Raw genomic sequence first — 112,855 nt, forward strand, 5'->3', positions numbered from 1 at the left:
AATCAGCGGATGGATTTGCATATGGTCTTCGATCTTATTATGGGCTGGCCCGTCGCGCACGGGCTCGTCAATGCTTGACAGGACTGCCCATAGCGGCGCTGCAACAATTTGTCATTTCCGTAAAACGAAGCTGAAAGACCAAAAACGCCATGCATGCCTATCGCACCCACACCTGCGGCGCCCTTACGACGGCGGAGGTCGGCAATGAGGTGCGGGTGTCCGGCTGGGTGCATCGCAAGCGGGACCATGGCGACCTGGTGTTCATCGACCTGCGCGACCATTATGGCATGGTGCAGATCGTCACCGAGGTGGATGGGCCGGTGTTCCAGGTGATCGAGTCGCTGCGCGCCGAAAGCGTTGTCACGGTGACGGGCAAGGTGGTCGCGCGGGCGAAGGAAGCGGTGAACCCCAACCTGCCGACCGGCGAGATCGAGATTCGCGCGCTGGACGCGGTGGTGCTGTCCGCCGCCGCCGACCTGCCGCTGCCGGTGGCTGGCGAGCAGGAATATCCGGAGGACATCCGCCTTCGCTACCGCTTCCTCGACCTGCGGCGCGAGACGCTGCACGCGAACATCGTCAAGCGCACGCAGATCATCCGGGACATGCGCCGCCGCATGGAGGATGCAGGATTCACCGAATATTCGACGCCGATCCTGACGGCGTCGAGCCCCGAAGGCGCACGAGACTTTCTGGTACCGAGCCGCATCCATGCGGGCAAATTCTACGCGCTGCCCCAGGCGCCGCAGCAATATAAGCAGTTGCTGATGGTCGCGGGCTTCGACCGCTATTTCCAGATCGCGCCCTGCTTCCGCGACGAGGACCCGCGCGCCGACCGCCTGCCGGGCGAATTCTACCAGTTGGACCTGGAGATGAGCTTCGTCACCCAGGAAGACGTGTGGAACACCATGGAGCCGGTGATCGCGCAGGTGTTCGAGGCGTTCGCCGACGGCAGGCCGGTGACGCCAGCGGGCAGCTTCCCGCGCATCCCTCATGCCGAGGCGATGCTGAAATATGGGTCGGACAAGCCCGACCTGCGCAACCCGATCCTGATCAGCGATGTGACCGAGCATTTCCACGGCAGCGGCTTCGGCATCTTCGCTTCGCTGGTGGAGAGCGGCAGCGTGATCCGCGCTATTCCCGCGCCGGGCGCAGGCGCGGGCAGCCGCAAATTCTTCGACGACATGAACAATTGGGCGCGCAGCGAAGGCTATTCGGGCCTTGGCTATATCAACATCAAGGACGGCGTGCCCGGCGGTCCCATCGCCAAGAACCATGGCGAGGAACGGACGGCGAAGCTGATCGAGGCGCTGGGCCTTGGCCCCAATGACGGCGTCTTCTTCGCGGCGGGCAAGGAAAGCCAGGCGGCCAAGCTGGCGGGGCTGGCGCGCATCCGCGTGGGTGAGCAGCTCGACCTGATCGACAGGGATCGTTTCGAACTGTGCTGGATCGTCGACTTCCCCTTCTACGAATATGACGAGGATGAGAAGAAGATCGATTTCGCGCACAACCCCTTCTCCATGCCGCAGGGGGGATTGGATGCGCTGGAGCATCAGGACCCGCTGAGCCTCAAGGCCTATCAATATGACATGGTCTGCAACGGCTATGAAATCGCCTCGGGATCGATCCGCAACCAGTCGCCGGAACTGATGGTCAAGGCGTTCGAGAAGGTGGGCCTCAGCCAGGCCGATGTGGAGGAGCGCTTCGGCGGCCTCTATCGCGCGTTCCAATATGGCGCGCCGCCCCATGGCGGCATGGCGGCGGGCGTGGACCGCATCGTGATGCTGCTTTGCGGGGCGCAGAACCTGCGCGAGATCACGCTGTTCCCGATGAACCAGCGTGCGGAAGACCTGCTGATGGGGGCGCCCAGCCCGGCGGAGTTCAAGCAGTTGCGCGAACTGCACATCCGCGTCGTGGAGCCGCAGGCGAAGGCCTGATTCCCAACCTCCGCTCGCCCTGAGCCCGAACGACAGGAGAGGCTTGCACTCCCGCTGAACCTTCGATGTAAGGACGGGCAAGGGGGACAGGCCATGCTCGACGAACAGATGTTGCCGGACAAACCGCCGGCCCTGGCGCGCAGCCTGGGCGTGGCGGGCGTCCTGTTCCTGACCCTGTCCGCGACCACCCCGGCATCCTCCGTCTTCGTCATCATACCCGGCATGTTGCAGGAGGCCGGGACCGGCGCGATCTGGGCGATGATCCTCGCCAGCCTGATCTGCGTCACCACCGCCTTCATCTATGCCGAACTCTCCTCCGCCTGGCCGGTGGCGGGCGGGGAATATGTCGCGGTGGCCCAGACGCTGGGGCCGATGGCCGGTTTCGTCATGCTGGGCGTCAATGTCTTCAACAATGTGCTCTTCCCGCCTGTCGCGGCGCTGGGCATCGCATCGGTCATGGCGACGGTGGTGCCGGGCCTGCCCGCCGTGCCGGTCGCGGTGGCGGTGATGATCGGATCGACGCTGGTCGCGATCCTCAATATCCGCGTGAATGCGGTCATCACCGGGCTGTTCCTGCTGGTCGAACTGGCAGCCGTGGCCGTGGTGATGGTGCTGGGCTTTGCCGACCATGCGCGGCCGGCGCTGGAATTCCTGACCGATCCGGTGGTTGCAGCGGCGGGGCAGGGCTTCGTCCCGGCCAGCGCCGCCTCCATCGGGGTGGCGACGACCATCGCGATCTTCGCGCTCAACGGCTATGGCATGGCGGTCTATTTCGGGGAGGAGATGCATGAGGCGCCCAGACGGATCGCCGGAACCATCCTCGCCGCGCTCGGCCTCGCGCTGCTGTTCGAAGGCGTGCCCTTGCTCGCGCTGCTGCTGGCGAGGATCGACCTTGCGACCCTGCTGACCGTCGACGATCCCTTTGGCCTGCTGGTGCGGCAGCGGGGGAGCGCCGGCCTTTCGGCGCTCGTGTCGGTCGGCATCGTGCTTGCGATCGTGAACGCGATCATCGCCTGCGTGCTGGCCTGCGCCCGCTTCTTCTATTCGACCGGGCGGGACCGGGCCTGGATTCCGCGCATCGACGACTGGCTGGTGGCGATCCATCCGCGCTTCGATTCGCCCTGGATCGGGACGCTGATCGTCGGCGGGATGGGAACGCTCGCCTGCTTCCTGCCGCTATCCATGCTGCTGGTGCTGAACGGCACCGGGCTGGTGGCGATCTATGGCGGCATCGCGCTGGCCGCCATGGCCGGGCGGCGCAGTGGGGCGAGCGCCCATGCGCCCTATCGCATGCCGCTTTATCCGCTTGCGCCGGTCGTCACCCTGCTCGCGCTGGCCTATGTGGTCTGGACCAGCTGGCTCGATGCCGGGGAGGGGCGGCCCGGCCTGATTGCAACCGCCGCCCAGATTGCGGGTTCGGTGCTTTGGTATAAGCTCGTGCTTTGCCGCCGGGGCCAGTGGAAGGTGCAGACATGACCATCGACCTTGCCGATTATGAGAAGGGCGCGACGTTCAAGGGCGATTATGAGGCGAAGCTGGCCGAATTGCAGGAGCGGCTCGCCAAGATCCAGGTCGCGCACATCATCCACGACCGGCGCAGCGTCATCCTGCTGGAGGGGTGGGATGCGGCGGGCAAGGGCGGCATCATCAAGCGCATGACCGCCGACTGGGACCCGCGCTATTACAAGGTCCACCCCATTTCCGCCCCGACGGAGGAGGAGCGCGACCGGCACTTCCTCTGGCGTTTCTGGACGCGGCTGCCGGCGGGGCGCAACATCGCGATCTTCGACCGGAGCTGGTATGGCCGGGTGCTGGTCGAGCGGGTCGAGGGCTTCTGTTCCAAGGGCGAATGGAAGCGCGCCTATGAAGAGATCAACGCCTTCGAAAGGCAGCAGGTCGACGCCGGGACCAACATCGTCAAGCTGTTCGTCCACATCACGCAAGAGACGCAGGACGAACAGCTCGCCCAGCGGCTCGACACGCCGTGGAAGCGGTGGAAGACCGGCGCGGACGATTATCGCAACCGCGCAAGGCGGGCCGATTATCTGGACGCCATGCACGACATGTTCCGCAAGACCGACACCAAGGTGGCGCCCTGGCATGCCATCGACAATAATCACCGTCGGGCGGGTCGGATCGCGGCGCTCTCCTATGTTGCCAAGCGATTGGAAAAGCTGGTGCCGATGGATTTTCCGGAAGCCGATCCGGAGGTGGTGAAGCTGGCCGCCAAGGCCTACGGCTATAGGGTTCCGTAAGAAAATCACTGAAAATCAACATCTTGTAACAAAATCGTCATCAAAATCTAACGGCTCATTTACCATTATGGGCTTAACCGGCCCCTATGTACGCACCCCCAATGCTAGACCGATCCCTGGACCCTTCGGCCGGTCCGATCCTCATGACGCCCAGCCCGGCGATCCGGCTGGGGCGGCCGCTCAGCGAGGCGGTCGATCATTTCCAGCATGACCCGGCGCTGCGGCTGCTGCCGGTACTCGATGCCGCCGACAGGCCCGTGGGAGCGATCTACGAATGCGACATGCGGCGCATCCTGTTCAATCCCTTCGGCCATGCCCTGTTGCGCAATCCCAGCTTCGGTGGGCGGCTGGACGATCATGTCCGGCACTGCGCGACGGTCGAGCGGCGCGCCAGCATCGAGGCGCTGATCGACCTCTATGCCGCGCAGGGGCAGGGCTGCGAAGGCCTGATCGTGGTGGACGGGGATCGCTATGCCGGGGTCGCGGGTGGGCAGCTTCTGCTCCGGCTGGCGGCGGAGCGGGATGCGCGGGTGGCGTTGGCGAGGGTCGAGCGGCTGGAACGGGTGACGCGGGAGAGCGCGACGTTCCGGGCCGATGTCCAGGCGTTGACAGGGGACATGGCGGCGATGGCGGACATGCTGTCGCGTCTGGCCGAAGATGCGGCGGAACGGTCCGCGCATAACGGGCATGCGTCGGCCGGCATGGCGGTGGCGGCGGCGCAGACCGCCGACAATCTGGCCGGAATCGCCGGGTCCGGGCGGGAGCTGGGGCTGCTGTTCCAGGCGATGGAGGACGAAGTGCGCGAGGCGGGGGCCGCCATTCGCGCCGCCGTCGACCAGACGCAATCGGGTGCGGCGCAGACAAGGATGCTGAGCGCGCAGGCCGACGGGATCGGGGAAGTGACCGCGCTGATCGACGCGATTGCGCGGGCGACGACGACGCTGGCGCTCAATGCCGGGATAGAGGCGGCGCGGGCCGGGGACGCCGGGCGGGGCTTTGCCGTGGTCGCGCGGGAGGTCAAGACGCTGGCGGGCCAGACACGCGATGCGGCGGCGGAGATTGCGCGGCGGATCGACCATATCCGCGCGACCGTCGGCCATGTCGCGCAGGGCCATGCGCATATGGATGCAGCGATCGCGACGGCGGATCGGCTTTCGGCCTCCGTCTTTACGGCGGTGGCGCGGCATGGCGCATTCAGCCGGGCGATTGCGGACAGCGTGGCGGAGGCGGGCGAGGCGAGCGGGCATGTCCGCGCCAGCGCCAGTCAGATCAGCGTCAATGCGGGGGCGGCGGTGGCCGATGCGCAGGCGATGCGCGACGCGGCGAGCCGCCTGTCGGAAGAGGCGCATCGGCTGGATGACCGCGCCAGCGCCTTCATCCGCGCAATTCAGGCCGCCTGAAGGGAAAAGGGCTGGCTTCGGGCGGAATTCGGGTTAGGCTCTCCTTCCAGAAAGAAGGAGAGGAAGCATGCTCGTCATGTTCGTGGGCGCCGACCGGACCGAAACCGCCGTCAATGCCGCGCAGGTCACCTTCGTGTCATCGGTGACGGACGGCACCCGCATCCGCTTCGGAGAGGGACGCAGCGTCACCGTGATCGAGCCGATCGCCGAGGTGATGGAGCGGCTCAACGTGATATTGCGGCGGGACGATTAGCGGGCTGCTCCGGCGGTTTGTCTTGGCATGGCCGATCATCACGCCGGATAGCTGATCGCCATCACCTCATATTCCCGCTCGCCCGCGGGCAGCACCACGCGGCGCAGGTCGCCCACGGCAGCGCCGCGCAGGGCGCGGGCGATGGGCGTGCTCCAGCCGATGCGGCCGGCGGCGGCGTCCGTCTCGTCATTGCCCACCAGCGTGACGGTGCGGTGGTTGTCGTCCTCGTCCGCGATGGTGACGGTGGCGCCGAAATAGACCTTGCTCTTGTCGGGCTGCTGGCGCGGGTCGACGACCCTGGCGTCCTTCATCTTGCGCGAGAGGCGCTTCAACTGGCCGTCGATCTCGCGCATCCGCTTGCGGCCGTAGAGATAGTCGCCATTTTCGCTGCGGTCGCCATTGCCGGCCGCCCAGCTTACCACTTCCACGATCTTCGGGCGCTCGACTCCTAGGAGCTGGTCATATTCGGCGCGCAGCTTCGCGAAACCTTCCGGAGTGATATAGTTGGGATGGGGAGTGCTCATGCCCCGCCCATAGCGCAAGTTCAGCCCGGCGTCTGCTTGCCGAGATATTTGGACAGCGGCGTCGTCGTGCCCCGGAAGCGGGCGCGCTGCGGGTTCATCGCCTCATAGACCACGGCGTTTTCCAGCACGCGCTGGACATAGTTGCGCGTTTCGAAAAGCGGAATCTGCTCGATCCAGCGCAGCATGTCGGCGCCGGGCAGGCGCGGGTCGCCATTGGCGGCGATCCAGCGGTTCACATTGCCCGGCCCGGCATTATAGGCCGCCACCGCCAACGGATAGCTGCCGCCATAATAATCGAGCATCCGCTGGAAATAGGAGGAGCCGAGCATGATGTTGTAACTGGGATCGTTGAGCGAACTGGCGTCATAGCTCATTCCCAGCTTCCCCGCCTGTTCGCGGGCGGTGCCGGGCATCAGTTGCATCAGCCCGCGTGCGCCCGCATGGCTGACGATCTGCCGGTCGAACTGGCTTTCCTGCCGGGCAATGGCGTGGACCATCGTCCAGTTATATTGCGCCTCCGACGGCACGGGCACGCGGGGAAAGGCGCTTTCGCCATAGCCGGTGAGGCCGCTCGACACGGCGCGGCGGCCGACCATCACGCCCATGTCGGGCCGTCCGATGCTCTGCGCGAGTTCGACGGCGAGATAATGGTCGGCATCGCTGTCGGCATTATTGGCGATGGCGCGGGCGAATTTGCTCTGATCTTCCCAATAGCCCATCTGGCCCAGCGCCTTCACCGCCCGGACGACCGAGCGGTTGGCGAAGGCCGTGCGCTCCGCGGCGGAGATTTCGACCGGACGTTCCACGGCCGCTGGGGCAGGGATCGGCCGGCCCAGCCGTTCGAGCGCAAGCTGGCCGTAAAACTGGTCCGGAAAGGCCCCCGCGCGGGCGAAATAGCTGTTCGCGGTTGCGGCGTCGCCGGCCTGGAGCGCGGCGCGACCCGCCCAGTAGAAGCCCTTGGACTGGGTCTGCGGCGACTTGGCGGCTGTGGCGTAGCGGCGGAACATCTCCATCGCGTCCAGCGGCTTGCCAAGGTTGTAGAAGGCCGTCGATCCCGCCAGCCAGGCAAGGCTGGTATAATCGTCGCGCTCGCCAATGGGCCGGCTGTTGACGTCGGTGCCGGGCAGATAGGCGTCGTCCAGCTTGCTGGCGATGCCGTAGGCGAAGCTCCACTGGCTGTCATTGGCGGCGGCGCGCGCCTGCGTCAGCAGCGTTTCATACCATTTTTCCGCGTCGCCGGGACGGAAGGTCAACGCCGGACGGTTGGCGAGATATTGGCGGCCGGCGATCCAGTTGCCCGTGTTGAGCAGCCATGTCGCCTTGTCCGCGACGAATCCGGCGTCGGTCGCGCCCACGGCCTCCGCCAACTGCATCTTCATCGCCGCGTCGGGCGCCTTCTGGCGGAAGGCGATGCGCGCCTCATAGACCGGGCGGCGGGCCGGCGAGACATAGGCAAGCCTCCGCTGCGCGCCCATGACGTCGCCCTTCCACAGCAGCGCGTCGGCGCGCAGGTCATGCTCCACCGATGTCCATCCCGCGCCGAAGAGCGAAAGCAGCCGCGCCTCGTCATCGGGGGAAAGCGTGCCGCCGACCCACGCGTTGCGCGCGGCGACCCGCGCCTCGCCCATGCGGCCCTGCTGCATCAGCGCCAGCGCATAGCGGGCATTGCCGGTGGCGGTGCGCGGCGGGAAGCGGGTGAAGAAGGCGATGACTTGCCCGGGATCGTAGCTGTTGGGATTGATGCCGGTTTCCGCCAGCCGCCGCATCCGGTCCTCGCCCGGCCAGCCGGGATTGGCCATGATGAAGCTCATATAGGTGGAGGAGCCCAGGCCATCGCTCTGCTGGAGCGCGCGCCACTGGCTGATCGTGCCGGAGATCGACGGATCGCTCGCCACGCCGATTCGGCTTTGCGCGCGCTGCCACGGGCTGGGCTCGCTGGAGCTGGGAACAGGCTGCACCACGGCGCCGGGCGGATAGGCCGCGGCTGGCGCGGGGCCGGTGGTTTCGGTCTGGGCGCTGGCGCCGGCTGTGAAAAGCAAAAGAGCAATCAGTGGCATACGAACCGTGAGGGCTTCCGGGGCAGTTTCAAGACAGGAGAGCGGTACCCTACTGGACATTATCGCAATTGCATCCTTATCAGGCCCTGAATGACGCGCTATAGCGCGCCGTTCGCGTGTTTCACGCTATCATGCCCCGGAATCCCGGTGAATTGAAGGAGTTTGTTGCATGTTTTCCGGGTCGATTCCGGCACTGATCACGCCCTTCCGCAACGGGGCGGTGGACGAGGCGGCTTTTCGCGCCTTCGTCGACTGGCAGATCGGGGAAGGCAGCAGCGCGCTCGTCCCTTGCGGCACGACGGGCGAAAGCGCGACCATGACGGTCGAGGAACATAATCGCGTCATCGCCATCTGCGTCGACCAGGCGGCGGGCCGCGTGCCGGTGATCGCGGGTTGCGGTTCCAACGACACCCGCATCGCGCTGGAGCATATGTTCGCGGCGCAGGCGGCGGGGGCCGATGCGGCGCTGGTGGTCGCGCCCTATTACAACAAGCCCAATCAGGAGGGGGTATACCGGCATTTCGCGCATCTGGCGGAGCGCTGTTCGCTGCCGATAATCCTCTACAACGTGCCCAGCCGCACGATCACCGACATCGGCGTGCCGGTCATCCACCGCCTGTCGGAGGAATTCCAGACCATCGTCGGCATCAAGGACGCCACCGGGAATCTGGGGCGGGTCAGCGCACAGCGCCTCGCCTGCCGGGCCGATTTCTGTCAGCTTTCCGGCAATGACGAAACGGCGCTGGGTTTCAATGCAATGGGCGGCAGGGGCTGCATTTCGGTCACGGCCAATGTCGCGCCGCGCCTTTGCGCCGAATTCCAGCGGGCGACGGCAAACGGCGACTGGCATGGCGCCCTTGCGCTTCAGGATCGTCTCTACCCCCTGCATGATGCCCTGTTCAGCGATTCTTCACCCGGCCCGGTCAAATATGCCCTTACGCGCGTTCGGCCCGACATGTCCGGCGAGGTCCGCCTGCCGATCACCTGGCCGTCGGAATCGAGCCGTGCCGCCGTCGACCGGGCTCTGGAGATCGCGGGACTGGTTTGATCGTCCCGCGGGCCTATATGGTGAAGCGAGTTAGTTAGAGAATAATGGCCCGTCCCCGTCCCGAAGCCTTCGACAAGAAGAAGATCGTCGCCGAGAACCGGCGCGCCCGTTTCGAATATTTCCTGGAGGATGTGTTCGAGGCTGGGATCGCCCTGCAAGGGACCGAGGTGAAGTCGCTGCGCTTCGGCGAGGGCAATATCGCGGAAAGCTATGCCGAGGTGAAGGGCGAGCAGGTGTGGCTGGTCAACAGCAACATCCCCGAATTCAGCCATGGCAACCGCTTCAACCATGAGCCCAAGCGCCCCCGCAAGCTGCTGCTGCACCAGCGGGAGATCGCCCGCATGCATGGCGCTGTCGAGCGCAAGGGAATGACGCTGGTGCCGCTGTCGATCTATTTCAACAGCCGGGGCAAGGCGAAGGTCGAGCTGGCGCTGGCCAAGGGCAAGAAGACCCATGACAAGCGCGACACGATCAAGGAACGCGACTGGAAGCGCGATCAGCAGCGCATCATGAAGGCGCATCGCTGATGGACAACAGGCTCTCCCGCTGGTGGCACGCCAATGCGCCAACCCGCGAATCGCTGGAAAACAACCGCTTTTTGGCCCCGGTGGCGCACCGGGTGCTGGAACCCTCGCTGTGGCGCTTCACCCGGCGTTCGGTGCCGCGCGGCGTGGCATTGGGGCTGCTGGTCGGCATCTTCCTGCTGATCCCCGGCGTGCAGATCGCGGGCGCGGCGCTGCTGGCGCTGCCGTTCCGGGCGAACATCCCGCTGGCGGCGGCGATGACCTTCCTCTCCAATCCCGCGACCACGCCGCTGTTCCTGATGGCGTCGGTCTATATGGGCAACTGGCTGCTCGGACGGTCGGCGGATGCATCGGGCTTCATGGCGCTGATCGACCGGCATGCCTCGATCCGCGAATGGTGCGCCTGGCTCTTTTCGGAGGCGGCGCCCGCCATGCTGCTGGGGCTGGCGCTGATTTCCCTGGCCTTTGCGGTGGTCGGCTACTTCCTGGCCGACTGGATCTGGCGTCATCGCATGGGCCGGAAATGGCATGCCCGCAAATTGAGGATTGGCAAGGCACGCGAAAGCAGCGCATTGGAGGAGGTCGCTTCGGCCTGACCGGCGGGAGCGGGTAGTCCATTGTGAATGCAGGGGGATAGCCGGGCCGTGTCCGCGCGTGTGATCAGGGATGGAGACGCCTGGGCGGCCGACAGGTCGTCGCCCCTGGCCCTGCCGCTGCTCATCCTGCTGGCGCTGATGTCCGCCGGGCTGGTGGTCTATGCCGCCGGCAACTGGGCGCTGGGCGCCGGGTTCGGCGCCGCGCTGCTGGCCGGGGCGGCGCTGCTGGGGTGGTATCGCCGGCTCTATCCGCAGGAAGTAGCCGTGGGTGAGGCCGTGCCCGACTGGACCGTGGCGCGCGCGGCGGCGGATGCCTCCAACATGGCGATCGCCGTCACCGATCGCGCCGGGCGGCTGGTCTGCGCCAGCGACCTGTTCGGGGAATGGTTTCCCGGTTTCCCCACGCCGCCCCATGTCACCGGCGACAGCAGCCTGTCCGACAGTCTGGGCAACGCCGCCCGCGCCGCCTGGCGCGACGGCGAGGCGCGGGTGGAAGGGATCGTGCAGGGTGCGCTGCGACTGGATGCCTTCCTCTGCCGCACCGGCCGGTCGGAGGATTATCTGCTGTGGCGCTTTTCCCCGGTGCGCCAGCCGAGCGCGCTGGACGATGTGCACCGCCTGCTGACCGGGGAAGCCGGGCGGCAATTGGGCGAAGCGGGCATCATGGCGGTGATGATCGGCGGGGAGGGTCGCATCCGGGCCGCCAACGGCGCCTTCCTGCTGCGCGCCGCCGGACGGATCGACGCCAATATCACCGGGCGCGATTTCGCCGCCCACATGCGGGTGGACGACAAGGGACGGCTGTTCCTGGCGCGGGAGGAATCGGGCGGCATTCCGCTGCGGCTGTTGCAGGTGCCGCTGAAGCGCGCCGCCCAGCCGGCGGGCGCGCAATCGGGTGCGCAGGACGGGCCGATGCTGCTGCTGCTGATCGACGAGCCGGCGGGCAATGCGGGCGGCACGTCGGCGCTTTCCTATATCGAGACGCTGTTGTCGCTGCTGCCCTTCGGCCTCGCCATGGCGGATCGCGACGGTCGCGTCCTGTTCATGAACAAGGCCTTTTCGAGGGCGGCGGGCGTCAAGCCCGAGGAGAAGCCCAGCTATCCCGGCGACCTGGTGGTGCGGGAAGATCAGGCGGCGGTGGCCGACGCCGTGCGGCGCTTTGCGGTCGGGCCGCAAATGTCGGGCGATGTCGCCGTGCGCATGCGCAACCAACCGGACGAGCCGATCGCGCTCAGCCTGGCCGGCGTGCGCGGGTTGGGCGAGGCGGCGGTGCTGCTTTCCCTCAAGGACAATAGCGAGGAGAGCAAGCTCAAGCGCCAGGTCGCGCAGGCGACCAAGATGCAGGCGATCGGCCAGCTCGCGGGCGGCGTGGCGCATGACTTCAACAATATCCTGACCGCGATCATCGGCCATTGCGACCTGATGCTGATGCGCCATACGCCGGGCGACAGCGATTATGACGACATCCAGCAGATCAAGTCGAACAGCAACCGCGCGGCGGGGCTGACGCGGCAGTTGCTCGCCTTCTCGCGCCAGCAGACGTTGCGGCCGCAGATATTGCAGTTGCCCGACATCGTCGCGGACGTCTCCAACCTGCTGAAGCGCCTGCTGGGCGAGAGCGTCAAGCTGGAAGTCAGCCATGGCCGCAATCTGGGCGCGGTGCGGGCCGACCCCGGCCAGCTGGAGCAGGTGATCGTCAACCTGGCCGTCAACGCCCGCGACGCCATGCCGGACGGCGGCACGCTCAATATCCAGACCTACGGCGTGCCCGCCGCCAAGGTGCGGGAGATGCGGTCGGACATATTGCCGCCAGCCGACTATACGGCGGTGCGGGTGTCCGACACGGGGCTGGGCATCCCGCCCGACATTCTTTCGAAGATCTTCGAACCCTTCTTCACCACGAAGGAACTGGGCAAGGGGACGGGCCTTGGCCTCTCCACCGTCTACGGCATCGTCAAGCAGTCGGGCGGGTTCATCTTCGCGGAATCGGAGCTTGGCCGCGGGGCGAGCTTCGTCATCTACCTGCCCGTCTATCAGGGCGCCGATGTCGATCAGGCCGCCCAGCCCAAGGCGCCCGTGCGCCGCAGCGAAACCTGGGGCACCGGCACCGTGCTGCTGGTGGAGGATGAGGATATGGTGCGCGCCGTCGCGGAACGGGCTTTGTCGCGCCAGGGCTATAAGGTGCTGACAGCCAATGACGGCGAACAGGGGCTGGAAGTGCTGGCCGGAGACGAGAAGATCGACCTGTTGATTTCCGATGTGGTGATGCCGAACATGGACGGCCCATCGATGGTGGCGCGGGCGCGGGCGAGCCATCCGGACCTGCCGGTCTTGTTCATGTCGGGCTATGCCGAGGAACAGTTGCGCAAATCGATCGACATCGCCAATGTGGCTTTCCTTCCGAAACCCTTTTCCGTCAGCCAGTTGGCGGAAGCGGCGCGGGATGCTCTGGCGATGCGTCCTGCGGCGGAATGAATTTGAAGAATGAACTTCCGCGCGGCTTGTCGATTATGCCGGTGGGAAAAGGCCTTTGGGGTTGCGATGGGTAAGATTGGGGACCGCAAGCATGTCTGACGGCAAGACCATCCTGATCGTCGAGGATGAGGCAATGATCGGCATGATGCTGGAGGATTATCTCGACACGCTCGGATACCGGCTGCACGCCATTGCCGAATCGGTCGATGATGCCTGCGCCAAGGCGCGCGAGGGCGGCTTCGACGCGGCGCTGCTCGATTGCAACCTGCATGGCGAGAAAAGCTGGCCCGTTGCGGACATATTGGCGCAGAGCGGCATACCCTTCGTCTTCGCGACGGGCGGCATGGCGGACGATCTGCCGACCAGCCATGCCGACCGGCCAACCCTGGCCAAGCCCTTCACGATCGGCGCGGTCGAGCGCGCGCTGAACAAGGCGCTGAGCGCCGCATAAGAAAATTTCGTTCCCCTCTTGTTCCATTAGAACAAACAGGATACATGGTGGCCACGCGCCATCCGGACCGGCGCGTTCCGCTTGACAGGGGATAGGCCGATGACCGCAATGCTCTCACTCATCGATTCCAAGAAGACAGGGACAATGGACAGACAGAAAGCATTGGAAGCGGCCCTTTCCCAGATCGACCGTGCCTTCGGCAAGGGGTCGGCCATGAAGCTGGGCAGCCGCGAGAAGATCGAGATCGAGGCGATCTCGACCGGATCGCTGGGGCTGGACATCGCGCTTGGCATTGGTGGCCTGCCGCGCGGACGTATTGTGGAGATTTATGGCCCGGAAAGCTCGGGCAAGACCACGCTGGCGCTGCACGCCATTGCAGAAGCGCAGAAGACCGGCGGCATCGCGGCCTTTGTCGATGCGGAACATGCGCTCGATCCGGGCTATGCGAAGAAGCTGGGCGTCGACATCGACGAACTGATCGTGTCGCAGCCGGATACCGGTGAGCAGGCGCTGGAGATCGTCGACACGCTGGTGCGCTCCAATGCCATCGACGTGCTGGTGGTGGACTCGGTCGCCGCGCTGGTTCCGCGTGCCGAAATCGAGGGCGAGATGGGCGACAGCCATGTCGGCCTGCAGGCCCGCCTGATGAGCCAGGCGCTGCGCAAGCTGACCGGCTCCATCTCCCGCTCGCGCTGTCTGGTGATCTTCATCAACCAGGTCCGCATGAAGATCGGCGTCATGTACGGCAATCCCGAAACGACGACGGGCGGCAACGCGCTCAAATTCTACGCCTCGGTTCGCCTCGACATCCGTCGCACCGGCCAGATCAAGGATCGCGAGGACATTGTCGGCAACGCGACCCGCGTGAAGGTGGTCAAGAACAAGGTCGCGCCGCCCTTCAAGCAGGTCGAATTCGACATCATGTATGGCGAGGGCGTGTCCAAGATCGGCGAACTGCTCGACATCGGCGTGAAGGCCGGCCTGGTCGAGAAGTCGGGCGCCTGGTTCTCCTATGACTCGGTTCGCATCGGGCAAGGTCGCGAGAATGCGAAAACCTTTCTGAAAGAACATCCCGAAATGGCGGACAAGCTGGAAAAGGCGATCCGCGGAAAGACCGAGGAGGTCGCCGAAGGGATGATGGCCGGACCCGAAGCGGAGGATGATGGCGAATAAGCGCTGACGGGCTTTCCGGCCGGATCAACCGGAAGGCTCCAGCGCGGCTCTGCCCGCCTGCCGCTTCACGCACTGAAAAGGCCCGCTGCGCGACTGGCGCAGCGGGCCTTTTACCTTCGGCCCGGGTGTCCGGATGGGATGCCCTATCCATGGAATTCTCTTTGCGGGCAGAGGCGTTGGATGATGATTGGTCATGCTGCCGTCCAACACTCCGCGCCCCTGCAAAGGTTCCTCGAAACAGACAAGTGCCTCATAAGAACCCAAGCCAGACGCTGCCGTGATAGATGAGAGAGACCTGGACTCATGCCTTCAGGAGCGTGGTGAATCGCAGGAATCTCGCCCTGCATTCAGACCCGGTTTCCCGCCCTCAAGCATCCAGCAAAGTCGCCCCTTGAACTCGCCCCCGGACATTTCCATCCGACTGCCGATGGCGTCAATAATCCTTCGAATAGCGCAGATTGGCTGAAGAACCCGCATTGGTGCCGGTCTTCGACAAAAGGCTGAGCGTCTTGGACAGGGAGATTTCGAGCTGGGTGGCGGTGAAGCCCTTGGGATCGGTGATCACCTCAACATAGATGTTGTTGGAGATATGCTGCCCGACGGCGAGGGAAGTGCCGCGCCCCGTCGCCTCGTCGCCGCCGACGATGCCGATCCGGTCGACGCCCGACGCATTTTGCAGCTTGCCCATGGGATTGAGCCCGCCTCCGCCCCCACGCAGACCGTTGAGCGCCGCCGCCAACTGGATCGCCTGGGTGGCCGACAGGTTCGCCACATTGTCCCCGAACAGGATGCGCGCCAATATCTCGTCCTGCGGCAGCGTCGGCGTGGAAACGAAGGCGATGTCGGGCCGTTGCGCCGTGCCGCCCACCGCTATGCCTGCCGTCACATCGTCGATCCGGGTTTCGGCGCGGATCGCCAGCGTGGGATTCATCATCGGTCCGTTGAAGGTGATGATGCCCTGCTCCAGATCGAACTGATGGCCCGAGAAGCTGTAGCGGCCGCGTATCACCTCGATCTTGCCGACCACGCGCGGATCGTTCGCGGTGCCGGTGACGCGCATGTTCGTCTTCCATTCGGAATCGAGGCCCATGCCGGTCACATAGATTTCGTTATCGGCGCGAACGCGCACGTCCAGCTTCCATGGGGTGGGCCTGGCGGCCGCCTGCCGTGCCGCAAGGCGCTGGTCGAGCAGGTCGGTCCCTTCGCCCTTGCGGCGCACGCCCGTCAACTGGCGAATGTCGCTGCCCCCCTGCCAGGCGACGCGGTAGCGCGTTTCCGGAAGCGAAAGGTCGCCCCTGATCAGGCCGCCATTGGCCGGGCTGTTGGTGATGGCCAGCGTGCCGCTGACCACGCTGGTGATCGCTTCGCTGCGGGCGAGGCGGGCGCGGTTCAGCTTCACGGCTATGTTCATCGGATAGCCGCTCTCCGCCGCCAGCCCCACCGTGCCGCTGGCCTGCACCGTGCCTTCGCCTGCCCGCCCGGAAAAGTCGCGCAGGTCGAGCCGGTCATTGGTGAAGCGCCCATCCAGCCGCATCTGCGTGACGCGCGTGCCGAAGGTCTCATTCTCGTAGGTCAGGGCATTGGCGCGGACCAGCCCGTTGAGCCGCGGCGCAGTTAGCCGCCCCCCGAAATCCGCCGCGACGGCGATCGGCCCCGTCAATTGCTGGTCGGCCAGCCCGGCGAAGGAAAACAGCACATCGGCCGGCCCGGCATAGCGGATGCCGCCGCCCAAGGGCGCGGATTGCAATTGCTGCGCCCAACTCGCCCCGGGTCCCGGCGGCGCCAGCGTCGCGACGAAACGGCCCAGCGTCGCATTGCCGCGCCGGATGAGGCCGCGCATGTCGCCGCCTGCGTTCGACAGCTTGCCCTCGATTGCCATCGACACCGGATCGGACACGGCGGTCAGGCTGGAGCGGCGGAAGTCGTTGATCGCGAGGCGCGTGGTCGCGGTGGGGAAGGCGGAGCCATTCTGCGCGAAATCCAGCGTGCCGGTCGCTTTCCCGCCAATTCCCAATCCCGGAGAGGCCATGTTGACGATGGCGAGGTCGAAATCCTTGAACCGCGCCTGCATCGCCGTCTGCCGGCCGAAGCGCCCCGCCAGGTCGACCCGGCCCTGCGGCAGCACCAGCGTTGAGGGTTCGAGGCGATAGCCTTCCTTCTCGATCCGGATGATGGCAGGCCGGGCGAAGCGGAAGGGGATGTTGCTCGCCCGTCCCTCCAGCGCAACGGCGTAGAGCGTCGGGCGCAACGCGGCGTTCATGGCGATGGAGAAGGGCACGCCGGTCGATCCGTCAGCGACCAACTGCGCCCGGCCGCGTCCGCCGCGATAGTCGATCCGGCCGCGCGCCTTGCGCACGATATAGTCGCCATAGGCGGCGTTCGCCATCTGCACGTCGGCGTTGATCTGCGGCTGTTCGGCCAGCACCATGTTCGCCGTGATCAGCGCCCGGCCGATCACCACATCCGCTTCGCCCGGCAGTTTCGCATTGCTGGCGGTGGCGCTCAACTGCGCGCCCTGCGCCTTGCCCACCGCCATCAGCCGGACCGCGCCGGTGATGCCGGAACCGTTCATGGCAAGTTGCCCGGTGAAGGGACCGGCGGCGCTCTGCTGCACGCGGCCGTTCATGTCGATGCCGGCGAAACGCGCCCTGGCTATGTCGATGGTGAGCGGCCCCCTGGCAGTGCGGATCAGCACATTGGCGAAGAAGGGGCCATAATAGGCGGACCCGCCCGTGGCTTCGAGCCGATAGCCCGCCGCTTCGCCATTCAGCTTCGCCACCACGTCGTAAAGCTGCACGCCGACATTGGGCCGAGCGGCGCGGAGCACGGCATTGGGCCGCTCCATCGTGCCGCGCACGGTCAGCGCCAGCGGGCCATATTGGTTGGAGGTCGCCCTGGCGTCGAAGGCGATCCGGCCGTCGGTATCATAGCTGCCCGAACCGCTGTGGATCCGGAAATTGGGCGCCGCGCCTTTCAGGCCGGTGAGGGTGAACTTCCCCTCCGGCGTCATGCCGATGCTGCCGGAGGCGACGGCATTGCCGCCCAGGAAATCGCGGACGGAGGCGTTCTCCCAACGGGCCGTGCGGACGCCGAAACGGCCGGACAGGCCGAAGCCGCCCCGGGGCCCTGGCACCAGCTTCACATCGGTGTTGAGATTGACGATGCCGACGCCGTCGATCCTGTAGTCGTTGACCCGGCCCTTGAGCGCGCCGCGATAGATGGCGTTTTCCATGTCGGCCAGCACGATGGCGGTGGCGTCCACCCGGTCGCTGTCGATCTTCAGATTGTCGCTGATGAGCTTGCCCGCGGCATAGGCGAAGTCGCCCTTCACCCGCAGATTGTTGAGCAGGCCGCCCGCCGCGGCATTGAGGCCGGTGACGCGGCTGGCGGTGGCGCTTACCGGAATGCGGATGCGGTCGGCGTCGATCACGGCGCGCCCGCTGGCCTTCAGATTTTCGATCCCCGTGGCGTCGAAGGCGATATGCTTCGCCGTGATGTCATAGTCGATGAAGGGCGTCGCCATCGGCCCGTCGAGGATCACCGAAGCGCGCACATCGCGGCCCTTCACCTTCTCCATGATCGCGCCGGGGGTGAGCAGGGCGGCGTCGATCCTGAGCGCGCTGAAGCGGCTTTGGCCAAGGTCGACCAGACCCTGCGCGGTGGCGGACAGGGCGGGGGATTTCAGTGAGCCTTTGAGGTTCACCCGCCGCTCGTTCAGGCCCGCGAACAGGTCGACGTCAAGCGACGGCGTCGTCAGCCGGTCGACGGTCCCCGCAAAGACCAGCCCGGGCCGCAGCGGCCCCTTGGCGGTGAAATTGCCGTCGCGAGCGGCGAGCGCGATATTCGCCAACTCGCCCTTGCCGGACGTCGCGACCAGCCGCCCGTTCCACGCCTGCCACGTGCCCCGGCCGTCCAGCGTTGCGGTGAAGCCGTCGGTCAGGCCGCTCATCGCCGCGATGACGCCGCCCTTCGGCGCGGTCAGCGTGCCCTTCATGGACAGGCGGTTCTGCGCGGGCACGGCGTCCAGATTGGCCTGCAGGCGGTCGCCGCTGTCCACCACCGCATTGGCCGACAATATGGCGCGGCCGTCCGCGATATGGGTCACGCCGTCGATGGCGATCTCCCGCTTCTGGCCGATCACCGGCCTGGCGACGAGGAACCTCGCGATCTTCAGCCGATCGACGTCGATGTCGAGGTCGGGCAGGATCGGCGCATTGGGATCGCTTTTCGTCACGTTGAACTGCGGGCTGCGCGCCAGCACCACCAGCGGGCTTTCCAGCAGCCGCACCGAAATATGGTTGTCGATGTAGCGGAACGGGCTCCATACCACATGGACCCGCGGGGAGGCGGCGAACGGCCCCTTGGGATCGCGCAGCACCAGATCGTGGATCACCATGTCGCTGTAGATCGACCCTTCGATCCGCCCGACCGATATGCCCATGCCGGATTCCAGCTTCAGCGCGGCGATCTGTCGGATCAGGAATTTCTTGCCCGGCTGGGTGTTCAGGAACAGCAGCAGCCCGGCGACCAGCACGATCAGGGCGACGACCAGCCCGACGACCCACAGGACGATCTTCTGCCAGAGGGGACGCCTAACGACGACGGTGGCGGTTTCCTCGGCCATCAGAATGCCTGTCCGATGCCGATATAGAGCGCGAATTTGGATTCGCCCGGCTGCCGGTTGATCGGCATGGCTATGTCTGCGCGGAAGGGACCGAAATTGGTGTAGAAGCGGCCGCCGACGCCCACGCCGTACCGGATGTCGGAAAATTGCGGCATGGAACTTTCATAGACCTGGCCCGCATCGACGAAGGCGACCACGCCATAGTCCCCGAATCGGTAACGGCCCTCGACCGCGAATTCATTGACGGACCGGCCGCCGATCGGATCGTTGTTCGCGTCCTTCGGCCCCAGTTCCTGATAGCCATAGCCGCGTACCGATCCCCCCCCGCCGGCATAGATCCGTCGTGAGGGCGCCACATCGTCGCGCTTCACCCCGCTGATCGTGCCGACCCGCGTGCGCGCGGCGATCACCAGGCTGTCCGACAGGGGATAATAGCCGGTGAGGTCGAATGTCGCGCGCAGATAGGGGGAGAAGCTGCCCTGCAACGATCCTTCCGGTTCCGCGCGCAGATTGGCGCGGAAACCCCTGGTCGGGTTCAGCAGGTCGTTGGACCGGTCATAGCCGAGTTGCACCGGCAGGCCGCCGATGAAATAGGTCCGCCGCGTCTTGTCCGCCGTCGCCGGATCCACCACCACCTGTTCGTTGGTCAGCAGCACTTCCGCGCCATAGCTGTAGGTCCAGCGCTTCTGGAAGATCGGCGTCGACTGCCGCGACCAGCCGATGTTGAGACCCGCCGTATAGGCTTCATAGGCGTCGTAATTCTGGTGATTGAGCGTGATGCCGGTCTGGAAGGTCTTGTCGCGCTTGCCCGCATTGGATCGGCGGAAGGTGCCCGACGCGCCCTGTTCCTGCGTTCCGGCGATCACGCTGGCGATCAGCGCGCCTTCGGGCGGGAAGAGGTTGCGGTGGGTCCATGTTCCCTCCGCGCGGAAGCCCTGGCCGGTGCCATAGCCCAGCTCGCCCGCCAGCGTGCGCGGCTTGCCGGCCTCCTGCGCGACTTCCAGGTCGACATATTCTGTGCCGTCCGGTCCCGGCTCGCTGGTCCTGACCGGATCGACCGAGATGCTGGAGAACAGCCCCGTCGCCACCAGCGCCCGGCGGAGGTCGTCGACCTTGCGGCTGTCGTAAAGCTCGCCCGGCCTGAAGCGGCTGATGACCTTCATATGATCGGCGCCGAAGGCCTGCTTCTCGCCGGTGGTGGTGATCCCCCGGAACGATCCGCGCGGGCCCGTCTCCACCGGCAGGGTATAGTCTCCCGTCACCGTCGCGGGGTCGAGCAATATGTCCCGCTGCCCGACCTTCGCGAAGGGATAGCCATTTTCCGGCAGCTTGACGCCGACATTGGCCTCCGCCCCCTCGACCGCCGCCGCGACGATATAGTCGCCGGTCTTGAGCGGCAGGCTGTCGCGGATCAGGCCGGGCGGCACGGTCGGCCCGGCGTTGATGACGATGTCCCCGATCCTGTAGCGCTTCCCCGGCGTGACCGAGAGGACGGCCTTCAACGCCCCGTCGCCCGTCTGGTCGAGCGATGCGAGCGCGGTCGCGTCATAATAGCCCTCAGCATAGAGCAGCCTTATGGCGAGCGCCTCATCCTCATGGGCCCGGGCCTGCACCATTGCCGCCGTGTCGGCCTTGCCGCCGCCGTCGATCAGGGCGGAGGAATCGCGGAACGCCGGCTCCAGCCCGGTCTTGCCGAAGCCTTCCAACGCCACCGAATAGCGCACCGCCTGGGTCTTTTCATCGGGGTTGCCGTCAGTCGCGACCTGCGCCGGCACCTGCACGCTGTCGAGCGGCGGCAGCGGCTGGGCCAGTTCACGCTCCTCCTGCGGCTCGACCGCTGGCGGCAGTTGCTGCGCCGCGCCGGCTTCGGGCATCTGCTGGTCGATCCACTGGTCTATGGAGGGCAGCGGCGCGCCGGTGCCCGTTGGCGTTTCCCCCGTCTTGGGCAGGCGCGCCTCGAACTCGCTGTCGGGCAGGATCGGTTCTTCCTGCTGTTGCGGCGAAGGCGTCTGCGCCATCAGAGGGAGGGGAGAGGCCGCCATCATCATCAGACCCAAGGCTCGCCGGACCCGCTTCTGCCTTGAACCCATGGAAACCCGCTTTGCCCCTTTGTCCTTCGCCCGTTCAGGGCGCGAACAGGCAATACGCGCAAGCGGTTGCTTCGGTTCCGCCTGCGTCATGAAGGCAGGTGCTTCCCTCCGAATCCCAACCGGTCTAGACCGGCGGCATGACCATCGCGCTCAACATCACCCGCTCTATCCTTGGCCAGCCCTGGCGGTGGCGCGGGGGCAATGGCGACGGGCGCGATCCCGGTTATCGGCCCGACGATCTGGTCACGCAATTGCTGCTGGCGCGCGGTTGCCCGCGTGAGGCGGTGGAGGCGCACCGCAACCCCACCATCCGCCATTTCATGCCCGACCCCAGCCTGTTCCGAGACATGGACGCCGCCGCCGAACGGCTGGCCGATGCGGTGGTGCGCGGGGAGGATGTGCGCATCTTCGGCGATTATGATGTCGACGGCGCGACCAGCGCGGCGCTGCTGATACGCCTGCTGCGCGATCTGGGGCTGGCGGCGCGGCCCTATATTCCCGACCGGCTGATGGAGGGATACGGCCCCTCCGGCGAGGCGCTGGTGCGGCTGGCGGGCGAGGGGGCGACGCTGATCGTCACGGTGGACTGCGGCGCGCAGGCGTTCGAGGCGCTCGCCATGGCGAAGGCGGCAGGAGTCGATGTCGTGGTGGTCGACCATCATAAATGCGCCGCCGCCCTGCCCGAGGCGCTGGCGCTGGTGAACCCCAACCGCCTGGACGAAGCGGAGGAAGCGGCGGCGCACGGTCATCTGGCGGCCGTGGGCGTGGCCTTCCTGCTCGGTGCGGCATTGATCCGCGTGCTGCGCAGACGCGGCTGGTTCGACCGGCGTGCCGAGCCGCCCTTGATGGAACTGCTCGACATCGTCGCGCTGGGCACGGTGGCGGATGTGGCGCAACTGAAGGGCCTCAACCGCGCCTTCGTCGCGCAGGGGCTGAAGATCATGGCGAAGCGGCGCAATATCGGCCTTTCCGCCCTGATCGACGCCAGCCGCCTGACGCGCGCGCCGCTGTGCCACGATCTGGGCTTCGCGCTTGGCCCGCGCATCAATGCGGGCGGGCGCGTGGGCAAGGCGGATCTGGGGGTGCGGCTGCTGATCACCGACGATCCGGCGGAAGCGGCGAAGATCGCGCAGGAGCTGGACCGGCTCAATGAGGAACGCCGCGCCATAGAGGCGGCGGTGCAGGCGGAGGCGGAGGAACTGCTCGCGGCGCAGGGCAATCGAGCGGTGGCGCTGGTGTCCGGCGCGGGTTGGCATCCCGGCGTGATCGGCATCGTCGCCGGGCGCATCAAGGAGAAGGCGGGGCGCCCCGCCATCGTCGTCGCCCTGGATGAGGAAGGCGTCGGCAAGGGGTCGGGCCGCTCCATCTCCGGCGTCGATCTGGGCGCGGCGATCCTGGCGGCGAAGGATAGCGGCCTGCTGGTCGCGGGTGGTGGTCATGCTATGGCGGCGGGCCTGACGGTCGCGGCGGACAAGGTGGATGCGCTGGCCGACTTCCTCGACGAACGGCTCGCCAACGCCGTCGCGAGGGCGCGGGACGACCGGGCGCTGCTGATCGACGCCGTGCTGGCGCCTGCGGGGGTCAATCCGGATTTCGTCGCCGCCATCGACGCCGGCGGTCCCTATGGGGCGGGGTGGCCTGCGCCGCTCATCGCCTCCGGCCCGATGCGGGTGGTCAAGGCCGATGTCGTCGGCAACGGCCATTTGCGCGCGATCATGGCGGGCGACGATGGCCGGTCGATCAAGACCATCGCCTTCCGCCAGGCGGAATCCGATCTGGGCCAGGCCATTCTCGGCGCGCCGCGCGACCGGCGCCTGTGGATAGCGGGCCGCGCGAAGATCGACGATTGGGGCCCCCGTCCTGCCGCCGAACTGCATCTGGAGGACGCCGCCTGGGCCGATTGAGAAGCGGATCGGCAAATTTTCGCCCCGCGCTCTTTTCATGACGAAAAGGGGGTTGACCGTTCTGGAGCCACCGCCTAATGCCCGCCTCGCTTCGCAGCGACGCCCAAGCGGACCTGCATGTGGCCCCTTCGTCTAGCGGTCTAGGACGCGGCCCTTTCACGGCTGAAACACGGGTTCGATTCCCGTAGGGGTCACCATTTCTTATTTTTCAAGGGCTTAGCGTGATCGCGGTCCTGAAAATCTCACAGTTTTATCTCGCGGAAAAATCGAAGCTGGTTCGGCCCTTTGTTGCGCGTCCGATCTTAACCTTGCTAGATGTTCCAGATGAGCATCACGCCCTTGATCGGTAATCTGATCCGTATCTTGCGCCGAGAGTCGGCCGGCCACCCGTTGATGGCGGACGCCGTTGAAGCTCAATCAGGGCTGGTGGCAGCGATTTGCTGGGACGATCCAGCGCATGTAGTTAGAACCTCTGAGCGAATGGCAAACGGTATAGAGGATTGGGTTGGATATAGAGGCGAATCACTCGGTCGGTATATCCGGGAGCCTTGGCTTTCCGCGTGGCGAAGACCTGTCAAAATGCCTTGCTAGAAGCCTACCGGGACACAATGCGGTTGCCACGCCTGTAGGAAGGCAAGCTTTTAAAATAGAGCTTCAAAACCGTGTGACCACACGCGTTCGTTTCCAAAGCTAAATGATTTGCGTAGCATAATCTGCATCATTAAGAGTAGGCGACGATGGCAGTGCTTCGCATATTTTATAGTGTCTTAGAGCCTGAACCGGAATAGGATCTGAAAGAAAGGTGGGCGATATCAGCGACATGTGATTCAGTCGGAGTTGCGAGACACCGACGGAGTATCCCATGTGGACCGATACCACCCGCGCGCAGCATGCGCGCAAAGGGCTGCGTTTGCCAAGTGACACGACCGATGCCGAATGGCGTGTGCTGGAGCCGATGATGCCTGGCGATCTGCCGCTTGGTCGGCGTCGCAAATGGGATTGGCGCCAGCTTGTTGATGCTATGCTGTATCTTCTGCGAGGCGGGCTTCCGTGGCGGATGTTGCCGCCTGGGTTGTTTCCGCCCGCCACAACCGTTCAGCGGTGGTTTTATCGGTTTCGCGACATGGGATTGTGGCGGGCAATCAACCACAGGCTGGTGATGGTAGCGCGTGAACTGGAGGCCCGCGAGGCGAGCCCGAGCGCATGTATTATCGACAGCCAGTCGGTCAAAACGACGGAAAGCGGAGGGCCTCGCGGCTACGACGCGGGCAAGCGCATCAAGGGACGCAAGCGCCATATCCTCACAGACACTCTCGGTCTGTTGCTCGACGTGATCGTCCACACCGCTGACATTCAGGATCGGGATGGCGGGCCGCTGCTCCTGAAGCGAATACATCGGCGCTTCCCATGGCTGCCCCACATATTTGCCGATGGCGGTTATGCCGGGCCGAAATTCAGCAAGAAAGCCATGAAGACCGGCAACTGGACGATCGAGATCGTCAAACGGTCAGACACCGCCCGTGGCTTTCTCGTGTTGCCACGCCGTTGGGTCGTCGAACGAACATTGGCGTGGCTCAATCGTAATCGAAGGCTGGCGAAAGACTTTGAGCGCACGATTGAGAGCGCGATCGCGTGGATCTTCCTTGCTTCCGTTCAGTTCATCACTCGCAAAATCGCAAGGCTTTGATTTTACTTGCATTCCGATTCCGAGTCAGACTCTTAGTCAGGTGTTCGATGAAGGCGATTATGTCATGCTTGGTAATCTGATCTAGGGGCTTGTTCCCTACGACCTCTTCAAACTGACGTAGCGCGTGTTCGGCTTCCGTCTTCTGCTTAACGGGCAATTCCTTGAAGGTAATATAGTCATGCACAACAGACCGGATACGCGCAGCTTCCGCTGTCGGTTTGCCGTCGCCCATGATCGCCCGCGTCAAGTCTGGCTTAGGGGTAACAAGACCCGTCCGTAAGGCATGAATACGATCATAGCCTTGAACCATACCCGCACGGATGGCACCGACGACCGAACCAAACTCAGGACTGCCCGGAGACACTTTCAGACCACGATCCCTTATTACATGCGGGGCTTCGTCCAAAGGCGTCAGGACAATGCCATCATCCGTCCGTCCCTTGTCATGGATGGCGCTGTAAATTTGGTCGGCATGAAGATCGAGTTCGTAACAGGCGTGGTCCAGTTCGGCGGCGGCACCAGCATTTGTATCCGCAAGCAGCGTTAGTCGCTCGAACGGCTCTGATGTAAGATCGCGATAGCGGTTGGCGATGCTCTCCAGTTCCGCCGCTGTAAGCTTTTGGTGGCCTTCTAGCGATGAAGCGGGAGCAAACGTCGGTCGGTTCATCGCCTGCGCCAGACGGGCTTCAAATTCATCGTGGATAGCAGCAGCGGCGGTAAGCATCGCTCCCCGATCCTTCGTCCTTAACGAACGCCGAAATAAGGGACGCGAGCCGAACAGGGCGGCATAGCGATGCACGTTCCGCTGAACCGCCAGCGGAACCCTACGTTCATATTGATATACGCCATCGCGTTCCCGGACATACCGGACCACACCCGCCACCGATCACTTCCTCCAAACCGTGAGTCACACTAAAATCTCACAGTCAGAGGCCCCAAAAACGGCGGATTCGCAAGCCTTCTTAGTTCTTCTACCTTTTGGGCTTCTTACGGGATTGCTCCCGTAGGGGTCACCATTTATCAATGCCTTGCGAGGCGGTTGGATAGTGGCTGGCGCCGATCTGGGCGCGCGCGGCCAGCGGATTGAGCCAGTCGGCTTTCGGCTATTCTCTTGGAACTATTGTCGCCCCGCCTGAAGGCTTGGGCATTCACCCGTCTGCGTTTCGCTCCATGCCTGACGTCCAGCCTCGGTTCGGCTGGACCTTCCGCTTATCCCGCCACGGCCGTTCTCGTCGCCTTCGCCGATCGCGTCCTCTTTGCCTGCCCTTGCCGGGGCCGGGCAGTCGATTCCCGCACGACGAGCGAAGGCGCGAGCACGATGTTGCGGATCTCCGGATCATCCCCGCGAATGCGTTGCAGCAGAAGGTCGGCCGCCTCCCGCCCCAGGGCATTATGGCCGATGCGTATCGTCGTCAGCGGCGGCGTCACCAGATCCATCATGGGCATGTCGTTATGCCCGACGATCGATATGTCCTCCGGGCATCGAAGGCCGCGTTCCTTCAGCGCATCATAGGCGCCCAGTGCGAGAAGGTCGTTTGCGGCGACGATCGCGGTGATGTCGGGGTCACGGTCCAGCAGGCGGCGGGTCGCAATCGCGCCCTCTTCCCGCGAATAGCCTTCGGCTGCTTCGTGCAGCGGCTCGGTCGAACGAAGGTCGTGCTGCTCCATCGCGCCATAAAAGGCGCGCCGCCGCAGATGGCCGGTGGACACCGTCTCCGGCCCTGCGAGATGCGCGATCCTGCGATGTCCCAGTTCCACGACATGGTCGACGGCGAGTTGCATTCCCAGCGCGTCGTCGGAGACGACGGCCGACAATCGGCGCTTTTCCTCCGCCCGGTTGACGAGAACCGCCGGAAGCCCCTGTTCGAGACAGAAATCGACCACCGGGTCGTCGCGCTGGACGGTCGCCAGGATCAATCCCTCGATCTGCCGCGTCGCCAACTCGCGCACGATCTCCAGCTGCCGGCTGGAATCCCGCCCCACATCGGCAACCACGGTCGAGAAGCCTTCCGCCGCAAGCCTTTCCGCCGCGCCGCTGAGGATCGGGGAAAAGACGGTATTCGCGATGTCGGGCACGAGCATGCCGACAAGATGCGAGCGGCCGGTGCGCAGGCCCGCGGCGAGCAGGTTGCGCCGGTAGCCAAGGCGCTGCGCCGCCGCGAGCACGCGTTCAGCCACTTCCTCCGCGACCAGATAGCGGGTCGCTGGGTTGAGCGCGCGGGAGACGGTCGACGGGTGAACCGCAGCGGCCTCCGCGACCTGCTTGATCGTCACGGTCCGGGATTTGGTGCTACTGCGCGGCAAAATAGTCTCCTTTGACAGGCCTTTCTCTTCCCGCGCGCAAATCTTGGCAACATGATTTCGCATTCCGGCCGGTCGCGGGCCTTTTGCAGGCGGCTGCGGCAGGATGGAGAGGCGCCGGTTCATGGCGGCGGGGCGATGCGATGCCGCCCGCGAACGGCCGCTTCGACGGACCGTCAGGTCATCGCGCCGCTATCCGGGCCGTCGGAAGTCCGCGGTCCGGGGATTGTCTCTGGCTTGTTGCGCTTAAAAGGAGCGATGCGGCAAGGAGCGCCCCCCTCCCCCTGCCGGGGCCGATATTTCCCGCCGGACTTAATGCTGGCGTTTGAAGCGCTGCACCCTGCGGCCATAACCGACTTCCGCCGTGTAGAGATTGCCTTTCGAATCGATCGCGATGTTGTGGATCGACTTGAACTGGCCGGGCTGGCGGCCCGCGCGGCCCCATTTCGTGACGGACGCGCCGGTCTGGCGGAGCAGGGTGACGACCTGTCCGTTGCCGCCGTCGGCCACGAAGATATAGCGCTGCGCGGCGTCTTCGGACAGGACGAGGTCCCACACCGATCCGCTGCCCAGCGTCTGGGGCTCCACCTTGAACTCGCGCACATAGCTGCCGTCCTTGCGGAACACCTGTATCCGGTCGTTGGCCCGGTCGCAGACATAGACCAGACCGTCGCGGGCGATGCGCACGCAATGGACCGGATTGTTGAACCCCTGCGATACCGAAGCTGGCGAATAGGGCGGCAGCTTGTCGTCATTGGGCACCGAACCGCTGCCGCCCCAATGCCGCTTATATGCGCCGGTCGACAGGTCGAAGACGATCACCCGGCGATTGCCATATCCGTCCGCGACATAGAGTTCGTTCGCCGCGCTGTCCGTCATCATATGCGCCGGGCGTCCCAGCCGCGTCGTGGAATTCGACCCCTTGGTGCCGTCATCGGCCCCGAACTGGCGGATGAACTTGCCGTCGCCGGTGAACTCCAGCACCTGGTCGCCGTCCAGATTGCCGGCGATGAAGACATGGCCCGCATCGTCGACATGGATGCCATGTTCCATCTGGACCCATGGATGGCCCTGTCCGGCACCGCCCCAGGCGGCGAGAAGATTGCCTTGCTGGTCGAATTTCATGACCGGCGGAGCAGCCGAGCAGCAAAGCGACTCAGGCGGAGATTTCTGCGCACCCTTCTCGTCGTCGAGCAGCGAACCCGGCCGCTGGATGATCCAGACATTATCGTCCTTGTCGACGGCGACGCCCGAGACCTGGCCCAATATCCAGTTGCCGGGCAGGGGCCTTGGCCATTGCGCGTCGGGTTCGAACCGGGGGGCGTCGGCGGCGGGTTTCTGGGCGGGAACGGGCGCTGAGCCGATGCAGCCGATCAGCATCGCCATGGCAAGGAAACAGCGCCGCATAGTCATCCCTCCGGGCCTATTGTCGACCGAATAAGGCTCTCAAGCAAAGGGCTCGCGTCCTAACATATTGTTATTCCGAAAGCGCCGTGGCAGCAGGCGGTTGCGCGCCCTGACGATAGCCATTATTTATCTTAATTAATAAGATTTCAATTGCCTATATCGCGATATGATGGTGATTTGCAGCGTCTGTCAAGGCGCAATCAGGGTGCGTGGCATCTGTTCAGGAAGGTTTCCCCTGTGGAAGGAAGCTGCTAGCTGGAGTTTCGCGCCCGGAGTGGCGCCTTGGGTTTGGATTGGGAGAAGTATTCATTCGCGGACCGGTTCTAACGCCGAAGAATAATTCGGTGACGCGGGCGTTTGCGATCCTGCGGGCCATAGCGGGCGCGGGTCGTGATCTGAGCGCGACGGAGGTTGCCCGCGCGGTGGGCAGCAATATGGCGACGGTGCATCGCTTCCTGCTGACGCTGGAAGGCGAGGGTGCGGTCGCGCGCGGGCGCAAGGGCGGTTTCCATCTGGGGCCGGCCCTGGCCGACCTTGGCGCCCGGGTGGAAGGCGACGTGCTGCTGGTGAATGCGGCGCATCCGCATCTGGAGGCGCTGGCCGATGAATTCCGCGAAGCCGTCCACTGCGTCGCGCGCAGCGGGAACCAGGCGATCAATGCGGCCGTGGCGCGGCCCGACCGTTCGCTGGTCATCAGCCATCCGGTGGGCGAGCCGTTTCCGCTTCACTGCACCTCCGCGGGCAAGCTGTTCATCGCCTCGATGAGCGAGAGTCACCGCGCCAGCTTCCTCGCCAATGCGGAGCTCAGGCGCTACACGCCCGGCACCATCGTCGATCCGGGGCAGCTCATGGCCGAACTCGGCCGCATCGCGAAGCAGGGCTATGCGGTGGACAATGAGGAATGGGAGGAGGGGCTTCGTTCGATCGCGCTGCCGCTGCATAACATGCGGGGCCAGGTGGTGGCGGCGATCGCGCTGTCGGCGCCCAGTTCGCGGCTGGGCGACGAGCAGTTGGCGAAGGCGCGGTCCGCGATCGCCGGCAGCGTGACCCAGATCGAACGGTCGCTGTCGATCGAAAGCCGGGTTTTCCCGTCGCGCGCCAAGCCGCGCGGCAATTTCCCGCACCTGAAGCGCGTGGCGGATTTCCTGTTCATTTCGGGCACCAGCGCGCGGCGGCCGGATGACAGTTTCGAGGGCGCGACCGTCGGGGAAGACGGCAAGGTCGTGATCGACATAGAGCGGCAGGCGCGCTTCATCTTCGACGCGATCCGGGACATGCTGGCAACGGCAGGCGCGTCGCTGGCGGACATCGTCGATATTCAGGTCCACCTGCTCGACATGGCCGATTATGAGACCTTCAACCGCGTCTATGCCGATTATTTCGGTTTCGAAGGCCCTGCGCGCAACACCGTCGCGGTCAAGGAACTGCCCCATCCCCATCAGGGGATCATGATCACCGCCATCGCGTTCAAGCCGGGTTCCCATATCGCCCCGGACGAATGACGCCATGGCCCTCGACCGGAGCGATTTCCAGGCGAACGCATCGATCGCTGATTAAGAAATCGCGTTAGGACGGAAATCAGGGCGGTTCCGGCCCGGTGCCGGGATCGCGCGCCTGCTGTTTGATCCTTGTCCGTTCCAATCGTGCGATGTCGCGCGAGCGCCAGCCGTGGCCGTGCGATATAAATTCTCATCTAACGACTTTTATATCTTGCATATCGAGATAATATATTTCATGCATGGTTCCGGGAAGGGAGAGACGTGGATGCCCGATGTTCGTTTGAGCCGAAGGTCCGCAATGCCTGGAGGGCAGGCGCGTCGCCGGTTCTGGCGGGCAGCCGCCCTCGCCCTGTTGGCGGCGGCGGGCGGTGGCGCGGCGCAGGCTCCGGCAGCGAAGGTGCCGATGGTGAAAAGCCAGGCGCCGGGCTTCTATCGCATGATGCTGGGCGACTATGAGATCACGGCGCTCAATGACGGCGTCGTCGACTTCCCGCCGGCAAAGCTCTTGACGAACACGACGGCGGGCGAGGTGGCCGCGATGCTGCGCAAGCGGTTCGAGCCGGATGCCGTGCCCACGTCCGTCAATGCCTTCCTGATCAACACGGGCGACCGTCTGGTGCTGGTGGACACGGGCGCCGGAAAGGTTCTGGGGCCGCGACTGGGCGGGCTTGCCGAAAGCCTGCGGGCGGCGGGGTACCGGCCGGATCAGGTCGATGCCGTGCTGATCACGCACATGCATCCCGACCATATCGGCGGCCTGGTGAAGGATGGGCAGCCGGCATTCCCCAATGCGACCGTCTATGCCGACAAGACCGATGCGGCGCTGTGGCTGGACCCGGCTGAAGCGGCGAAGGCGCCGGAGGATCAGGGCAAGCTCGGCAAATATCGATTCCGGGCGGTCAAGGAGTCGATGGACGCATATAGCCGGCGCGGCAGGCTCCAATATTTCGACGGCACGGGGGAGGTGCTTCCCGGCATACGCGCCATCGCCTCTCGCGGGCATTCGCCCGGCCACGCCTTTTTCGAGGTGGAATCGAAGGGCGAGCGCCTGCTCTTCTGGGGCGACATCATGCATTTCGGGCAGGTCCAGCTCGAACTGCCGGAAGTGGCCATGTATTCCGACATCGATCCTGCAAAGGCGACGGCGAGCCGGTTGGCGGCGCTGAAGGATGCAGCGGACGGGCGCTATCTGGTCGCCGCCGCGCACCTGCCCTTTCCCGGACTGGGGCATATCCGCAAGGCCGAACGCGGCTATGCCTGGGTGCCCGTCACCTACGAAATCCCGCCTCGCTGACGGAGGGGGCGGCTGGACGGCCCGATGTGTGAAGGCGTCGGGATGATGCATCGATGGGAGGAGGCGACATTGCGACTGGGTTCCGGATTATTGGCCTTCGCGGCGACGATGCTGCTGCCCGCCGTTGCGGTCGCGCGCGACGCGGCTCCGCGCAACGACCTGCCTCAGCCTTATGAAACGACCCGGGATTGGGGCACTTTGCCCGCGGGCATGAAATGGGCGGCGGTGACGGCGGTGGAATCGGCGCCGGGCGGCGTCATCTACGTCATCCATCGTTGCTTTGAGAATTCCTGCATCGACCGGCCCGAACCGCCGATCCTGAAATTCGATGCGCAGGGCCGACTTCTGAAGGCATTCGGCCAGGGACTGTTTCGCTTCCCCCATGGGGCAACCGTCGATCCGCAGGGCAATTTGTGGGTCACCGATCTGGGTTCCGTTTTCCTGGCCGAGCGTGGATCGGGCGACAATGGCGGCAAGATCGTGAAATTCGATCCGGACGGCAAGGTGCTGATGACGCTGGGTCACGATGCGCTGGGTTCTACCACAGACTTTCTGGATCAGCCCAATGACATCGTGGTCACGCGCAAGGGCGACTTCTTCGTGTCCGAAAGTCATTCGCCCGGCGGCAAGAACAACCGGGTGCTGAAATTCTCGAAGGACGGCAAGTTCATTGGGCAATGGGGGCGCAAGGGAAGCGGTCCTGGCGAGTTCAGCGAGCCTCACAGTCTGGCGCTCGATTCCCGTGGCCGGCTGTTCGTGGCCGATCGGGAGAATAACCGCATCCAGATCTTCAGCCAGGACGGCAAGTTCCTGGCCCAGTGGCATCAGTTCGGTCGCCCCAGCGGCATCTATATCGACGGGAAGGACAGGCTTTATGTCGCGGATTCCGAATCCAGTCCGGTCGAGGGCCGCAATCAGGATGCCCGCATCCGTCGCGGCATCCGCATCGGCAGTGCCCGGACCGGAAGGGTCGACGCCTTCATCGAGGATGCCGAAGCGGCGGAACCCAGGCATTCCGGGGCCGAAGGCGTGGGTGTCGACGATCAGGGCAATGTCTATGGCGCGGTCGTTGGCCGCCGCATGCTGGAACGGCATGTGAAGCGGTCGAAGCCATGAAGGGCTGCCCGGTTCCGAATGATTGGCCCGTTGCAAGTCCCGCAGACTTTCGTTGACGGCTTCCTGCGGGCTTGATACCAATCTTACAAGACGAATTATTTTTCTTACTTAATGAGAATCGGAGAGAGCTCATGTCCCAAGGTAAGATTCTCGCGGGCTTCGTGGCGCCGCATCCTCCCCATCTCGTCTATGCCGAAAATCCCCCGCAGAACGAGCCGCGTTCGGAGGGCGGATGGGAGCCGCTGCGCTGGGCCTATGAAAAGGCGCGCAAGAGCATCGAGGAACTGAAGCCCGACGTGCTGCTCGTCCATTCGCCGCATTGGATCACGACAGTCGGCCACCATTTCCTCGGCGTGGAGCGTCTGTCGGGCAAGTCGGTTGATCCGATCTTCCCCAATCTCTTCCGCTTTGCCTTCGACCTGAACGTCGACGTCGACCTTGCCGAAGCCTGTTGCGGCGAGGCGCAGGCGCTTGGCCTGACCGCCAAGATGATGCGCAATCCGAACTTTCGGGTGGATTATGGCACGATCACCACGCTGCACATGGTCCGTCCGCAATGGGACATCCCGGTCGTCGGCATCTCGGCCAATAATTCGCCTTATTATCTGACCCTCGACGAGGGCGTGGAGGAGATGGAGCGGCTGGGTGAAGCCACGCGGCGGGCGATCGAGAAAAGCGGCAAGCGGGCCGTGCTGCTCGCGTCCAACACCTTCTCGCACTATCATTTCCATGAGGAGCCGGAGATTCCCGAGGATATGAGCCGGGAGCATCCGCAAAGCTACAAGGGCTACAAATGGGACATGCGCATGATCGAACTCATGCGCAGGGGCGAGATCCGGGAGGTGATGCGCCTATTCCCCGAATGGGTGGAGGAAGCCTTTGCCGAAGTGAAGTCCGGGGCCTTCCCCTGGATGATCTCCGCCATGGAATATCCCACCACGCCTGCGGAGCTTCACGGCTACGGCACGGTCATCGGCACCGGCAACGCCGTCATGGAATGGCGCCTGGCGGCCTGAGCCCCAATCGAGATACGAGGACATATCATGCCGGTCGTTTCCGCATTTCTGATGCCGGGCAATCCGCTGCCCTTCCTGCGCCAGGACAATCCGCCCTGGGCTCCGCTCGCCACGGCGGCGAAAGCGGCGGGCGAGGCGCTGCGCGCCAGCCGGCCGGACGTGCTGCTGATCTATTCGACCCAATGGTTCGCCGTGCTGGACGAACTGTGGCAGGCGCGTCCGCACAGCACGGGCGTCCATGTCGATGAGAACTGGTATGATTATGGCGACCTCCAGATGGACTTGCGTGCGGATGTTTCGCTGGCCCAGGCGTGCGTCGCGGGGGCCAATGCGGCGGGCCATCGATCCAAGGCGGTCGATTATGAAGGCTTTCCGATCGACAGCGGAACGATCGTCGCCAACGCCTTCCTCAACCCCGGCGGAACGATTCCGACGGTGGTCGCCGCCAACAATCTCTATCATGATTTCGCGACGACGGAGGCGCTGGGCCGGGTGGCGGCGGAGCAGGCCGATCTTCAGGGCAAGCGCGCGGCGGTGATCGCGGTCGGCGGCCTTTCCGCCGGCTATTTCGACAAGGACATCGACATAGCCGAGGATCGTATCGTGGATGAGCAGAGCGACGCCGCCAATCGCGCGCTGCTTGCCGCGATGGAGCAGGGCGGGGCGGACCGCTTGCGCGCCGGACTGGATGACTTCGCCGCGGCGGCGAAGACCGACATGGGGATGAAGCATCTGGCCTGGCTGTTGGGGGGCGTGGGCGATTTCAAGAATGCCCATGTCCATGGCTACGGGCCGACCTATGGCGCGGGTGCGGCCGTGGTCGAGTTCAAGCTGGCCTGATCCGGCGGACCATGGCCGTCAGCCGGCATCGCCATTCCCTTGACTCCATGTCGCCGGACGCGCCGGGCGGTTCGGACTTCGCGCTTGAAGGCCGCGCTTGTCCCCCTTCGCTTGCGGCGGCGGCGGGAGAGGCGCTAGAGCCGATCGACATTCAGAAGATGACGAGCCGAAGATGGTGGTTTTCCGTGACCCGGCGCGCAGCGTACTCAAAGTACGTGAGCACCGGAAGCACGGAAAAGCGTCATTTGCAGGCCGTCAGGGCTGAATGTCGATTGGCTCTAGGCCCCGGGGGCGGGTTCTGGCAGCAAATGGCCCGTCCGGCACAAGCGGGGCGGCCAGGCGTTCATCATGGGCTTCGCGTTCGAAAGATCGGTTCGATAGAGTTTACGGTGCAATGAAGATGACAGATGAATTGAAGATCGGCCTGCAGCCGGCACCCAATGGCCGTCTTGCGGCGGCGCCGGCCGGCATAGTGGAGGGCAAGGCGAAGCCGCGCGGGCAATTTCCCCATTATCGGCGGGCCGGGGACTTCATCTTCATATCGGGCACCAGCGCGCGAAAGCCGGACAACAGCATCGAGGGTTCCGATGTCGATGAAATGGGCGTCACCCAATTGGACATCAAGGCGCAGACCCGCGCCGTCATTGAGAATATCAGGGATATATTGGCGGCCGCCGGCCTCGACCTGTCGGATCTTGTCGAGGTAAGTTGCTTTCTCGTCAGCATGAACGATTTCGGTGGATTCAACGAAGTGTGGGCGGAATATTTCGACGAGACCGGCCCCACCCGGACGACGGTCGCCGTCCATCAGCTTCCCCATCCGCTGCTGCTGGTCGAGATGCGCGCCATCGCCTACGCCCCGGACCCGCAGATGGTCTGATCCGCCCGCGAACAGACCAAGCCCGATAGAAGGAGGAAATCATGTCCGACCGTCGCGAACGGATCGTGCGCGCCTATTTGTCCGCCATGGAAAAGGGCGACCTGAACGGCGTGCTCCAATGCTTCGCAGCCGATGGCAAGGTGATTTCGCCCGTCTATGGGGAAGAGCCCGTCCGCCCATTTTACGAAAAGCTGTTCGCGGACACGATCAGCGCCAGCGTCGACCTGCACAGCCTGTACGTCAGTCCGACGCAGCCCGAGCGGCTGATTGCCCATTTCGCCTATCGCTGGAGCCGGCATGGCCAGCCCGATGTCGATACCGACCTGATCGACCTTTTCGAATTCGATCCGCAAAGTGATCGGATCGGGCGTTTGCGGATCGTTTTTGCGCCCTTGCCCGGCAGCGGCGCATGATGGGCAGCGCCATGGCCGGACGGGCAGGCCGCCCTCACTATTCCGTCGAAGGTTGCGGCTTTCAGGCGAAGGCGGCCTGATCCCGCATCCATTCCCGCCCCGCGCCGCGTGGCGGACGAGCGGTGATCTTCTTCCACGCCTGCTCATGGAAGAAGAAGGCGACGGCGTTGATCATCGGTTCGATCAGCGCGATCCCGCCCGCCATGGCGACGGAGCCGGTCATCAGATAAGCGACCGAGAAGCCCACGGTCAGGTGGATGCTGAGATAGGTGGCGGTCTTGATCAGGTCTGTGGACATGGCTCTGTGCTCCTGCTGCCGCTCAATTAAGATTCGCTCGCAATAGGTGCCAACAGCTTTTCCCTCTGGCTCTGATTGCCTTTGCCGATCAGGATGGCGGGAAAGGAGAGTCCAGGATGAGCGGAAAGATCAGGGTCGGCATCGGCGGTTGGATCTTCGAACCATGGCGCGGCACCTTCTATCCCGAAGGGCTGCGGCAGAAGGACGAACTGGCCTATGTGGGCCAGCATCTGACTGCGACGGAGATCAATGCCACCTATTACAGCACGCAAAAGCCGGCGACCTTCGCCGGCTGGGCCAAGGCCGTGCCCGATGGTTTCCAGTTCGCGGTCAAGGCGTCGCGCTACTGCACCAATCGGCGCGTGCTGGCGGAGGGGGGCGAATCCATTGCCAAATTCATCAACCAGGGTCTGGTCGAGCTCGGCGACCGGTTGGGGCCGATCCTCTGGCAATTCATGCCGACCAAGAAATTCGATGCGGAGGATTTCGGCGCTTTCCTGAAGCTGCTGCCGGCCAGCATCGACGGCGTGCCTTTGCGCCATGCGCTGGAGGTGCGGCATGAGAGTTTCGATGATCCCGTCTTTTTCGACCTCGCGCGGCGGGCCGGCGCGGCTGTGGTCTATGCCGACCATCCGGAATATCCGGCGCTGCAAGGCCAGGAGGTCGGCTTTTCCTATGCCCGTCTGATGCGCACGCGGGAGGAGGAGCCGACCGGCTATTCGGCGGAGGAGATCAAGGGCTGGGCGGAGGTGGCGCGCGAACGGGCCGCCAGAGGCGACGTCTACGCCTTCTTCATCAGCGGGGCGAAGGTCCGCGCACCCGCCGCAGCGCAGGCCATGATTGTGGCTTTGCAGTAACATCGACTGTTGCATTTGCTGCAACTGCGAAATCGTCCTTTGCGATTGTTACAACATCATGTCGGGCGCATAGGCCCGCTCGCCCTGGTGGCGATAAATAACAATGACTTGCAGGACGAATGATATGCGACATACGGTTCAGGGCGTTGCCCTTATGGTTGCGGTCGGCGCGCAGATGCTGACCTTCTATTCGGTGCTGTTTGCCTGAGCGCAACATGACCCGATCCAAAGAGTCCTTGATGGACATCGGAAGAGCCGCCCTGGATATTGCCATGGGCGGCTCTTTCATTATCACGGGACTTGATCAACCTTCCGCCAGCCAGCCCGCCAGCAGATAAGCGACGACGCCGACCGGACCCAGGGCGCACAGCGTCAGCAGCACGAGCGCAATCCGGATCAGCGTGACATCCAGGCCGATGCGGTTGGAAAGCCCGGCGCACACGCCCATGATCTTTCCATTGCGGCGGTCGAGGGTGAAGCTGTTGTTCATGAATCTGGCCTTCTTGAAGAGATATGGCGGGATCAGGCGATCGGCGCGATCGGAACGGCGGCGCCCATGAAGAGCGCGGAAACCAGCAGGGCGCCGGTAAGGGCAAAGGCGGCGTTTTGAAGCTTGGCGAACATGATATACTCCCTGGTTTGTGCTTGGCCGGACTGTCCGGCCGTGATGCAAGGAAGATTGCAGGAGCCGTGCCAATTTCGATTTCGCCCCGATTTTCAGGCATTTTCGCGGCCCATCCATCATTTTTGGGCGGGAAATTTTCCGCTAATTGGGCAAATTTCCTGCAAGTCGGGAATATTTGCAGGGTGATCGTCTGAAGGAACCGCTCCTATTCGTCTACGGCACGCTCCGGCCCGGCTGCGACGAACCGATGGCCCGCTGGTTGGGCGATGCGGCCCGTCCTGTCGGCCCAGCCGTCGCGCAAGGCGCGCTCTATCGCGTGGCGGCCTATCCGGGCTTCGTGCCCGGCGTGACGGGCGGCGTGACGGGCGACCTGTTCGCGCTCCCCGATCCGGAGGCGGTGCTTGCCGCGCTCGACGATTATGAGGAATGCGCTGCCCACTTCCCCCAGCCGCATGAATATCGTCGCGAACGGCTGATCGTCCTGGGCGAACATGGGCCGGTGGAGGCATGGACCTATATCTACAATCGCGACGTCGTCGGGCTGGAACGGATCGAGAGCGGTGATTTCCTGAGTTGAGAATGGCTTGCGCGAGGCCCGGGCGCGGCTGGAGCGTTTTCCGGGCGGATAGAATGATCTGCTGGCTCGGAAAACGCGGCAAAACAAAAGCCTGGAGCATCATGCAGAAAACCGGTTCCCACTTTTCTGCATGATGCTCTAGGCTCTACCGCCATGGCTTGAGGAGAGACGCGCATGACCGATGAACGGGATCAGCCGGAACGTTTGCCCGAAGACAGCAACTGGATCGGTTCGACCGGCCTCGACCGGCGCAAGCTGCTGGTGGGCGGGGCGTTCGCTGCGGGCTTCGCCGCTGCCTGCCGGCCTGTGTCCAGCAGCGCGGTCCAGACCTCCGGCGAAGGGTTGAAGGAAGAAAGCGTCTCGATCGGGGCGAGCGACGGCTTTGCCATGCCTGCTTTCGTCGCTCGTCCCGCCGCCGGCAAGGCTGCGCCCGTCATCGTCGTGGTGCATGAGATTTTCGGCGTGCATGAATGGATCCGCGATATCTGCCGCCGCTTTGCGAAGGCGGGTTATTACGCCATCGCTCCCGACCTGTTCGCGCGCCATGGCGATGCGACCAAGGTGGCTGATTTCAAGCAACTGGTCGGCACCATCGTCTCCAAGGCCTCCGACGAGCAGGTGTTGAAGGACATCGACGCCACCTATGCCTGGGCGGGCAGCCATGGCGGGGACGGCAGGCGGCGCGGCATCACCGGCTTTTGCTGGGGCGGGCGGGTCGTGTGGCTCTACGCCGCCCACAGCGCGGAACTGGACGCGGGCGTCGCATTTTACGGCCGGCTGGTCAGCGACAAGACCGAATTGCAGCCGCTGAGCGTCATCGAGCAGGTGAACCGGCTCAAGGCCCCGGTGCTTGGCCAATATGGCGCGCTGGACAAGGGCATTCCGGTGGCTGACATCGAGAAGATGCAGGCCGCGCTGAAGATCGCGGGCAAGTCGCCGCCGGACGCGATCACCGTCTATCCTGACGCCGACCATGGCTTCATGGCCGACTATCGCCCCAGCTACAACGAAGCCGCCGCCAAGGCCGCGTGGGACGCGACGCTCGGCTGGTTCGGCAAATATGTGAAGCGATAAGGATCGTTCGGCTTGGGCTGAGCTGAAAGCGGCGCCCTTGCCATATGTTCATTCTTTACCGTCATGCTGAAACAAGGTCGGCATGACGGCTTTGCAGGGCGGCGGCTGCCCTTATTTCTGCTTCATCGCCTCGACGGCGGCGAGCGTGCTCTTCACATGGCCGGCATAGTTCATCTCGCTATGGACGAAGGCGATGCGGCCGCCGGGCGCGATGACATAGGAAGTGCGGTCGGTCATGCCCGGCCGCATCTTCAGCGCCACGTCATAGCCCGATACGATGTTGGGACCTGCCGACGCCACAGCGAACTTGCCCGCGCATTCCTTGGTGGAGAAGGCGACCAGATCGTCCACCGGATCGGCCGACATGCCGATCACGGTCGCCCCAGCCTTCCTGAAATCCTCGATATGTTCGGCGAATTCCCGCGCTTCAGCGGAGCAGCCGGGGGTGAACGCCTTGGGGAAGAAATAAAGCACCACCGGCCCGCGCTTCAACTGGTGCGACAGGGTCAGGGTGAAGGTCTTCCCCGCCAGCGCGCCGCGGGTGGTGAAGTCGGGCGCCTTGGCCCCGACGGCCAGCGCCGCCATGGCGCCCTGCGAACCGACGGCGGCAGCGGCAAGGGCGAGAGCGATCTTCAGGCTTCTCATCATCGGCTTCCTCTTCATTCAGGCGGTGGGGGGCTTCCGATAGTCCATCCCTTCGGCCATGGTGATGACTGCAACGTTCGCCGCGCGCAAGTCCGCCAGTGGCCCAGCCGGATCGCGGGGGAAGAAAAGTCAGCCCCTTTCCGGCGCGCCATGGCATAAGCCGTGGCTGAGAAGTGGCCGAGAAGGAGTGTGGCACGGATGAAGCAGGAACGCGCGCTGGCCGGAACCCATTGGCGGAATGCCGGTTTTCCTCCCATGCGCGCGATGATTCTCCTGCCGCTGCTCGTCCTTGCGGCGTGCGGCGACAAGCCGGGCGATCAGCCCGGCATCGCCACCAATATCGTCGACGAAGCGATGAACGAAGTGCAGCAGGTGCCGGAAGGCGCGAACGGCATCCAGACCGCCGAACCCGCGCCGGAGATTCCATCCAAGCCCGTGCCGGTGGGGTCGACCATCCCCGCCAGCGTGCAGGGGCGATGGACGGGCCTGGATGAAAGCTGTGCCGACCGCGCGACCGAGCTGGAGCTGACGATCACGCCGACCAGCCTGGTCTTTCTGGAGAGCGAGGGGAAGGCGACCGGCGTGTCCCACGGCCCGGACGGCCGCATCCGCATCGACGCGGCCTTCACCGGCGAAGGGCAGAGCTGGAACAGGAAGCTGGAATTGCGGCCCTCGGCCAGCGGGCGGGAGTTGACGGTGATCGACGACGGCCGGGCGGTGACGCGGAAGCGGTGTAGTTGATCTTCGGCCTGTTCCTGCAAAGGCGGGAAACGGGATCGGGCGGCAGAATTGGGTTCCTGCCTGCGCAGGAGCGCGGAATGCTTACTCCAAGCTTTCCCAAAGCCGCCGCACTGGTTAGAGCCGCCTCATGATCGGCCGTCTTACCTTGAGCGATTTCCGCAATCATGCGGATGCGCTGATCATGCCCGACCACAGCTTCATCGTGCTGACCGGGGACAATGGCGCGGGCAAGACCAACATATTGGAAGCCGTGTCGATGTTGGCGCCGGGACGCGGCCTGCGCGGCGCGGCCCTGCGCGACATGGTGCGGCAGGATGGGGCGGGCGGTTTCGGCATAGCGGCGGAAGTGGACGGCGTGATGCTGGGTACGGGGGTTCTCGCTTCGGCCCCCGACCGGCGTCAGGTGCGGATCGGCGGCGTCGCATCCTCCGCCAATGCGCTGGCGGATCATCTGTCCATCGTGTGGTTGACGCCCGCGATGGACCGGCTGTTCATGGACAGTCCCGGCGGGCGGCGGCGTTTCCTGGACCGGCTGACGCTGGCGCTGCACCCCGCCCATGCCGCGCACAGCGCCCGCTACGAGGCGGCGATGCGGGCGCGCAACCGGCTGCTTAACGATCTGTCCGCCGCCGATCCTTCCTGGCTGAGCGCGCTTGAAACGCAGATGGACGAGCATGGCGCGGCGCTTGCCGCCGCCCGCGCCGATCTGGTCGGCCGCTTGCAGGCCGCGCTGGAGGACCAGCCCGACCATCCCTTTGCCCGTCCGCTGCTGGCGATCGAGGGGGAAGGGGAGGGCGACGAGCCCCTGGGGCTTCGCCTAGCCCGCGAACGCCGCCGCGATGCCGCTGCCGGTCGCACCTTGTCCGGCCCGCACCGGCAGGACCTCGCCGTCGTTCACGCCGCCAAGGCGCAGGCTGCCGCGCTCTGTTCGACCGGCGAGCAGAAGGCGCTGCTGCTCTCCATCCTGCTCGCCCATGCGGCTCTGGTGGCGGCTCATCGCGGCCAGCCGCCCGTGCTGCTGCTCGACGAAGTGGCGGCGCATCTCGACCCGTCGCGGCGGGCCGCGCTGTTCGACCGGCTGCGGGAAACCGGCGGTCAGGTCTGGATGACGGGGACGGAATCCGCACTTTTCAACGGCTTGCCTGTGGCGAGCCGGTTTTGCGTAACGGCGGGGCACGTCTTTCGTTCCGCAGATTGACGCGCCGCAACAACGACTCGTCGCTGGCGGCTTTTCAACGCGTCCGGCGTCTGCCCTAAAGCATGGCACGGGGTTAAGTCGTTCAAATAGTCGGGGGTCGCATTCCTATGATCGGTGGTTTTCGCGCTATTGTCGCAGCGGCAACGCTTGCACTCGGCGCCCTGATCACGACCCCGGCCGCGGCCGGCGTCCTCCAGTGCGCGCCCTTTGCCCGGCAGGTTTCCGGTATCGAGCTGTACGGCAATGCCAACACCTGGTGGGGTCAGGCCGATGGCCGCTATGAACGCGGCCATGAACCCCGTGTCGGCGCCGTCCTTGCCTTCTCGGCCAGCCGTTCGATGCCGGTTGGCCATGTCGCCATGGTCAGCAAGGTGGTCAGCGAACGCGAAGTGCTGTTGACCCATGCCAACTGGTCCTATCGCGGCGGCGTAGAGCGCAATGTCCGCGCCATCGACGTGTCCCCGAACAATGACTGGACCGATGTGCGCGTCTGGTATGGCCCGATCGGGGATCTGGGTCTGCGGCCGAACCCCGCCAAAGGCTTCATCTACGCGCACAAGGCGAGCGACGCTCCGGTGCAGATCGCCATGGCCGATCGCGCGACCGCAGGCTCCGACGCCGCGCGGGGTGCTTTCTGACATTTTAACCATTTCCTAATGGCCGCCGCCTAATTTCGTCGGCGGTGGGGCGATTCTGAGACTTTTGGGGTCGCATGAAAGTGGGAATGATGCGCTGGGCGGCCTTGCTGCTGGCCGGCCTGACAGCGACGCCTGTGCTGGGCGCGACCGTGCTGCAATGCGTGCCCTATGCGCGCACCGTGTCGGGCGTCCAGATCTATGGCGACGCGCTGACCTGGTGGGACCAGGCGGAAAATCATTATAAGCGCGGGCATGCGCCCCGCAGGGGCGCGGTGCTGGCCTTCCGTCCCGTCGGCCCGATGGTGCTGGGCCATGTCGCGGTGGTCAGCAGGGTGCTGGACGACCGGCGCGTGCTGATCCGGCATGCCAACTGGTCGATGCCCGGCGCGATCGAGGAGGATGTTCTCGCAGTCGACGTATCCGAAGAAGGCGACTGGAGCGAGGTGCGCGTCTGGCACAGTCCGACCAACCGGATGGGCGCGCGCAGCAACCCGACCTTCGGCTTCATCTATCCCGACAAGCCGCAATTGCGCGAGTTCCGGACCGATCCGGCGCTGGGCGTCAGTACGCGCTTCGCCAGCATGACGGTGACCAAGGACGATCCGGAGGAGGATAGCGCTCCGTTGCGCAGGTCCGCCGCCCAGCCGCGGCTGGCGGTCGACCTGCGTGCCATCCGCTATGCCGATGCGGCGCCTTCCGCCCGTTCGTTGCGCGACATCATCGCGGACGTGAAGCGAGACGCGGCGCTGCGTTGAAGCGGCCCGATGCTCCCGCGCGGGCAGCAACACGGTCCCGGCTATCCTGAAAACATGGCGTCCGAACGGGCTCTCATGAGCCTCTCGTCTCATCGGAACGCGGCTGAACAAAAGGGCGCGCCCCTCTGGCGAGGCGGCGTCCTTTTTTCTTCAGCGCAGACGAAACTCTATTCCGCCTTGTCCGCTGCTTCCCCGGCGCCCTCGTCCGCATTCTCGAACCACGCCTCGACCGGCCCGGAGAGCTTGATCGTCAGCGGCTGGCCGTGGCGGTCGCGGGTCTTGCCCGCCGCCACGCGAATCCACCCTTCGGAAATGCAATATTCCTCGACATCGTTGCGGACGCGGTCCTTGAAGCGGATGCCGATGCCCCGCTGGAGCACGTCCATGTCGAAAAAGGGGCTCTTCGGGTTGGTGGAAAGGCGGTCGGGGGGCGTATCGCTCATGATGGTCCAAATCCTGTCAATCTGGCGCGACCTAGCCCTTAGGCCTGCCCGCCGTCAACTGCTGCGGTCCATCGTCGACATCGCAGAAGATGCGCCGGATCACCCCCTGCGCCAGCCAGGATTCGAAGCGGGCATGCGCATCGGCCAGATCCAGGAAGGGATAGGCGACCGGCCGTTCCCCCACCGCCCGGCTGGCAATGACCAGCCGCATCATGGCATCGGGCGCCGTGGTCAATATGCGTCCGCGCCGGTCGGTGGCGGCGCTGTTGACGCCGACGACATGGCCGTCCTCGGCAAAGACCGGACCGCCGCTGATGCCCGACAGCGTGCCGTCACCCATCGGAATGCGCGCATGCTCCGCCCAGGCGAGCACGGGCTGCGTCTCCTCGCCTGCGCCGCGCCGGGCGCGGGCGGCGCCGATCAGCTCGGATATGACGAGCGTCGGCTGTCCGCCCGGAAAGCCCATATGATAGCCGACCGATCCGGGCGGCGGCATGCGGTCCGACAGCGGCAGGGCGTGGTCGCTCGCCACGCCCCCGCGCACCAGCGCCGCATCCGCCTCCCGGCTTTCCACCAGGCGCGACACGGGGCGGGCGAAGCCGCCCTGCTCTATGCCGACCCGGGTGCAGCCATGGGTGACATGCTCGGCGGTCAGCCATGCGCCGTCCCGGTCGATGGCGAAGGTCGTGCCCATGCTGTCGGCGGGCGCCTCCGTCCGTTCCTCGATGACGAAGCTCTCATCGCTCCATTGCGGCATCGGACGGCGCGGCGAGCGCGGGTCGAAAGCCTCGACATGCAGCGGCGTTGGCCTGATGACCTCGCTGATCCACAGCAGGGCGAGGATGATGCCGAGCAGGCCGGGCAGACAGCCGAAGCGCCGGCCCGCCACGGCTCAACCCGCGACCGCGCCGGCGGTCAGGCAGGCGATGGCGACCTTCATCATGGCGAGGAAGATGGCGGCGGACCGTTCGTCCGCCTCGATGCGGGTCGGCAGCGAGCCCAGCAGGAAATCGACCACGCGGAAGGCGATGAGTTGCAGGATCAGCGTCACGCTGCCCCAGATCATGATGTCCCAGACATTCACCGAGCCCGCGAGGCAAAAGCCCAACGGCACGGCCAACCCGATCGCCGCCCCGCCCAGCGAGATCGCCGCGGCAGCATTGCCTGCCCGGATCAGTGCGAATTCGTCATGCGGCGTGATCCACATATAAAGCGCCAGCGCCGCCAGCCAGGCCAAGGTTGCGGAACCCAGGTGCAGCAGGAAGATGGGCAGGCCCGACAGCAGGCTCTGAATGACGGGCATGGGATCGGTCATCGCGTCAAAATGCCGCAAGCGGATGCCGGGCGCAATTGCCAGTCGATGGCGAAACGGGCGGAGAGGAAAATGGCGCACCCCGCGCAGCTTCCCCTCCCCCATTCACTTCGCGGGTGTCGAACAGAGGCACCCGCCTCTCCTGCACCCTCCCCACGCTGCGCGCAGGGAGGATCGCATGGCATCAACCAGCCGATGTGGTCAGATCAATTGCAGACCCGAACCTTCACGCGCCGGTCGCGGTAATGATTGTAGCGCCATTCGGTCCAGCAACGCTGGCGGTAATGCCCGCGCCAGGAGCGCCGGTCGCCGCGCCAATAGCGGCGGTCGTCATGGCGCCAGTCGCGCCTGCCGTCCCAGCGCCTATCGTCCCAACGCCTATCGTCCCAACGGTCGCCGCGATACCCGTCGCGATAGCCATAGCCGCCATAATATTGCGCCTGTGCAGGGGCCACGCTCGCCCCCATGGCGGTGATCGCCAGGCCCAGGGCCGCAGCGCCCTTCCACAAGATGTTCATGTCTTTCTCTCCTCAGCATGCACGCCCGTCGCCGGGGTCATGAAGGGAAGATGCACCGGCCTTACTGAACCGTCCGGGAACGGTGTCGTCAGCCAATATTCATGGATGGATCATCGGCCCCGCAGGGCGCTTTCCGCCTCCAGCATATAGTCGCGCGTGATCGGCAGGCTGCGGCGGTCGCGGACATATTGGACCTGGTAATTCACCATGCCGCCATGTTCGAACACCGTGGCCGCACCGGCCAGATAGAAGGTCCAGAGGCGGAAGAACCGCTCGTCGTACAGGGCGACGATGTCCGCCTTGTGCGCCAGCGTCCGCTTGTACCATTCGCGGATTGTGAGGCCGTAATGGATGCGCAGCACCTCGACATCCGTGACCATCAGCCGCGTGCCCTCGCTCCCCTGGATCATCTCCGACAAGGCGGGAATATAGCCGCCGGGGAAGATATATTTCTGGGTGAAGGCGTCGGTGATGCCCGGCCCGTCGACCCGCCCGATTGTGTGGATCAGCATCACCCCCTCCGGCGTCAGAAGCTCGCGGCACTTGGTGTAGAAGGTGCGGTAATCCTTGGTCCCGACATGCTCGAACATGCCGACCGACACGATGCGGTCGAACGGCCCGTCCATGTCGCGATAATCGATCAGTTCGAAGCGGACATGGTCGGCCACGCCGGCATCCTGCGCCCGCTGGCGCGCGACCTTGAGCTGCTCTTCCGACAGGGTGATGCCGGTCACGTCGACGCCGCAGGTGCGATGCAGGTACAGCGCCATGCCACCCCAGCCGCAGCCTATGTCGAGCACCTTCATGCCCGGCTTCAGGTGCAGCTTGGCCGCGATATGCGCCTTCTTGTCCTCCTGCGCCTGTTCCAGGCTGATCCCCGCCTCATTGTCGGCATCGGGGAAATAGGCGCAGCTATATTGCCGGTCCCGATCGAGGAAGAGGGCGTAGAGCGCGCCCGACAGGTCGTAATGATGCGCCACATTGGCCTTCGCCCGCGCCCGGTGATTGGCGGCCCAGAGTTTGCGCCGGATCGCCTTGAAGCCGCGCTTGACGGAGCCGAGATCGCTGATCGACTTGCCCGTTTCCCAGGCATTGTTCATGCGGATGAGCGAGATCAGTTCCATGATCCCGCCGCCCTCTATCGCGACGCGCCCATCGATGAAGGCCTCCGCCATGCCGAGGCGCGGGTCCCTGACGATGTCGAACGGCACACGCGCATCGTGGAATTTCAGCGCCAGCGACGGAAAGCCCGGTTCGGGGGTTCCGACCGTGATCTTCCTGCCGTCATGATAATAGATGCTGAGCTGGCCCCGCGTGACCAGCCGCTTGATGACGCGATCGAACAATTTCATGGGGCCACCCTGTCAGGTCATTCCGCTGCCGTCAAATGCCCGCATACCAGTCATAGCCGGCGCGGTCCTCCCAATAGCCGCCCTTGCCGCCGCCTATGCCGTCCAGACTCGCAACCGCTTCAATCTTCATCAGATATTTCGCCTGCTTATAGCCCAGTTGCCGCTCCACCCGCAGCCGGAGCGGCGCGCCATTGGCCACGCGCAGGGGTTCGTCGTTGAGCGCGAAGGCGAGGATCGTCTGCGGGTGGAAGGCGTCCACCAGATCGATGCTTTCATAATAGCCGCGCCCGCCGCCCATATCGTCGGCGCAGTGGAAGACGATGTACCGCGCCCCGTCCCGCAGCCGCGCCGCGTCGAGGATCGGCTTCAACGGCACGCCGCGCCATTTGCCGATGGCGCTCCACCCCTCTACGCAGTCGTGGCGCGTGATCTGCTCCCGATGGGGCAGGGCGTGGAGCTGCGCCAAGGAGAGGGAAAGCGGCCGTCCCACCAGTCCGGTCACATGCAGCCGCCAGTCGGCAAAGCCGTTGCGCCACAGCGCCTTATATTCGGCTGTGTTCGGATTGGCGGTACCGTTGGGGCGGAAGAAGGGAGAAATCTGGTCCGGCCGGAATTCCCGCGCCAGCGCGTCGCGGGCCATCAGGCTGCGCTGCGCCCATTTGTGGAAATTCCCGGCGGAAAACAGCGCCTCGCGCATCGTCTCGTTCTTCGCCAGCCGGTCGCATCCCGCCAGCGTCGCGGCGGCGCCCAGTACCAGGGTCCGACGGTCGAGGATCAGGCTCATCGCCGCGCCTCCGGCACGCGATAGCGTCCGCTGATCATCGAGCGGATTTCGTTCAGGGGCCCGGCCAGCACCACCATCAGCATATGCACCAGGAAGAAGGCGACGAGCATGAAGGCCGTGATGAAATGGATCGAGCGTGCCGACTGGCGCCCGCCGAACAGGTCGACCAGCCAGGGCCATGCCGCGTTCATGCCTGGCGACATGGTGAGGCCCGTCAGGATCAGGATCGGCAGCGCGACGAAGATCACGCCGATATAGCTGGCCTTTTGCAACATATTGTAGCGCAGCGCCGCTTCGCCGGTTGGGAAATGCAGCCGGGCATGGTCCTTTATGTCCTGCCAGACATGGCGCGGCGCCAGTTCGTCGCGCCGGAAGGCCAGGTCGCGCGCCAGATGCCCGCCGAACAGGCTCCAGACCATGTAGAAGAGCAGCGCGAAGGCAAAGATCGGCGCGGCGCTCAGATGCCAGTGCCGCGACATCGCCAGATTATAGTGGGCGGGCAGCGTGATCCAGCTTCCGAACCGCTCCAGCACCAGCCACGGGCGGTCGAGATTCGCGCCATAATGCCCCCAATAAAGCCGGGGATGCGCATTGAAGATGCCAAGCCCGCTGGCGAACAGCACGTAGAGCAGCAGCGCATTCAGCCAATGCCACAGGCGCGTCGGTCCTTTGTGGCGCAGCACCAGCTTCGGTTCGGCGGCTATCGGCTCGGATGAGGCGCTATCCATAGGCTGCTGTTACCCTTTTGCACCAACAGCGTCAAAAAGGACGATGCCGTTACGCGCATGAATCATTTTTCATGATCCCGTTCATGTGGGAGCCAGATTGCGGGTCCATAAGCGCCGCTGCCGGGATCGAGTAAAGTTTCCGGATTTTTGAAGCTCCTATGGATAGATGCCCTGTAAGTTCAATAGGGATGATATGAAAATATTTATCAGATCCGTCTCTTTTAAAAACCGATTGAGAACATAAATCGATCTCACCCGGTTCAGGGTATCGAACAAGTCATGAGGAATACCATGAAAACTGCGATTATCGCAGCGATTGCTGCTGCCACCGTTTCTGTTCCTGCCTTTGCTCAGGATGTCGCGCCTTTTACTGGTCCGCGCGCCGGCATTACCATGGGCTATGACAAGGTTCAGGGCGACGACGGCTTCAGCTATGGCGTGTCGACCGGCTATGATCTGGCCGTCACCCCGCATGTGACCTTCGGTCCGGAAGTCTCGCTCAGCGAGTCCACGGCGAAGTTCAGTGGCGTGGATGCGAGCCGCGATCTCGCCGCATCGGTGCGCCTTGGCTATGTCGTGACGCCGCAGGTGCTGGCGTTCGGCAAGGTCGGATACGCCAACAGCCGCTTCGAAGTCCCTGGCGACCACCAGACGCTGGAAGGCGTGCGCTATGGCGGTGGCCTCGAATATTCGGTGACTCCGCGCACCTATATTTCGGCCGAATATCAGCGGACCGAATATGAAGACAATTTCGGCGGCCGCGATGCGGGCGTGGTGGGGATCGGCTTCCGTTTCTGAGTTGGGTGCCGCTGGGTATGACAAGGGGCGGTCCCGCTGGGGCCGCCCCATTTTCATGCAAACTCATACTGTTGCGGAAAAGCATCATACATTTGTAAAGTTCATATCCATATTGCAACAATCACGATCGCGTTACATATGCGCGCCGTCAGCGATGCATGTCGCTGCGTGCAGGACGGGGGGATGAACCGAATTATCTCGGTATTCCGAATGACGATGAAATAACGACACGCAACGTCATCCCCGTAAAAAGAACAAGCGGCAGTCCACATCACCGGACTGTTCGTTTCTGATGACATGAGGATTTTATGAAGACTGTGATTTTCGCAGCCCTTGCTGCTGCCGCCGTTTCCGCTCCCGCTTTCGCTCAGGACGCCGCGCCCTTCACCGGCCCGCGCGCCGGCGTGACGCTGGGCTACGACAAAGTTGGCGGCGAAGAAGGCTTCAGCTATGGCGTCAGCACCGGTTACGATCTGGCCGTCACCCCGAACATCACCTTCGGCCCGGAAGTGTCGTTCGGCGATTCCACCGTGGATGAGGCCGGTCTGGATGTCAGCCGCGATCTGGCCGCTTCGGTGCGCCTGGGCTACATCCTGACCCCGCGCGTTCTGGCGTTCGGCAAGGTCGGCTATGCCACCACCCGCTTCGAGGTCGCCGGCTTGGGCAGCACCAATCTGGAAGGCGTGCGTTATGGCGGCGGCGTGGAATTCGCCGTGACCGGCAACACCTATATCTCGGCTGAATATCAGCGCACCGAATATGAAGACAATGCTGGCGGCCGTGACGCCGGCGTCGTCGGTATCGGTTTCCGCTTCTAATCCCTCTCGGATAGAACAGGGAAAGGGCGGCCCGGTGGGGCCGCCCTTTTCCTATGCTTGCTCACACCGTTCCAATGATACGCCCAATTTTTCCTGCCTTCACAGGAACACGGCCCAACAGAAACAGCACAAACCCTAAGCCCAGGGGAGAGGCGTCAGGTCCGGTTCCACCCAGCGCCGCCGCGCTTCCGTCGACATCAGCCGCTCGCGCGACCAATAGGCGAACAGCCAGTCCTTGTCGGCCATGGGCGAACGCATCAGCGCCGCAAAGGCCTCCGCCGGCGACGGTTCGCCCGGCAAGCCCGCCAGCACTGCCCGCGCCGCCTTCAGCGATGCCATGGTAATCGTCTCATGATAGCCGGCGCTGTCGCTGTTCACGCCGCCCATGCTCTCGTTATAGGCCGCGATCATCCCGGGCATGTCCCGCTCGGCCAGCATGTCCGTCCGCCGCAGCATGAGCCACAGGGCCGTCGCGAAATGCGCGCCATGCGTCCACTCCTCCTTGGGCAGCGTCCGCGCGCAAAAGCCGCTGGCGATCCGCTCGATCTCTTCGTCCGTCATTGTCATCCATCCTTTCATGCCGCCCGGACGAAGCCGACAAGAAAAACCCCGCCGTCCGGGCGGGGTTTGCATCTCGCGCCGCAAAGGCGCAGGTCATCGGCCCCGCTCTATCCGAGCGCCGCTTGCTTCTCCGCCTCCAGCCGGTCCAGCTCCGCCCGGCTTTTCTTCTCGGAAGCGGACTTGAGCTGGCCGCAGGCGGCCATGATGTCCCGCCCGCGCGGTGTGCGCACCGGCGCGGAGATCCCGCCTTCGAACACGATGTCGGAAAAGCGCCTTATCCGCTCGGGCGTCGAACATTCATAATCCGTGCCCGGCCAGGGGTTGAACGGGATCAGGTTGACCTTCGCCGGCAGCTTGTACTGGCGAAGCAGCCGGACCAGCTCGCGCGCATCCTCGTCGCTGTCATTCTTGTCCTTGATCATGACATATTCGAAGGTGATGCGCCGCGCATTGTTCGCCCCCGGATAGTCGGCGCAGGCCTGCAAAAGCTGATCGATGCCGAACTTCCTGTTGAGCGGCACCAGTTCGTCGCGCACATCCTTGGTCACGGCGTGCAGCGACACGGCGAGGTTGACGCCGATCTCCTCGCCCGCCCGCGCCATCATCGGCACAACGCCGGAGGTGGAGAGGGTGATGCGCCGCTTCGACAGGGCAAGTCCATCGCCGTCCATCACGACCTTCAGCGCATCGCGCACATGGTCGAAATTATAGAGCGGCTCGCCCATGCCCATCATCACGATATTGGTCAGCATGCGGCCATCGGTCGTATATTGCGGCGCATCGTCGGCTTCATCGTCATTGGCGGACGCCATGCTGCCCTTGGGCCACTCGCCCAATGCATCGCGCGCCAGCATCACCTGGCCCACAATCTCGCCCGGCGTCAGGTTGCGCACCAGCCGCATCGTGCCCGTATGGCAGAAACGGCAGTTGAGCGTGCAGCCCACCTGGCTCGATACGCACAGCGTCCCCCGGTCCGCGTCCGGGATGAACACCATCTCATAATCCTGCCCGTCGTCGGAGCGCAGCAGCCATTTGCGCGTGCCGTCGCTCGAGACCTGCGCCTCCACGACCTGCGGACGACCGATGACGAAGCGCTCCGCCATCCAGCCGCGCATCGGCTTGGCAAGGTCGGTCATGGCGTCGAAATCGGTCTCGCCGCGATGGTAGAGCCAGTGGAACAATTGCTTGGACCGCAGTTTCGCCTGCCTGGTATCGAGCCCCGATTCCTCCAGCACGCCCTTGATCTGCGGCCGCGACAGCCCCATCAGGTCGACGCGCCCATCCTCACGAGGCGTCACCGCGCGGGGCACGGGCACAGGGTCGATAGCGCCGGGAATCGGCATCAAGGGGTTGGCGGCTGTCTGCATGGCCGCGCCCATAGCGGATTTTGGGGGATTTTGGAAGGGCGGTGAATGGCGCACGCCCCTCACCGCAATCGCGCGCACCCCAGCGCCGCGGCATCGATCGCCGTGGCCGCCCCGCGCAACGCATAGGTGTCCGCAAAGCCCCGCCCACGCGCATCCCGCGTCTGCACACTCATGCTGGTGGCGGAGCGCATCGCCGCGATGATTGCCGCATCCGCCCGCGCATCGGGCGCCCAGGCATCCACCTGCCCCGCCACCAGCGTAAAGCGCCGGTCCCCCACATTCAGGATCACCGCAGCGTCCCCCATCCGCATCCTGCTCAAGCGGAAATGCACCTGCCCCCGCACCGATTGGCGCGGCCAGCTCCCGACCGCCGCAAAGCCCTCCGATCCCGCTGCGACGGGCATGGCGATCGCATAGCAACGGGGGCCACCGGATTGGGAAGGGGTCGGATCTCGAAACGCCCCCCACGCCTCGAACACGCCCAGAGAGTCCCGCGCCTGCGCGGCCGTGGCCATGATCATCAGGGGGAGGGCGAGGGGCCATGGAGCTTTCACATCCCCGGCAAAGCGCATGCTGTTCCCTTTTGCAACCCTTTGGCAAACGAAACGATCACCCAGCGCTTGCAGGGGCCGTCACAGCGGCTATGAAGGATCATCCATCATTGTCGCCCGGATTCGACCGAGTTCGGGCTTTGCGCAGAAAAGAAACGGACAGAACAGGGACATGAAGGCCACCATCGAACGCGCAACGCTGCTCAAGAGCCTCAGCCACGTCCAGTCGGTGGTCGAGCGGCGCAACACGATTCCGATCCTGTCCAACGTGCTGATCGAAGCATCGGCCGATGGCGCGATCAAGCTGATGGCGACCGACCTCGACCTCCAGATCGTCGAAAGCGTCGCCGCCCAGGTGGAACAGCCCGGCGCGACCACCATTTCGGCGCACACCCTGTTCGACATCGCGCGCAAGCTGCCCGAAGGCAGCCAGGTCTCGCTCCAGGCCGCCGAGGGCAAGATGCTGATCCAGGCAGGCCGCGCCCGCTTCAACCTGTCGACCCTGCCGCGCGACGACTTCCCGGTGATCGCGGAAGGCGACCTGCCGACCAGCTTCGAACTGCCCGCCGAAACGCTGAAGCAGATCATCGACAAGACGCGCTTCGCCATCTCGACCGAAGAGACGCGCTATTATCTGAACGGCATCTATTTCCACGTTTCGGACGAGGGACAGCCTGTGCTGAAGGCGGCGGCGACCGACGGCCATCGCCTGGCGCGCGTCACCGTGCCGCGACCCGACGGCGCGGACGGCATGCCGGGCATCATCGTGCCGAGGAAGTGCATCGGGGAACTGCGCAAGCTGCTCGACGAGGTGGAAGGCTCTGTGCAGATTTCGCTGTCGGCGAGCAAGATCCGCTTCGGCCTGGGCAGCGCCATCCTGACCAGCAAGCTGATCGATGGCACCTTCCCTGATTACAGCCGCGTCATCCCGACCGCCAACGACAAGCTGCTGAAGATCGATCCGCGCAGCTTCGAGGAAGGCGTGGACCGCGTGGCGACCATCGCCACCGAAAAGACCCGCGCCGTCAAGATGACGCTGGACCGCGACAAGATCACCCTTTCCGTCACCAGCCCGGAAAACGGCACGGCGGCCGAGGAAGTCCCCGGGACCTTCCAGGGCGAGGGCTTCGACATCGGTTTCAACGCGCGTTATCTGCTCGACATCCTGGGCCAGATCGACAGTGATCTGGTCGAACTGCACCTGGCCGACGCCGCTGCGCCGACGCTGATCCGCGAAGATGATCGCAGCCCCGCGCTCTATGTGCTGATGCCCATGCGCGTTTGAGGGTTTTGCCCGGTTGCGGACATTGACGCTTCCCCTCCCCTTCAGGGGCGGGGATTAGTGGCGGGAAACCACCCGCCGCAGACCTTGCCTGTCGGGTAAGTTTCTTTCAATCTCTTGTCGTTACGCAGGGAATATGACTTCCTTGCGGGCGAACCTGGCAGAACTGCATACGCGGCGGACCGATCTGGTCGCGGCGCTTGGCCTTGCCGAAAGCGGGGCTGCCGTCGACGCTTCCTGGATTTCCGGCACCTTCGTCCATATCGCCCGGCTCTGGCCGCTTGTCCTGCTGGGGAAGCTCTGCATCACCGCTCTGCTGCATGTGCCTTTCTATGATGAGGGCAATGTCGGCCATGCCGTTGCCCTGGCGGCCATGCTGCTGGTCGACGGCATTGCCATCGTCGTGCCGCGCGGAGCCCGGTTCCAGCTTTTGCGGCCACATCACCAGAAATGGCTGATGCTGCCGATGGTGCTGCTCTCGGGCCTCAGCTTCAGCCTGATGCTGGGGCCGTCGCTGATCGCCGGCGAGCCTTCGCGCAATCTGGCCGCGGAAATGGCGGTCGCGTTGATGGCCGTGTCGATCTTCGGCGACCGGCGCCTGTTGGGTGTCAGCTATTTCTGCGGCCTGCTGATCGCCTCCATCCTGCATCGGGGCGATTTCGCGCAGGTCGGCCTGTTGATCAGTTGCATAGCCGCGATGCTGGTCGCCGCGCTGCGCCAGGCGCATGCCGACATGAACCGCGCCATCGCCTTCCATCAGCGGGATCTGAGGGCCCAGCGCTCCGACCGGCTGCTCCATGACTATGAACAGTCAGGTCGCGGCTGGTTCTGGGAAACCGACCGCCACGGATGCATCGTCTATATTTCCGACACATTGGCCCGTACCTTGGGGTTGGGCAACGATGCCCTGATCGGCCGTCCGATCACGGAAATCATCCGTCCCGGCGACCGGCAGGATGGCGATGGCGAGCGCACATTGGGGTTCCACCTGTCGGCGCGCACCGGCTTTGCCGAAATTCCCGTCCGCGCCGCTATGGCGAAGGACGAGCGCTGGTGGTCGATCTCCGGCCAGCCGGTGTTCAACGAATTCGGCCAGTTCCACGGCTTCCGGGGCAGCGGCACGGACCTTACCGAAATGCGCCGCAGCCAGGCGGAGGTGACGCGGCTCGCCCAATATGATTCGCTGACCGGCCTTGCCAACCGGGTGCAGATGATGCGCTCGCTGGAGCAGGCGGTCGCGGGCAAGAACGGGCAGCCGCGTGACTGCACGCTGATGATGCTGGACCTCGACCGGTTCAAGATCGTCAACGACACGCTGGGCCATCCGGCTGGCGATGCGCTGCTGCGCCAGGTCAGCGAGCGTATCCGGCGGGTTGTCGGCAACAAGGGGCTGGTCGGACGTCAGGGCGGTGATGAATTCAAGATCCTGCTGCCCGGCCGACCCGACAAGATCACCCTGGACCATCTGGCGCGGGCGATCATCACCGATGTGTCCCAGCCCTATACGGTGGAGGGAACGGCGGTCGTCATCGGGGTGTCGATCGGCATTTCCTTCTGCCCGCAGGATGGCGTGACGGCCGAGGAACTCATCCGCAATGCCGATCTTGCGCTCTACGCCGCCAAGGGGGACGGGCGCGGCATCTATCGCTTCTATTCCCCGGAGATGCATGCCGATGCCGAGGATCGCCGCCAGTTGGAGGAGGATCTGCGCAAGGCGCTGGTCGAAAACGCCCTGCACCTCGTCTATCAGCCGGTGGTTTCCTCCCGGACCGAGCAGATTACCGGCTATGAAGCGCTGCTGCGCTGGCAGCATCCGGTGCGCGGCTTGATCTCTCCCACGCTGTTTATCCCCATTGCGGAGGAAAGCGGCCTGATCGGCCCGATCGGTGAATGGGTGCTCCGCACCGCCTGCCGCGATGCGGCGCAGTGGGCCGACGGGGTTAGGGTGGCCGTCAACGTCTCACCGATCCAGTTCGCCAATCACGGCCTGCCCTCGATCGTCATGAATGCGCTCGCCGCCTCCGGGCTGGCGGCCCAGCGACTGGAGCTGGAGATCACCGAAAGCGTGTTCCTGAACGACGATGATGGCACGGACTCGATGTTCTCCCGGCTGAAGGGCATCGGGGTGCGACTGGCGCTCGACGATTTCGGCACCGGCTATTCCTCGCTCGGCTATCTCAAGAAAGCGCCGTTCGACAAGATCAAGATCGACCAGAGCTTCGTGCGCGGCGCCGCGATCAAGGGCAGCCCTAACAGCGCGATCATCAAGGCGATCGTCAGCCTGGCCGAAGCGCTGGGCATGGATACCACGGCCGAAGGGGCGGAGACGCAGGATGAACTCGCGCTGATCCGCAACCTAGGGTGCAGCCATATCCAGGGCTATGTCTATGGCCGCCCGCTGCCGGCGGCGGACGTGCTGGTCCAGCAACACCGCCATGGCGGCGTGGTCGCGCCGCAGGGCTTCCAGTCGAGCCGGACGGAACGCAAGACCATGTTGCGTACCGTGGCCGTGCACCATGACGGTCATGTCTATACCGGGCGCATCCGCAACATCTCCGCCACGGGTGCGCAGTTGGAGGGCCTGTGGAACGTGCCGGAGGGCACGCTGTTCGCCATCGAACTGGGCGACAACCAGACCGTCAATGCCATCGCGCGATGGTCCAAGGACGACCGGCTGGGGGTGGAATTCGTCCAGGCGATCAACCCGTCGACATTGCGCGCCGTGCCTCGTTCCATGGCATCCTGAGGGTGCGAGGCGGGTCAGGATGGCTGGGTGTGGGGCGACGGAGATAGTCGGGTTCCGCCATTAGGCGCGCGGTGCTCCCGCGTAGGAGCATGCTTTACCCAGACCAACATCAACGTCCGCTCTCCACTCTTGCCCCTTCCTCCATCTCCACGCTTGCCGATACCTTGAACCGCGCTATGTCCGTCCGGTCATCGGAGCGGGAGACGGCATGGGCGGCATCGTCGGGAAAATCGTCAAAGGCTTGGGCGTTGCGCTGCTGTTTCTGGTTGTCGCCCTGTGCCTGGCGGTGACCGTCGTTCCACCCTTTCTCGACCGCATCTATTATGAAGGGCCGGTCACCCGCCATTATGACGGGGAACGCTTCTTCAATCCCGATGGGGACATCCGCTCTCCCGCACCGGCGGGCGGCAACCCGCGCGGTTTCATCGCGCGGTGGCTGCTGGGTCAGGACGACCGGCCCTCATGGCCTGACATGGTGGCGGTCAAGCCTTCGCGCCCGCCTGCCTTCGCGGCGCCGCGTGGCATGATCGCCACCTGGGTGGGACATGCCACCGTACTCGTGCAGGCGGCGGGCCTCAATATCCTCACCGATCCGATCTGGTCCGACCATGCCAGCCCCTTTCCGCCCCTGGGGCCCCGGCGGGTGGCGCAGCCGGGCGTGCGCTTCGACGATCTGCCGAGGATCGACCTCATCCTCCTCAGCCACAATCATTACGACCATATGGACATCCCCACGCTGAAAAGGCTTTGGAAACGGGACAGGCCGAAGATCGTCACCAGCCTGGGCAATGACGCGATCCTGAAAGCCAACGGCATTCCGTCGACGGCGCTCGACTGGGGGCAATCGATAAGCGGCGCGGCGTTGAACGGCCTGGGCGACGGCACGGTGATCCAATGCGAAAATTATGAGCATTGCCCGGATTATCGCGTTCATGTGCTGCGCAACCATCATTGGAGCAGCCGCTGGGGCACTGACCGCAGCCGGGCGCTCTGGTCGAGCTTCTTCGTCAGCACGCGGGCGGGCAATATCTTCTTCGCGGGCGACACGGGCGCTGGCGATATGGCCTGGCCCGCGGACGCGGCGCGGCTGGGGCCGATCAGGCTGGCGATGATCCCGATTGGCGCCTTCCGCTTCCATGCCGGACAAATGCAGTCGGATTCCCATGTCGGGCCGGAACAGGCCGTGCAGATTTTCGAAAAGCTCAAGGCCTCGACCGCCATTCCCATCCATTGGGGGACGTTCCGCCTTTCCTACGAGAAATGGGATACCCCGCCCAAAATGCTGGAACTCCAACTGCGTTGCGCAGGCATTGAACGGCGGCGTTTTGCGCCCCTTCGGGTCGGGCAGTCGATCCTGGTGCCCGGCTGGTCGCCCGTGCCGCACAGGGAGAAGCGGTGCGATCCGGGCGCGATCGCGAGGTTGAAGTAGGCGGAGGCTGTTGGCAGGCGGTAACCCGCCAAATCCTGTCGCCGCCCTAACGTTTCTGGAGCTGCCGCTCGATCGTCGTCCAAAGTCCGGCAAAGGCCTGGGCGGATGGGGATGAGGCCGCGAAGGCGCCCAGCGGTTTGCGGCGGACAGCCATTTGTTCGACCGCGCTGGCCATGGGAATGGCCGGCCAGCCGGGCTGGGATTCCAGGGCTGCGCGATGCAGGCCACGGCGGCGGTCGACCATGGAATAGACCGGCATGATCGGCGGATGGCTGCCGCCGCGCTGCACCAGATAGCGGGCGACCTCCCCCATGGCGCGTTGGGCGAGGGGGGAGGGGATGACCGGAATGACGATCATGTCCGCCGCGCGCAGCACCTGCTCGCTGGTTTCGGTGAGGCCGGGCGGACAATCCAGGATGATCCGGTCATAATCCTTGCCCAGGCTCTCGATCAGCTTGGCGAGACGCTTCTTCTTGTCCATCTCCCGGAACAGATGGTCGAGGCTGCGCAGCGAGGTGTCGGCGGCGATCAGGTCGAGGCCCTGCACCGTCGAGGGTTGGATCAGCTTGCGGACCTCCACATCCTTGCTGAAGATCGCCTGCGCGGCGTCGCGGCTTTCGCTGTCCGTGGAGATCAGCCAGCTCGACGCGGCCTGTGGGTCGAGATCCCACAGCAATGTCCGCCGTTTCGAAATGCTTGCGGATGCCCAGGCGAGGTTGATCGCGAAGGTGGTTTTCCCGACCCCGCCCTTCAGGCTGTAGACGGCGATGGTCGCCACTTGCGGTTCCTTTGCCATATGCGGAGGCTATCTTGCTGCACCGCCAAAGCAAGGGCTGAATCATGGGATTGTTACGTGCATGTGACGGACCCTGCCGGACCCTCGATTACCAGCCCGCCGTCGAAGAGGATGATGGGTTGGTCCGCTGGCGGGTTTTGATGGCCAGTGCCGATCATTCCTCGTTCACCCCCATCCGTTCGGACTGAGCCTGTCGCCATCCTGCGCTTTCCCCAAGGAAGCGTGGCGCTTCGACAAGCTCAGCGCGAAAGAGGTGCTAATCCGGCGCCCGCGACATAGGGCGCTCAAACGAGCACCGGGATTGCGCCAAGAAAAATCCCGCCGCGAGGCATGGTCGCGGCGGGATCATTTCCGTTTCGAAGGATCAGGCGGCTGCCCGGCGTTCCTTCAGTTCCTCGTTCAGCATTTCTGCGAGCAGGAACGCGAGTTCCAGGCTCTGCGCCGCGTTGAGGCGCGGGTCGCAATGGGTGTGGTAGCGATCCGCAAGGCCTTCGTCCGTGATCGCCACGGCGCCGCCGGTGCACTCCGTCACATTCTGGCCGGTCATTTCGGCATGGATGCCGCCGCCGAAGCTGCCCTCCGCCCGGTGAACGGCGAAGAAACCGCGCACCTCCGCCAGGATGCGGTCGAACGGCCGCGTCTTGTAGCCATTGGCCGCCTTGATGACATTGCCGTGCATCGGGTCGCAGGACCAGACCACCGGATGGCCTTCCTTCAGCACCGCGCGGACCAGCCTGGGCAGGCCCGCCTCGATCTTGTCATGGCCGTAGCGGGTGATAAGCGTGATCCGGCCCGCTTCCCGGCTGGGATTCAGCACGTCCAGCAGGCGGATCAGCGCATCCGGCTCCAGGCTGGGGCCGCATTTCATGCCGATCGGATTGCCGATGCCGCGCAGATATTCGACATGCGCCGACCCTTCGAACCGGGTGCGATCCCCGATCCACAGCATATGCGCGGAGGTGTCGTACCAGTCGCCGGTCAGCGAATCCTGCCGGGTCAGCGCCTGCTCATAGGGCAGCAGCAGCGCCTCATGGCTGGTGTAGAAGCTCGTTCCCCCCAATTGCGGCACGGTTTCGGGCGACAGGCCGCAGGCGCGCATGAAGTCGAGCGCCTGTCCGATCTGGTCGGCCATCGCCTCGAACTTCGCGGCCCAGGGGCTGCGGCCCATGAAATCCAGCATCCAGCCATGGACCCGGTCCAGGCTGGCATAGCCCCCGGTCGAAAAGGCCCGCAGCAAGTTAAGCGTCGCCGCCGACTGGTTATAGGCGCGGATCATCCGCCCCGCGTCGGGTTCGCGCGCCTCCGCCGTGAAGGCGATGTCGTTGACATTGTCGCCGCGATAGCTGGGCAGTTCGACGCCGCCGATCGTCTCCGTATCGGCGGAGCGCGGCTTGGCGAACTGGCCAGCCATGCGGCCGACCTTCACGATCGGCAGCTTGGACGCAAAGGTCAGCACCACCGCCATCTGCAGCAGCACGCGGAAGGTGTCGCGGATATTGTTCGGATGGAACTCCGCAAAGCTCTCCGCGCAATCGCCGCCCTGAAGCAGGAACGCCTCGCCATTCGTCACCCTGGCGAGTTCGGCCTTCAGGCTGCGCGCTTCGCCGGCAAAGACGAGCGGGGGAAACTGGCTGAGCTGAGCCTCCACGGCGGCAAGCGCCTGGCCGTCACGATAGACGGGCATCTGGATGCCCTTTTGGCTGCGCCAGCTTTCCGGCGTCCACTTCGCCGCCACGTCGAGTCTCCCAAAGATCGTAAAATAGGGGCCGCACCTACGCGCAACCAGTGGCTAACGCAAGTTTATAGCGGCGGCGTGCGGGGGCCCGTTATTTCTGGCAAGGATAATGTTCGTTGAGCGCCACGCTGACCAGGACGGAGGCAGGCGCCTGCCGCTGGTCGGGATAACGGGTCAGATAGGTGAGGACGATGCGCTTCACTTCCTCCGCATTCATCTGGGCGGGCCAGCAATTGGGCTTGGCCCGGCCGATGAACACATCCTTCTTGATGCCGTCCACCGCGCCGACGATATAGGCGGTGCAGGCCAGGGCATATTCCGGCGCCTTGTTGCGGCATTTGGCGAGCAGGGTCGTTCCCGTCTCGAACATATAGCTTTGCGCAGGCGCAGCGACGGTCGGTATCGTCATGGCGCCAATTCCCATGAACGCTGCGGTTGCGGCTTTTAGCATGCGCGGAATATGCCCGCTTGCCTGACATATGTACAAACGGGCCGGCTGATCCGCCGCACGGTCCGGCTCAGCCGCCGGAACCTTATGCCGTGTTGAGGGTGAGGCGCCAGTCCCAGCGAAGCGGATCGCCGTCCATCACCTCGACCCCCCGGTCGATCAAGGCGTCGCGTATCTCGTCCGACAGGGCGAAGTCCTTTTCGGTGCGCGCCTGCTGGCGACGGTCCAGTTCGGCTTCGATCTCTTCGGGCGCGATCGCCGCGTCCCCGGGCCGGATGCGCAGGTCTGCGCGGCCGATGGTCAGCAGGTTGAGGCCCAGCGCCTGGTCGAAGGCTGCGAGCAGGCAGAGCTTCTCGTCCACCGGCACCTTCTTGATGGCGATGGTCTCCTCCAGAAGCGGCAGCGCGCGGGGCGTCATCAGGTCGTCGCTGATCGCCGCGTCGAACTGTTCGAGCAAGGGCGCGAGCTTGGGGTGGAGATTGGCGCGCAGCCAGTCCAGCCGCAGCGACTGCCATGTCACGCCCTCGGCCCGCGCCTTCAGGTTTTCGACACCCATGACGAGGCGTTTCAGGCGGGTGAGCGCTGCGCCGACGCTGTCCGCGCTGAACTCCAACTCGCTGCGATAATGCGCGCCCAGGCACAGCAGGCGATAGGCGAGCGGATGCACGCCCGCGTCGATCAGCGAGAAGAGAGTGGTGAAGCCGCCCTTGGACTTGCTCATCTTTCCCTGCCGGTCGACGAGGAAATTATTGTGCATCCACCATTTCGCGCCGGTGAAGCCTGCGGTCGCCGCGTCCGCTTCGCCGCAGCAGCCATGGAATGCCTGATTCTGCGCGATCTCGTTGGGATGGTGGATTTCCCGATGGTCGATGCCGCCGGTGTGGATGTCGAACGGATGGCCAAGCCGCGCCTCGCTCATCACCGAACATTCGAGATGCCAGCCCGGCGCACCCTTGCCCCAGGGCGAGTCCCACTCCATCTGGCGCTGTTCGCCGGGCGGGGATTTGCGCCAGATCGCAAAGTCGCTGGGGTTGCGCTTGCCGGCGACGGGATCGATGCGGGCATGGGCGGCATCGTCGCGCCCCCCGGCCAGCGCGCCATAATCAGGCACGGTGCTGCTGTCGAAATAGAGACCCGTTTCCAGTTCGTAGCAATGGGCCGGCGCGATCTTCTCCGCAAAGGCGATCATCTGCGGGACATAGTCGGTGGCGACCGTCCATTCGCTGGGCGGGATGATGTTGAGGTCGGCGATGTTCTGCTTGAAGGCCTGGGTATAATGCGCCGCTATGTCCCAGATGCTCTTGGCTTGGGCGCGGGCGGCGGCTTCCATCTTGTCGTCGCCGGCATCCGCGTCCGACGTCAGATGGCCGACATCGGTGATGTTGATGATATGGGTGACGGTGAGCCCCTTCCAGAGCAAGGTGCGGCGCAGCGTGTCGGTAAAGACATAGGCGCGCAGGTTGCCGAGATGGGCGTAATTATAGACCGTCGGGCCGCAGCTATAGACGCGGGCGTGGTGCGGCTCGATCGGGGCGAAGGCCTCCACCGTGCGCGTCAGGCTGTTGAACAGGCGCAGAGGCGCATCGGCATGCTGCTGGGCGGGTGTGAACTGGTCGCTCATGGGCGCAGCCATGCGGCGATCGGGCCGAAGCGTCAACCGGCCTTGGCATTTGTAATAAATTGTTGCTGGCGGACCGACGCTCTGCGCCATCCCTTGCAATGGCGCGTTGCCCCACCGATATTGCTTGTGCGGGCCGGGCCCCTCTGGCGGTTGGATGTGACATCCAGCCGCGATGTCGGACCGCATCGAGTGTGCTCGGTGCAGGTTCGTGTGCGTTTGCCCCCCTCTGACGTAGCACGAAGACCGCGCCGGGCCACTCGATCCGTCAAGACTGTTTTTGGATGGAGTGATAACGCCGTGAACAATCCCGTTCGTATGCCGGGCTATGGTGCGAGCCAGACGGCGCAGACCGACGCCGGGCTGCGCGCGCACATGCTGGGCGTTTTCCGCAACATGGGCATCGGCCTGGTCATCACCGGGCTGGTCGCCGCCCTCATCGGCAATACGCCGGCGCTCGCCGCCGCGATCTTCGGCACGCCGCTCAAATGGGTGGCGATCTTCGCGCCGCTGGCCTTTGTGTTCTTCTTCAGCTTCCGCATCGAAAAGATGACGACGGCCGGCGCGCGCATGGCCTTCTACGCCTTTTCGGCGGTGATGGGCGTGTCGCTGGCCAGCATCTTCCTGGTCTTCACCGGCGGATCGATCGCGCAGGCCTTCTTCTCCGCCGCCGTGATGTTCCTGGCGATGGCGCTGTGGGGCTATACCACCGGGCGCGACCTGTCGAAATTCGGGTCGTTCCTGATCATGGGCCTGATCGGCATATTGGTAGCGAGCCTCATCAATATCTTCATCGGCTCGTCGGCTATGGCGATGGTCATCTCGATCATCGGCGTGGTGGTCTTCACTGGCCTGACCGCCTGGGACGTGCAGCGCATCAAGTCGGAATATTTCGCCTATGCCGGCCATGAAGTCACGCAGAAGATGCAGGTGATGGGCGCGCTGTCGCTCTACCTGAACTTCGTCAACCTGTTCCAGATGCTGCTCAGCCTGACCGGCGAGCGGGAGTAACCCGAATGCGGGATCAGGCCGCGGTGTCGGCCATGCTCTGCCCGGTCTGTCATGTGGGCCTCTCCATGACGGACCGTCAGGGCGTGGAGATCGACTATTGCCCGCAATGTCGGGGCGTCTGGCTCGACCGGGGTGAACTGGACAAGATCATCGAACGGTCGGCGGGCGGGGTTCCGGCTCCACAGCCCAGCTACCGGCCGGACCGCGACCATCGCGACGACGGGCGATATTATCAGAAGAAGCGGAAGAAGAGCTTTCTCGAAGAGCTGTTCGACTGACGATAAGCGGCCCCGGCGTGGGCCGCTTTTTTTCGGCTTCTTCATAGGTGCTTTCACGGAATGGCGATAAGAGGGGCGGATATGGTCCCATCGGGATGGATCGCCTTGTTCGAGTGAGTTGCATGCCGGGTATCGAAGGAAAAGAATTTCAGCAGGTTACGCCAGTCATATTGGCCGGTGGATCGGGGACGCGGTTGTGGCCGCTGTCGCGCAAATCCTATCCCAAGCAGTTCGTGCCGCTGCTGGGTGAGGAGACGCTGTTCCGCTCCGTGGTGCGGCGGCTGTCGGGTGCGGGCGAGGGTTTCGCCTTTGGCCGCCCCGTCGTCCTGACCAACGCGGCGTTCCGTTTCATCGTAGCTGAACAACTGGCGCAGGAGGGCACCGATCCGCGGGCCATCATGATCGAGCCTTCGGTGCGCAACACGGCGCCCGCCATATTGGCGGCGGCCCTGCATTTGATGGCGGACGATCCAGGGGCGGTGATGCTGGTCGCGCCATCGGACCATGTGGTGCCCGATGCAGAGGCCTTCCGTGCGGCGGTGAGCCAAGGCTTGGCGGCGGCGCATGTCGGCGATCTGGTGACCTTCGGCATTCAGCCGACACGGCCGGAAACCGGCTATGGCTATTTGCAGGTCGTCGCCCGGCCGGATGGATCGGGCGAACCGATCAAGCTGGCGCGCTTCGTCGAAAAGCCCGATGCGGTTCGTGCGGCAGAGATGCTGGCGAGCGGCGATCATCTCTGGAATGCGGGGATTTTCCTGTTTGCGGCGAAGGATCTGGTCGCCGCCTTCGAGGCGCATGCGCCCGACGTGCTGGCGGCGGTGCGGCCGGCGGTCGAGGCGGCGGAAGGCGATCTGGGCTTTTTGCGGCTGGCGGCGGAAGCATGGGACAGCGCGCCGGACATTTCCATCGATTATGCCGTCATGGAGCGGGCCGACAATCTGTCGGTCGTGCCCTATGGCTCTGGCTGGTCCGACCTGGGCGGCTGGGATGCGGTGTGGAGCCATGCCGGTCCGGATACGGCTGGCGTGACGGTGAGCGGCGGGGCGACGGCGATCGATTGCAGCGATACGCTGCTGCGGTCCGACAGTGAAGGCATGGAACTGGTCGGCATCGGGCTCAGCAACATCATTGCGGTGGCGATGAACGACGCGGTGCTGATCGCGGACAAGGCGCGCTCGCAGGATGTGAAGCTGGCCGTCGAGGCGCTCAAGAAGAAGGGCGCCGCGCAGGCGGAAAGTTTCCCCAAGGATCACCGGCCATGGGGTTGGGTGGAGGGCCTGCTGGCGGGCGAGCGCTTCCAGGTGAAGCGGATCGTCGTGCAGCCGGGGCAGTCATTGAGCCTGCAGAGCCATTTCCATCGGTCGGAACATTGGATCGTCGTCGAAGGGACGGCCAAGGTCACGGTGAATGAAGAGGTGACGCTGCTGACGGAAAACCAGTCGCTTTATGTCCCGGCGGGGGCGAAGCATCGGGTCGAGAATCCGGGGAAGATTCCCGTCGTGTTCATCGAGGTGCAGACGGGAACCTATCTGGGGGAAGACGACATCGTTCGGTATGAGGACCGGTACGCGCGGGGGTGAATTCCCGGCGCGCCGCGCCTTCAAGGATTAGAGCCAATCGACATTCAGAAGATGACGAGCCGAAAATGGTGGTTTTCCGTGACCCGGAGCGCAGCGTACTCAAGGTAGGTGAGCACCGGAAGCACGGAAAAGCGCCATTTGCAGGCCGTCAGGGCTGAATGTCGATTGGCTCTAGTGCGCCGCGCCCCAGCTTGGGCCGTAGCCGATTTCGACGCCCAGCGGCACGCTCAGCTTCACGATCGGTTCGGCGGCGCCTTCCATGACGCGGCGGATGACGGTGCTGGCCTGTTCCACATCGCCTTCCGGCAGTTCGAAGACAAGTTCATCGTGCACTTGCAGCAGCATCTTGACCTGATGCAGCCCTTCCGCCGCGAGCGCGGGGCCCATGCGGGCCATGGCGCGCTTTATGATGTCGGCGCTGGTGCCCTGGATCGGGGCGTTGATCGCGGCCCGTTCGGCGCCTTGTCGTTCATGCTGGATCGACGCCTTGATGCGGGGGAACCATGTCTTCCGGCCGAAAAGGGTTTCCGTATAGCCCCTTGAGCGCGCCTTTTCGATCGTGTCGGTGATGTAGAGGCTGATGCCGGGGAAGCGTTCATAATAGCGGCTGATCATGTCCTGCGCTTCGTCGGCGCTGATCTCCAGCCGTCCGGCGAGGCCCCAGCGGCTGATGCCGTAGAGGATGGCGAAGTTGATCGTCTTGGCCCGGCCGCGCGTGTCGCGGTTGACCTCCCCGAAGAGTTGCTGGGCAGTGGCGGCGTGGATGTCCTCGCCGTTCGCGAACGCCTCCTTCAGCGCGGGCACGTCCGCCATATGCGCGGCGAGGCGCAGTTCGATCTGGCTATAGTCCGCCGCCAGGATGACATTGCCCGGTTCCGCGACGAAGGCGTGGCGGATTTGCCGGCCGACTTCGGTGCGGATCGGGATGTTCTGGAGATTGGGGTCGGTCGAGGACAGGCGGCCGGTCTGCGCGCCGGACAGGCTGTAGCTGGTATGGACGCGGCTGGTGTCCCTGTTGATCTGGGCCTGAAGCGCGTCGGTATAGGTCGACTTGAGCTTGGAAAGCTGCCGCCAGTCGAGCACCTTGCCCGCGATTTCCGCGCCCTGGGTCTTGAGCTGCTCCAGGATGGTGACGTCGGTCGAATAGGCGCCGGACTTGCCCTTCTTTCCGCCCTTGTAGCCCATTTTGTCGAACAGGATCGCGCCAAGCTGTTGCGTGGAGCCGATGGCGAAGGGTTGGCCGGCGAGGCCGTGGATTTCGCCTTCCAGCTTGGCGATCTCGGCGGTGAACTCGGCGGAGAGGCGGGAGAGCGCCTCGCGGTCGACCTTGATGCCTTCATGCTCCATCTTCGCGATCACCGCGACGAGCGGGCGGTCGACCAGCTCGTAGACGCGGGTCGCGCCTTCATTCGCGACGCGGCTCTTGAACAGCTTCCACAGGCGCAGCGTGACGTCGGCATCCTCGGCGGCATATTCGGTCGCCTTGTCGAGCGGGACTTCCGCGAAGCTGATCTGGCTCTTGCCAGTGCCGCAGACATCCTTGAAGCTGATGCAGGTGTGATTGAGGTGGACCTTCGCCGCCTCGTCCATGCCGTGGCCCGCGAGGCTCTGGCCCGCGTCGAGGTCGAAGCTCATGACGATGGTGTCGTCATAGGGGGCGATCTCTATGCCATGGCGGCGCAGGACCGTGATGTCATATTTGAGGTTCTGGCCGATCTTGAGGACGCTGTCATCCTCCAGCAGCGGCTTGAGTTTCGCGAGGACGAGGGCGAGGGGAAGCTGGTCGGGTTTCTCCGCGAACATGTCCTTGCCGCCATGGCCGACCGGGATATAGCAGGCGGCGTTGGGGCCGACGGCGAGGCTGACGCCGACCAGCGCGCAGGACACGCAGTCGAGCATGTCCGTCTCCGTATCGACGGCGACCAGCCCCTCGGCATGGGCGGCGGCGATCCAGCGGTCGAGCGCGTCCTCCGTCACCACCGTTTCGTAGAGGCTGCGGTCGATCGGCGGTTCCTCCTCCAGCACCGGGGCGGCGGGAGCGGCGAGTTCGGTGACGGCGGCGGCGGCGGTCGCGACCGCCACGGCCGCGGCGGGCGCGCCGGCGCGGGCGAGCAGCGACTTGAAGCCGTGATGTTCGAGGAAGGCCTGCAGCGGCTCCAGCGGAATGCCCTTCAGCGTCAGGTCGTCGAGCGGCTCGGGCAGGTCCATGGCGTCATGCAGCGCGACGAGCCGGCGCGACAGGCGGGCCATGTCGGCATGTTCGATGAGATTTTCCTGCATCTTCGATTTCTTCATCGAAGGGGCGGCTTCAAGCGCGGCTTCCAGGCTGCCATATTCGGTGATGAGCTTGGCGGCGGTCTTGGGGCCGATGCCGGGGATGCCGGGGACATTGTCGACGCTGTCGCCCATCAGGGCGAGCACGTCGCCAAGCTGTTCCGGCTGGACGCCGAATTTCGCCATGACATAGTCGGCGCCGCGCCGCTCGTTCTTCATCGTGTCGTACATGTCGACGCCGGGCTGGATCAGTTGCATCAGGTCCTTGTCGGAACTGACGATGGTGACGTGCCAGCCCGCCGCCACGGCGGCCCTGGTGTAACTGGCGATGATGTCGTCCGCCTCGAACCCCGCTTCCTCGATGCAGGGGAGGGAGAAAGCGCGGGTGGCGTCGCGGATCATCGGGAATTGCGGGACCAGATCCTCCGGCGGCGGCGGTCGGTTCGCCTTATAGGCGTCGTACATGTCGTTGCGGAAGGTGTGGCTGCCCTTATCCAGCACCACGGCGAGGTGGGTGGGGCCCTCCGCCTTGCCCAGTTCGTCGGCCAGCTTCCAGAGCATGGTGGTATAGCCATAGACTGCGCCGACGGGCTGGCCATGCCTGTTGGTGAGCGGCGGAAGCTGGTGATAGGCGCGGAAGATATAGCCGCTGCCGTCGACGAGATAGAGATGATTCTGGGCCATGGGGGGAGGGGATAGCGGGTTATGCGGGGTGGCTCCAGTGGGGTTGTCGGTGTAGGAGGCGGGTTCCCGGATCGGGGCGGGGGTGATGTGTTGGAAAGGGCGGAAATCCGCCATTTTCGGGTCGAAGTTCACAGTGTATGCGCGCGCGTGCCTGGGCGCGCGTGGGCGTGAGGGGGGATGGGTCGGACGTTTCAAAGAGGGTGGTGGGATAAGCGGGTCGGCGCGGAATAGGACAGGCCTGATCAGCCCCTGTTGGAGGAATAGGATGTTTTTGGAGCTTTCTGTGGTTTTCGGGTAACGCCTGATCGAAGGCTGCCGCTCAGGCGTCGGAGGTGGGGTCTGGAAACGACCACTTGCGGACTTTCTGCCGTGGTGTGAAAACGCTTAGATGCGGACATTCCTCATCCTAATAGTGATTGCTTTGTTCGCGCTCATTGCTGCGGGTTGGTGGAGGTATTCCAGTTTATTTCCCAAGCCCTCCCAGGAGACTGTGCAACTAAACTTGGAAAAGCGGCACGCGCTGATCGCCCTAAGGGATGAAAGAAAGTTCGAGCCACACAATTATCCTCCGCTAGGCTACACGGGCGTCGCCACACCGGAAGAAGGCGTAATCGCTCGGGCGGCTGTGAACGACGTTATTGGATCGATTCTATCGCAAGAGAACGGACCTATCCCAGCGGCACGGGTGTCGGACCTGATCGGGCGGAGTATGAAGCGCGTAGACGAACTCGAAACGGAAGATCGAGATCGGACAGCGGACTATATGATCGAGATTTGGTATCTGCTTGGATTCAAGGGGGCTACCGGTCGGTTTGCATATGGAGCCGCCTTTCAGAGACCTAAAGGTTATGCTGAACCCTTGCCTCCCGGGTGGAAATCGGCAACGACGCCACGTCCGATGGGTACACAGTAGCACCAAACAAGGGCGTGCCTACGGGCGGTTTCTGGGCGAACTTCCTCAGAACCGGACAGTCTCGCCTATCCACCCAGATCATCGTTCTCAGCCTGCGAATTGCGATCCGTGTCGCCGATAAGGCGATGGTCCGGTTTGGGATTGGAAAGCCGCCCAGCGGCAAGCGACCATATTTTGTCATTTCTATCCCGCGTTAGATGGCCAGAAAGCCGACACTCCTGCCGTGAATTGCAGGGTGAGTAACTATGGCCGAATGAAAGCGATTATGCTCACGGTGTGGATCATGATTTTGGCGGTGTTTTCCACGGCCATTACCGTGCCGTTAGGCGTGGGACATATTTCGGGGATGGCCTGTGGCCTTGGAATGATTGCGTCGTGGCTATGCGCGTTGGGTTGGCTTTTCAGCTTGGTTGCTCGCAAAATCGTGAGCCGGAGGAGCCGAACCTGAAAATTCGACCAATTCAGGACCTTTCCCTCCCGTAAACGGGAGGGGTTAGGGGTGGACGCGAGCGTAGCGAGCTTCTGACTTAGCCGTTGAAAATTCACGCTGATGTCGCGCCAGCCCACCCCCTAACCCCCTCCCGCCTGCGGGAGGGGGAATGTCCTGATTCCACCCTTTTTCGTATTCCATTTCGGCCTTGGCCCTGGGTCGAGCGCAGAATGACGCATAACGACGCAGGCTAGAGGACTTCGCTCACCCGTTCTGGCGGCCGGGCGATCACCGCGCCCTTGTCCGTGATCACGATGGCGCGTTCGATCAGGATCGGGTGCGCGGCCATCGCGTCGAGGACGGCCTTGTCGTCCGACACGTCCAGGCCGATTTCCTTCGCTACGCCCTCGCCCTTGCGGACGGCTTCCGATGGGCGCACGCCCGCCCTCTTCAGGACCGCCTCGATTTCGGTGCGGCTGGGCGGGGTCTTGAGATATTCGACGACCTCCACGTCGACCCCCGGTGCATTTTCCAGGATCGCGAGCGCTGCGCGCGATTTGGAGCAGCGGGGGTTGTGCCAGATGGTCGCCCTCATGCCTTCTTATCCCTCACGTTCCAGCCACTCTTCCAGCCACTTGATCGTGTAGTCGCCGTTGAGGAAGTCCGGGTCGGTCAGCAGCTTCTGGTGGAGCGGGATCGTGGTCTTCATCCCCTCGATCACATATTCCTCCAGCGCGCGGCGCAGGCGCATGATCGCGCCTTCGCGGGTGCGGCCATAGACGATCAGCTTGCCGATCATGCTGTCATAATAGGGCGGCACCTTATAGCCCTGATACAGGCCGCTATCGACGCGGACATGCATGCCGCCCGGCACATGATAGCTGGTGACGGTGCCCGGCGAGGGCGCGAAGGTGCGCGGGTCTTCGGCGTTGATGCGGCATTCGATGGCGTGGCCGGTGAAGACCAGGTCCTTCTGCTCGACCGAGAGCGGCTTGCCCTCCGCCACGCGGATCTGTTCGCGCACCAGATCGACGCCCGTGATCATCTCCGTCACCGGATGCTCCACCTGCAGGCGGGTGTTCATCTCGATGAAGTAGAATTCGCCGTCTTCCCAGAGGAATTCGATGGTGCCCGCGCCGCGATAGGCCATGTCGGCCATCGCCTTGCGCACGACCTCGCCCATCCGGTCGCGCTCGGCGGTGGAGAGGACGGGGGAGGGCGCCTCCTCCAGCACCTTCTGGTGGCGGCGCTGGAGCGAGCAGTCGCGCTCGCCCAGGTGAATGGCGTTGCCGTTGCCGTCGCCGAAGACCTGGAATTCGATATGCCGGGGATTGCCCAGATATTTTTCCATATAGACGGTGTCGTCGCCGAAGGCGGCCTTGGCTTCCGAGCCGGCCTGCTTCATCAGCGTTTCGAGCTGGTCTTCGGAAGGCACCACCTTCATGCCGCGTCCGCCGCCGCCAGAGGCCGCCTTGATGAGGACGGGGTAGCCGATCTTCGCGGCGATTTCCTTCGCTTCCGCGATGTCGGAGATCGCGCCGTCGGAGCCGGGAACCAGCGGCAGGCCGAGCGCGCCGGCGGTGCGCTTTGCCTCCACCTTGTCGCCCATGATGCGGATATGTTCGGGCTTGGGACCGACGAAGGCGATGTTGTGCGCCTCCACGATCTCCGCGAACTGGGCGTTTTCCGACAGGAAGCCATAGCCCGGATGGATCGCGTCCGCGCCGGAGATTTCGGCGGCGGAGATGATCGCGGCGATGTTGAGATAGCTGTCCTTCGCCGCGGGCGGGCCGATGCAGATCGCTTCGTCGGCGAGGCGCACATGCATGGCGTCGGCGTCGGCGGTCGAATGCACCGCCACCGTCTTGATGCCCATTTCATGGCAGGCGCGATGGATGCGGAGCGCGATTTCGCCCCGGTTCGCGATCAGCAGCTTTTCGATGGCCATGTGTGAAGCGGCCCTTATTCGATGACGATCAGCGGCTGGTCATATTCGACCGGCTGGCCGTTATCGACCAGCACGGCCTTGACCGTGCCGGCATGGGGCGCGGTGATGGCGTTCATGACCTTCATGGCTTCGACGATCAGCACGGTGTCGCCCGCCTTCACGGTCGAACCGACGGCGGCATAGGGCGCAGCGCCCGGTTCGGCGGCGAGATAGGCGGTGCCGACGATGGGCGAGCGGATGGCGTTGGCGGCCACGGCCGGGGTGGCGGCTTCGGCCGGAGCGGGAGCGGCGGCCGGCGCGGCCGTGGCGACCGGAGCGGCGGCGACGGGCGGGGGCGCATAGGTGACGGCGCCGCCGCCCACCTTGCGCGCGACGCGGATCTTGCGGTCGCCGTCCTCCACCTCGATTTCCGTCAGGTTGGTGTCGTCGAGCAGCGCGGCGAGATCGCGCACCAATTGTACGTCCACCTGCATTGCGCCCTTTTCAGCCTTGTCGTTCATTTTCAGTCCCTGGACGGTGAATTTCGTGTTCCGATGCCCGCGCCTATGCGTATTTGCGCCGGAGCGCAACTTATGTGCGTCGAGTTACAGTTCGAGCGCCGCCTCCAGCGCGAGCATGTAGGACAGGGCGCCGAAGCCCGCGATGGTCCCCTTCGCCGCCATGCCGACATAGCTTTTGTGGCGGAATTCCTCGCGCCGGTGGGGGTTGGAGAGGTGCACCTCTATCACCGGGACCGTGATGGCCTTGATCGCGTCGTGCAGCGCGACGGAGCTGTGGGTAAGGCCGGCGGCGTTGAGGATGACGGCGTGCGCGCCCTCCGCATGCGCCTCCTGCAGCCAGTCGATCAGATGGCCTTCATGGTTGGACTGGCGGAAATCGATCTCGACATGGGCGCGGTTGGCGGCGTCCTCCATCCGCTCGGCAATGTCGTCCAGCGTGTCATAGCCGTAGATTTCAGGCTCCCGCGTGCCGAGCATGTTGATGTTGGGACCGTTCAGGACATAGATTTTGCGCGTTTCGGCCATGGCGGTCCCCTTATGGTTGCGGGTGGGGCGTCGACGCCCCTATATGCGCGCTGATCTTTAGCCCTTCGTGTCGCGCCAAGTCGAGACACCTTGTTTGACAGGACAGAGCATTGAGCGTCGACGGAACCGTGTCCATCCATATCAATGGCGAGCATCGCCGCGTGCGTGCGGGCATGACGCTGGCGGAGCTGGCGAGCGAACTGGGTTTCGTGCCGGAGAAGGTGGCGGTGGAGCGCAATCTGGAGGTGGTGCCGCGATCGACGCTGGCGCAGGTGTGCGTCGAGGATGGCGACGAACTGGAGATCGTGCATTTCGTTGGCGGCGGCGACCATCCGGTGGCGGGCGGCGGCGATGTCCCGGCGGTGGATGAGGATGGCTGGACCGTGGCGGGCCGGACCTTCCGTTCGCGGCTGATCGTCGGCACGGGCAAGTACAGGGATTTCGAGCAGAATGCGGCGGCCGTCGCGGCTTCGGGGGCGGAGATCGTCACCGTGGCGGTGCGGCGGGTCAATGTGTCGGACCCCAAGGCGCCGATGCTGACGGATTTCATCGATCCCCGGAAGATCACCTATCTGCCCAATACGGCAGGCTGCTACACGGGGGAGGAGGCGATCCGCACCTTGCGCCTGGCGCGCGAGGCGGGCGGTTGGGATCTGGTGAAGCTGGAAGTGCTGGGCGAGGCGCGGACGCTCTATCCCGACATGGTGGAAACGCTGCGGGCGACGGAGATACTGGCCAGGGAAGGCTTCAAGCCGATGGTCTATTGCGTGGACGATCCCATTGCGGCGAAGCGGCTGGAGGATGCGGGCGCGGTGGCGATCATGCCGCTGGGCGCGCCGATCGGGTCGGGGCTGGGCATCCAGAATCGCGTGACGATAAGGCTGATCGTGGAAGGGACCCGGCTGCCGGTGCTGGTCGATGCGGGCGTGGGGACGGCTTCCGAAGCGGCCGAGGCGATGGAACTGGGCTGCACGGGCGTGCTGATGAACACGGCCATTGCCGAGGCGAAGGACCCGGTGCTGATGGCCGCCGCGATGAAGGCCGGGGTCGAGGCGGGCCGGATGGCCTATAGGGCCGGGCGGATGGCGAAGCGCATGTATGCCGATCCTTCAAGTCCATTGGCTGGGCTGATCTGAGGCGCTGGCAAGAGGGTGCGCCATGCTCCCGCGGAGGCAGGAGCCCGGTTGGGATGGTGCCTGAACGGGGCGGGACGGGGCGGTCATGAGCCGCCTGCCTCATTGGAGCGCCTGCGCGGGTGTTGTCGTGGTATCGGCGGGGTTGCGACTTTCGCCGTTGCAGCAAATTGACCCTTTGCCGGGTTGCTTCTATCTCCTTGGGCGGATTCCCGGCAGGAGGACAGGCGATGGTGAACAAGCTCTACCCCGATGCGGCGAGTGCGTTGGAGGGTTTGCTGTTCGACGGCATGCATCTGTGCGCTGGCGGGTTCGGTCTGTGCGGGATACCCGAGCGGCTGATCGATGCGATCCGGGATTCGGGCGTCAGGGAACTGACCATCGCCTCCAACAATGCGGGGATCGATGGCGAAGGGCTGGGCAAGCTGCTGCGCACGCGTCAGGTCAGGAAGATGATCTCCAGCTATGTGGGCGAGAACAAGGAGTTCGAGCGGCAATATCTGGCCGGGGAGCTGGAGGTGGAGTTCTGCCCGCAGGGCACGCTGGCCGAACGCTGCCGGGCGGGCGGCGCGGGCATTCCGGGCTTCTACACCAGGACGGGCGTGGGCACGGCGGTGGCCGAGGGCAAGGAAGTGAAGAGCTTCGACGGGCAGGATTATATATTGGAGCGCGGCATCTTCGCCGATGTGGCGGTCATCAAGGGCTGGAAGGCCGATGAGAGCGGCAACCTCATCTTCCGCAAGACGGCGCGCAACTTCAACCAGCCCATGGCGACGGCGGCGAAGATCTGCGTCGCGGAAGTGGAGGAGGTGGTGCCCACCGGCAGCCTCGACCCCGATGCGATCCATCTGCCCGGCATCTACGTCAAGCGCATGATCGTCGGAGCGCCTTACGACAAGAAAATCGAATTCCGCACCGTCCGCCAGAGGGAGGCGGTTTGACGTGACATGCCCTTCCCCGACCCCTCCCGCGAGTGGGAGGGGGGCTGTCGGCCTAGCGGTTTCGATGATGTTGGCGGGCTGTTCGGCCGATCGGCCGGCGGCGGTTCCGGTCGCGCCCGAAACGCCCCCGGCCGGGATGCAGTATCTTTATGGGTCGGGGGAGGCTTCGGCGCTTTCGCTCCAGGCCTATCAGGCTTTGCTGGCGCATGTCGCGGCGAAGGTGAAGGCGCGCCCGGCAGACAGCGTGATCCTGGCCGAAGGCGCAGGCCTTGACGATCCGCGCTTCGTGCCCTGCGGCGCAAAGCCCCTTGCCGCCGTCTTCGATGTCGATGAGACGGTGATGCTCAACATCGGCTATGAATATCATGCAGCGCGGACGGGCAGGGGATTCGACACGGCCGCCTGGGATGCGTGGGAAAGGACGGGCGAAGCTGCGGTCGCGCCGGTTCCGGGCGCGGACCGGATGGTGCGCGCGCTGCGGCAGATGGGCGTGACGGTGGTGTTCAACACCAATCGCGCCGCCGGGAATGTCGAGCCGACCGTCCGCGCCATAAAGGCGGCCGGTCTGGGCGATGCCGTGCATGGGCAGACGCTGTTCCTGAGCGGCGACGACGCCATGGGATCGCGCAAGGACGGGCGGCGGGCGACGATCGCGGCGCGATATTGCGTCATCGCCATGGGCGGCGACCAGTTGGGCGACTTTTCGGACCTGTTCAATGGCGGACCGCCGGTGACGGCGCGGCGTGCCGCGACCATGCAGCCGGCGATCGCGCAGATGTGGGGCAATGGCTGGTTCGTCCTGCCCAATCCGGTTTATGGAAGCGGCCTCAAGGGCGGCTTCGACGAGGTTTTTCCGCTGGACAAGAGGTGGGCCGCGCCTGCCGATGGGGAGAAATAACATGCCCTGGACTCGTGACGAAATGGCCGCGCGGGCGGCGAAGGAATTGCAGGACGGTTTCTACGTGAACCTGGGCATCGGCATCCCGACGCTGGTGGCGAACCATATTCCCGATGGCGTGGAAGTGACGCTGCAGTCGGAGAACGGCATGCTGGGCATCGGCCCCTTCCCCTATGAGGGGGAGGAGGATGCCGACCTGATCAATGCGGGCAAGCAGACGATCAGCGAATTGCCGCAGAGCTGTTATTTTTCCAGCGCCGACAGTTTCGCGATGATCCGGGGCGGGCATATCGACCTGACCGTGCTGGGCGCGATGGAGGTTTCGGAACATGGCGACATCGCCAACTGGATGATCCCGGGCAAGATGATCAAGGGCATGGGCGGCGCGATGGACCTGGTCGCGGGCGTCAAGAAGATCATCGTCGTCATGGAGCACACGTCCAAGGACGGCAGTCCCAAGTTCATCCCGGCCTGCACCCTGCCGCTGACCGGCAGGAATGTGGTCGACATGATCGTCACCGACCTCTGCGTGTTCCAGCGGCCCGACCATGACAGCCCGTTCCGCCTCATCGAATGCGCGCCGGGCGTGACGGCCGAGGAAGTCGCCGCCAAGACCAGTGCGCATTATCAGTCCTAGAGCTTCGATCCGATCGAATCGGATCGCCGCTCCGAAGTTTTTTGTTTACCGCGATTTCCTAACCGGCGATCCAGTCGGATCATTTGTAAATCGCTCTGAGGAAGCACGATGAGCCTCGACGGCACCTATGACGATGGCAATGTCTTTGCCCTGATCCTGGCTGGGAAGATTCCTTCGACCAGGCTTTATGAGGACGAGCATACATATGCCTTCCTCGACATCCAGCCGCAGTCCAAGGGGCACAGCCTGGTCATTTCCAAATGGTCGAAGGCGCGGAACATATTGGACATCGAGGACGAGGCGCTGGCGCAGGTGATGGCGACGGTGAAGAAGGTCGCCAACGCCACCCGCAGGGCGCTGGACCCCGACGGCATCCATGTCGCGCAGTTCAACGGCGCGCCTGCCGGGCAGACCGTGTTCCACCTGCATTTCCACATCGTGCCGCGCTGGGAAGGCCAGCCGCGCGGCTTCGTCGCCCATGCGCAGGGCGACTTTGCCGATCCGGCGGAACTGCAGAAGCTGGCCGAAGAGATTCGCGCCCAGTTCTGATGCGCCAGACCTTCGTGAAAGCGCCCTGAGGTGGCGCTCAAGCCCTTCAAGGCCCCCGGCGCGCGGCTGGCGCTTCGCGCCAAGCGGGAAAGCCGGCGCTTCGCCGGCGGCAGCCGGCCGGCGGAGATCGTCCTGGACATTTCCCGGCTGCTGTCCCGCAGTTTCCATGCCGCGCCGACCGGGATCGACCGGGTCGAGTTCACCTATGCCCGCGAATTGCTGGAGCGGATGCCGGACCGGCTGGCCTTCGCCGCCGTTCATCCGGCGGGCGGCTATTATGGGCGGCTGAAGGATGCGGCGGTGCGCCAGTTCCTGGCCTTCACCGCGGCGCGCTGGCGCAACACGGAGCAGGTGGACGAGCGCGAGAGCAAGGCGGCGGTGATCCGTCACCTGATCGCGCTGCGCCCGCGCCCGGTGCCGGTGGCGCATGGGCCGCGCATCTATCTGCAGGTGTCGCCCCATCATCTGGACGACGCCGATCAGGTCGGCGCGATCCTGCGGGCGGAGGGCGCGCGCTTCGTGACGCTGGTGCATGACGTCATTCCGCTGACCCATCCCGAATTCGCCCGGCCGCAGGGCGCGGAGGAGCATCTGAAGCGGGTGCGCACGATCGACCGCTATGCCGACGGGATCATCGGCAACAGCCAGGCGACGATCGATGCGCTGGCGCCGCGCCTGACGCGCGGCCTGGAGGGGCGGGTGATCCGCGTCGCCCATTTCGGCGCGGACGCGCCGGACATGGTTGTGGAGGGCAGCCATGAAGTGCCGGATCGGCCCTATTTCGTCTATATTTCGACCATCGAGCCGCGGAAGAACCATCTTCTGCTGCTCAACATCTGGCGGCGGCTGGTGGAGAGATGGGGCGACAAGGCGCCGGTGCTGGTGCTGATCGGGCGGCGCGGCTGGGAAAATGAAAATGTCGTCGACATGCTGGAGCGGGCGGAAATCCTGCGCGGCCATGTGATCGAGGCGGGCAGCGTGCCGGACAATGAGATGAACGCGCTGGTCGCCGGGGCGCGGGCGATGCTGATGCCCTCCTTCGAGGAAGGCTATGGCATGCCGGTGATCGAAACCCTGTCGGCGGGCGTGCCGGTGATCTGCAGCGACATCGTCGCGCATCGGGAGGTGGGCGGCGAGGCGCCGGATTATCTCGACCCGCTGGACGGCCTCGGCTGGCTGAGGGCCATAGAGGCGTACAGCAAGGCCGATGCGCCCGAACGGGCGGCGCAGATCGCGCGGATCGCGGCGTGGCGGGCGCCGACATGGGGGGATTATTTCGACATCGTCGCCGGCATGCTGGACGAAATGACGGTTCGCGCTTCCGCTTGACGTCCCTGTGCCGGGCGATCACAGAAGCTGTTGTATGGATTGCGTTTTCGAATGGCTGAAGCGTCGCTCCATTCGCGCTGATCTATCTGTGGCTGGGGGCGGCTTTTCAACGTGAACGCGACTCCGTTTCTGCGCTCGCCCCCCTTTCCGGGCATTGACCCCGCGACGGCGGCGATCAGTCGCATGCGGCGCGATGGCGAAGCGGCTGCGCCTGTTTCCGACGCCTTGCTGGACGCCGTCGCCCAGGCGCGGGTCGGCGGCACATTCTGGGGCCATCGGCCCGTCGGCATCAGGCGGGTCGTGCGGGTCGGCGTGGCCATCCCGCAGGCCATGATGGACGGCCTTGCGCGGCAGGAAATCGGCATGGTGGGGAAGGCGGGGCGGGGCGCGGACTCCGGCCCCGGTCATGTCCTGCCGGAACCGACCGACCTCTGGGCACTGATCGCGGGCGCGGCCTCCGTTCATGCCGGGGCGGACGACGAACTGGCGATCATCGCCGGGCTGCTGCATGTGCCGGTCTTCGGCGCGGACGGCGCGGCCATCGAGCCGGCGGTCCTGAGTGACAGCGCCCGTGCCGCGCTGGCGGCGGCGACCTATCGCGACTGTTTCAGCGGCGAGGACGCCGATGCCGTGCAGGCCGTGGCGCAACTGGCCGACTGGCGGCGGCATCTGGACGGCAATCATGGCATCGCGGCGGCGAGCGGCATGGCCTTGTGGAAGCGGGAGGCGATCCGGCGGTTCCTGTGGGACGGCGTCGCGTCGCCGCCCTTCCTGCCGGAGCGCAGGGGCCTGCGGCGGGCCGCCCGGCGGGGAGGCGCGCTTGCGGTCTGGCCGTCGCGCGTGACGCCCGGCGCCATGGAGGATGCGCGCCGGCAGGGCGTGACCATCGCCCGGGTGGAGGACGGCTTCCTGCGGTCGAAGGGGCTGGGCGCTGCGCTGCATCCGCCCGGATCGGTGGTGATCGACCGGACGGGCATCTATTATGACGCGCGCTCCGCCAGCGACATGGAGCTGCTGCTGGCGACCTGCGTCTTCACGCCCGCGCTGGAACGGCGGGCGGCGCGGCTGCTGACGCAGATCCGGGCTTCCGGCGTCACCAAATATGGCAAGGGCGGGGGGCGGATGATCGGCCTGCCCCAGGGTCGCCGCACGGTGCTGGCGGTCGGGCAGGTCGAGGACGATCTGTCGGTCGAATATGGCGGCGCCGGGGTGGCGGGCAATCTCGACCTGCTGAAGCGGGTGCGCGCGGCCGAGCCCGACGCCCATATCGTCTATCGCCCGCATCCCGATGTGCAGGCGGGTCTGCGCAAGGGGCATCTGAGCGATGCGGCGGTGCTGGAGCAGGCCGACGCCATCGATACCGGGTCGCCGCTGATGGAGCTGGTGCAGGCGGTGGACGAGGTTCATGTCCTCTCCTCCCTCACCGGGTTCGAGGCGCTGATGCGCGGGCGGCCGGTGACGGTCCATGGCATGCCCTTCTATGCCGGCTGGGGGCTGACCCGCGATCTGGCGGCCCTCAACGGACGGCGCGGGCGTCAACTCACCCTGGACCAGCTTGTGGCCGGGGCCTTGATTCTCTATCCACGCTATCTGGACCCGGTGACGCGCTTGCCATGCGGACCTGAAATCATGGTCGAGCGTTTGGCAAGCGGGGCGCCGGCCCCGGTGTCATGGTTGATCCGGCTGCGGACTTTACAGGGGAAGTTGCAGAGATTTATGACTTTGTCCGCCGAGTATTTCCATGGTTGATGCCAAGGCCAGAACCTTCCTGTTCCTCCAGGGGCCGCATGGGCCCTTTTTCGCCATGCTGGCGGAGGCGCTGAGGGCGCGGGGGCACCGGGCGCTGCGCATCAACATCAATGGCGGCGACAAGGTCGACTGGCCGGGGGAGGGGGCGACCGATTATCGCGGGACGTTCCGCAACTGGCCGATTTTCTTCGACGACCATATCGTCCATCATGGCGTGACGGACCTGATCCTCTATGGCGATTGCCGTCCCTATCATGCCTCCGCCCACAAGATGGCGCGGCTGCGCAACCTGCGCGTCCATGTGGTGGAGGAGGGGTATATCCGGCCCGATTTCCTGACGCTTCAGGAAGATGGCGTGAACGGCAATTCGACCCTGCCGCTCGACCCCGAATGGTATCTGGAGCAGGCGAGGGCGCTGCCGCCCGAGGAGAATGGGCGGCAGCCGCAAATCCCCTCCACCTTCCGGCAGCGCGCCTTCAACACCGGGCGCAACGGCATGGCGTCGGCGCTGATGCGGCCCGCCTTTCCCTTCTATCGCACGCACCGGCCCAACAGCTTCCTGTGGGAGACGGCGGGCTGGTTCAAGAAGCTGAACCTGCGCAAGGCGGAGCGCCGCAGGTCGCGCGAGCAATGGGGGGCTGTGTGCGACCGGCCCTATTTCACTTTGCCGCTCCAGCTCGATTCCGACTATCAGATCCGCGTCCATTCGCCCTTCGGCACGATGCGCGCGGCCTTGCGCTTCGTGATCAAGAGCTTCGCCGCCCATGCGCCCGCCAACACCGCCCTGGTGGTGAAGCGCCATCCGCTCGATCCGGGACTGGTCGCCTGGGGACGGCTGACGCGGCGGCTGGCGGCGCAATATGGCGTCGGGGACCGGGTCTTCTACCTGGCGGACTGGGACATTGCCGAAGTGGTCGACAGGTCGCTGGGCGTGGTGACGGTCAACAGCACGGTGGGCACGCTGGCGCTTAACGCCGGCAAGCCGGTGGTCGTGCTGGGCCATGCGGTCTACAAGGTGCCGGGCGTGGTGCACAGGCGTTCGCTCGACGAATTCTGGTCCGCGCCGGGGGCGCCCGACATGGCGCTCTATTCCGCTTTCCGCCGGGTGCTGATCGACCGTTGCCTGATCAGAGGCGGCCTGCTGAGCGAGGAAGGGCTGCGGATGCTGGTGGACAATGCCGTGGAGCGGCTGACCCGTCCCGCCCCTTCGCGGGCCGAGCCGCGGCTGGTGCATGACCGCCAGCCTGCCCGGGCGGCCTTGCGATAGGGGCGCGTGCCGCAGCAGGACGATCCGCCCGGCCCGTTGGTGCCGTTGGCCGCTGGCGCGAGTTCGCGCGTCTGCCGCGTGGGCGAGGGGCGCGTGGCCAAGATATTCCACGCCGCCGTGTCGGAGGAGATGATCGCCCGCGAGGTTGATGCGGCGACGCTGGCGGCGGAGGCGGGCCTGCCGGTCGCCCGGCCCCTGCGACGGCTGGACATGGCGCAGGGGCGGGCGATCCTCTATCCCGAAGTGACCGGGCCGACGCTGATGCGGCGCATGCGGCTGCGGCCTTTGCAATCGGGGTCGTGCCTGCGCGACATGGCGGCGCTGCACCGGCGGATTCACGGGGAGGCGGCGCCGGGCCTGCGCTCCCTGCGGCAGGTGTTGCGCACGGACATCCTTTACGGCCCGGCGGATCGCGGCTTGCAGGAGGGGGCGGTGGCGCTGCTGGACGGACTGCCGGACGGCGACCGGCTGCTGCACGGCGATTTCCACATCGGCAATATCCTGCTGTCGCCTTCGGGCATGGTGGCGATCGACTGGTCGAAGGCGGCGCGTGGCGACTTCGTGCCCGACCTGTTGCGGACGGAGATGCTGCTGCGCTTCGGCGAGGGGCCGCAGGATCGGTTGACCAACATGGCGCGGGACTGGGCGGCGCGCCATTATGTCGCCAGCTACAGGCGGCTCGCCCCGGCGCTGGAGCATGGCGCGGAATGGCGGGCCGTCGTTGCGCTAGCCTGGTTGCGGGCGCGGGCGCCGGTCAGGCAGGCGGCTTTCCTGGCCTATTTGAACCGGGCCCTGGCTGGGGCGGGCCTGCCCCCCTACAGCGCGATGACCTGATCGGCCAGCCGTTCGACCTCCGCCCGGTCGTGGCTGACATAGAGCATCGGCATGGCGAGATCGCGCTTCATCCGTTCTATCACGGTCAGGATTTCCTCGCGCCGGGCGGGGTCGAGCGAGGACAGCGGCTCGTCCAGCAGCAGGAATCGGGGGCCGGACAGCAGCGCCCGTCCGATCGCGACGCGCTGCGCTTCGCCGCCGGACAGGGTGGCGGGCCAGCGGTCGAGCAGATGGCCGATGCCCAGAAAGTCCATGACCGCGTCGAACGGCAGCGGCGCGTCGCCATGGCGGCCGTAGAGCAGATTGGCGCGCACGCGCATCTGCGGGAACAGGCGCCCGTCCTGGAAGACATAGCCGGCGCGCCGCCGGGCGGCGGGAATGTCGATGCCCGCGCCGCTGTCGAACAGCGTCTCGCCGGCCACGGCGATCCGGCCGCTGTCGGGCGTCAATATGCCGGCGACCATGTTGAGGATGCTGGTCTTGCCCGCGCCGGAGGGGCCGAAAAGGGCGACGAGGCCGGCGCCTGCCTGCGCCCGCAGGTGGATGAGGCGGTCGCCGATGCGATGGTCGACGGCGATGTCAAAGGACATGGTTGGTCCTTCCGCCGCTCGCCCGGCGGGCCAATGCCTCCGATGCGACCAGCGCGGCCAGCGACAGCAGGATCGAGATGATGGCGAGCCGGGTGACCGCCGATTCGGCGCCCGGCATCTGGAGCGCGGAATAGATGGCGATGGGCAGGGTGCGGGTTTCGCCCGGAACGTCGGAAACGAAGGTGATGGTCGCGCCGAACTCGCCGATGGAGCGGGCGAAGCCGAGCACCAGTCCCGCCACTATGCCCGGCAGCGACAGGGGCAGCGAAATGGTGAGGAAGACGCGCCACCGGCCCGCACCCAGCGTCTGCGCGGCCTGTTCCAGCCGGTGGTCGATGCCCTCGATCGACAGCCGCATCGCGCGCACCATCAGGGGCATCGCCATGATCGCGGAGGCAAGCGCCGCGCCGGTCCAGCGGAACATGAAGCTGACGCCCAGCATCTGTTCGAACAGCCTGCCGAGCGGGCCGTTCGCGCCGAAGAGGAGCAGAAGCAGCCATCCGGTGACGACCGGCGGCACCACCAGCGGCAGGTGGATCAGCGCATCCACGAGCAGCTTGCCGGGGAAGCGCGAGCGGGCGAGCAGCCAGGCGAAGGTGAAGGCGACCGGCAGCATCAGCCCGACCGCCACCAGACTGACCCGGAGCGACAGCGCAACGGTGCCCCATTCATCGGCAGAGAGGATCATGCCGCCCTCTTTCGGTCAGGATAGGGGAAAACACCAGCCCCCCGTCATGTCCCGCTCATCGGCATTGCATCGGTCGAGGCCAGAGGGCAAAGCCGGACAGCCCTTCAGACTGGAGCATGTGCATGAAAGACCTGATTGCCTTCGACCTCGACGGAACGCTGGCGGAGAGCAAGCAGCCGCTGGGCGAGGCGATGGGCGACGCCCTGGCCCGGCTGTTGCAGGTGGCGCATGTCGCGGTGATCTCCGGCGGGGACTGGCCGCAATTCGACAAGCAGGTGGCGAGCCGCCTGCCGGAACGGGCCGACCGCTCGCACCTGTGGCTGATGCCGACGACGGGGACAAAGCTCTACACCCATCGCGACGGGCAGTGGACGCCGGTCTATGCCGAACTGTTCGAGGAGGCGCAGAAGCAGGCGATCCTGGCGGCGTTCGACGCTTCGCTGGAGGCGACGGGCTTCGTGCCGGAAGAGGTGTGGGGCGAGCGAATCGAGGATCGGGGCAGCCAGATCACCTTTTCCGCGCTGGGCCAGCAGGCGCCGATCCATGCCAAGGATGTGTGGGACCCCGACTTCGCCAAGCGCAAGGTGATCCAGGCGGACCTGCGCCAGCGCCTGCCGGGACTGTCGATCAACATGGGCGGGGCGACCTCCATCGACATCACGCGGGAGGGGGTGGACAAGGCCTATGGCCTGAAGAAGCTGCGCGACGCGAGCGGGATCGCGCTGGAGGCGATGATGTTCATCGGCGATGCGATCTTCCCCGGCGGCAACGACTATCCGGCCAAGCAACTGGGGCTGGATACGGTGCGGGTGCGCGATCCGCAGGAGACGCTGGCGGTGATCGACGCGATCGTGGCCTGTCAGAGGTGACTTTCCCCTTCCTGCGGGAGGGGAGGAACAGGGTCACGGGCGGCTGAAGCCGTAGCGGGCGAGGATGTTCTGGCCGGCCCGCGACAGCAGGAAACGACGAAAGCCTTCCGCGTCCGGGTTCCGGCTCGCGCGCAGGCGGGCGAGGGGATAGCGGATCGGCGCATGGCTTCCCGCCGGGAAGGTGCCGACCACGAGGACAGCCTTCGATGCGCGGGCGTCGGTCGCATAGACGATGCCCAGCCGCGCCTCGCCCCGTTCCACCAGGGTCAGGGCGGATCGCACATTGTCGCCCAGCGCCAGCCGGTTGGCGACGCCGGGCCAGACGCCCAGCGCGCCCAGCGCCGCCTTGCCATATTTGCCCGCGGGTACGCTGTCCGGATTGGCCATGGCGAGCCGGGAGTCGCCCAGCGCCCGGGCGATGGGCATGCCGCGTGCGATGCGGAGCTTCAGCGGGGCGCGCGCCGGGGCGATCAGCACCAGCCGGTTGCCCGCCATGTCGGCCCTGCTGCCGCGCTGCACGAAGCCCGCCCTTTCGACATCGTCCATCCAGTCTTCGTCGGCCGACACGAACAGGTCGGCCGGGGCGCCGCCCCTGATCTGCCGGGCGAGGGCGGAGGAGGCGGCGAAGGACAAGACCGGCCGAGCATGGCGCTGCGCCGCCCAGGCATCGGCGGCGGCGCCCATCGCCTCCTGCATGCTGGCGGCGGCGAGCACCAGCGGGCCGCGCTGCTGCGCCATGGCCGGAACCGGCACCATATGGAGGAACAGGGCGATGGACGCGAGCGCGCGGAGAATCGGTTTCGGCATGACCCTTGTCCTGCCAGTTGCGCACCCTTTTGTCTTCGTCCTGCATCGGTTAAGCGGGAGCGTATGACCATGTTTCCGACCCCGCCGGTCCCGGCCTGATCGCACCGTGGCGGTCGTTCGTTCGCTTTGCGGTCAATGCGGCGTGGGATGCGGCATCCGCGCCGTCACCGGCGAGGGGCGCGAGGCGTCGATCGAGGGCGATCCCGTGCATCCTGCCAATGGCGGCCTGCTCTGCACCCGCAGCGAAGCGCTGAAGGACATGTTCGCGCTGGAGGGGCGGCTGTTGCGGCCGGTGGTGGATGGCCGCGCCGTCGGCTGGGACCGCGCCATCGACCAGGCCGCGCGCCGCCTGTCCGCCGTCATCGACCGTCATGGTCCGGGCAGCGTGGCGATGCATGTGCCGGGTGGCCTGCTGACCGAAGACTATTATGTCGCCAACAAGCTGATGAAGGGGTTCATCGGCTCCGCGCATGTCGAGGCGCCCTGCAGCGAGGCGGGCGGCATGGCGGCGGCGCAGCGCGCGGCCTTTGGCGAGGATGTGATGCCCGCCGCCTATGAGGATCTGGCGCAGGCGGACATGCTGCTGCTGGTGGGCATGCCGACGGCCCGCCGCCATCCGGTGCTGCACGAGAGGATGGCCGAGGCGCGGGCGGAGCAGGGCGCGCGCCTGATCCTGATCGCGCATGCGGGCGACGGGCCGGAGGTCGAGGCGGATGAGCGCCTGACCGTCGCGCCGGGCAGCGAGGCGGCGCTGTTGAGCGGGCTGCTGCTGCATTGCCATGACAATGGCTTGCTGGACCGGGAATTTCTGGAACGGAGGCTGTCGGTGCCGGCCGGTTTCTGGGCGGGATTGAGCCGGGGTCATGACCTTTGGTCGGTGGCGCGCGCCTGCGGCCTGGCGCCGGGCGAGGTGCGTGCCTTCTACGAGCAGGTCGCGGCGGCGCCCCGGCTGGTGACGCTGTTCAGCCCGCATGGGCAGGGCGAGGAAGCGCATCGCCTGTCGGCCGCCATCCTCAATTTCCATCTGGCGACCGGACGCATCGGCAAGGCGGGCGCCGCGCCCTTCGCCGTCACGGACGCCGCCAACGGCATGGGCGTGCGGGAAGTCGGCTGCCGGGCCGGGGAACTGGCCGCGCACCGGGATTTTTCGGAGGATGCCCTGGCGCAGGTCGGCCGTTTCTGGGGCGCGACGAGGCTGGCTGACAGGCCGGGGCTGGCCGGCGAGGCGCTGGCCGGGGCGATAGAGGCGGGGCGCATCAAGGCGCTGCTGATGCCCGGCGGCCTGCCTTCGGCGTCCCATCCGATCCGGGGCTTGCTGGAGCAGGTGCCGCTGGTCCTGTTGATGACGCCGTGGAGCGAGCCGGAAATGGACGCGCTGCGCATGGTCGCCTTGCCGTCCCCGCTATGGATCGAGAAGGATGGGACGCTGACCGGCGCCGACCGGCTGATCAGCCGCCAGCGCTGGTTGTTCCCGCTGCCCGGAGAGACCAAGCCCGACTGGTGGATACTCACCCGGATCGCGCAGGCCATGGGTTGGCGCGACGCCTTCCATTATGAGCGCCCCGCGGAAATCTATCGCGAGCATGTGCGGCTGACCGCCTATCGCAACGAGGGCAGGCGGTTGCTCAATCTCAAGCGGCATGCGCCGATTTCCAACCCGGCTTATGATGAGCTGACGCCGTGGCGCTGGGGGGAGGTGCCGTTCGACGAGGGGCTTTTCCCGACGGCGGATGGCAAGGCGCGGTTGATCCCCTTTTGGGATCAGGCCGCCTTTCGGGCCCGTTGACCGGCAAGGTGGCGAACTTCGGATTCCGGATGTGGGTGCGTCCGGAGCGGCAGGATTTGGCCAGTTCGAGCCGTCCCCACCAATCGGTCCGGCGATCCCGGGATTTGTCCCAGGCCTTTTGTTTTACTGCGTTTTCCGGGTCGGCGGATGATTCCATCTGCCTGGAAAGCGCTTTAGGCCGGCTGAGCCGCGATGGCGCGGAGATGCTCCAGCAGCGCGTCGCCATTGGCGGCCCAGGTGAAGCGTAGCGCCGCTTCGCGGACGGCCTCCCGTTCGGGCGGGTTCACCAATATATCGCTGATGGCGGCGGCCAGCGCTTCGGGTTCGCGGGCGACGATCCGGCCCGCCTCCGGCCGGTCGAGCAGTTCGCGTGCTCCCCCGACATCGCTGATCACGACCGGCGTGCCGCAGGCCAGCGCCTCCACCCAGGCATTGGCCAGACCCTCGGACGAGGAGGGGAGCGCCATGACGTCGGCGGCGGCATAGATGCGCGGCAGGCGATCGTGCGGCACCGAGCCCAGGAAGCCGATGCGCCGGTCGACGCCCAGTTCCTCGGCCTGTTTTTCCAGGGCGCGGCGATATTGCCCCTGTCCGGCGAACAGCAGCGTGACGCTGGGCAGTTGCGGCAGCGCCTGGACCAGCAGTTCCTGCCCCTTGCGCGGGATGAGCGCGCCGACGCACAGCACCACCGGGCCTTCGAAGCCCAGGCTTTCCTTCGCGGCGGCGCGGTCGCTTATTTCGAAACGGTCGAGGTCGACGCCGGTATAATGGACGCGGATCTTGTCCCCGTCGATGCCCATGCGCGCCATCGACCGGCGCATCGCGTCCGACACGGCAAGCAGGCCGGCGGCATCGTCGGCGGCGCGCTTCACCATCTTCCGCGTGCCCTTGCGCGTGCCCCAATAATGAATGTCGGCGCCGCGCGCCTTCACCGAATAGGGAATGCCGAGCGCGCGGGAAAGGCGCTGCGCCACCGGGCCGTCGGGGAAGAAGAAGCTGGCGTCGATGACGTCGAAGGGCTGCTGCGCATGGAGGCGCCTGACCAGCGGCAGGATGGCGCGGGTCATGCTGTGGACGTTGAAGCGGCCGCCGAATTTGGGAATGATGGGGAAGACCGGGCGGTGGACGGTCAGGTCCTTCCACCGTTCCTTGGCGGGCAGGGCGCGCAGGGCGGCGTAGCGCCTGGCGCTCGACAGCGGCCAGGGCGGAATGCCGAGCGGCGCGACCACCGTGACCCTGACGCCGTCCCGGCTGGCCAGCTCGCGCGCCTGCCGTTCCACGAAGACGCCGAAATTGGGGCGGCTCATGTCCGGGAACAGGGTCGAGAGCATCAGGACGTTCAGCGTCATCGCATCCAACTATCTCTTGTTCCCGCATTGCCCCGGGCGTCCGGCGATGCCGTCCGACGGGACAATGCTGGGGCGGGTCTCTTTCCGGCAGACATGGTCAGGACAGGGTTAAGGATGAAAGCGCCTTTGTCTACAGCCGTCTGACCAGTTGGACCGCCACGGCGCCCCAGGGTGGGTCACTTATCACCTGCTGGCGCGTGCCGCTGCCCAGGGGGAGGATGTGCAGCCGGTCGTCCTCGCGCCCGATCAGCCGCCCGAACAGGAAGCGCCCGGCGTGGCGCGGCAAGAGCAGGTCGCGGTTGAGCACGCTGGAAAACTCCTCCGGCATGATGCGGCGGCACCATATCTCGTCACCGCTGCGGTAATCGCCGATGCTGCCCGATACCTGCACCCCCACCATCGCGTCCGCGGGGGCTGGCGGGGCGAGCGAGAGCGGGCGGGTGGGGGCGCGGGCGCCCTCCGGCCCCAGCAGGGCGGCCACGGGGACGACATTCTGGCCCGGCAGCGCGACCAGTTCGGAAGAGGCGACGCCCAATGCCTTTGCGATGCGGTTCAGCCAGTTGACCGATACGGTTCGGGTGCCCGTTTCCAGGCGGCCGATCGTCTGGGCCGTGGTGGGCGGGACGCATAAGGCGCCGACCTGTTCCAATGTGAGCCCCTTGGCCTTGCGTACCTCCCGGATGCGGGTGATCATATCTTGTCCTGTTTCACCTATTTGGTTTTAACGCTTTCCTGCAAACAGGCCGGCATGGCAAGTCCCCCTGCATCGGATTGCTGCAAGGAGAAGCGCCATGGCCACGCAATATGTCGAACAGATCATAGAGGACCCCTTCGGCCGGGCGCAGAAGGTCGCGGTCAACCTGCACGAATCGCCCCTCGCCTGGCTGCATGCGCGGGGGCATTTGAGCGAGCGGCATTATCTTGCCGGCGACAGGCTGCGCGCCGATTGGGAGAAGGCGGGTCTGGGCCCGCGGATCACGATGCGCTGGGATGCGGCGCCGGGGCGGCAGCGGGCTGGCGGCGCGGCGGGAGCGGAGCCGGGCCTGGCGCAACTGTCCGCGCGGGAGCGGTTCGACGGCGCGATCCGCGCCGCGGGGCCGGGTCTGGCCGATGTGCTGTGGCGGGTGGCCTGCGCGGGCGAGGGGTTGAGCGCGGCGGAAAAGGCGCTGGGCTGGCCGACCCGGGCGGGCAAGCTGGTGCTGACGCTGGCGCTGGATCGCGTCGCCGCCTGGTATCGGGTGGGGGAGGCGGGGTGACGGCGGGGGCCGCCGCACGCTTTCCCGTCGCCGGCCCGATCCTCTCTTCGATCCTGGCCATTCACAACCAATTCAAGCAGCCGGCGTTATGCATGGCATGGATGCAGGATGAAGGAGAAAGGCAATGGCCTGGACCGGACGGAGGTTCCTCGCGGCGATCGGCCTTGCCGGTGCGCTGGCCCTGGGCGGCTGTGCTTATGACGATGGCTATTATGGCGGTGTGAGCGTGGGCAGCGGCTATTATGGCGGCGGCTATTATGATGACTATTGGGGTCCGGGCTATTATCGCCCGGGCTATTATGGCGGCTGGTATGACGGCTATTACTATCCGGGCAGCGGCTATTATGTGTACAACCGCAGCGGCCATCGCCAGCGTTGGAACGACGGCCAGCGCCGCTATTGGGAAGGACGCCGGGAGGCCCGCCGCGATGACGGCCGGCGCGGCAACTGGAACAATGGCGCACCGCGTCAGGGCTGGCGGGAGCGTTCCGGCGGCGATGGCAATGGGTGGAATGGAAATGGGCGGTGGAATGGAAATGGGCGGTGGAATGGAAATTGGCGGAACGCCCGACAGGGCAATCCCGCTGCGGGCGCGCAGGCGCCCGGGCCAGGAAGGGGACAAGGGGATATGACGACGCCACGGACCGAACGCAATTGGGGGACGCCGCGCATGCGGTCCGACGGCGGCGCGCGTTCCGGTGGCGGCGGCCGCTCCGGCCGTGAGGGCTGGCGGGGTCGGCGCGACTGATGCGGCCTGGGTCCGGCGCGGTTATCGCCCTGCTCCTGCTCGCGGCCTGCGATGGCCGGGAGGAGAGCGCGATCGACAATCTGGCCAATGGCGCCAATGCGGCGCAGGTCGAAAATAATGTCCGGGCGGAGGCGCAGGCGGTTCTGGAGCCGCTGAATCCTCCCGCGCCGGGCATGCCCGGCGGCCTGCCGGTCGACCCGCGGCCGGTGGTGGAGGAAGACTCCATCGATCCCAAGGGCGCGCAGGGCGCCGCCCAGGTGGTGCAGGGCTATTACGGCCTGCTGGAGGAAAAGCGCTATAATGACGCGCAGGACCTGTGGAACGACAACAGCGCCATGGGGGCGGAAGACGATGCGCGCTTCGCCGCCCGTTTCCGCGGGTTCAGCGAAATCCATGCCCAGGTGGGCGCGCCCGGCGCGATCGAGGGGGCGGCGGGATCGCTGTTCGTGACGGTGCCGGTGCAGGTCTATGGCCGTCTGGCCGCGAACGGCAAGCCCTGGTATCGGTTGCGGCAGGTGACGCTGCGGCGGGCCAATGACGTGCCCGGCTCCAGCGAGGCGGACCGCCGCTGGCATATAGAGAGCATCGGCCCCTATGAACCGCCTGCCGGCGAAGCGACGGAGACGGCGGGCAACGCCATCTCCGCCACGGACAATCCGATCAGGAAATAGTCGCCTTCAGGATCTTGCCGGGGGTCTTGGGCGGCTCGCCCTTGGGCAGGGCGTCGACATGCTCCATGCCGGAAGTGACTTCGCCCCAGACGGTGTACTGACCGTCGAGGAAGGTGGCGTCGTCGAAGCAGATGAAGAACTGGCTGTTGGCGCTGTTCGGGTTCATCGCGCGGGCCATGGAGCAGACGCCCCGGACATGCGGTTCGCGGCTGAATTCGGCCTTGAGGTCGGGCAGCTTCGACCCGCCCATGCCGGTGCCGGTCGGATCGCCGCCCTGCGCCATGAAGCCGGGGATGACGCGGTGGAAGACCACGCCGTCGTAGAAGCCGTCCCGGGCGAGCTGCGTGATGCGCTCCACATGGCCGGGGGCGAGGTCAGGACGCAGCTTGATGACGACGTCACCGCCGCTGTCGAGGGTGAGGGTCAGGGTGTCGTCGGCCATGAAAAATCCTCTCTTCGGGGAAAATTGGGGAGATGGACCATATAGAGCGTTAAGACGGGGATGGAAGCCATTGCAATTGTGACGGGCATGGGCAAAAGCAGCGAAATGTTACAGGAACCGGACAGTAGGGGACGCGATGAGCGAGCGAGCCGATACGGCCGAACCCCGGCCGGACGAATTTGAGGATGTTGCCGCCGAGCAGGTCGAATCCCGCCATGATGAGGATGACCGGCTGAAGGGCGAATTCGTCGACGCCGTTCTGGATGCGGTGGAGGCGGATGACAGGGAACGGGCGCGCGAACTGGTGTCGCCGCTGCACCCGGCCGACATTGCCGACCTTCTGGAACTCACCCCGTCCGAACGGCGCGGGGAGGTGGCGGCCGCGCTGGGCGACCTGGTCGGCGCGGAGGTTCTGTCCGAACTCAACGACTATGTGCGCGACGACCTGCTCGACGCGCTGCTGCCCGAACAGGTGGCGGAGTTCGCCGCCGAACTCGACACCGACGACGCCGTCGCCATCATCGAGGATATGGAGGAGGCCGACCAGCAGGCCGTCCTCGATGCGATGGAGCCGGAGGACCGCGCCGCCATCGAAAGCGCGCTTTCCTATCCCGAGGAGTCCGCCGGCCGCCTGATGCAGCGCGACCTGGTCGCGGTGCCGGAACATATGACGGTCGGGCAGGTGATCGACTATCTGCGCGACAATCGCGACCTGACCACCGATTTCTGGGAAATCTTCGTCGTCGACGAAGCGCACAAGCCGATCGGCACCTGCCAATTGAGCTGGGTGCTGACCTGCCCGCGCAGCGTCGCCATGGCGGACCTGATGAAGCGCGAACAGACCCTGATCCCGGTCGACATGGACCAGGAGGAGGTCGCGCTGCGCTTCCAGAAATATGCGCTGATCTCCGCCGCGGTGGTGGACGGCAGCGGCCGGCTGGTCGGCATGATCACGGTCGACGACATCGTCCACATCATCTCCGAGGAGGCGGGCGAGGACATACTCCGCCTGTCGGGCGCGGGTGAGGGCGACATCAACCAGCCGATCCTGGAAACCGTGCGCACGCGCCTGCAATGGCTGGTGGTCAATCTGGGCACGGCGATCCTGGCGGCGTCGGTGGTCGGGCTGTTCCAGTCGACCATCTCCAAATATGTGGTGCTCGCCGTGCTGATGCCGATCGTGTCGGGCATGGGCGGCAATGCGGGGACGCAGACCATGGCGGTCGCCGTGCGCGCGCTCGCCACCAACCAGCTCACCAGTTCCAACACCATCCGGCAGATCGTGCGCGAATTCCGCATCGCCAGCGCCAATGGCACCGCGCTCGGCATATTGATCGGCGTCGCGGTGGGCTTCATCTACGGCAATCACGATCTGGGGATCGTCATCGCGCTCGCCATGCTGATCAACAATCTGGTCGCCGGGCTGGCGGGCATATTGGTGCCGGTGACGCTCGACCGGATGAATATCGACCCGGCCGTTTCATCGGCGGTGTTCGTGACGACGATGACCGATGTGATGGGTTTCTTCTCCTTCCTTGGCCTTGCCACGGTCTGGGGTTTGTAATCGGCCAGCCAGCGCCCATCTTCGTGCCATGCCGCTTCACCTGACCAAGATCGCCTTCCGGAGCGAAAGTCCCGCGACGCTTCGCGCCTGGCTGGAAAGCCATGCGGAGGAGGCGCGGCTGACGACGCGCTATCTGCCCAAGCGGGTCGATGAACTGACGGGCGGTTCGCTCTTCTGGATTCATGGGCATCAGCTTGTCGGGCGCAGTCCTCTGCTGGGCTTTCAGGAGACGGGGCAGGGCCGTTACTGGATCAGGCTGGAGCCCCGGCTGATCCCGGTGCGCGCATTGCCCAAGCGGGCGCATCAGGGCTGGCGCTATCTGGAAGGCAAGGACGCGCCGCCCGATCTGGGCGAGGGCGAGGCGAACGATCTGGACGCCATGCCGACGCGGTTGCTGGGGGAGTTGTCGAAACTGGGCTTGCTCTAACGTCTTGCATTATCCTGTTCCTGCTTTCGCAGGAACAGGATGGGTCCACGCAAGACCGGTTCCCACTTTTGCGCACGATGCTCTAGACCAGCGCCTTCACCCGTTCTCCAATCTCCCGCAACTCCTCTACGAAGCGCTTTCTCTCCTCGGCTTTGCGCGTCTCTTCGGGCACCCGCAGCAAATAGCTGGGATGCACCGTGATCCAGCCCTGCGCGCCGCCCTCCAGCGCTAGTGGCGCGCCACGGACCCGGCTGATCGTCACCGCCTTCCCCAGCAGCGCGCGCCCCGCCGTGGCGCCCAGCGCGACGATGATCCGGGGGCGGACCAGCTCCAGCTCCTGCGTCAGCCACCAGCGGCAGGCCTGGATTTCCGGCGTTTCCGGCGTCTGGTGTATGCGCCGCTTGCCCCGGCGCTCATGCTTGAAATGCTTGACGGCGTTGGTGATGTAGGCGCGCCGGCGGTCGATCCCGGCCTCTTCCAGCGCGCGGTCGAACAATTGCCCGGCCGGCCCGACGAAGGGGCGCCCGGCCAGATCCTCCTGATCGCCCGGCTGTTCCCCGATGAACATCAGCGGCGCATCGACCGGCCCCTCCCCGAACACCGTCTGCGTCGTGTCGCGGTAGAGCGGGCAGCGGGTGCAGCCCATCGCCTCCTCGCGCAGCGCGCTCCAGGCCGTGGCGGCGTTCCCCCGGCGGGCGGCGGGTTTGGGTGGGGTCGCGATCATGGCCGCCTCCCTTGTCTGGGCGCCCGCCACCAGTTCGGGAATGAGCGCGGCCTCTGGCAGGTTGCGCCAATATTTCCGGGGCATTTCGGACAGCATCGCGCCGACCTTGAGCCGCGCCGGATTGAAGATCGCCGCATAATAGCCCTTCCAGATGTCCTCGACGGGATCGTCGCCCGGCGCATCCCTGCGCGTGGCGCCCGGTCCCTCGGTCAACGCATCGCCGTCCCAATGGATGCTGAGTTCGGGCGTCAGGATCGACCAGCGCATCGAGGCGAAGCGCCGCACGAAGAATCCGGCATTGGCGCGGACGATATGATGGTCCGGTTCGAACCAGGCGACGAAGCGCGGCCCCTGCGCGTCGGCCAGTTCGCGGAAGCGGACGAAGGCGCGCATCTTGTGCATGTCGCGCCGCACGGCCTTGGCCAGCGATTCCACGCGCCGGACCAGTGGATCGGCGCGATCTTCCAGGCTGGCGGGGCGGTCGCGCAACCGGGCGAGCAAGGCGTAGAGCAGGGCGAAACGTTCCGGATCGCGGTGCAGGATCGCCGTTTCCGCCAGCTCGACAAAGGCGCGCGGGACGGAGAAGGCGGCTCCGCTTGCGACCGGAAGCGGTTCGTCGGCGGCGAAGAGGTCGCCAGCGCCCTCGCCGTCCTGCCAGACGATGTCGGCGGGCGCGATGCCTGCCAGCGTCAAGGCGCGGGCCGCGTCGCGCCAGCCGTCGAAATCATCCGGGCCGTTCAGCCTTGCGCGATACATGGTTCGGCATGGCTGCCCTGGGCGTGGCGCGCCGGGCCGGTATCTGGGCCGGTATCTGGGCCGGGTTCCCGGCTTCGCGGGAACATGGAAGGAGCGCCTTCAGTCATTCGTCTCCGCTTCGGCGCGTTGCAGTTCGGCCGGCTTGCGTCGGGCGAACAGCGCCGCCAGCTTCTGCTCCTCCTCCGCGGTCAGTTCCTTAGCCGCGTCGGGGAACATCTCCTCCTCTTCCTCGTCGATATGGTGGAGGTAGCGCTTCTTGAGCTGGGCGAAGACGCGGTTCCATTCATCGCCGTTGAAGGGGAGGTCTTCCAGTTCCTCCAGATAATCGTCGATCTCCTTATGCTCCGACACGCTGTGCTGGGCATCTTCGCGCAGGTCGGGCCGCGCCAGCATGGTGGCGTAGAGCGTTTCCTCCTCCGCCGCGGCATGGGCGGTCACCTCCACCCGGAACTGTTCGAACAGCTTTTCCAGCCGATCCGGCTCGTCCTTCGCATCTGCCATCTTGTCGAACAGCTGCCGATGGGCGTCATGATCCTGCTTCAACCGGTCGAAAATGCTGCTGTCGGCCATGGGGCATGCTCCTTCTCTTGCAGAAGGAACAACGATGGACCGCGGCTTTGGGTTCAGCCGAACAGTGCGCGAAAGATGATCGCGACGGGAATCCAGAGCAGTCCGCCGACGATGCTGGCGGACCAGAGCTGCACCAGATCGCGGCGGAAGCGAAGATCGAGGCTGTGCGCGGGCAGGCCGCTGCGGTCGAGCAACTCCCAGCGGCGTTCCAGTCCCCGCGCCGCGACGGCAAAGCCGCCGATCGCCACGATGATGCCGAGATGCAGCAGCAGCGATCCGCCCATCCTGGCGACGATGAAGATCTGAAGCAGGCAGAAGATGACGAGAGCGGCGGCCAGATGGGTGCTCATCCGCTGGGCATGGCCCGTGCGGCGGGTTGCGCCATCGTTCCACTTCGTCGCCAAAAATCGGGCCCTTTCCTTGCGTGGGACAAGGAAAACATGAACCGCCCGTCCGATCAACGGCAAAATGCGCGCGACTCACGGAAAAAGCTCATATTGTGACGCGGGTGGGGGCGCCATGGGCAGGGTCAGCCGGTCGGCCAGATGCACCGGCCGCCAGTCGGCCGCGACCAGGAAGGGGCGCAGCTTGGCGATGCTCTGCGTCAGCCGCGCGACATCGTCCAGCCGGAGCCGGCGATGGCGGCGGCTGGCGACGATCCGGTCCACGGCCTTCACGCCCAGCCCCGGCACCCGCAGCAACGCTTCGCGCGGGGCGCGGTTGACGTCGACCGGAAAGGAATCCCGATGCCGCAGCGCCCAGGCGAGCTTGGGATCGATGTCGAGCGGCAGGCAGCCGGTGACGGGATCGGTGGCGCTTTCCAGTTCCTGCGCCGAATAGCCGTAGAAGCGCATCATCCAGTCGGATTGGTAGAGCCGATGCTCGCGCATCAGCGGCGGACGCTTCAAAGGCAGCACGCTGCTGGGCGAGGGGATGGGCGAGAAGGCGCTGTAATAGACGCGGCGCAGCCTGTGCCGGCTGTAGAGCGAACTCGCGCGCCGGATGATGGCGCGGTCGTCCGCCTGGTCCGCGCCGACGATCATCTGGGTGGACTGGCCGGCCGGGGCGAAGCGCGGCGCATGGGTGTAGCGGCGGCTGGCGTCCGACCCGTCCTCCATGGCGTCGCGCATCCCCGCCATGGCGCTTTCGATCCGGTCCTTGTCCTTCTCCGGCGCCAGACTGCGCAGGCCCTGCTCGGTGGGCAGTTCGACGTTGATCGACAGCCGGTCGGCATAAAGGCCCGCCTGATGCGCCAGTTCCGGATCGGCGTCGGGAATGGTCTTGAGGTGGATATAGCCGCGGAAATCATGCTCTTCCCGCAGGCTGCGGGCCACCGCCACCATCTGTTCCATCGTGTAATCGGACGAACGGATGATGCCGGAGGAAAGGAACAGCCCCTCAATATAGTTGCGGCGGTAGAAGCTGAGCGTCAGGTCGACCACTTCCCGCACGGTGAAGCGGGCGCGCCGCACGTCGCTGGACCGGCGGTTGATGCAATAATGGCAGTCGAAGATGCAGCTGTTGGTCAGCAGGATCTTGAGCAGCGAAATGCAGCGGCCATCGGGTGCATAGGCATGGCAGATGCCCATGCCCTCGGTCGAGCCGATGCCGCCCTTCCGCCCCGACGCGCTGTCGCGCTTCGCCGTGCCGGACGACGCGCAGGATGCGTCATATTTGGCGGCGTCGGCAAGGATTTCCAGCTTCTGTCGGGTGGAGAGGGTGGCCATGACTGTTCATCATATGTTCCCCGATCTCCCCTGTCCATAATCTCGATCAGTCAGGCTTGCGCTGGCTCGGCGTCCAGAACCTGGCGGACCTTCACCGCCAGCTGTCCGAGGGTGAAGGGCTTGGCGAGGAAGGAGACCCCGGGGTCGAGCATGCCGTTGTGGACGATGGCGTTGCGGGTGTAGCCCGTGGTGTAGAGGATCTTGAGGCCGGGATGGCTTGCCCGCGCCCGGTCGGCCAGCACGCGCCCGTTGATGCCGGGCATGACGACGTCGGTGAACAGCATGTCGATGCGCGGCTGGATCGCCAGCATCGCCAGCGCCTGTTCGCCGTCGGAGGCCTGGACGATGGTGTAGCCCAGCTCGCGCAGCGAATCGACGGACATGTGCCGGACGCGTTCCTCGTCCTCCACCACCAGGATGATCTCTTCGCCCCGGGCGCGGGGCAGTTCGGCAGGCGCCGCCATCAGGGTGCCGGCGGCCGGTTCGGGCCCGTAATGGCGCGGCAGGTAGATCTTGATGACCGTGCCTTCGCCCGGTTCGGAATAGATTTTCACATGGCCGCGCGACTGCTTGATGAAGCCGAAGACCTGGCTGAGGCCGAGGCCGGTGCCCTTGCCCACGCCCTTAGTTGTGAAGAAGGGGTCGAAGGCGCGCTCCACCACCTCGGGCGGCATGCCGGTGCCGCTGTCGGTGACGGATACCATCACATATTGGCCGGCCGCGACATCGCCATGGACCGCGGCATAGGCGTCGTCGAGATGGGCATTGGCCGTCTCGATCGTCAGCCGGCCGCCCATGGGCATGGCGTCGCGCGAATTGACGCAGAGGTTGATGATGGCCGATTCGAGCTGGCTGGCGTCGATGCTGGCCCGCCACAACCCGCCCGCCAGCACGGTTTCCACCCGAATGCTCTCCCCGATGGTGCGGCGCAGCAGTTCCGACATGCCGCCGACCAGCTTGTTGACGTCGGTCGGCTGTGGGTCGAGCGGCTGCTGGCGGGAAAAGGCGAGCAGCCGGGCGGTAAGCTGGGCGGCGCGCTGCGCCCCTTCGGTCGCATTGTCGATGCCCCTGACGACCCGGGTGTCGGCGTCCGGCGCCAGCCGCCGCCGGACGATGTCCAGCGAGCCGATGACGATGGCGAGCATATTGTTGAAGTCATGGGCGATGCCGCCGGTCAGTTGGCCGATCGACTCCATTTTCTGCATCTGGCGCAATTGCCCCTCGGCCGTTTCGCGGTCCCGCGCCTCGCTCATCAGGCGCCGGTTGATGTCGGCCAGCGCCTGCTGGCTTTCGGTGGCCTCGGCCACGCGGCGATAGGCGGTGCGCAGCGCCACCGCGCCCAACAGGGTGATCAGCACGGCGGACACCGCAAGCCCGGCCGAAACCATGGTGCTGAGGCGGTTGTCATTGGCGGTCCGGCCCTTCAGCAGCTGCGCTTCCCGCGCCCGCATCGTCGCGACCAGCGCGCGGATGCGGGCCATCGTCACCATGCCCGCATCGAAGTCGCCCGCCGGCACGACCTCGCCCCGCCGCCGCCTTTCTATGCCCGTGCGCATCAGGAACAGGCGGTCGTCGAGCAACTCCTCCAGCTCCTCCACCGATCGGGCCTGCGGGGGATTGTCGCGCACCTCCATGCGCAGGGCGGCCAGTTCCTGCCGCCACTGGCCGCGGAAGACCTCATAGGGGCCGAGGAAGGAATCCTTGCGCGTCAGCATGAAGCCGCGCTGCGCGCTTTCGGCCTCCTGCGCGTGGAGCAGCAGCGCGGAAAGCTGGTTCTCGACGCGCAATGTGTGCTGAACCCAGATGTTGACCCGCTGCTGCACCGCATAGAGCCAATAGGTGCTGCCGAACGCCAACCCGACGATCAGCAAGGCCAACAGCAGCAGGAAGATCGACCGTTCGGGGCGGATCGCGGGCATGGGGTGGAACATGCGAAAATATGGCGCGGGGAGCAAGCGGCGATAGGCTGTTGTAATCAGGTGAGGTCTGGCAGGCCTGCCTGGCTTGGCCACCCTTGGCGGGCTCGTCCCTCCCGAAGGAAGAAGCCGTGGTCGAAACCGTCTAGAGCGAATCGACATTCAGCCCTGACGGCCTGCAAATGACGCTTTTCCGTGCTTCCGGTGCTCACCTACTTTGCGTAGGCTGCGCGCCGGGTCACGGAAAACCACCATTTTCGGCTCGTCATCATCTGAATGTCGATTGGCTCTAGTCCCGCCAGCTCGAATCGATCCGGTCGATCTTGCGCACCATCGCTTCGAAATCGGGCACGCCCGGGCCGAGCGGCAATTGCACGCCGCTGAGGTCGCGCTGGTGCACGGCGATGACCTCCGGCGGGATGTCGACCGGCGTTCCGGCGGCGCCGGTCGCGACCTGGATTTCGCAGGCGCGCTGGAGCATCCACTGGATCAGGAAGGCTTCCGGCAGAGATTGCGCCATGACCAGCGTGCCATGGTTGCGCAGCATCATGATCCGCCGCTCGCCCAGATGGGCGATCAGCCGTTCCCCTTCCTCCGCCCGGATCGTGACGCCTTCGAAGTCATGATAGGCGATTCGGCCGATGAAGGCCGCGGCGTAGAAATTGGTCGGCGTCAGCCCCTCCCGCGTGGCGCTGACGGCCATGCCGGCGGTGGTGTGGGTGTGGATGATGCAATGCGCGTCGGGCAGGTGGCGGTGGAAGACGCTGTGCTGGGTGAAGCCGGCGCGGTTCACCGGATAGGGGCTGCCGTCCAGCACATGGCCGTCCATGTCGATCTTGACGAGGTTCGACGCCGTCACCTCTCCATAGAGCAGGCCGAAGGGGTTGATGAGGAAGGCGTTCTCCTCCTCCGGGACGCGCAGGGTGATGTGGTTGTAGATCAGCTCCGACCAGCCGAGATGGTCGAAAATGCGGTAACAGGCGGCGAGTTGCTGGCGTGCGGCCCATTCCGTGGCCGACATGTCGGGGCGCTGGCCTGTGGTCCTGGCGGCAGTTGCCATGGCGATCCTCCTCCTTGTTTATGGGGCGACTATCTGCCTGTCCCGCGCCCCTGTCGAGAAAAACGGCTTTTGGGTTGAATTTGCGCGACTCTGCTGGTAGGGCGCGCCCCACACGGCGCAGGGTGACCTGCGGCGACTCACCGCTATTTCATTCGGGCGGCCCGTCGGGAAGGGTTATGTTTCCTGGCGATCCGTCCGTTTTCGACTGGAGTTTGACTGGCTTATGCAAATCATCGTTCGCGACAACAATGTCGACCAGGCCCTGCGCGCGCTCAAGAAGAAGCTGCAGCGCGAGGGCGTGTATCGCGAGATGAAGCTGCGCCGTCACTATGAGAAGCCGTCCGAAAAGCGCGCGCGCGAAAAGGCTGCCGCCGTTCGCCGCGCCCGCAAGCTGGAGCGCAAGCGCGCCGAGCGCGACGGCGTCCGTTAAGGACCGCCTTTGTCGGGACGGTCGACCGATCGTCCCGTCCCTCTGCTGACAGAAAACATCACCCGCACCAATTTGCGAGGCTTAAGCCATGTCGACCACGGCCGTTCCCCTTCATCCTATCGCCAGGGGGTCGCTGACGCGGCTCTGGGTGGGTGTCGCCGTGGTGGCGCTGGCGGCCGGTGGCCTGGCCTGGGCCGGGCAGCAGGGCGTGAAGCCTTCGCCCGCCAGCTTCCTGGCGCATAATGGCGGCGAAGAGGGCGTGGTGACGACCGAATCGGGCCTGCAGTTCAAGGTGCTGGAGGAAGGCGCCGGTCCCAGCCCGACGCCCGCCGACGTGGCGCTGGTAGGCTATAAGGGCACGCTGCTCGACGGTACGGTGTTCGACGAGAATCCGCAGACCGCCATGCCGGTGGACGGCGTGGTTCCCGGCTTCTCCGAAGGCCTGCAGAAGATGAAGAAGGGCGGCAAGTATCGCCTGTGGATTCCGCCGCAGCTTGGCTATGGCGAGCAGGCGGCGGGGCCGATCCCGGCCAATTCCGTGTTGGTGTTCGACGTCCAGTTGCATGACTTCAAGTCCAAGGCGGACATCATGCGCATGCAGCAGATGATGCAGCAGCAGGGCGGAATGCCGCAGGGCGTGCCGGGCCAATAAGGTCGGCAACAGTCGAAAAGCGAAAAAGGGGCCGGGATTTTCCCGGCCCTTTTTCTTGGCGGATTTGCCTTGTCCATCTGCAACCCGCTGCTGCGGAGACGGGAGCCCGGTTCAGGCCGTGCCATGATCCGCTAATGTAGGGATTAGGCGCGGCGACCATCTATCCTGCGACCGGAACCGCCGCGCTCCTGTCATTCTCCGCCTCCAGCGCTTTCGACCGCTCCTCCAGATAGACCTTGATCATCGCGACGATGGGGTCGGCGAGGAACAGTCCCATGATCCCGAACAGCGCGCCGAAGAGGATTTGCGCCGCAAGGACGAGCGCGGGCGCCAGATCGGTGGCGCGTTTGGCCACCATGGGCACGATCAGGTAGCCGTCGACGATCTGCACCACCAGATAGACCCCGAAAGCGTAGAGCCCCGCATCCACGCCGGCGGAAAAGCCGACCAGCACGATCAGCACGCCCGATATGATCGACCCGATATTGGGCAGGAAGGCGAACAGCCCGGTCAATATGCCCAGCAGCCCCGCCATCGGCACGCCGCCCGCCCAGAGCAGCAGCCAGGTGCCCACCCCCTCCACCGCCATGCCGATCAGCCGGCCGAACATCAGCCGCCGCAAGGTCCAGCCCATCCTGTCGGCAATGGCGTAGAAGCGGCCGCGCTTGTCCATCGGCAGCATCCAGGCGACGCCGCGCTCGTAGAGCTTGGGCTCGATCGCGATGAAGATGGCGAGCACCAGCATCATCACGCCGCTGGTGATTGCGCCGACCATGGTGCCGACCGCCGCCGTCACCCGGCCGAGCGAACTCATCGCCTGCTGCGCCAGGCTCTTGAAATCCTCCGGCGTGGTGGTGACGCCCAGTTGCTGGAGCCACTGGCCGATGCGGTTCACCTGCGTCTCCACGATGACCCGCATCGCCTGCGCTTGCGCCGCCAGGCTCGATCCGGTCAGGTAGAAGGTATAGACCAGGAAGGCGAGGGCGGCGATCAGCACGATGGCCAGCCGCCAGCCGCGCCCGATGGGCAGCACCCGGCCCAGCAGCCGCGTGCCGCCGTCCATCATCGTCGTCAGCACCAGCGCGCCCATGATCAGCATGATGGGCTGCGCCAGCAGGACGAGCAGGGCGATGGCGATGCCGATGGCGAACCACACGCCGGCCCGCTTTATCTCATGCTGGACCAGCGGGCTGCGCAACTCGCTGGGGCCGGGTTCCTCTATGTGGATTTTCGTCCCGCTCAACCCAAGCCCCTATCGTGAAATGCTTATTTCGGCGGGGTAACGCTCGCCGGGCGCAGGCTGTTCCCCGCGCGGCCACTGCGGAAGGCATGGAGCCAGCTCAGCGGGTTCCAGGATGCATCGCCGTCGAGCGAGAAGGTGATGAATTCCGCCCGCCCGCCAATGGCTTCCCACGGCACCGGCCCGCCCAGTCCGTTCTCCTCCAGCGGTGCGCGGCTGTCGGCGCTGTTGTCGCGATTGTCGCCCATCAGGAAAACGTGATTCGCCGGAATCCGCACTGGCCCGTACCAGTCGAGCGTGCTTGGCCCCATGTCGATGGTGACATAGCTCCTGCCATTGGGCAGCACCTCCTGCCGCACCGGCAGTTCGCACCAGCTCTTGCCGTTGGCGTCCGTCACCAGCGCGCCGGGAAATTGCATGGGCGGGCAGGGCGCGTTGCCGTCCACGGGAATGCGGATGGGCTTCAGCACCCTTTGCGGCACGGGTACGCCGTTCAGCACGACCTGCCCCCCGCGCACCTCCAATATGTCGCCGGGCAGGCCGATGACCCGCTTGATATAATCCTCCCGCTTGTTCTGCGGAGAGACGATGACGATGTCGCCCCGCTCCGGCAAACGCCCGAAGATCCGGCCTTTCAGGAAGGGCAGCGGGTGGAAGCTGGGGGAGACATAGGACCAGCCATAGGGATATTTGCTGACCACCAGCCGGTCGCCCTTCAACAGCACCGGCATCATCGATTCGCTGGGAATGTAGAAGGGTTTGGCGACGAAGCTGTGGAAGGCCAGCACCGCCAGGATCAGCAGGGCGATGCTCTTCGCCTCGTGCCACCAGTCGAGGGATGCCTTTTCCGGTTCGGAAGCCGGGCTGGGCTGTTCGGACGGGGCGGATTCGTTTTCGGTCATGTCGGCTGCCGTCATGGGAGGATTTCCGGCTGGAGAGGTGCGACGCTTATAACGGCAGGGCTTCGATAATCACAAAGGCCTGAGCCCATGGATGATCGTCGGTGAGCGTCAGGTGAACGACCGGCCGATGCCCGGCGGGAACCAGCGATTCCAGCCGGGCGAGCGCCCCGCCGGTCAGGTGCAGCGTCGGCGCGCCGCTGGGGCCGTTGACGACGCCGATGTCCTTCATGAACACGCCGCGGTTGAAGCCGGTGCCGACCGCTTTCGAAAAAGCCTCCTTGGCGGCGAAGCGCTTGGCGAGCGTGCCCGCCCTGGTGAAGGGGCGGCGGTTGGCCTTGGCCCGCTCCACATCGGTGAACACGCGATTCTCGAACCGCTCGCCGAAGCGGTCGAGCGAATTCTGGATCCGCTCGATATTGCAGAGGTCGGAGCCGAGGCCGACGATCAACGGGCCAGATCCATCTGCCGGCGCATTTCGCGGATGCTGCTCTCCAGCCCGCCGAAGATCGCTTCCCCGATCAGGAAATGGCCGATGTTGAGTTCGGCGACCTGGGGGATCGCCGCGACCGGCCCGACATTGTCGAAGGTCAGGCCATGGCCGGCATGGGGTTCGATGCCGTTCTTCGCCGCCAGCGCCGCCGCATCGGCCAGCCTGCGCAGTTCCTCCGCCCGTTCGGAACCCTCCAGATGCGCGTAGCGGCCGGTGTGCAACTCGACCACCGGCGCGCCCAGGCGCATGGCCGCCTCGATCTGCGCGGCATCGGGCTCGATGAACAGGCTGACGCGCACGCCGGCCTTGCCCAGCGCATCGACGATCGGGCCGAGAGCTTCGATCTGCCCGGCCGCGTCCAGCCCGCCTTCGGTGGTGCGCTCCTCCCGCTTTTCCGGCACGATGCAGGCGGCATGCGGCCGATGCCGGAGCGCGATGCCCAGCATTTCCTGCGTCGCCGCCATTTCCAGGTTCAGCGGCACGGTGAGCGCCGCCATCAGCGTGGCGATGTCCTCGTCGCGAATATGCCGCCGGTCCTCGCGCAGATGGGCGGTGATGCCGTCGGCGCCCGCCTTGGCCGCCAGCAGCGCGGCCTTGACGGGATCGGGATGCGTTCCCCCGCGCGCGTTGCGGATGGTCGCCACATGATCGATGTTGACGCCCAGGCGCAGATGAGCGGGGGTTCGGGACATGGGCTACTGCTTCCGGCTGCCGGGCTTGATCGCCGGGATCGCCGCCAGTTCGGGCGGAACCTGATCGGCGTCGTAGACCGGGAAGTTGATGCTGACGAGCGGATAGAAGGGCACGCCCAGCTCCACCTCTCCGGCGGAACGGTCGACCAGCGCGGCTTCCGCTATGACGATGCCGCCCTCCGCCTCGACCGCCTCTATCGCCTGGCGGGAGGAGAGGCCGGTGGTGACGACGTCCTCCACCATCAGCACCTTCTGCCCCGGCGCGATGGCGAAGCCGCGGCGCAGTTCGAACGTGCCTTCGGGGCGTTCCAGGAATACGGCATCCTTGTCGAGCGCGCGGCCGATTTCATGGCCGATGATGAGGCCGCCCATGGCAGGGGAGACCACCAGGTCGATTTCCTGCCGCAGTTCGCGCGGCAGCTTCTGCACCGTGGCGCGCGCCAGCCGCCCCGCGCGTTCCGCGTTCATCAGCACGCGCGCGCACTGCAGGTAATTGGCGCTGCGGCGGCCCGAGGACAGAATGAAATGCCCCTCCAGCAACGCGCCTGCAGCCCTGAATTCCGCTAATACTTCCTCGTCGGTCATCCGTGTCTTCGATCCATGGCTTACCCTTCATGGGTCGCCCCATGATCGCGCCCCTGTGCGCGGAGAGCGAGATAGGCTCACCAACTAGGCGTTGCAACAGCGAAGAAAATCTGGTTGTGGAAGCTTGAGGCGTAAAAAAAGATGCTTATAAGCCGCGGCAGACCGATACGGGCGGGGGGGACGTGTATGCGTGTGTCTTCGTTGCAGCGGCGCCAAGGGGTTACGGGGTAAGAAGACGCTTATGAACAAGGTGAAATCGCTCGTTCTCGCCGGGTTGTTGGCCTTTGCGCCCACGCTCGCCATGAACGGTCCGGCACTGGCCCAGGACAATGCCGCCGTCGCGGCTCCAGCCGCCGGGAACGAAGCCGCGGCCGCTGATTCGGCCGGCAATGCAGCGGCGCCCGCCGCGGATGCCGCGCCCGCGGCGAAGGTGGCCGCGCCGCCCCGGATGAAGCCCACTCCGGGCATCGGCATGCCGATGCCGGGCGAAATCACCCTCCAGAAGCAGTTCTCGCCCACCGGGCACACGGCGCGCTGGCTGCATGACGTGATGCTGGTGCCGATCATCACCATCATCTCGATCTTCGTTCTGGTCCTGATGCTCTATGTGATGGTCCGGTTCCGCCGCAGCGCCAATCCGACGCCGTCCAAGACATCGCACAATACGGTGATCGAGGTGATCTGGACCGTGGTGCCGGTCGTGATCCTGCTGGCCATCGCCGTGCCGTCGATCGGCCTGTTGGCGGACCAGTACAAGCCCGCCCCCAAGGATGCGCTGACCGTCAAGGTCACCGGCTATCAATGGTATTGGGGCTATGAATATCCCGACAACGGCATTCCGGAATTCGTTTCGAACATGCTGCCCAAGGACAAGGCGGAGGCGAATGGCGAGCCCTATCTGCTGGCGCCCGACAATCGTCTGGTCCTGCCGGTCGGCCGCCCGATCAAGCTGATCATCACCGGCGCCGACGTGATCCACAGCTTCGCGGTCCCCTCGCTCTGGGTGAAGATGGATGCGGTGCCGGGCCGCCTGAATGAGAAGAGCTTCACCATCGAGAAGCCGGGCGTCTATTACGGCCAGTGTTCCGAGCTTTGCGGCGCGCGCCACGGCTTCATGCCGATCGCGATCGAGGCGCTGGAGCCCGCGCAGTTCGACCAGTGGCTGCTGTCGCAGGGCGGCACGCTGAAGGCCGCCGCACCCGCGGCCACGGCCGAAGCCGCCGCGCCCGCCGCCGCTCCTGCCGCCAAGCTTTGATGTAAGGGCATAGACGCCATGACCACCATTACCGCAGATCATCACGGCGATCATGCTCATGAGCATCATGACGCCGACCACAAGCCGGCCTTCTTCCAGCGTTGGTTCATGTCGACCAACCATAAGGACATCGGCACGCTCTACCTGATCTTCGCGATCATCGCCGGCATCATCGGCGGCGCGATTTCCGGCCTGATGCGCGCCGAACTGGCGCAGCCGGGCATCCAGTATCTCCAGACCTGGGCGCAGTTCAGCGACGGTCCCGAAGCGACGCTGGACCAGGCCTATCACCTGTGGAACGTGCTGATCACCGCCCACGGCCTCATCATGGTCTTCTTCATGGTGATGCCAGCGATGATCGGCGGCTTCGGCAACTGGTTCGTACCGATCATGATCGGCGCGCCGGACATGGCGTTCCCGCGGATGAACAATATCAGCTTCTGGCTGCTCATCCCCGCCTTCGTCCTGCTCCTCGGCTCGACCTTCGTGCCCGGCGGCACCGGAAACGGCGCGGGCACCGGCTGGACGGTCTATGCGCCGCTCTCCACCAGCGGCTCGGCGGGGCCGGCGGTCGACATGGCGATCCTGTCGCTGCACATCGCGGGCGCCAGCTCGATCCTGGGCGCGATCAACTTCATCACGACCATCCTCAACATGCGCGCGCCGGGCATGACCCTGCACAAGATGCCGCTGTTCGTCTGGTCGGTGCTGGTCACCGCCTTCCTGCTGCTGCTCGCGCTTCCCGTGCTTGCCGCCGCGATCACCATGCTGCTGACCGACCGTAATTTCGGCACGACCTTCTACGATGCCGCCGGCGGCGGCGATCCGGAACTGTACCAGCATCTCTTCTGGTTCTTCGGCCACCCCGAAGTGTACATCATGATCCTGCCGGGCTTCGGCATCATCAGCCAGATCGTCTCGACCTTCAGCCGCAAGCCGGTCTTCGGCTATCTCGGCATGGCCTACGCCATGGTCGCGATCGGCGTCGTCGGTTTCGTCGTCTGGGCGCACCACATGTTCACCACCGGCATGTCGGTCAACGTGAAGATGTACTTCACCGCCGCCACCATGGTGATCGCGGTGCCGACCGGCATCAAGATCTTCTCCTGGATCGCGACGATCTGGGGCGGGTCGATCAGCTACAAGACCCCGATGGTCTGGGCCCTGGGCTTCATCTTCCTGTTCACCGTGGGTGGCGTCACCGGCGTGGTGCTGGCCAATGGCGGCGTGGACGACGTGCTGCACGATACCTATTATGTGGTCGCGCATTTCCACTATGTGCTGTCGCTGGGCGCGGTGTTCGGGCTGTTCGCCGGCTTCTACTACTGGTTCCCGAAGATGTCGGGCCGGATGTACAACGAGTTCCTCGGCCATCTGCACTTCTGGGTGTTCTTCGTCGGCGTGAACATGCTGTTCTTCCCGATGCACTTCCTCGGCCTGTCGGGCATGCCGCGCCGCTATCCCGACTATCCGGAAGCCTTCGCCTATTGGAACAAGGTCGCCAGCCACGGCTATGAGATCATGGCGGCCGGCATGCTGATCTTCTTCGTCAACCTTGTCTGGTCGCTGGTCGCCGGCAAGAAGGCGGAGGGCAATCCGTGGGGCGAAGGCGCCACGACGCTGGAATGGACCCTGTCCAGCCCGCCGCCCTTCCACCAGTTCGAGACGCTGCCGGTCATCGACTGACCGCAGGCAAGGGCGTTCCGGTTTGCCGGAACGCCCGGATTGGCGTAAAGGCCGCCAATTCCGGAATCAGGGCGATCCCGGCGCGGCCGTCGCGCCGGGTTGCCGCATGAGGAGATTATGGCAAGCACGCCGATCATGACCGAAGGTTCGGCTCCTGTGATTCCCGCGCACTGGCGGGACTTCGTCGCGCTGACCAAGCCCAGGGTGATGACGCTGGTCGTCTTTACCGGGCTGTGCGGTCTGCTCGCGGCGCCGGGGCATATCCATCCGGTTCTGGCCTTCACGGCGATTCTCTGCATCGCGCTGGGCGCGGGCGCCGCGGCGACGCTCAACCAGTGGTATGAAGCCGACATCGACGCGAAGATGAAGCGCACGGCCAACCGGCCGCTGCCGGCCGGGCGGATGGACCGCCAGTCGGCGCTGCATTTCGGTGTCGGGCTCTCCTTCTTCTCGGTCCTGCTGATGGGCGTCGCGACCAACTGGCTGGCGGCGGCGGTGCTGACCGTGTCGATCCTCTTCTACGTCTTCGTCTACACCATCTGGCTCAAGCCCAGGACGGCGCAGAACATCGTCATCGGCGGCGCGGCGGGCGCCTTCCCCCCCGTCATCGGCTGGGCGGCGGTGACGGGCGACATCGGCGCCCTGCCGGTTGCGCTGTTCATGCTGATCTTCTTCTGGACGCCGCCCCATTTCTGGGCGCTGGCCCTGTTCGTGAAGACGGATTATGCCGCCGCCGGCATTCCCATGTTGCCGGTCGTTTCCGGCGAGGTGGCGACGCGGCGCCAGATCTGGTTCTACACCGCGATCATGGCCGTCGCCGCCATGGCGCCGGTCCTGCTGCGCCTTACCGGGCCCATCTATGGCACCACGGCCCTGCTCGGCACGGCGCTGTTCGTGGCCCTGGCCTTTCAGGTGTTCCGCCGGCGCGAGAGCGATCCCGCGCGCATGACCCCGGAAAAGCGCCTGTTCAAATATTCGGTCCTCTACCTCTTCCTCCTCTTCGGCGCGGTGGTCGTGGACCGCTGGGTGGCCGCATGACCCCCGAGGAAGACCGGCAGGTCCGCGCGCGGCAGAAATCCCGCGCCATCGTGACGGGCGTGCTGCTGGGCGCGCTGGTCATCCTTTTCTACGCGATCACCATCGCCAAGATCGGCGGCGGCCAGTGATGGCGAGCCTGCCGCCATCGCCTTTCGACCGGGACCGCCGCAACCGGCGGACCATGATCGGCATGGCGGGCGTCGGTCTCGCCATGCTGGGCCTGGGTTTCGCTTCCGTGCCGCTCTACCGCATGTTCTGCGAGCAGACCGGCTTCGGCGGCACCACGCAGCGGGCGGCCGCCGATGTGCAGGTCAGGGAAGCGGTGGGCCACCGCATGTCGATCCGCTTCGATTCCAATGTGGCGCCGGGCATGCCGTGGCAGTTCCATCCCGAACGCCGCACCCAGACCGTGACGGTCGGCGCGCGCAACATGGCGATCTTCGTGGCGAAGAACATGTCGGACAAGCCGGTGACGGGGACCGCGAGCTTCAACGTCACGCCGCTCCAGGCGGGCGCCTATTTCACCAAGATCCAGTGCTTCTGCTTCACCCAGCAAACGCTGCAGCCGGGGGAGCAGGTGCGCATGCCGGTGATCTATTATGTCGACCCGAAGATATTGACGGACGCCGACAATAAGGACACGCAGGAAATCACGCTCAGCTACACCTTCTATCCTGTTGAGCAGGACAAGAAGCCAAGCTAAGGCACAATCATAACGCGAACGGGGATGAGAAACGTCATGGCAGGCGCCAAGAACCACGATTATCATATTCTTCCGCCCAGCATCTGGCCCTTTTTCGGCTCCATGTCGGCGCTGGTCATGGCTTTCGGCGCGATCATGTGGATGCATCCCGATGCGCTGCCCGCCGGCGGCGGCTGGGTGTTCCTGATCGGCGTCGCGGGCGTGCTGTTCACCATGTACAGCTGGTGGGCCAATGTCATCGCGGAGGCGCATGCGGGCGATCATACGCCGGTGGTGCAGCTTCACCTGCGCTACGGCATGATCCTGTTCATCGCGTCGGAAGTCATGTTCTTCGTGGGCTGGTTCTGGTCCTTCTTCGACTTCTCGCTCTTCCCCAGCCAGCTGGCGCCGATCGAGGGCCTGTTCCCGTCGAAGGGCATCGAGGTGATGAACGCCTTCGAACTGCCGCTGCTCAACACGCTGATCCTGCTCTGCTCGGGCACGACCGTCACCTGGGCGCACCATGCGCTGATCCACGGCGACCGCGAGGGGCTGAAGAAGGGGTTGACGCTGACGGTCATCCTGGGTGTCCTCTTCTCCTCCATCCAGGCCTATGAATATGCCCATGCGCCGTTCCCCTTCGGCGGCAGCCCCTATAGCTCCGCCTTCTACATGGCGACGGGCTTCCACGGCTTCCACGTGCTGATCGGCACCATCTTCCTGCTGGTGAACCTGATCCGCGCGCACAGGGGCGACTTCACCCCGCGCCAGCATTTCGGTTTCGAGGCGGCTGCCTGGTACTGGCATTTCGTCGACGTGGTGTGGCTGTTCCTCTTCGTCGCCATCTATGTCTGGGGCGGCTGGGGCGCGCCGGTCCACGGCGGTTGATCCTTCCGCCGATGGATTTGCGAAAGACGGCCGGACCTGTTCCGGCCGTTTTCTTTTTCGGCGGCGGGCATTATGCCTGACCCCATGTCCTCGCCAGATCCTCAATCCCCCATGCCGCAGCCGCTGTTGATCGCTTCGGCCATGGGCGCCTGTCCGCGATGCGGCGCGTCGACGCTGTTCGCGGGGCCCGTTCGCTTTGCCGCTTCGTGCCGGTCCTGTGGGCTGGACTATGGCCAGTTCAATGTCGGGGACGGCCCTGCCGCCTTCCTGACGCTGATCATCGGCGCGCTGATGGTGGCGATGGCGCTGATGCTGGAATTGAAGGTCCACCCGCCACTCTGGCTGCACATCCTGCTCTGGACGCCGCTGACCGTCCTGGCCGTGATCGGCAGCCTGCGGGTGGCGAAGGGCGCTCTGCTCATCCTGGAATATCGCAACAAGGCGCGCGAGGGACGGTTGACCGCCGGGGACCGCGAGGCATGAGCCGCCGCCTGCCTCTTGTCCCGACGCTTATCGTCGCGGCGGCGGTGCTGGTGATGATCGGCCTCGGCGTCTGGCAGCTTCAACGCCGGGCGGAGAAGGAGGCGACGCTGAGCCTGGTCGCGGCGAATCCGGCCAAGCCTGCCATCGCCTTTCCCGCCCATCCGCCCGTGCCGCCCGAACTTCTGTTCCGGCGCTCCTCCACCCACTGCCTTCGCGTCGTTCGTTGGCGCAGCGAAGCCGGGCGGGCCGCCGATGGATCGGTCGGCTACCGCTATATTGCCGAATGCGCGACGGGCATCGAGGGGCCGGGTGTGCTGGTGGCGGCGGGCGTCGCCAGGACGCCGGACGCCAAGCCCCAATGGCAGGGCGGTCAGATGCGCGGCTGGATCGGGGAGGAACCCGATCACCGCTCGCTCCTGTCGCGGATCGGCGGCCGGGCCATGCCCTTGCGGCCCATGCTGATCGCCGGAGAACCGGTGCCGGGTCTCAAGCCGCTGGCGCCGCCCACCGCCGCCGACGTGCCCAACAACCATCTGGCCTATGCCGTGCAATGGTTCTTCTTCGCCGGCATCGCGGCGGTCATCTACCTCCTCGCGTTGCGCAGACGGACGCCGCGACCTTAAAAGCTTGCCCGAAGGCGCGTCCGGCGTTACCGCGCTACCCCATCATGCACTATGTGAGCACCAGAGGGAGCGCGCCTGCGCTCGGGTTCGAGGATGTGACGCTGGCCGGGCTGGCGTCCGATGGCGGTCTCTATGTGCCGGAAAGCTGGCCCAGCTTCTCCGCAGACCAGATTCGCGCGCTTTCGGGCCTTTCCTATGTCGAAACGGCGGTACGGGTCATGGCGCCTTTCGTCGCCGGATCGCTGGGCGAAGAGGAATTGCGGGAGTTGTGCACCGCCGCCTATGGCCGGTTCAGCCATGACGCGGTGACGCCGCTGGTGCAGCTCAACCACCGGCATTGGCTGCTGGAGCTGTTCCACGGGCCGACGCTGGCGTTCAAGGATGTGGCGCTGCAACTGCTGGGCCAGTTGTTCGAGCGCTTCCTGTCGCGTCGGGACGATCATCTGACCATCGTCGGCGCGACGTCCGGCGACACCGGATCGGCGGCGATCGATGCGGTCGCCGGACGTGAGAAGATCGACATCTTCATGCTGCATCCGGACGGCCGCGTGTCGGACGTGCAGCGGCGGCAGATGACCACGGTGCTGGCGCCCAATGTCCACAATATCGCCATCGACGGCAGCTTCGACGACGCGCAGGCGCTGGTGAAGGCGATGTTCAACGACGCCAGCTTCGCGCGCCGTTTCAACCTGTCGGCGGTGAACAGCATCAACTGGGCCCGGCTGATGGCGCAGGTCGTCTATTATTTCTACGCCGCGGTTCGTCTGGGGGCGCCCGAACGCGCCATCGCCTTCTCCGTCCCCACCGGCAATTTCGGTGATGTGTTCGCGGGCTATGTCGCGGCGAAGATGGGCTTGCCGGTCGCGAAACTGATGGTCGCGACCAACGTCAACGACATCCTCCACCGCGCGCTGTCGGAGGGTGACTATAGCCAGGGGCAGGTGGTGGCGACCGCCACCCCCAGCATGGACATTCAGGTCAGTTCGAACTTCGAGCGGCTGCTGTTCGACGCGGGCGGGCGCGACGGCAGGGCGCTGGCGGAGCAGATGAAGGGATTCGAGGTGAGCAAGGCGATGCGCCTCACCAATGCGCAGCGGGACGGCGCATCGGCGCTGTTCGCGTCGGCGCGGGTCGATGCCGACGCCATGACCATGGCGATGCGCTGGGCCTATGACGCGGCGGGGCAGGTGATCGATCCGCACAGCGCGGTTGGCCTGGCGGCGGCGCGGGCGATCGACCTCGACCCGGCGGTGCCGGTGGTCACGCTGGCGACGGCGCATGCGGCCAAGTTCCCCACGGCGGTCGAGCGGGCCACGGGAAT

110 protein-coding genes and 1 tRNA gene (2 of these 111 running past the window's edge) are annotated in these 112,855 nt (G+C 65.3%); 64 read left to right on the forward strand and 47 right to left on the reverse strand.

Translation table 11 applies throughout. The features are described 5' to 3' along the window. Positions 1–21 carry the 5' portion of a ribonuclease D gene (gene rnd, locus H5V43_RS15065; protein ID WP_025547468.1) on the reverse strand. The gene continues 1,146 nt to the left of window position 1, outside the view, so 21 of the gene's 1,167 nt are visible here — the first part of the coding sequence; the start codon lies at positions 19–21; its stop codon lies beyond the left edge, outside the window. Positions 22–149: 128 nt separating this feature from the next. Here rnd and aspS point away from each other — a divergent pair, with 128 nt between their 5' ends. The 5 genes from aspS (at position 150) to H5V43_RS15090 (ending at position 5,842) form a co-directional block, all read left to right on the forward strand. Then, positions 150–1,934: an aspartate--tRNA ligase gene (gene aspS, locus H5V43_RS15070; protein WP_025547467.1), complete on the forward strand. Its 1,785-nt coding sequence runs from the start codon at positions 150–152 to the stop codon at positions 1,932–1,934. Positions 1,935–2,027: 93 nt separating this feature from the next. Continuing rightward, entirely contained in the window at positions 2,028–3,410 is a 1,383-nt protein-coding gene (locus H5V43_RS15075) for an APC family permease (RefSeq protein ID WP_025547465.1), read from the forward strand. Continuing rightward, positions 3,407–4,189 carry a polyphosphate kinase 2 family protein gene (locus H5V43_RS15080; RefSeq protein ID WP_025547463.1) on the forward strand — a complete coding sequence of 261 codons (783 nt, stop codon included), beginning with the start codon at positions 3,407–3,409 and terminating at the stop codon, positions 4,187–4,189. The genes H5V43_RS15075 and H5V43_RS15080 overlap by 4 nt, the downstream gene beginning before the upstream one ends. Before the next feature lie 86 nt (positions 4,190–4,275). Then, positions 4,276–5,589 (forward strand): methyl-accepting chemotaxis protein, encoded by a 1,314-nt coding sequence (locus H5V43_RS15085; RefSeq protein ID WP_025547461.1) that lies wholly within the window; start codon positions 4,276–4,278, stop codon positions 5,587–5,589. Between the two features lie 67 nt (positions 5,590–5,656). Further along, positions 5,657–5,842: a hypothetical protein gene (locus H5V43_RS15090; protein ID WP_025547459.1), complete on the forward strand. Its 186-nt coding sequence runs from the start codon at positions 5,657–5,659 to the stop codon at positions 5,840–5,842. 38 nt (positions 5,843–5,880) lie between these two features. Here the strand turns inward: H5V43_RS15090 and greB are convergent, their stop codons facing one another. Both greB and H5V43_RS15100 read right to left on the reverse strand, forming a co-directional pair. Further along, the gene (gene greB / locus H5V43_RS15095; protein WP_025547457.1) at positions 5,881–6,366 is read right to left on the reverse strand and encodes a transcription elongation factor GreB; all 486 of its coding nucleotides are present in this window, start codon (positions 6,364–6,366) and stop codon (positions 5,881–5,883) included. 20 nt (positions 6,367–6,386) lie between these two features. Further along, positions 6,387–8,423 (reverse strand): lytic transglycosylase domain-containing protein, encoded by a 2,037-nt coding sequence (locus H5V43_RS15100; protein WP_025547455.1) that lies wholly within the window; start codon positions 8,421–8,423, stop codon positions 6,387–6,389. A gap of 169 nt (positions 8,424–8,592) precedes the next feature. Between H5V43_RS15100 and dapA the strand changes: the two genes are divergently transcribed. The 6 genes from dapA (at position 8,593) to recA (ending at position 14,690) form a co-directional block, all read left to right on the forward strand. Beyond that, on the forward strand, positions 8,593–9,471 hold the full coding sequence (dapA, locus tag H5V43_RS15105) for a 4-hydroxy-tetrahydrodipicolinate synthase (protein WP_025547453.1): 879 nt from the start codon (positions 8,593–8,595) through the stop codon (positions 9,469–9,471). 44 nt (positions 9,472–9,515) lie between these two features. Further along, complete coding sequence (gene smpB / locus H5V43_RS15110) at positions 9,516–9,998, forward strand: SsrA-binding protein SmpB (RefSeq protein WP_007683053.1); 483 nt, start codon at positions 9,516–9,518, stop codon at positions 9,996–9,998. Next, positions 9,998–10,591 (forward strand): DUF2062 domain-containing protein, encoded by a 594-nt coding sequence (locus H5V43_RS15115; protein ID WP_025547448.1) that lies wholly within the window; start codon positions 9,998–10,000, stop codon positions 10,589–10,591. Before smpB ends, H5V43_RS15115 begins: the two co-directional genes overlap by 1 nt. 48 nt (positions 10,592–10,639) lie before the next feature. After that, positions 10,640–13,066 carry a response regulator gene (locus H5V43_RS15120; RefSeq protein ID WP_025547446.1) on the forward strand — a complete coding sequence of 809 codons (2,427 nt, stop codon included), beginning with the start codon at positions 10,640–10,642 and terminating at the stop codon, positions 13,064–13,066. Positions 13,067–13,157: 91 nt separating this feature from the next. After that, the gene (locus H5V43_RS15125; protein WP_025547444.1) at positions 13,158–13,517 is read left to right on the forward strand and encodes a response regulator; all 360 of its coding nucleotides are present in this window, start codon (positions 13,158–13,160) and stop codon (positions 13,515–13,517) included. Between the two features lie 99 nt (positions 13,518–13,616). Continuing rightward, on the forward strand, positions 13,617–14,690 hold the full coding sequence (gene recA / locus H5V43_RS15130) for a recombinase RecA (RefSeq protein WP_025547442.1): 1,074 nt from the start codon (positions 13,617–13,619) through the stop codon (positions 14,688–14,690). A 433-nt stretch (positions 14,691–15,123) separates the two neighbouring features. Here recA and H5V43_RS15135 read toward each other — a convergent pair whose 3' ends face one another. After that, positions 15,124–19,314 carry a translocation/assembly module TamB domain-containing protein gene (locus H5V43_RS15135; protein WP_193666711.1) on the reverse strand — a complete coding sequence of 1,397 codons (4,191 nt, stop codon included), beginning with the start codon at positions 19,312–19,314 and terminating at the stop codon, positions 15,124–15,126. After that, positions 19,314–21,404, reverse strand: a complete 2,091-nt coding sequence (locus H5V43_RS15140; RefSeq protein WP_025547441.1) for an autotransporter assembly complex protein TamA — start codon at positions 21,402–21,404, stop codon at positions 19,314–19,316. The genes H5V43_RS15135 and H5V43_RS15140 overlap by 1 nt, the downstream gene beginning before the upstream one ends. 137 nt (positions 21,405–21,541) lie before the next feature. Between H5V43_RS15140 and recJ the strand changes: the two genes are divergently transcribed. From recJ to H5V43_RS15155, 3 genes are all read left to right on the forward strand, one after another. Beyond that, positions 21,542–23,308, forward strand: a complete 1,767-nt coding sequence (gene recJ, locus H5V43_RS15145; RefSeq protein ID WP_099185241.1) for a single-stranded-DNA-specific exonuclease RecJ — start codon at positions 21,542–21,544, stop codon at positions 23,306–23,308. Positions 23,309–23,429: 121 nt separating this feature from the next. Beyond that, positions 23,430–23,505: transfer RNA gene (locus H5V43_RS15150), tRNA-Glu, on the forward strand. A 665-nt stretch (positions 23,506–24,170) separates the two neighbouring features. Then, positions 24,171–24,995: an IS5 family transposase gene (locus tag H5V43_RS15155; RefSeq protein ID WP_193666712.1), complete on the forward strand. Its 825-nt coding sequence runs from the start codon at positions 24,171–24,173 to the stop codon at positions 24,993–24,995. Here H5V43_RS15155 and H5V43_RS15160 read toward each other — a convergent pair. From H5V43_RS15160 to H5V43_RS15170, 3 genes are all read right to left on the reverse strand, one after another. Further along, positions 24,970–25,878: a DUF6538 domain-containing protein gene (locus H5V43_RS15160; RefSeq protein ID WP_146001572.1), complete on the reverse strand. Its 909-nt coding sequence runs from the start codon at positions 25,876–25,878 to the stop codon at positions 24,970–24,972. The genes H5V43_RS15155 and H5V43_RS15160 overlap by 26 nt on opposite strands. A 326-nt stretch (positions 25,879–26,204) precedes the next feature. Then, entirely contained in the window at positions 26,205–27,299 is a 1,095-nt protein-coding gene (locus H5V43_RS15165; RefSeq protein WP_037482940.1) for a LacI family DNA-binding transcriptional regulator, read from the reverse strand. Positions 27,300–27,608: 309 nt separating this feature from the next. Further along, entirely contained in the window at positions 27,609–28,703 is a 1,095-nt protein-coding gene (locus H5V43_RS15170; protein WP_200887625.1) for an NHL repeat-containing protein, read from the reverse strand. Positions 28,704–29,047: 344 nt separating this feature from the next. Between H5V43_RS15170 and H5V43_RS15175 the strand changes: the two genes are divergently transcribed. The 7 genes from H5V43_RS15175 to H5V43_RS15205 all read left to right on the forward strand — a co-directional run bounded on the left by H5V43_RS15175 (position 29,048) and on the right by H5V43_RS15205 (position 35,761). Continuing rightward, positions 29,048–30,205 carry an IclR family transcriptional regulator domain-containing protein gene (locus tag H5V43_RS15175; protein WP_137710225.1) on the forward strand — a complete coding sequence of 386 codons (1,158 nt, stop codon included), beginning with the start codon at positions 29,048–29,050 and terminating at the stop codon, positions 30,203–30,205. Positions 30,206–30,500: 295 nt separating this feature from the next. Next, the gene (locus H5V43_RS15180) at positions 30,501–31,496 is read left to right on the forward strand and encodes an MBL fold metallo-hydrolase (RefSeq protein WP_025549692.1); all 996 of its coding nucleotides are present in this window, start codon (positions 30,501–30,503) and stop codon (positions 31,494–31,496) included. Positions 31,497–31,538: 42 nt separating this feature from the next. Next, positions 31,539–32,612: a peptidyl-alpha-hydroxyglycine alpha-amidating lyase family protein gene (locus tag H5V43_RS15185; RefSeq protein ID WP_158229992.1), complete on the forward strand. Its 1,074-nt coding sequence runs from the start codon at positions 31,539–31,541 to the stop codon at positions 32,610–32,612. Between the two features lie 131 nt (positions 32,613–32,743). After that, entirely contained in the window at positions 32,744–33,628 is an 885-nt protein-coding gene (locus tag H5V43_RS15190; protein ID WP_037482922.1) for a DODA-type extradiol aromatic ring-opening family dioxygenase, read from the forward strand. Positions 33,629–33,655: 27 nt separating this feature from the next. Further along, entirely contained in the window at positions 33,656–34,468 is an 813-nt protein-coding gene (locus H5V43_RS15195; RefSeq protein WP_037482920.1) for a DODA-type extradiol aromatic ring-opening family dioxygenase, read from the forward strand. A 394-nt stretch (positions 34,469–34,862) separates the two neighbouring features. Then, complete coding sequence (locus H5V43_RS15200) at positions 34,863–35,348, forward strand: RidA family protein (protein WP_025549690.1); 486 nt, start codon at positions 34,863–34,865, stop codon at positions 35,346–35,348. Between the two features lie 41 nt (positions 35,349–35,389). Then, positions 35,390–35,761, forward strand: a complete 372-nt coding sequence (locus H5V43_RS15205) for a nuclear transport factor 2 family protein (protein WP_025549689.1) — start codon at positions 35,390–35,392, stop codon at positions 35,759–35,761. A gap of 61 nt (positions 35,762–35,822) precedes the next feature. Here the strand turns inward: H5V43_RS15205 and H5V43_RS15210 are convergent, their stop codons facing one another. Next, positions 35,823–36,059, reverse strand: a complete 237-nt coding sequence (locus H5V43_RS15210; RefSeq protein WP_025549688.1) for a DUF2061 domain-containing protein — start codon at positions 36,057–36,059, stop codon at positions 35,823–35,825. A gap of 116 nt (positions 36,060–36,175) precedes the next feature. Between H5V43_RS15210 and H5V43_RS15215 the strand changes: the two genes are divergently transcribed. Beyond that, positions 36,176–36,916, forward strand: coding sequence for a DUF72 domain-containing protein (locus H5V43_RS15215; RefSeq protein ID WP_099185237.1), 741 nt, complete (start codon positions 36,176–36,178; stop codon positions 36,914–36,916). Between the two features lie 304 nt (positions 36,917–37,220). On the opposite strand, the gene H5V43_RS15220 is transcribed toward H5V43_RS15215, so the two are convergent. Further along, entirely contained in the window at positions 37,221–37,406 is a 186-nt protein-coding gene (locus H5V43_RS15220) for a PspC domain-containing protein (RefSeq protein ID WP_007687609.1), read from the reverse strand. 325 nt (positions 37,407–37,731) lie between these two features. Between H5V43_RS15220 and H5V43_RS15225 the strand changes: the two genes are divergently transcribed. Further along, a complete protein-coding gene (locus tag H5V43_RS15225) occupies positions 37,732–38,118 on the forward strand; it encodes a gamma-glutamylcyclotransferase family protein (protein ID WP_025549687.1) in 387 nt (128 codons plus the stop codon). Positions 38,119–38,292: 174 nt separating this feature from the next. Beyond that, positions 38,293–39,192, forward strand: coding sequence for a dienelactone hydrolase family protein (locus H5V43_RS15230; protein WP_025549686.1), 900 nt, complete (start codon positions 38,293–38,295; stop codon positions 39,190–39,192). Between the two features lie 111 nt (positions 39,193–39,303). Here H5V43_RS15230 and H5V43_RS15235 read toward each other — a convergent pair whose 3' ends face one another. Beyond that, entirely contained in the window at positions 39,304–39,840 is a 537-nt protein-coding gene (locus H5V43_RS15235) for a peroxiredoxin (RefSeq protein WP_373278241.1), read from the reverse strand. Positions 39,841–40,035: 195 nt separating this feature from the next. On the opposite strand from H5V43_RS15235, the gene H5V43_RS15240 reads away from it, so the two are divergent. The 4 genes from H5V43_RS15240 (at position 40,036) to H5V43_RS15255 (ending at position 43,169) form a co-directional block, all read left to right on the forward strand. Beyond that, positions 40,036–40,578, forward strand: coding sequence for a hypothetical protein (locus H5V43_RS15240; RefSeq protein WP_025549684.1), 543 nt, complete (start codon positions 40,036–40,038; stop codon positions 40,576–40,578). Positions 40,579–40,705: 127 nt separating this feature from the next. Then, a complete protein-coding gene (gene recF / locus H5V43_RS15245) occupies positions 40,706–41,776 on the forward strand; it encodes a DNA replication/repair protein RecF (protein WP_025549683.1) in 1,071 nt (356 codons plus the stop codon). A 107-nt stretch (positions 41,777–41,883) separates the two neighbouring features. Beyond that, positions 41,884–42,414, forward strand: a complete 531-nt coding sequence (locus tag H5V43_RS15250) for a CHAP domain-containing protein (protein ID WP_025549682.1) — start codon at positions 41,884–41,886, stop codon at positions 42,412–42,414. Positions 42,415–42,500: 86 nt separating this feature from the next. Beyond that, positions 42,501–43,169 carry a CHAP domain-containing protein gene (locus H5V43_RS15255; RefSeq protein WP_025549681.1) on the forward strand — a complete coding sequence of 223 codons (669 nt, stop codon included), beginning with the start codon at positions 42,501–42,503 and terminating at the stop codon, positions 43,167–43,169. Between the two features lie 167 nt (positions 43,170–43,336). Here H5V43_RS15255 and H5V43_RS15260 read toward each other — a convergent pair whose 3' ends face one another. The 7 genes from H5V43_RS15260 to H5V43_RS15290 all read right to left on the reverse strand — a co-directional run bounded on the left by H5V43_RS15260 (position 43,337) and on the right by H5V43_RS15290 (position 48,306). Then, positions 43,337–43,612, reverse strand: coding sequence for a DUF3297 family protein (locus H5V43_RS15260; RefSeq protein WP_025549680.1), 276 nt, complete (start codon positions 43,610–43,612; stop codon positions 43,337–43,339). 31 nt (positions 43,613–43,643) lie between these two features. Continuing rightward, positions 43,644–44,501, reverse strand: a complete 858-nt coding sequence (locus H5V43_RS15265; protein WP_025549679.1) for a S1 family peptidase — start codon at positions 44,499–44,501, stop codon at positions 43,644–43,646. A 3-nt stretch (positions 44,502–44,504) separates the two neighbouring features. Further along, positions 44,505–44,927, reverse strand: a complete 423-nt coding sequence (locus H5V43_RS15270; protein WP_025549678.1) for a DUF350 domain-containing protein — start codon at positions 44,925–44,927, stop codon at positions 44,505–44,507. A 203-nt stretch (positions 44,928–45,130) separates the two neighbouring features. Next, entirely contained in the window at positions 45,131–45,442 is a 312-nt protein-coding gene (locus H5V43_RS15275; protein WP_025549677.1) for a hypothetical protein, read from the reverse strand. A gap of 110 nt (positions 45,443–45,552) precedes the next feature. Then, positions 45,553–46,794, reverse strand: coding sequence for an SAM-dependent methyltransferase (locus tag H5V43_RS15280; RefSeq protein ID WP_025549676.1), 1,242 nt, complete (start codon positions 46,792–46,794; stop codon positions 45,553–45,555). A gap of 31 nt (positions 46,795–46,825) precedes the next feature. Next, the gene (locus H5V43_RS15285; RefSeq protein WP_037482918.1) at positions 46,826–47,578 is read right to left on the reverse strand and encodes a molybdopterin-dependent oxidoreductase; all 753 of its coding nucleotides are present in this window, start codon (positions 47,576–47,578) and stop codon (positions 46,826–46,828) included. After that, positions 47,575–48,306: a cytochrome b/b6 domain-containing protein gene (locus H5V43_RS15290; protein WP_025549674.1), complete on the reverse strand. Its 732-nt coding sequence runs from the start codon at positions 48,304–48,306 to the stop codon at positions 47,575–47,577. Before H5V43_RS15290 ends, H5V43_RS15285 begins: the two co-directional genes overlap by 4 nt. 291 nt (positions 48,307–48,597) lie before the next feature. On the opposite strand from H5V43_RS15290, the gene H5V43_RS15295 reads away from it, so the two are divergent. Further along, positions 48,598–49,104, forward strand: a complete 507-nt coding sequence (locus H5V43_RS15295; protein WP_025549673.1) for a porin family protein — start codon at positions 48,598–48,600, stop codon at positions 49,102–49,104. A gap of 308 nt (positions 49,105–49,412) precedes the next feature. Further along, positions 49,413–49,922: an outer membrane protein gene (locus H5V43_RS15300; protein ID WP_025549672.1), complete on the forward strand. Its 510-nt coding sequence runs from the start codon at positions 49,413–49,415 to the stop codon at positions 49,920–49,922. A gap of 135 nt (positions 49,923–50,057) precedes the next feature. On the opposite strand, the gene H5V43_RS15305 is transcribed toward H5V43_RS15300, so the two are convergent. The 3 genes from H5V43_RS15305 to H5V43_RS15315 all read right to left on the reverse strand — a co-directional run bounded on the left by H5V43_RS15305 (position 50,058) and on the right by H5V43_RS15315 (position 52,422). Next, a complete protein-coding gene (locus H5V43_RS15305) occupies positions 50,058–50,483 on the reverse strand; it encodes a hypothetical protein (protein WP_025549671.1) in 426 nt (141 codons plus the stop codon). 107 nt (positions 50,484–50,590) lie between these two features. After that, entirely contained in the window at positions 50,591–51,850 is a 1,260-nt protein-coding gene (rlmN, locus tag H5V43_RS15310; protein WP_025549670.1) for a dual-specificity RNA methyltransferase RlmN, read from the reverse strand. Positions 51,851–51,909: 59 nt separating this feature from the next. Then, positions 51,910–52,422 (reverse strand): hypothetical protein, encoded by a 513-nt coding sequence (locus tag H5V43_RS15315; protein WP_044660342.1) that lies wholly within the window; start codon positions 52,420–52,422, stop codon positions 51,910–51,912. A gap of 151 nt (positions 52,423–52,573) precedes the next feature. On the opposite strand from H5V43_RS15315, the gene dnaN reads away from it, so the two are divergent. The 3 genes from dnaN to H5V43_RS15330 all read left to right on the forward strand — a co-directional run bounded on the left by dnaN (position 52,574) and on the right by H5V43_RS15330 (position 57,858). Continuing rightward, positions 52,574–53,686 (forward strand): DNA polymerase III subunit beta, encoded by a 1,113-nt coding sequence (gene dnaN / locus H5V43_RS15320; protein WP_025549668.1) that lies wholly within the window; start codon positions 52,574–52,576, stop codon positions 53,684–53,686. A 133-nt stretch (positions 53,687–53,819) separates the two neighbouring features. After that, positions 53,820–56,429, forward strand: coding sequence for an EAL domain-containing protein (locus H5V43_RS15325; RefSeq protein WP_025549667.1), 2,610 nt, complete (start codon positions 53,820–53,822; stop codon positions 56,427–56,429). A 208-nt stretch (positions 56,430–56,637) separates the two neighbouring features. Beyond that, positions 56,638–57,858: an MBL fold metallo-hydrolase gene (locus H5V43_RS15330; protein ID WP_025549666.1), complete on the forward strand. Its 1,221-nt coding sequence runs from the start codon at positions 56,638–56,640 to the stop codon at positions 57,856–57,858. 46 nt (positions 57,859–57,904) lie between these two features. On the opposite strand, the gene H5V43_RS15335 is transcribed toward H5V43_RS15330, so the two are convergent. The 4 genes from H5V43_RS15335 to cysS form a co-directional block, all read right to left on the reverse strand. Continuing rightward, positions 57,905–58,654 carry a ParA family protein gene (locus H5V43_RS15335; RefSeq protein WP_025549665.1) on the reverse strand — a complete coding sequence of 250 codons (750 nt, stop codon included), beginning with the start codon at positions 58,652–58,654 and terminating at the stop codon, positions 57,905–57,907. Positions 58,655–59,018: 364 nt separating this feature from the next. After that, positions 59,019–60,389: a class II 3-deoxy-7-phosphoheptulonate synthase gene (locus tag H5V43_RS15340; RefSeq protein ID WP_099185235.1), complete on the reverse strand. Its 1,371-nt coding sequence runs from the start codon at positions 60,387–60,389 to the stop codon at positions 59,019–59,021. A gap of 91 nt (positions 60,390–60,480) precedes the next feature. Further along, positions 60,481–60,798 carry a Rap1a/Tai family immunity protein gene (locus H5V43_RS15345; RefSeq protein ID WP_044662810.1) on the reverse strand — a complete coding sequence of 106 codons (318 nt, stop codon included), beginning with the start codon at positions 60,796–60,798 and terminating at the stop codon, positions 60,481–60,483. 124 nt (positions 60,799–60,922) lie between these two features. Beyond that, entirely contained in the window at positions 60,923–62,458 is a 1,536-nt protein-coding gene (cysS, locus tag H5V43_RS15350) for a cysteine--tRNA ligase (RefSeq protein WP_025552173.1), read from the reverse strand. Positions 62,459–62,773: 315 nt separating this feature from the next. Between cysS and H5V43_RS15355 the strand changes: the two genes are divergently transcribed. The 3 genes from H5V43_RS15355 to H5V43_RS15365 all read left to right on the forward strand — a co-directional run bounded on the left by H5V43_RS15355 (position 62,774) and on the right by H5V43_RS15365 (position 65,327). Continuing rightward, complete coding sequence (locus H5V43_RS15355) at positions 62,774–63,466, forward strand: Bax inhibitor-1/YccA family protein (RefSeq protein ID WP_037484356.1); 693 nt, start codon at positions 62,774–62,776, stop codon at positions 63,464–63,466. A gap of 5 nt (positions 63,467–63,471) precedes the next feature. Further along, on the forward strand, positions 63,472–63,744 hold the full coding sequence (locus tag H5V43_RS15360) for a TFIIB-type zinc ribbon-containing protein (RefSeq protein WP_025552169.1): 273 nt from the start codon (positions 63,472–63,474) through the stop codon (positions 63,742–63,744). A gap of 122 nt (positions 63,745–63,866) precedes the next feature. After that, a complete protein-coding gene (locus H5V43_RS15365) occupies positions 63,867–65,327 on the forward strand; it encodes a mannose-1-phosphate guanylyltransferase/mannose-6-phosphate isomerase (protein WP_037484354.1) in 1,461 nt (486 codons plus the stop codon). Positions 65,328–65,498: 171 nt separating this feature from the next. Here H5V43_RS15365 and polA read toward each other — a convergent pair whose 3' ends face one another. Continuing rightward, positions 65,499–68,285, reverse strand: a complete 2,787-nt coding sequence (gene polA / locus H5V43_RS15370) for a DNA polymerase I (RefSeq protein ID WP_193666713.1) — start codon at positions 68,283–68,285, stop codon at positions 65,499–65,501. 388 nt (positions 68,286–68,673) lie between these two features. On the opposite strand from polA, the gene H5V43_RS23930 reads away from it, so the two are divergent. After that, a complete protein-coding gene (locus H5V43_RS23930; protein ID WP_037484397.1) occupies positions 68,674–69,198 on the forward strand; it encodes a DUF4844 domain-containing protein in 525 nt (174 codons plus the stop codon). A 680-nt stretch (positions 69,199–69,878) separates the two neighbouring features. Here the strand turns inward: H5V43_RS23930 and arsC are convergent. The 4 genes from arsC to aroQ all read right to left on the reverse strand — a co-directional run bounded on the left by arsC (position 69,879) and on the right by aroQ (position 72,601). Further along, positions 69,879–70,223: an arsenate reductase (glutaredoxin) gene (gene arsC / locus H5V43_RS15380; protein WP_025549843.1), complete on the reverse strand. Its 345-nt coding sequence runs from the start codon at positions 70,221–70,223 to the stop codon at positions 69,879–69,881. A 6-nt stretch (positions 70,224–70,229) separates the two neighbouring features. Then, positions 70,230–71,576, reverse strand: a complete 1,347-nt coding sequence (gene accC / locus H5V43_RS15385; RefSeq protein WP_025549844.1) for an acetyl-CoA carboxylase biotin carboxylase subunit — start codon at positions 71,574–71,576, stop codon at positions 70,230–70,232. Positions 71,577–71,590: 14 nt separating this feature from the next. Continuing rightward, a complete protein-coding gene (gene accB, locus H5V43_RS15390) occupies positions 71,591–72,076 on the reverse strand; it encodes an acetyl-CoA carboxylase biotin carboxyl carrier protein (protein WP_025549845.1) in 486 nt (161 codons plus the stop codon). Positions 72,077–72,160: 84 nt separating this feature from the next. After that, positions 72,161–72,601 carry a type II 3-dehydroquinate dehydratase gene (gene aroQ / locus H5V43_RS15395; protein WP_025549846.1) on the reverse strand — a complete coding sequence of 147 codons (441 nt, stop codon included), beginning with the start codon at positions 72,599–72,601 and terminating at the stop codon, positions 72,161–72,163. A gap of 110 nt (positions 72,602–72,711) precedes the next feature. On the opposite strand from aroQ, the gene thiS reads away from it, so the two are divergent. The 9 genes from thiS (at position 72,712) to H5V43_RS15440 (ending at position 81,938) form a co-directional block, all read left to right on the forward strand. Beyond that, a complete protein-coding gene (thiS, locus tag H5V43_RS15400) occupies positions 72,712–73,737 on the forward strand; it encodes a sulfur carrier protein ThiS (protein WP_099185234.1) in 1,026 nt (341 codons plus the stop codon). Between the two features lie 227 nt (positions 73,738–73,964). Beyond that, complete coding sequence (locus tag H5V43_RS15405) at positions 73,965–74,675, forward strand: CoA transferase subunit A (protein WP_025549848.1); 711 nt, start codon at positions 73,965–73,967, stop codon at positions 74,673–74,675. A 64-nt stretch (positions 74,676–74,739) separates the two neighbouring features. Continuing rightward, complete coding sequence (locus H5V43_RS15410) at positions 74,740–75,573, forward strand: 5'-nucleotidase, lipoprotein e(P4) family (RefSeq protein ID WP_037483047.1); 834 nt, start codon at positions 74,740–74,742, stop codon at positions 75,571–75,573. A 1-nt stretch (position 75,574) separates the two neighbouring features. Further along, on the forward strand, positions 75,575–76,210 hold the full coding sequence (locus H5V43_RS15415) for a CoA transferase subunit B (RefSeq protein ID WP_048576270.1): 636 nt from the start codon (positions 75,575–75,577) through the stop codon (positions 76,208–76,210). 108 nt (positions 76,211–76,318) lie between these two features. Beyond that, positions 76,319–76,759, forward strand: coding sequence for an HIT family protein (locus H5V43_RS15420; protein ID WP_099185232.1), 441 nt, complete (start codon positions 76,319–76,321; stop codon positions 76,757–76,759). 30 nt (positions 76,760–76,789) lie between these two features. After that, the gene (locus H5V43_RS15425) at positions 76,790–78,088 is read left to right on the forward strand and encodes a glycosyltransferase family 4 protein (protein ID WP_044661389.1); all 1,299 of its coding nucleotides are present in this window, start codon (positions 76,790–76,792) and stop codon (positions 78,086–78,088) included. Positions 78,089–78,199: 111 nt separating this feature from the next. After that, positions 78,200–79,837 carry a capsular polysaccharide export protein, LipB/KpsS family gene (locus H5V43_RS15430; protein WP_025549851.1) on the forward strand — a complete coding sequence of 546 codons (1,638 nt, stop codon included), beginning with the start codon at positions 78,200–78,202 and terminating at the stop codon, positions 79,835–79,837. Next, positions 79,830–81,104: a capsule biosynthesis protein gene (locus H5V43_RS15435; RefSeq protein ID WP_025549852.1), complete on the forward strand. Its 1,275-nt coding sequence runs from the start codon at positions 79,830–79,832 to the stop codon at positions 81,102–81,104. Before H5V43_RS15430 ends, H5V43_RS15435 begins: the two co-directional genes overlap by 8 nt. Positions 81,105–81,110: 6 nt before the next feature. After that, on the forward strand, positions 81,111–81,938 hold the full coding sequence (locus tag H5V43_RS15440; RefSeq protein ID WP_025549853.1) for a phosphotransferase: 828 nt from the start codon (positions 81,111–81,113) through the stop codon (positions 81,936–81,938). Here H5V43_RS15440 and H5V43_RS15445 read toward each other — a convergent pair. Both H5V43_RS15445 and modB read right to left on the reverse strand, forming a co-directional pair. Continuing rightward, positions 81,920–82,528 carry an ATP-binding cassette domain-containing protein gene (locus H5V43_RS15445; protein ID WP_025549854.1) on the reverse strand — a complete coding sequence of 203 codons (609 nt, stop codon included), beginning with the start codon at positions 82,526–82,528 and terminating at the stop codon, positions 81,920–81,922. The two genes, H5V43_RS15440 and H5V43_RS15445, sit on opposite strands and share 19 nt — an antisense overlap. After that, positions 82,518–83,216 (reverse strand): molybdate ABC transporter permease subunit, encoded by a 699-nt coding sequence (gene modB, locus H5V43_RS15450; protein ID WP_025549855.1) that lies wholly within the window; start codon positions 83,214–83,216, stop codon positions 82,518–82,520. The genes H5V43_RS15445 and modB overlap by 11 nt, the downstream gene beginning before the upstream one ends. 122 nt (positions 83,217–83,338) lie before the next feature. Here modB and H5V43_RS15455 point away from each other — a divergent pair, with 122 nt between their 5' ends. Then, positions 83,339–84,085 (forward strand): HAD-IIB family hydrolase, encoded by a 747-nt coding sequence (locus H5V43_RS15455; RefSeq protein ID WP_025549856.1) that lies wholly within the window; start codon positions 83,339–83,341, stop codon positions 84,083–84,085. A 33-nt stretch (positions 84,086–84,118) separates the two neighbouring features. Here H5V43_RS15455 and modA read toward each other — a convergent pair whose 3' ends face one another. Continuing rightward, positions 84,119–84,892 (reverse strand): molybdate ABC transporter substrate-binding protein, encoded by a 774-nt coding sequence (gene modA / locus H5V43_RS15460; RefSeq protein WP_025549857.1) that lies wholly within the window; start codon positions 84,890–84,892, stop codon positions 84,119–84,121. Between the two features lie 106 nt (positions 84,893–84,998). Here modA and H5V43_RS15465 point away from each other — a divergent pair, with 106 nt between their 5' ends. Continuing rightward, a complete protein-coding gene (locus tag H5V43_RS15465; RefSeq protein ID WP_099185231.1) occupies positions 84,999–86,678 on the forward strand; it encodes a molybdopterin oxidoreductase family protein in 1,680 nt (559 codons plus the stop codon). Between the two features lie 173 nt (positions 86,679–86,851). Here H5V43_RS15465 and H5V43_RS15470 read toward each other — a convergent pair whose 3' ends face one another. Beyond that, positions 86,852–88,027: a glycosyltransferase gene (locus H5V43_RS15470; RefSeq protein WP_025549858.1), complete on the reverse strand. Its 1,176-nt coding sequence runs from the start codon at positions 88,025–88,027 to the stop codon at positions 86,852–86,854. A gap of 130 nt (positions 88,028–88,157) precedes the next feature. Next, complete coding sequence (locus H5V43_RS15475; RefSeq protein ID WP_044661396.1) at positions 88,158–88,721, reverse strand: helix-turn-helix domain-containing protein; 564 nt, start codon at positions 88,719–88,721, stop codon at positions 88,158–88,160. A gap of 97 nt (positions 88,722–88,818) precedes the next feature. On the opposite strand from H5V43_RS15475, the gene H5V43_RS15480 reads away from it, so the two are divergent. The 3 genes from H5V43_RS15480 to H5V43_RS15490 all read left to right on the forward strand — a co-directional run bounded on the left by H5V43_RS15480 (position 88,819) and on the right by H5V43_RS15490 (position 90,702). Next, the gene (locus H5V43_RS15480) at positions 88,819–89,283 is read left to right on the forward strand and encodes a DUF6456 domain-containing protein (RefSeq protein ID WP_025549859.1); all 465 of its coding nucleotides are present in this window, start codon (positions 88,819–88,821) and stop codon (positions 89,281–89,283) included. A 124-nt stretch (positions 89,284–89,407) separates the two neighbouring features. Further along, positions 89,408–90,031 carry a hypothetical protein gene (locus H5V43_RS15485; RefSeq protein ID WP_025549860.1) on the forward strand — a complete coding sequence of 208 codons (624 nt, stop codon included), beginning with the start codon at positions 89,408–89,410 and terminating at the stop codon, positions 90,029–90,031. Continuing rightward, positions 90,031–90,702 carry a hypothetical protein gene (locus H5V43_RS15490; protein WP_025549861.1) on the forward strand — a complete coding sequence of 224 codons (672 nt, stop codon included), beginning with the start codon at positions 90,031–90,033 and terminating at the stop codon, positions 90,700–90,702. The genes H5V43_RS15485 and H5V43_RS15490 overlap by 1 nt, the downstream gene beginning before the upstream one ends. Here the strand turns inward: H5V43_RS15490 and H5V43_RS15495 are convergent. Continuing rightward, positions 90,692–91,144: a peptidylprolyl isomerase gene (locus tag H5V43_RS15495; protein ID WP_025549862.1), complete on the reverse strand. Its 453-nt coding sequence runs from the start codon at positions 91,142–91,144 to the stop codon at positions 90,692–90,694. The two genes, H5V43_RS15490 and H5V43_RS15495, sit on opposite strands and share 11 nt — an antisense overlap. A gap of 136 nt (positions 91,145–91,280) precedes the next feature. On the opposite strand from H5V43_RS15495, the gene mgtE reads away from it, so the two are divergent. Then, positions 91,281–92,708 carry a magnesium transporter gene (gene mgtE / locus H5V43_RS15500; protein ID WP_025549863.1) on the forward strand — a complete coding sequence of 476 codons (1,428 nt, stop codon included), beginning with the start codon at positions 91,281–91,283 and terminating at the stop codon, positions 92,706–92,708. A gap of 28 nt (positions 92,709–92,736) precedes the next feature. After that, positions 92,737–93,135, forward strand: a complete 399-nt coding sequence (locus H5V43_RS15505; protein WP_025549864.1) for a DUF1489 family protein — start codon at positions 92,737–92,739, stop codon at positions 93,133–93,135. 82 nt (positions 93,136–93,217) lie between these two features. Here H5V43_RS15505 and H5V43_RS15510 read toward each other — a convergent pair whose 3' ends face one another. From H5V43_RS15510 to H5V43_RS15535, 6 genes are all read right to left on the reverse strand, one after another. Beyond that, positions 93,218–94,615, reverse strand: coding sequence for a UdgX family uracil-DNA binding protein (locus tag H5V43_RS15510; protein ID WP_025549865.1), 1,398 nt, complete (start codon positions 94,613–94,615; stop codon positions 93,218–93,220). Between the two features lie 99 nt (positions 94,616–94,714). Continuing rightward, entirely contained in the window at positions 94,715–95,185 is a 471-nt protein-coding gene (locus tag H5V43_RS15515; protein ID WP_025549866.1) for a hemerythrin domain-containing protein, read from the reverse strand. 53 nt (positions 95,186–95,238) lie between these two features. Next, entirely contained in the window at positions 95,239–95,589 is a 351-nt protein-coding gene (locus H5V43_RS15520; protein WP_025549867.1) for a hypothetical protein, read from the reverse strand. A gap of 75 nt (positions 95,590–95,664) precedes the next feature. Continuing rightward, positions 95,665–96,912 (reverse strand): putative DNA modification/repair radical SAM protein, encoded by a 1,248-nt coding sequence (locus H5V43_RS15525; RefSeq protein ID WP_025549868.1) that lies wholly within the window; start codon positions 96,910–96,912, stop codon positions 95,665–95,667. A 50-nt stretch (positions 96,913–96,962) separates the two neighbouring features. Beyond that, entirely contained in the window at positions 96,963–98,831 is a 1,869-nt protein-coding gene (locus H5V43_RS15530) for a CHASE3 domain-containing protein (protein WP_025549869.1), read from the reverse strand. Between the two features lie 286 nt (positions 98,832–99,117). Then, a complete protein-coding gene (locus tag H5V43_RS15535) occupies positions 99,118–99,888 on the reverse strand; it encodes a class II aldolase/adducin family protein (RefSeq protein WP_025551892.1) in 771 nt (256 codons plus the stop codon). 223 nt (positions 99,889–100,111) lie between these two features. Between H5V43_RS15535 and rpsU the strand changes: the two genes are divergently transcribed. After that, on the forward strand, positions 100,112–100,318 hold the full coding sequence (gene rpsU / locus H5V43_RS15540) for a 30S ribosomal protein S21 (protein ID WP_004208618.1): 207 nt from the start codon (positions 100,112–100,114) through the stop codon (positions 100,316–100,318). A gap of 88 nt (positions 100,319–100,406) precedes the next feature. Then, positions 100,407–100,970: an FKBP-type peptidyl-prolyl cis-trans isomerase gene (locus H5V43_RS15545; RefSeq protein ID WP_025551895.1), complete on the forward strand. Its 564-nt coding sequence runs from the start codon at positions 100,407–100,409 to the stop codon at positions 100,968–100,970. 160 nt (positions 100,971–101,130) lie between these two features. Here the strand turns inward: H5V43_RS15545 and H5V43_RS15550 are convergent, their stop codons facing one another. From H5V43_RS15550 to pyrE, 5 genes are read right to left on the reverse strand one after another with little or no spacing between them, the layout of a single operon-like run. After that, positions 101,131–102,213, reverse strand: coding sequence for an AI-2E family transporter (locus H5V43_RS15550; protein ID WP_025551896.1), 1,083 nt, complete (start codon positions 102,211–102,213; stop codon positions 101,131–101,133). A 23-nt stretch (positions 102,214–102,236) separates the two neighbouring features. After that, positions 102,237–103,127 (reverse strand): signal peptidase I, encoded by an 891-nt coding sequence (gene lepB, locus H5V43_RS15555; RefSeq protein WP_025551898.1) that lies wholly within the window; start codon positions 103,125–103,127, stop codon positions 102,237–102,239. A 31-nt stretch (positions 103,128–103,158) separates the two neighbouring features. Then, positions 103,159–103,560, reverse strand: a complete 402-nt coding sequence (gene acpS, locus H5V43_RS15560; RefSeq protein WP_044661404.1) for a holo-ACP synthase — start codon at positions 103,558–103,560, stop codon at positions 103,159–103,161. Further along, positions 103,557–104,294, reverse strand: a complete 738-nt coding sequence (locus H5V43_RS15565; RefSeq protein ID WP_025551900.1) for a pyridoxine 5'-phosphate synthase — start codon at positions 104,292–104,294, stop codon at positions 103,557–103,559. Before H5V43_RS15565 ends, acpS begins: the two co-directional genes overlap by 4 nt. A gap of 3 nt (positions 104,295–104,297) precedes the next feature. Continuing rightward, the gene (pyrE, locus tag H5V43_RS15570; protein WP_025551902.1) at positions 104,298–104,879 is read right to left on the reverse strand and encodes an orotate phosphoribosyltransferase; all 582 of its coding nucleotides are present in this window, start codon (positions 104,877–104,879) and stop codon (positions 104,298–104,300) included. 241 nt (positions 104,880–105,120) lie between these two features. On the opposite strand from pyrE, the gene coxB reads away from it, so the two are divergent. From coxB to thrC, 9 genes are all read left to right on the forward strand, one after another. Further along, entirely contained in the window at positions 105,121–106,134 is a 1,014-nt protein-coding gene (gene coxB, locus H5V43_RS15575) for a cytochrome c oxidase subunit II (RefSeq protein WP_025551904.1), read from the forward strand. A gap of 18 nt (positions 106,135–106,152) precedes the next feature. Beyond that, positions 106,153–107,820, forward strand: coding sequence for a cytochrome c oxidase subunit I (gene ctaD / locus H5V43_RS15580; RefSeq protein WP_044661407.1), 1,668 nt, complete (start codon positions 106,153–106,155; stop codon positions 107,818–107,820). Between the two features lie 117 nt (positions 107,821–107,937). Beyond that, positions 107,938–108,858: a heme o synthase gene (locus tag H5V43_RS15585; RefSeq protein WP_044661408.1), complete on the forward strand. Its 921-nt coding sequence runs from the start codon at positions 107,938–107,940 to the stop codon at positions 108,856–108,858. Then, complete coding sequence (locus H5V43_RS23795; RefSeq protein ID WP_255308763.1) at positions 108,855–108,986, forward strand: hypothetical protein; 132 nt, start codon at positions 108,855–108,857, stop codon at positions 108,984–108,986. The genes H5V43_RS15585 and H5V43_RS23795 overlap by 4 nt, the downstream gene beginning before the upstream one ends. Further along, positions 108,986–109,561, forward strand: a complete 576-nt coding sequence (locus H5V43_RS15590; RefSeq protein WP_025549338.1) for a cytochrome c oxidase assembly protein — start codon at positions 108,986–108,988, stop codon at positions 109,559–109,561. Before H5V43_RS23795 ends, H5V43_RS15590 begins: the two co-directional genes overlap by 1 nt. Positions 109,562–109,597: 36 nt before the next feature. Next, positions 109,598–110,428, forward strand: a complete 831-nt coding sequence (locus tag H5V43_RS15595) for a cytochrome c oxidase subunit 3 (RefSeq protein WP_025549339.1) — start codon at positions 109,598–109,600, stop codon at positions 110,426–110,428. A 72-nt stretch (positions 110,429–110,500) separates the two neighbouring features. After that, the gene (locus tag H5V43_RS15600; protein ID WP_025549340.1) at positions 110,501–110,911 is read left to right on the forward strand and encodes a DUF983 domain-containing protein; all 411 of its coding nucleotides are present in this window, start codon (positions 110,501–110,503) and stop codon (positions 110,909–110,911) included. Beyond that, entirely contained in the window at positions 110,908–111,534 is a 627-nt protein-coding gene (locus H5V43_RS15605) for an SURF1 family cytochrome oxidase biogenesis protein (RefSeq protein ID WP_025549341.1), read from the forward strand. The genes H5V43_RS15600 and H5V43_RS15605 overlap by 4 nt, the downstream gene beginning before the upstream one ends. A gap of 44 nt (positions 111,535–111,578) precedes the next feature. Next, positions 111,579–112,855, forward strand: partial view of a threonine synthase gene (gene thrC / locus H5V43_RS15610; protein WP_025549342.1) — the 5' portion only. 124 nt of this gene lie beyond the right edge of the window; the window shows 1,277 of its 1,401 coding nt (coding positions 1–1,277); the start codon lies at positions 111,579–111,581; the stop codon falls past the right edge of the window.

It is taken from the genome of Sphingobium fuliginis (assembly GCF_015074805.1).
Classification (GTDB): domain Bacteria; phylum Pseudomonadota; class Alphaproteobacteria; order Sphingomonadales; family Sphingomonadaceae; genus Sphingobium; species Sphingobium fuliginis.

Coding starts and splice junctions, on each gene's coding strand:
- aspS (WP_025547467.1), top strand. CDS start 150: ATGCATGCCTATCGCACCCACACCTGCGGCGCCCTTACGACGGCGGAG.
- H5V43_RS15075 (WP_025547465.1), top strand. CDS start 2,028: ATGCTCGACGAACAGATGTTGCCGGACAAACCGCCGGCCCTGGCGCGC.
- H5V43_RS15080 (WP_025547463.1), top strand. CDS start 3,407: ATGACCATCGACCTTGCCGATTATGAGAAGGGCGCGACGTTCAAGGGC.
- H5V43_RS15085 (WP_025547461.1), top strand. CDS start 4,276: ATGTACGCACCCCCAATGCTAGACCGATCCCTGGACCCTTCGGCCGGT.
- H5V43_RS15090 (WP_025547459.1), top strand. CDS start 5,657: ATGCTCGTCATGTTCGTGGGCGCCGACCGGACCGAAACCGCCGTCAAT.
- greB (WP_025547457.1), bottom strand. CDS start 6,366: ATGAGCACTCCCCATCCCAACTATATCACTCCGGAAGGTTTCGCGAAG.
- H5V43_RS15100 (WP_025547455.1), bottom strand. CDS start 8,423: ATGCCACTGATTGCTCTTTTGCTTTTCACAGCCGGCGCCAGCGCCCAG.
- dapA (WP_025547453.1), top strand. CDS start 8,593: ATGTTTTCCGGGTCGATTCCGGCACTGATCACGCCCTTCCGCAACGGG.
- smpB (WP_007683053.1), top strand. CDS start 9,516: ATGGCCCGTCCCCGTCCCGAAGCCTTCGACAAGAAGAAGATCGTCGCC.
- H5V43_RS15115 (WP_025547448.1), top strand. CDS start 9,998: ATGGACAACAGGCTCTCCCGCTGGTGGCACGCCAATGCGCCAACCCGC.
- H5V43_RS15125 (WP_025547444.1), top strand. CDS start 13,158: ATGTCTGACGGCAAGACCATCCTGATCGTCGAGGATGAGGCAATGATC.
- recA (WP_025547442.1), top strand. CDS start 13,617: ATGACCGCAATGCTCTCACTCATCGATTCCAAGAAGACAGGGACAATG.
- H5V43_RS15135 (WP_193666711.1), bottom strand. CDS start 19,314: ATGGCCGAGGAAACCGCCACCGTCGTCGTTAGGCGTCCCCTCTGGCAG.
- H5V43_RS15140 (WP_025547441.1), bottom strand. CDS start 21,404: ATGGGTTCAAGGCAGAAGCGGGTCCGGCGAGCCTTGGGTCTGATGATG.
- recJ (WP_099185241.1), top strand. CDS start 21,542: ATGACCATCGCGCTCAACATCACCCGCTCTATCCTTGGCCAGCCCTGG.
- H5V43_RS15155 (WP_193666712.1), top strand. CDS start 24,171: ATGTGGACCGATACCACCCGCGCGCAGCATGCGCGCAAAGGGCTGCGT.
- H5V43_RS15170 (WP_200887625.1), bottom strand. CDS start 28,703: ATGCGGCGCTGTTTCCTTGCCATGGCGATGCTGATCGGCTGCATCGGC.
- H5V43_RS15180 (WP_025549692.1), top strand. CDS start 30,501: ATGCCTGGAGGGCAGGCGCGTCGCCGGTTCTGGCGGGCAGCCGCCCTC.
- H5V43_RS15185 (WP_158229992.1), top strand. CDS start 31,539: ATGATGCATCGATGGGAGGAGGCGACATTGCGACTGGGTTCCGGATTA.
- H5V43_RS15190 (WP_037482922.1), top strand. CDS start 32,744: ATGTCCCAAGGTAAGATTCTCGCGGGCTTCGTGGCGCCGCATCCTCCC.
- H5V43_RS15195 (WP_037482920.1), top strand. CDS start 33,656: ATGCCGGTCGTTTCCGCATTTCTGATGCCGGGCAATCCGCTGCCCTTC.
- H5V43_RS15200 (WP_025549690.1), top strand. CDS start 34,863: ATGAAGATGACAGATGAATTGAAGATCGGCCTGCAGCCGGCACCCAAT.
- H5V43_RS15205 (WP_025549689.1), top strand. CDS start 35,390: ATGTCCGACCGTCGCGAACGGATCGTGCGCGCCTATTTGTCCGCCATG.
- H5V43_RS15210 (WP_025549688.1), bottom strand. CDS start 36,059: ATGTCCACAGACCTGATCAAGACCGCCACCTATCTCAGCATCCACCTG.
- H5V43_RS15215 (WP_099185237.1), top strand. CDS start 36,176: ATGAGCGGAAAGATCAGGGTCGGCATCGGCGGTTGGATCTTCGAACCA.
- H5V43_RS15220 (WP_007687609.1), bottom strand. CDS start 37,406: ATGAACAACAGCTTCACCCTCGACCGCCGCAATGGAAAGATCATGGGC.
- H5V43_RS15230 (WP_025549686.1), top strand. CDS start 38,293: ATGACCGATGAACGGGATCAGCCGGAACGTTTGCCCGAAGACAGCAAC.
- H5V43_RS15235 (WP_373278241.1), bottom strand. CDS start 39,840: ATGATGAGAAGCCTGAAGATCGCTCTCGCCCTTGCCGCTGCCGCCGTC.
- H5V43_RS15240 (WP_025549684.1), top strand. CDS start 40,036: ATGAAGCAGGAACGCGCGCTGGCCGGAACCCATTGGCGGAATGCCGGT.
- recF (WP_025549683.1), top strand. CDS start 40,706: ATGATCGGCCGTCTTACCTTGAGCGATTTCCGCAATCATGCGGATGCG.
- H5V43_RS15250 (WP_025549682.1), top strand. CDS start 41,884: ATGATCGGTGGTTTTCGCGCTATTGTCGCAGCGGCAACGCTTGCACTC.
- H5V43_RS15255 (WP_025549681.1), top strand. CDS start 42,501: ATGATGCGCTGGGCGGCCTTGCTGCTGGCCGGCCTGACAGCGACGCCT.
- H5V43_RS15260 (WP_025549680.1), bottom strand. CDS start 43,612: ATGAGCGATACGCCCCCCGACCGCCTTTCCACCAACCCGAAGAGCCCC.
- H5V43_RS15270 (WP_025549678.1), bottom strand. CDS start 44,927: ATGACCGATCCCATGCCCGTCATTCAGAGCCTGCTGTCGGGCCTGCCC.
- H5V43_RS15275 (WP_025549677.1), bottom strand. CDS start 45,442: ATGAACATCTTGTGGAAGGGCGCTGCGGCCCTGGGCCTGGCGATCACC.
- H5V43_RS15280 (WP_025549676.1), bottom strand. CDS start 46,794: ATGAAATTGTTCGATCGCGTCATCAAGCGGCTGGTCACGCGGGGCCAG.
- H5V43_RS15285 (WP_037482918.1), bottom strand. CDS start 47,578: ATGAGCCTGATCCTCGACCGTCGGACCCTGGTACTGGGCGCCGCCGCG.
- H5V43_RS15290 (WP_025549674.1), bottom strand. CDS start 48,306: ATGGATAGCGCCTCATCCGAGCCGATAGCCGCCGAACCGAAGCTGGTG.
- H5V43_RS15295 (WP_025549673.1), top strand. CDS start 48,598: ATGAAAACTGCGATTATCGCAGCGATTGCTGCTGCCACCGTTTCTGTT.
- H5V43_RS15300 (WP_025549672.1), top strand. CDS start 49,413: ATGAAGACTGTGATTTTCGCAGCCCTTGCTGCTGCCGCCGTTTCCGCT.
- H5V43_RS15305 (WP_025549671.1), bottom strand. CDS start 50,483: ATGACGGACGAAGAGATCGAGCGGATCGCCAGCGGCTTTTGCGCGCGG.
- rlmN (WP_025549670.1), bottom strand. CDS start 51,850: ATGCAGACAGCCGCCAACCCCTTGATGCCGATTCCCGGCGCTATCGAC.
- H5V43_RS15315 (WP_044660342.1), bottom strand. CDS start 52,422: ATGCGCTTTGCCGGGGATGTGAAAGCTCCATGGCCCCTCGCCCTCCCC.
- dnaN (WP_025549668.1), top strand. CDS start 52,574: ATGAAGGCCACCATCGAACGCGCAACGCTGCTCAAGAGCCTCAGCCAC.
- H5V43_RS15325 (WP_025549667.1), top strand. CDS start 53,820: ATGACTTCCTTGCGGGCGAACCTGGCAGAACTGCATACGCGGCGGACC.
- H5V43_RS15330 (WP_025549666.1), top strand. CDS start 56,638: ATGGGCGGCATCGTCGGGAAAATCGTCAAAGGCTTGGGCGTTGCGCTG.
- H5V43_RS15335 (WP_025549665.1), bottom strand. CDS start 58,654: ATGGCAAAGGAACCGCAAGTGGCGACCATCGCCGTCTACAGCCTGAAG.
- H5V43_RS15345 (WP_044662810.1), bottom strand. CDS start 60,798: ATGACGATACCGACCGTCGCTGCGCCTGCGCAAAGCTATATGTTCGAG.
- cysS (WP_025552173.1), bottom strand. CDS start 62,458: ATGAGCGACCAGTTCACACCCGCCCAGCAGCATGCCGATGCGCCTCTG.
- H5V43_RS15355 (WP_037484356.1), top strand. CDS start 62,774: ATGCCGGGCTATGGTGCGAGCCAGACGGCGCAGACCGACGCCGGGCTG.
- H5V43_RS15360 (WP_025552169.1), top strand. CDS start 63,472: ATGCGGGATCAGGCCGCGGTGTCGGCCATGCTCTGCCCGGTCTGTCAT.
- H5V43_RS15365 (WP_037484354.1), top strand. CDS start 63,867: ATGCCGGGTATCGAAGGAAAAGAATTTCAGCAGGTTACGCCAGTCATA.
- polA (WP_193666713.1), bottom strand. CDS start 68,285: ATGGCCCAGAATCATCTCTATCTCGTCGACGGCAGCGGCTATATCTTC.
- H5V43_RS23930 (WP_037484397.1), top strand. CDS start 68,674: ATGCGGACATTCCTCATCCTAATAGTGATTGCTTTGTTCGCGCTCATT.
- arsC (WP_025549843.1), bottom strand. CDS start 70,223: ATGAGGGCGACCATCTGGCACAACCCCCGCTGCTCCAAATCGCGCGCA.
- accC (WP_025549844.1), bottom strand. CDS start 71,576: ATGGCCATCGAAAAGCTGCTGATCGCGAACCGGGGCGAAATCGCGCTC.
- accB (WP_025549845.1), bottom strand. CDS start 72,076: ATGAACGACAAGGCTGAAAAGGGCGCAATGCAGGTGGACGTACAATTG.
- aroQ (WP_025549846.1), bottom strand. CDS start 72,601: ATGGCCGAAACGCGCAAAATCTATGTCCTGAACGGTCCCAACATCAAC.
- H5V43_RS15405 (WP_025549848.1), top strand. CDS start 73,965: ATGGTGAACAAGCTCTACCCCGATGCGGCGAGTGCGTTGGAGGGTTTG.
- H5V43_RS15410 (WP_037483047.1), top strand. CDS start 74,740: ATGATGTTGGCGGGCTGTTCGGCCGATCGGCCGGCGGCGGTTCCGGTC.
- H5V43_RS15415 (WP_048576270.1), top strand. CDS start 75,575: ATGCCCTGGACTCGTGACGAAATGGCCGCGCGGGCGGCGAAGGAATTG.
- H5V43_RS15420 (WP_099185232.1), top strand. CDS start 76,319: ATGAGCCTCGACGGCACCTATGACGATGGCAATGTCTTTGCCCTGATC.
- H5V43_RS15435 (WP_025549852.1), top strand. CDS start 79,830: ATGGTTGATGCCAAGGCCAGAACCTTCCTGTTCCTCCAGGGGCCGCAT.
- H5V43_RS15445 (WP_025549854.1), bottom strand. CDS start 82,528: ATGTCCTTTGACATCGCCGTCGACCATCGCATCGGCGACCGCCTCATC.
- modB (WP_025549855.1), bottom strand. CDS start 83,216: ATGATCCTCTCTGCCGATGAATGGGGCACCGTTGCGCTGTCGCTCCGG.
- H5V43_RS15455 (WP_025549856.1), top strand. CDS start 83,339: ATGAAAGACCTGATTGCCTTCGACCTCGACGGAACGCTGGCGGAGAGC.
- modA (WP_025549857.1), bottom strand. CDS start 84,892: ATGCCGAAACCGATTCTCCGCGCGCTCGCGTCCATCGCCCTGTTCCTC.
- H5V43_RS15470 (WP_025549858.1), bottom strand. CDS start 88,027: ATGACGCTGAACGTCCTGATGCTCTCGACCCTGTTCCCGGACATGAGC.
- H5V43_RS15475 (WP_044661396.1), bottom strand. CDS start 88,721: ATGATCACCCGCATCCGGGAGGTACGCAAGGCCAAGGGGCTCACATTG.
- H5V43_RS15480 (WP_025549859.1), top strand. CDS start 88,819: ATGGCCACGCAATATGTCGAACAGATCATAGAGGACCCCTTCGGCCGG.
- H5V43_RS15485 (WP_025549860.1), top strand. CDS start 89,408: ATGGCCTGGACCGGACGGAGGTTCCTCGCGGCGATCGGCCTTGCCGGT.
- H5V43_RS15490 (WP_025549861.1), top strand. CDS start 90,031: ATGCGGCCTGGGTCCGGCGCGGTTATCGCCCTGCTCCTGCTCGCGGCC.
- H5V43_RS15495 (WP_025549862.1), bottom strand. CDS start 91,144: ATGGCCGACGACACCCTGACCCTCACCCTCGACAGCGGCGGTGACGTC.
- mgtE (WP_025549863.1), top strand. CDS start 91,281: ATGAGCGAGCGAGCCGATACGGCCGAACCCCGGCCGGACGAATTTGAG.
- H5V43_RS15505 (WP_025549864.1), top strand. CDS start 92,737: ATGCCGCTTCACCTGACCAAGATCGCCTTCCGGAGCGAAAGTCCCGCG.
- H5V43_RS15510 (WP_025549865.1), bottom strand. CDS start 94,615: ATGTATCGCGCAAGGCTGAACGGCCCGGATGATTTCGACGGCTGGCGC.
- H5V43_RS15515 (WP_025549866.1), bottom strand. CDS start 95,185: ATGGCCGACAGCAGCATTTTCGACCGGTTGAAGCAGGATCATGACGCC.
- H5V43_RS15525 (WP_025549868.1), bottom strand. CDS start 96,912: ATGGCCACCCTCTCCACCCGACAGAAGCTGGAAATCCTTGCCGACGCC.
- H5V43_RS15530 (WP_025549869.1), bottom strand. CDS start 98,831: ATGCCCGCGATCCGCCCCGAACGGTCGATCTTCCTGCTGCTGTTGGCC.
- H5V43_RS15535 (WP_025551892.1), bottom strand. CDS start 99,888: ATGGCAACTGCCGCCAGGACCACAGGCCAGCGCCCCGACATGTCGGCC.
- rpsU (WP_004208618.1), top strand. CDS start 100,112: ATGCAAATCATCGTTCGCGACAACAATGTCGACCAGGCCCTGCGCGCG.
- H5V43_RS15545 (WP_025551895.1), top strand. CDS start 100,407: ATGTCGACCACGGCCGTTCCCCTTCATCCTATCGCCAGGGGGTCGCTG.
- lepB (WP_025551898.1), bottom strand. CDS start 103,127: ATGACGGCAGCCGACATGACCGAAAACGAATCCGCCCCGTCCGAACAG.
- H5V43_RS15565 (WP_025551900.1), bottom strand. CDS start 104,294: ATGTCCCGAACCCCCGCTCATCTGCGCCTGGGCGTCAACATCGATCAT.
- pyrE (WP_025551902.1), bottom strand. CDS start 104,879: ATGACCGACGAGGAAGTATTAGCGGAATTCAGGGCTGCAGGCGCGTTG.
- coxB (WP_025551904.1), top strand. CDS start 105,121: ATGAACAAGGTGAAATCGCTCGTTCTCGCCGGGTTGTTGGCCTTTGCG.
- ctaD (WP_044661407.1), top strand. CDS start 106,153: ATGACCACCATTACCGCAGATCATCACGGCGATCATGCTCATGAGCAT.
- H5V43_RS15585 (WP_044661408.1), top strand. CDS start 107,938: ATGGCAAGCACGCCGATCATGACCGAAGGTTCGGCTCCTGTGATTCCC.
- H5V43_RS23795 (WP_255308763.1), top strand. CDS start 108,855: ATGACCCCCGAGGAAGACCGGCAGGTCCGCGCGCGGCAGAAATCCCGC.
- H5V43_RS15590 (WP_025549338.1), top strand. CDS start 108,986: ATGGCGAGCCTGCCGCCATCGCCTTTCGACCGGGACCGCCGCAACCGG.
- H5V43_RS15595 (WP_025549339.1), top strand. CDS start 109,598: ATGGCAGGCGCCAAGAACCACGATTATCATATTCTTCCGCCCAGCATC.
- H5V43_RS15600 (WP_025549340.1), top strand. CDS start 110,501: ATGCCTGACCCCATGTCCTCGCCAGATCCTCAATCCCCCATGCCGCAG.
- H5V43_RS15605 (WP_025549341.1), top strand. CDS start 110,908: ATGAGCCGCCGCCTGCCTCTTGTCCCGACGCTTATCGTCGCGGCGGCG.